Annotated in this window: 101 protein-coding genes and 1 tRNA gene (2 of these 102 only partly in view); 59 read left to right on the top strand and 43 right to left on the bottom strand. The window is 49.2% G+C overall.

Translation table 11 applies throughout. The annotated features are described in order from the left end of the window. From O59_RS13230 to O59_RS13220, 3 genes are all read left to right on the top strand, one after another. Positions 1 to 2133, top strand: partial view of a GH36-type glycosyl hydrolase domain-containing protein gene (locus O59_RS13230; protein WP_007643544.1) — the final stretch only. 6792 nt of this gene lie to the left of the window's left edge; only the last 2133 of its 8925 coding nucleotides appear in the window; its start codon lies off the left edge, out of view; its stop codon occupies positions 2131 to 2133. A 186-nt stretch (positions 2134 to 2319) separates the two neighbouring features. Beyond that, a complete protein-coding gene (locus O59_RS13225; RefSeq protein ID WP_007643542.1) occupies positions 2320 to 3480 on the top strand; it encodes a Fic family protein in 1161 nt (386 codons plus the stop codon). A gap of 156 nt (positions 3481 to 3636) precedes the next feature. After that, positions 3637 to 5400, top strand: a complete 1764-nt coding sequence (locus O59_RS13220) for a GGDEF domain-containing response regulator (protein ID WP_007643540.1) — start codon at positions 3637 to 3639, stop codon at positions 5398 to 5400. Here the strand turns inward: O59_RS13220 and O59_RS13215 are convergent. After that, positions 5379 to 6107, bottom strand: a complete 729-nt coding sequence (locus O59_RS13215) for a Crp/Fnr family transcriptional regulator (protein ID WP_007643538.1) — start codon at positions 6105 to 6107, stop codon at positions 5379 to 5381. The two genes, O59_RS13220 and O59_RS13215, sit on opposite strands and share 22 nt — an antisense overlap. Before the next feature lie 282 nt (positions 6108 to 6389). On the opposite strand from O59_RS13215, the gene O59_RS13210 reads away from it, so the two are divergent. Then, positions 6390 to 6815: a PRC-barrel domain-containing protein gene (locus O59_RS13210; RefSeq protein ID WP_007643536.1), complete on the top strand. Its 426-nt coding sequence runs from the start codon at positions 6390 to 6392 to the stop codon at positions 6813 to 6815. A 56-nt stretch (positions 6816 to 6871) separates the two neighbouring features. Then, positions 6872 to 7237: a BON domain-containing protein gene (locus O59_RS13205; RefSeq protein WP_007643534.1), complete on the top strand. Its 366-nt coding sequence runs from the start codon at positions 6872 to 6874 to the stop codon at positions 7235 to 7237. A gap of 256 nt (positions 7238 to 7493) precedes the next feature. Here O59_RS13205 and O59_RS21510 read toward each other — a convergent pair whose 3' ends face one another. The 4 genes from O59_RS21510 to O59_RS13185 are packed head-to-tail and all read right to left on the bottom strand — an operon-like array spanning position 7494 to position 9820. Next, entirely contained in the window at positions 7494 to 7652 is a 159-nt protein-coding gene (locus O59_RS21510) for a DUF3309 domain-containing protein (protein WP_007643531.1), read from the bottom strand. A gap of 36 nt (positions 7653 to 7688) precedes the next feature. Continuing rightward, complete coding sequence (locus O59_RS13195) at positions 7689 to 8555, bottom strand: OmpA family protein (protein WP_198284794.1); 867 nt, start codon at positions 8553 to 8555, stop codon at positions 7689 to 7691. Then, complete coding sequence (locus O59_RS13190) at positions 8552 to 8965, bottom strand: DUF4398 domain-containing protein (protein ID WP_007643527.1); 414 nt, start codon at positions 8963 to 8965, stop codon at positions 8552 to 8554. The genes O59_RS13195 and O59_RS13190 overlap by 4 nt, the downstream gene beginning before the upstream one ends. Positions 8966 to 8995: 30 nt before the next feature. Beyond that, complete coding sequence (locus tag O59_RS13185) at positions 8996 to 9820, bottom strand: BON domain-containing protein (protein ID WP_007643525.1); 825 nt, start codon at positions 9818 to 9820, stop codon at positions 8996 to 8998. Between the two features lie 243 nt (positions 9821 to 10063). Between O59_RS13185 and O59_RS13180 the strand changes: the two genes are divergently transcribed. The 4 genes from O59_RS13180 to O59_RS13165 all read left to right on the top strand — a co-directional run bounded on the left by O59_RS13180 (position 10064) and on the right by O59_RS13165 (position 14263). Further along, the gene (locus tag O59_RS13180) at positions 10064 to 10441 is read left to right on the top strand and encodes a YqjD family protein (RefSeq protein ID WP_007643524.1); all 378 of its coding nucleotides are present in this window, start codon (positions 10064 to 10066) and stop codon (positions 10439 to 10441) included. Positions 10442 to 10492: 51 nt separating this feature from the next. Continuing rightward, positions 10493 to 10861, top strand: a complete 369-nt coding sequence (locus O59_RS13175) for a phage holin family protein (protein WP_007643523.1) — start codon at positions 10493 to 10495, stop codon at positions 10859 to 10861. Then, positions 10858 to 11133 carry a hypothetical protein gene (locus O59_RS13170; RefSeq protein ID WP_007643522.1) on the top strand — a complete coding sequence of 92 codons (276 nt, stop codon included), beginning with the start codon at positions 10858 to 10860 and terminating at the stop codon, positions 11131 to 11133. The genes O59_RS13175 and O59_RS13170 overlap by 4 nt, the downstream gene beginning before the upstream one ends. 511 nt (positions 11134 to 11644) lie before the next feature. Continuing rightward, on the top strand, positions 11645 to 14263 hold the full coding sequence (locus O59_RS13165; RefSeq protein ID WP_007643519.1) for a TonB-dependent receptor: 2619 nt from the start codon (positions 11645 to 11647) through the stop codon (positions 14261 to 14263). A gap of 132 nt (positions 14264 to 14395) precedes the next feature. Here the strand turns inward: O59_RS13165 and O59_RS13160 are convergent, their stop codons facing one another. Then, positions 14396 to 16468, bottom strand: coding sequence for a winged helix-turn-helix domain-containing protein (locus O59_RS13160; protein ID WP_007643517.1), 2073 nt, complete (start codon positions 16466 to 16468; stop codon positions 14396 to 14398). A 162-nt stretch (positions 16469 to 16630) separates the two neighbouring features. Between O59_RS13160 and O59_RS13155 the strand changes: the two genes are divergently transcribed. The 3 genes from O59_RS13155 (at position 16631) to O59_RS13145 (ending at position 20914) form a co-directional block, all read left to right on the top strand. Beyond that, positions 16631 to 18124, top strand: a complete 1494-nt coding sequence (locus tag O59_RS13155) for a serine hydrolase (RefSeq protein WP_007643516.1) — start codon at positions 16631 to 16633, stop codon at positions 18122 to 18124. Positions 18125 to 18256: 132 nt separating this feature from the next. Continuing rightward, the gene (locus tag O59_RS13150) at positions 18257 to 19540 is read left to right on the top strand and encodes a S9 family peptidase (RefSeq protein ID WP_007643515.1); all 1284 of its coding nucleotides are present in this window, start codon (positions 18257 to 18259) and stop codon (positions 19538 to 19540) included. A gap of 33 nt (positions 19541 to 19573) precedes the next feature. Then, positions 19574 to 20914 carry an amidohydrolase family protein gene (locus tag O59_RS13145; RefSeq protein ID WP_157152568.1) on the top strand — a complete coding sequence of 447 codons (1341 nt, stop codon included), beginning with the start codon at positions 19574 to 19576 and terminating at the stop codon, positions 20912 to 20914. A gap of 369 nt (positions 20915 to 21283) precedes the next feature. Here the strand turns inward: O59_RS13145 and yghU are convergent, their stop codons facing one another. Continuing rightward, positions 21284 to 22141: a glutathione-dependent disulfide-bond oxidoreductase gene (gene yghU, locus O59_RS13140; RefSeq protein ID WP_007643505.1), complete on the bottom strand. Its 858-nt coding sequence runs from the start codon at positions 22139 to 22141 to the stop codon at positions 21284 to 21286. Between the two features lie 103 nt (positions 22142 to 22244). Between yghU and O59_RS13135 the strand changes: the two genes are divergently transcribed. Next, positions 22245 to 22487 carry a hypothetical protein gene (locus O59_RS13135; protein ID WP_040392375.1) on the top strand — a complete coding sequence of 81 codons (243 nt, stop codon included), beginning with the start codon at positions 22245 to 22247 and terminating at the stop codon, positions 22485 to 22487. Positions 22488 to 22513: 26 nt separating this feature from the next. Here O59_RS13135 and O59_RS13130 read toward each other — a convergent pair whose 3' ends face one another. The 5 genes from O59_RS13130 to O59_RS13110 all read right to left on the bottom strand — a co-directional run bounded on the left by O59_RS13130 (position 22514) and on the right by O59_RS13110 (position 29157). Further along, on the bottom strand, positions 22514 to 23443 hold the full coding sequence (locus tag O59_RS13130; RefSeq protein WP_007643501.1) for an alpha/beta hydrolase: 930 nt from the start codon (positions 23441 to 23443) through the stop codon (positions 22514 to 22516). Positions 23444 to 23868: 425 nt separating this feature from the next. Beyond that, positions 23869 to 24354 (bottom strand): hemerythrin domain-containing protein, encoded by a 486-nt coding sequence (locus O59_RS13125; RefSeq protein WP_007643493.1) that lies wholly within the window; start codon positions 24352 to 24354, stop codon positions 23869 to 23871. Between the two features lie 159 nt (positions 24355 to 24513). Continuing rightward, positions 24514 to 25680: a zinc-dependent alcohol dehydrogenase gene (locus O59_RS13120; RefSeq protein ID WP_007643491.1), complete on the bottom strand. Its 1167-nt coding sequence runs from the start codon at positions 25678 to 25680 to the stop codon at positions 24514 to 24516. A gap of 64 nt (positions 25681 to 25744) precedes the next feature. After that, positions 25745 to 28189 (bottom strand): catalase, encoded by a 2445-nt coding sequence (locus tag O59_RS22060; RefSeq protein WP_007643489.1) that lies wholly within the window; start codon positions 28187 to 28189, stop codon positions 25745 to 25747. Between the two features lie 59 nt (positions 28190 to 28248). Beyond that, positions 28249 to 29157, bottom strand: a complete 909-nt coding sequence (locus tag O59_RS13110; RefSeq protein WP_040392373.1) for a glucose 1-dehydrogenase — start codon at positions 29155 to 29157, stop codon at positions 28249 to 28251. Positions 29158 to 29539: 382 nt separating this feature from the next. Here O59_RS13110 and O59_RS13105 point away from each other — a divergent pair, with 382 nt between their 5' ends. Together O59_RS13105 and O59_RS13100 are read left to right on the top strand one after the other, a co-directional pair. Beyond that, the gene (locus tag O59_RS13105) at positions 29540 to 30460 is read left to right on the top strand and encodes an iron-containing redox enzyme family protein (protein ID WP_007643485.1); all 921 of its coding nucleotides are present in this window, start codon (positions 29540 to 29542) and stop codon (positions 30458 to 30460) included. Then, on the top strand, positions 30453 to 31478 hold the full coding sequence (locus tag O59_RS13100) for a methyltransferase (protein WP_007643475.1): 1026 nt from the start codon (positions 30453 to 30455) through the stop codon (positions 31476 to 31478). Before O59_RS13105 ends, O59_RS13100 begins: the two co-directional genes overlap by 8 nt. 30 nt (positions 31479 to 31508) lie before the next feature. Here the strand turns inward: O59_RS13100 and djlA are convergent, their stop codons facing one another. Then, the gene (gene djlA / locus O59_RS13095) at positions 31509 to 32255 is read right to left on the bottom strand and encodes a co-chaperone DjlA (RefSeq protein WP_007643474.1); all 747 of its coding nucleotides are present in this window, start codon (positions 32253 to 32255) and stop codon (positions 31509 to 31511) included. Positions 32256 to 32462: 207 nt separating this feature from the next. Further along, a tRNA-Leu gene (locus tag O59_RS13090) sits at positions 32463 to 32549 on the bottom strand. 161 nt (positions 32550 to 32710) lie between these two features. Between O59_RS13090 and rnr the strand changes: the two genes are divergently transcribed. The 4 genes from rnr (at position 32711) to O59_RS13075 (ending at position 37962) form a co-directional block, all read left to right on the top strand. Further along, a complete protein-coding gene (gene rnr, locus O59_RS13085) occupies positions 32711 to 35590 on the top strand; it encodes a ribonuclease R (RefSeq protein WP_007643473.1) in 2880 nt (959 codons plus the stop codon). Positions 35591 to 35752: 162 nt separating this feature from the next. Beyond that, positions 35753 to 36493, top strand: a complete 741-nt coding sequence (rlmB, locus tag O59_RS13080; RefSeq protein ID WP_007643472.1) for a 23S rRNA (guanosine(2251)-2'-O)-methyltransferase RlmB — start codon at positions 35753 to 35755, stop codon at positions 36491 to 36493. Positions 36494 to 36532: 39 nt separating this feature from the next. Then, positions 36533 to 36709 carry a DUF3012 domain-containing protein gene (locus tag O59_RS21505; protein WP_007643471.1) on the top strand — a complete coding sequence of 59 codons (177 nt, stop codon included), beginning with the start codon at positions 36533 to 36535 and terminating at the stop codon, positions 36707 to 36709. A gap of 128 nt (positions 36710 to 36837) precedes the next feature. Continuing rightward, positions 36838 to 37962, top strand: a complete 1125-nt coding sequence (locus tag O59_RS13075; protein ID WP_007643470.1) for a helix-turn-helix domain-containing protein — start codon at positions 36838 to 36840, stop codon at positions 37960 to 37962. Between the two features lie 24 nt (positions 37963 to 37986). Here the strand turns inward: O59_RS13075 and O59_RS13070 are convergent, their stop codons facing one another. Then, complete coding sequence (locus tag O59_RS13070) at positions 37987 to 38412, bottom strand: META domain-containing protein (RefSeq protein WP_007643469.1); 426 nt, start codon at positions 38410 to 38412, stop codon at positions 37987 to 37989. Positions 38413 to 38490: 78 nt separating this feature from the next. Further along, the gene (locus O59_RS13065; protein WP_007643468.1) at positions 38491 to 38943 is read right to left on the bottom strand and encodes a hypothetical protein; all 453 of its coding nucleotides are present in this window, start codon (positions 38941 to 38943) and stop codon (positions 38491 to 38493) included. 119 nt (positions 38944 to 39062) lie between these two features. Here O59_RS13065 and O59_RS13060 point away from each other — a divergent pair, with 119 nt between their 5' ends. After that, positions 39063 to 39257, top strand: a complete 195-nt coding sequence (locus tag O59_RS13060; protein ID WP_007643466.1) for a hypothetical protein — start codon at positions 39063 to 39065, stop codon at positions 39255 to 39257. 10 nt (positions 39258 to 39267) lie between these two features. On the opposite strand, the gene O59_RS13055 is transcribed toward O59_RS13060, so the two are convergent. From O59_RS13055 to O59_RS13045, 3 genes are read right to left on the bottom strand one after another with little or no spacing between them, the layout of a single operon-like run. Continuing rightward, the gene (locus O59_RS13055) at positions 39268 to 39645 is read right to left on the bottom strand and encodes a GFA family protein (protein WP_007643457.1); all 378 of its coding nucleotides are present in this window, start codon (positions 39643 to 39645) and stop codon (positions 39268 to 39270) included. Between the two features lie 2 nt (positions 39646 to 39647). Then, complete coding sequence (locus O59_RS13050) at positions 39648 to 40343, bottom strand: hypothetical protein (RefSeq protein WP_007643455.1); 696 nt, start codon at positions 40341 to 40343, stop codon at positions 39648 to 39650. Between the two features lie 53 nt (positions 40344 to 40396). Beyond that, positions 40397 to 41545, bottom strand: coding sequence for a P1 family peptidase (locus O59_RS13045; protein ID WP_040392370.1), 1149 nt, complete (start codon positions 41543 to 41545; stop codon positions 40397 to 40399). A 290-nt stretch (positions 41546 to 41835) separates the two neighbouring features. Here O59_RS13045 and O59_RS13040 point away from each other — a divergent pair, with 290 nt between their 5' ends. Then, entirely contained in the window at positions 41836 to 42228 is a 393-nt protein-coding gene (locus tag O59_RS13040; protein ID WP_007643452.1) for a hypothetical protein, read from the top strand. Positions 42229 to 42311: 83 nt separating this feature from the next. On the opposite strand, the gene O59_RS13035 is transcribed toward O59_RS13040, so the two are convergent. After that, a complete protein-coding gene (locus O59_RS13035; protein WP_040392593.1) occupies positions 42312 to 42938 on the bottom strand; it encodes a PEP-CTERM sorting domain-containing protein in 627 nt (208 codons plus the stop codon). An 80-nt stretch (positions 42939 to 43018) separates the two neighbouring features. Then, positions 43019 to 46171, bottom strand: coding sequence for a discoidin domain-containing protein (locus O59_RS13030; protein ID WP_007643448.1), 3153 nt, complete (start codon positions 46169 to 46171; stop codon positions 43019 to 43021). 339 nt (positions 46172 to 46510) lie between these two features. On the opposite strand from O59_RS13030, the gene O59_RS13020 reads away from it, so the two are divergent. Continuing rightward, positions 46511 to 47689, top strand: coding sequence for an AraC family transcriptional regulator (locus O59_RS13020; protein WP_007643443.1), 1179 nt, complete (start codon positions 46511 to 46513; stop codon positions 47687 to 47689). A 55-nt stretch (positions 47690 to 47744) separates the two neighbouring features. On the opposite strand, the gene O59_RS13015 is transcribed toward O59_RS13020, so the two are convergent. Further along, positions 47745 to 49598: a carbohydrate-binding protein gene (locus tag O59_RS13015; RefSeq protein WP_007643442.1), complete on the bottom strand. Its 1854-nt coding sequence runs from the start codon at positions 49596 to 49598 to the stop codon at positions 47745 to 47747. 344 nt (positions 49599 to 49942) lie between these two features. Here O59_RS13015 and rpsF point away from each other — a divergent pair, with 344 nt between their 5' ends. From rpsF to O59_RS12960, 11 genes are all read left to right on the top strand, one after another. Continuing rightward, complete coding sequence (gene rpsF, locus O59_RS13010; RefSeq protein ID WP_007643441.1) at positions 49943 to 50380, top strand: 30S ribosomal protein S6; 438 nt, start codon at positions 49943 to 49945, stop codon at positions 50378 to 50380. 2 nt (positions 50381 to 50382) lie between these two features. Beyond that, positions 50383 to 50610, top strand: coding sequence for a 30S ribosomal protein S18 (gene rpsR, locus O59_RS13005; RefSeq protein WP_007643439.1), 228 nt, complete (start codon positions 50383 to 50385; stop codon positions 50608 to 50610). A gap of 11 nt (positions 50611 to 50621) precedes the next feature. Then, positions 50622 to 51068 carry a 50S ribosomal protein L9 gene (gene rplI / locus O59_RS13000; RefSeq protein WP_007643438.1) on the top strand — a complete coding sequence of 149 codons (447 nt, stop codon included), beginning with the start codon at positions 50622 to 50624 and terminating at the stop codon, positions 51066 to 51068. A gap of 161 nt (positions 51069 to 51229) precedes the next feature. Further along, positions 51230 to 52636, top strand: coding sequence for a replicative DNA helicase (dnaB, locus tag O59_RS12995; protein ID WP_007643436.1), 1407 nt, complete (start codon positions 51230 to 51232; stop codon positions 52634 to 52636). 35 nt (positions 52637 to 52671) lie between these two features. Further along, positions 52672 to 53196: an MOSC domain-containing protein gene (locus O59_RS12990; protein WP_007643434.1), complete on the top strand. Its 525-nt coding sequence runs from the start codon at positions 52672 to 52674 to the stop codon at positions 53194 to 53196. A 127-nt stretch (positions 53197 to 53323) separates the two neighbouring features. Continuing rightward, positions 53324 to 54175, top strand: coding sequence for a pantoate--beta-alanine ligase (gene panC / locus O59_RS12985; protein WP_007643432.1), 852 nt, complete (start codon positions 53324 to 53326; stop codon positions 54173 to 54175). 37 nt (positions 54176 to 54212) lie between these two features. Then, the gene (panD, locus tag O59_RS12980) at positions 54213 to 54593 is read left to right on the top strand and encodes an aspartate 1-decarboxylase (protein WP_040392365.1); all 381 of its coding nucleotides are present in this window, start codon (positions 54213 to 54215) and stop codon (positions 54591 to 54593) included. A gap of 111 nt (positions 54594 to 54704) precedes the next feature. Beyond that, the gene (locus O59_RS12975; protein WP_007643426.1) at positions 54705 to 54914 is read left to right on the top strand and encodes a hypothetical protein; all 210 of its coding nucleotides are present in this window, start codon (positions 54705 to 54707) and stop codon (positions 54912 to 54914) included. Positions 54915 to 55105: 191 nt separating this feature from the next. Beyond that, a complete protein-coding gene (acs, locus tag O59_RS12970) occupies positions 55106 to 57043 on the top strand; it encodes an acetate--CoA ligase (protein ID WP_007643424.1) in 1938 nt (645 codons plus the stop codon). Positions 57044 to 57158: 115 nt separating this feature from the next. Beyond that, positions 57159 to 57740, top strand: coding sequence for a DNA endonuclease SmrA (gene smrA / locus O59_RS12965; RefSeq protein ID WP_081489709.1), 582 nt, complete (start codon positions 57159 to 57161; stop codon positions 57738 to 57740). A 30-nt stretch (positions 57741 to 57770) separates the two neighbouring features. Then, positions 57771 to 58646, top strand: a complete 876-nt coding sequence (locus tag O59_RS12960; protein ID WP_040392363.1) for an alpha/beta hydrolase — start codon at positions 57771 to 57773, stop codon at positions 58644 to 58646. A 79-nt stretch (positions 58647 to 58725) separates the two neighbouring features. On the opposite strand, the gene O59_RS12955 is transcribed toward O59_RS12960, so the two are convergent. From O59_RS12955 to mpl, 10 genes are all read right to left on the bottom strand, one after another. After that, positions 58726 to 59139: a DUF6524 family protein gene (locus O59_RS12955; RefSeq protein ID WP_007643420.1), complete on the bottom strand. Its 414-nt coding sequence runs from the start codon at positions 59137 to 59139 to the stop codon at positions 58726 to 58728. An 86-nt stretch (positions 59140 to 59225) separates the two neighbouring features. Beyond that, positions 59226 to 59672, bottom strand: coding sequence for a GNAT family N-acetyltransferase (locus O59_RS12950; RefSeq protein WP_040392360.1), 447 nt, complete (start codon positions 59670 to 59672; stop codon positions 59226 to 59228). Between the two features lie 14 nt (positions 59673 to 59686). Then, a complete protein-coding gene (locus O59_RS12945) occupies positions 59687 to 59977 on the bottom strand; it encodes a DUF2288 domain-containing protein (protein ID WP_007643418.1) in 291 nt (96 codons plus the stop codon). 51 nt (positions 59978 to 60028) lie between these two features. Beyond that, the gene (locus tag O59_RS12940) at positions 60029 to 60931 is read right to left on the bottom strand and encodes a hydroxymethylglutaryl-CoA lyase (RefSeq protein WP_007643417.1); all 903 of its coding nucleotides are present in this window, start codon (positions 60929 to 60931) and stop codon (positions 60029 to 60031) included. Positions 60932 to 60992: 61 nt separating this feature from the next. Next, positions 60993 to 62882, bottom strand: a complete 1890-nt coding sequence (locus O59_RS21070) for a PAS domain-containing sensor histidine kinase (RefSeq protein WP_007643416.1) — start codon at positions 62880 to 62882, stop codon at positions 60993 to 60995. 240 nt (positions 62883 to 63122) lie between these two features. After that, a complete protein-coding gene (locus tag O59_RS12930) occupies positions 63123 to 63743 on the bottom strand; it encodes a flavin prenyltransferase UbiX (RefSeq protein ID WP_007643414.1) in 621 nt (206 codons plus the stop codon). A 100-nt stretch (positions 63744 to 63843) separates the two neighbouring features. Beyond that, complete coding sequence (locus O59_RS12925; RefSeq protein ID WP_007643413.1) at positions 63844 to 64482, bottom strand: RpiB/LacA/LacB family sugar-phosphate isomerase; 639 nt, start codon at positions 64480 to 64482, stop codon at positions 63844 to 63846. Between the two features lie 199 nt (positions 64483 to 64681). Continuing rightward, positions 64682 to 65188, bottom strand: a complete 507-nt coding sequence (locus O59_RS12920) for a DUF2269 family protein (protein ID WP_007643411.1) — start codon at positions 65186 to 65188, stop codon at positions 64682 to 64684. Beyond that, positions 65188 to 65772, bottom strand: coding sequence for a hypothetical protein (locus tag O59_RS12915; RefSeq protein ID WP_050977064.1), 585 nt, complete (start codon positions 65770 to 65772; stop codon positions 65188 to 65190). The genes O59_RS12920 and O59_RS12915 overlap by 1 nt, the downstream gene beginning before the upstream one ends. A gap of 156 nt (positions 65773 to 65928) precedes the next feature. Further along, the gene (mpl, locus tag O59_RS12910; protein ID WP_007643407.1) at positions 65929 to 67368 is read right to left on the bottom strand and encodes a UDP-N-acetylmuramate:L-alanyl-gamma-D-glutamyl-meso-diaminopimelate ligase; all 1440 of its coding nucleotides are present in this window, start codon (positions 67366 to 67368) and stop codon (positions 65929 to 65931) included. 132 nt (positions 67369 to 67500) lie between these two features. Between mpl and O59_RS12905 the strand changes: the two genes are divergently transcribed. From O59_RS12905 to O59_RS12895, 3 genes are all read left to right on the top strand, one after another. Beyond that, positions 67501 to 68403, top strand: a complete 903-nt coding sequence (locus O59_RS12905; RefSeq protein ID WP_007643400.1) for a transporter substrate-binding domain-containing protein — start codon at positions 67501 to 67503, stop codon at positions 68401 to 68403. Between the two features lie 169 nt (positions 68404 to 68572). Beyond that, positions 68573 to 69454: a hypothetical protein gene (locus O59_RS12900; RefSeq protein ID WP_007643396.1), complete on the top strand. Its 882-nt coding sequence runs from the start codon at positions 68573 to 68575 to the stop codon at positions 69452 to 69454. 115 nt (positions 69455 to 69569) lie between these two features. Then, positions 69570 to 70493: a hypothetical protein gene (locus O59_RS12895; RefSeq protein WP_232283086.1), complete on the top strand. Its 924-nt coding sequence runs from the start codon at positions 69570 to 69572 to the stop codon at positions 70491 to 70493. Here O59_RS12895 and O59_RS12890 read toward each other — a convergent pair. Both O59_RS12890 and O59_RS12885 read right to left on the bottom strand, forming a co-directional pair. Then, the gene (locus O59_RS12890; RefSeq protein ID WP_007643393.1) at positions 70445 to 72220 is read right to left on the bottom strand and encodes a lysophospholipid acyltransferase family protein; all 1776 of its coding nucleotides are present in this window, start codon (positions 72218 to 72220) and stop codon (positions 70445 to 70447) included. The two genes, O59_RS12895 and O59_RS12890, sit on opposite strands and share 49 nt — an antisense overlap. Positions 72221 to 72326: 106 nt before the next feature. Continuing rightward, the gene (locus O59_RS12885) at positions 72327 to 73469 is read right to left on the bottom strand and encodes a hypothetical protein (RefSeq protein WP_007643392.1); all 1143 of its coding nucleotides are present in this window, start codon (positions 73467 to 73469) and stop codon (positions 72327 to 72329) included. Between the two features lie 286 nt (positions 73470 to 73755). Here O59_RS12885 and serB point away from each other — a divergent pair, with 286 nt between their 5' ends. Further along, positions 73756 to 74985 carry a phosphoserine phosphatase SerB gene (gene serB / locus O59_RS12880; protein ID WP_007643391.1) on the top strand — a complete coding sequence of 410 codons (1230 nt, stop codon included), beginning with the start codon at positions 73756 to 73758 and terminating at the stop codon, positions 74983 to 74985. 101 nt (positions 74986 to 75086) lie between these two features. On the opposite strand, the gene O59_RS12875 is transcribed toward serB, so the two are convergent. Continuing rightward, positions 75087 to 77192: an EAL domain-containing protein gene (locus tag O59_RS12875; protein ID WP_007643389.1), complete on the bottom strand. Its 2106-nt coding sequence runs from the start codon at positions 77190 to 77192 to the stop codon at positions 75087 to 75089. A gap of 358 nt (positions 77193 to 77550) precedes the next feature. After that, the gene (locus O59_RS12870; RefSeq protein WP_157152567.1) at positions 77551 to 79392 is read right to left on the bottom strand and encodes a hypothetical protein; all 1842 of its coding nucleotides are present in this window, start codon (positions 79390 to 79392) and stop codon (positions 77551 to 77553) included. A 181-nt stretch (positions 79393 to 79573) separates the two neighbouring features. Between O59_RS12870 and O59_RS12865 the strand changes: the two genes are divergently transcribed. The 5 genes from O59_RS12865 to O59_RS12850 all read left to right on the top strand — a co-directional run bounded on the left by O59_RS12865 (position 79574) and on the right by O59_RS12850 (position 87669). Next, entirely contained in the window at positions 79574 to 81250 is a 1677-nt protein-coding gene (locus tag O59_RS12865; protein ID WP_232283085.1) for a methyl-accepting chemotaxis protein, read from the top strand. Between the two features lie 324 nt (positions 81251 to 81574). Next, on the top strand, positions 81575 to 85798 hold the full coding sequence (locus O59_RS12860) for a bifunctional nitrate reductase/sulfite reductase flavoprotein subunit alpha (protein WP_007643384.1): 4224 nt from the start codon (positions 81575 to 81577) through the stop codon (positions 85796 to 85798). Positions 85799 to 85992: 194 nt separating this feature from the next. Continuing rightward, a complete protein-coding gene (locus tag O59_RS21065; RefSeq protein WP_007643381.1) occupies positions 85993 to 86499 on the top strand; it encodes a DUF1905 domain-containing protein in 507 nt (168 codons plus the stop codon). Between the two features lie 41 nt (positions 86500 to 86540). After that, positions 86541 to 86957: a GFA family protein gene (locus O59_RS22315; protein WP_081489708.1), complete on the top strand. Its 417-nt coding sequence runs from the start codon at positions 86541 to 86543 to the stop codon at positions 86955 to 86957. A 109-nt stretch (positions 86958 to 87066) separates the two neighbouring features. Next, positions 87067 to 87669 carry a PEP-CTERM sorting domain-containing protein gene (locus tag O59_RS12850; RefSeq protein WP_007643380.1) on the top strand — a complete coding sequence of 201 codons (603 nt, stop codon included), beginning with the start codon at positions 87067 to 87069 and terminating at the stop codon, positions 87667 to 87669. 31 nt (positions 87670 to 87700) lie between these two features. Here O59_RS12850 and O59_RS12845 read toward each other — a convergent pair whose 3' ends face one another. Beyond that, positions 87701 to 88105, bottom strand: coding sequence for an NIPSNAP family protein (locus O59_RS12845; protein ID WP_007643379.1), 405 nt, complete (start codon positions 88103 to 88105; stop codon positions 87701 to 87703). Positions 88106 to 88369: 264 nt separating this feature from the next. On the opposite strand from O59_RS12845, the gene O59_RS12840 reads away from it, so the two are divergent. From O59_RS12840 to O59_RS12830, 3 genes are all read left to right on the top strand, one after another. Further along, a complete protein-coding gene (locus O59_RS12840) occupies positions 88370 to 89203 on the top strand; it encodes a hypothetical protein (protein ID WP_007643378.1) in 834 nt (277 codons plus the stop codon). A 34-nt stretch (positions 89204 to 89237) separates the two neighbouring features. Further along, positions 89238 to 89657 (top strand): hypothetical protein, encoded by a 420-nt coding sequence (locus O59_RS12835; RefSeq protein WP_007643377.1) that lies wholly within the window; start codon positions 89238 to 89240, stop codon positions 89655 to 89657. A 142-nt stretch (positions 89658 to 89799) separates the two neighbouring features. Beyond that, positions 89800 to 90954, top strand: a complete 1155-nt coding sequence (locus O59_RS12830; RefSeq protein WP_007643375.1) for an ADP-ribosylglycohydrolase family protein — start codon at positions 89800 to 89802, stop codon at positions 90952 to 90954. On the opposite strand, the gene O59_RS12825 is transcribed toward O59_RS12830, so the two are convergent. Together O59_RS12825 and O59_RS12820 are read right to left on the bottom strand one after the other, a co-directional pair. Beyond that, positions 90912 to 91346 carry an ester cyclase gene (locus O59_RS12825; protein WP_007643373.1) on the bottom strand — a complete coding sequence of 145 codons (435 nt, stop codon included), beginning with the start codon at positions 91344 to 91346 and terminating at the stop codon, positions 90912 to 90914. The genes O59_RS12830 and O59_RS12825 overlap by 43 nt on opposite strands. 149 nt (positions 91347 to 91495) lie before the next feature. Beyond that, the gene (locus tag O59_RS12820) at positions 91496 to 92701 is read right to left on the bottom strand and encodes an acyltransferase family protein (RefSeq protein WP_007643368.1); all 1206 of its coding nucleotides are present in this window, start codon (positions 92699 to 92701) and stop codon (positions 91496 to 91498) included. A gap of 180 nt (positions 92702 to 92881) precedes the next feature. Between O59_RS12820 and O59_RS12815 the strand changes: the two genes are divergently transcribed. Continuing rightward, the gene (locus O59_RS12815; RefSeq protein WP_007643366.1) at positions 92882 to 93769 is read left to right on the top strand and encodes a LytTR family DNA-binding domain-containing protein; all 888 of its coding nucleotides are present in this window, start codon (positions 92882 to 92884) and stop codon (positions 93767 to 93769) included. Between the two features lie 162 nt (positions 93770 to 93931). Here O59_RS12815 and O59_RS12810 read toward each other — a convergent pair whose 3' ends face one another. The 4 genes from O59_RS12810 to O59_RS12795 are packed head-to-tail and all read right to left on the bottom strand — an operon-like array spanning position 93932 to position 98804. After that, positions 93932 to 94363, bottom strand: coding sequence for a response regulator (locus tag O59_RS12810; protein ID WP_007643360.1), 432 nt, complete (start codon positions 94361 to 94363; stop codon positions 93932 to 93934). After that, on the bottom strand, positions 94341 to 96272 hold the full coding sequence (locus tag O59_RS21060; RefSeq protein WP_157152566.1) for an ATP-binding protein: 1932 nt from the start codon (positions 96270 to 96272) through the stop codon (positions 94341 to 94343). Before O59_RS21060 ends, O59_RS12810 begins: the two co-directional genes overlap by 23 nt. Before the next feature lie 7 nt (positions 96273 to 96279). Next, positions 96280 to 96843: a YfiR family protein gene (locus O59_RS12800; protein WP_007643357.1), complete on the bottom strand. Its 564-nt coding sequence runs from the start codon at positions 96841 to 96843 to the stop codon at positions 96280 to 96282. Beyond that, positions 96831 to 98804: a TonB-dependent siderophore receptor gene (locus O59_RS12795; RefSeq protein ID WP_050977061.1), complete on the bottom strand. Its 1974-nt coding sequence runs from the start codon at positions 98802 to 98804 to the stop codon at positions 96831 to 96833. The genes O59_RS12800 and O59_RS12795 overlap by 13 nt, the downstream gene beginning before the upstream one ends. A 721-nt stretch (positions 98805 to 99525) precedes the next feature. Here O59_RS12795 and ppc point away from each other — a divergent pair. The 13 genes from ppc to O59_RS12730 form a co-directional block, all read left to right on the top strand. Then, complete coding sequence (gene ppc, locus O59_RS12790) at positions 99526 to 102141, top strand: phosphoenolpyruvate carboxylase (RefSeq protein ID WP_007643355.1); 2616 nt, start codon at positions 99526 to 99528, stop codon at positions 102139 to 102141. Positions 102142 to 102487: 346 nt separating this feature from the next. Further along, entirely contained in the window at positions 102488 to 103732 is a 1245-nt protein-coding gene (locus O59_RS22245) for a methyl-accepting chemotaxis protein (protein ID WP_007643349.1), read from the top strand. Positions 103733 to 103742: 10 nt separating this feature from the next. Next, complete coding sequence (locus O59_RS12780) at positions 103743 to 104105, top strand: response regulator (protein ID WP_007643347.1); 363 nt, start codon at positions 103743 to 103745, stop codon at positions 104103 to 104105. A gap of 182 nt (positions 104106 to 104287) precedes the next feature. Next, a complete protein-coding gene (locus O59_RS12775) occupies positions 104288 to 104593 on the top strand; it encodes a lipid asymmetry maintenance protein MlaB (protein ID WP_007643344.1) in 306 nt (101 codons plus the stop codon). An 11-nt stretch (positions 104594 to 104604) separates the two neighbouring features. Next, entirely contained in the window at positions 104605 to 106806 is a 2202-nt protein-coding gene (locus O59_RS12770) for a chemotaxis protein CheA (RefSeq protein ID WP_007643342.1), read from the top strand. Positions 106807 to 106808: 2 nt separating this feature from the next. Further along, complete coding sequence (locus O59_RS12765) at positions 106809 to 107318, top strand: chemotaxis protein CheW (RefSeq protein ID WP_007643340.1); 510 nt, start codon at positions 106809 to 106811, stop codon at positions 107316 to 107318. 26 nt (positions 107319 to 107344) lie between these two features. Continuing rightward, positions 107345 to 109003, top strand: a complete 1659-nt coding sequence (locus O59_RS12760) for a methyl-accepting chemotaxis protein (protein ID WP_007643338.1) — start codon at positions 107345 to 107347, stop codon at positions 109001 to 109003. A gap of 90 nt (positions 109004 to 109093) precedes the next feature. Beyond that, positions 109094 to 110728 (top strand): methyl-accepting chemotaxis protein, encoded by a 1635-nt coding sequence (locus tag O59_RS12755; RefSeq protein WP_232283084.1) that lies wholly within the window; start codon positions 109094 to 109096, stop codon positions 110726 to 110728. 18 nt (positions 110729 to 110746) lie between these two features. Continuing rightward, positions 110747 to 111568: a protein-glutamate O-methyltransferase CheR gene (locus tag O59_RS12750; protein WP_007643334.1), complete on the top strand. Its 822-nt coding sequence runs from the start codon at positions 110747 to 110749 to the stop codon at positions 111566 to 111568. Positions 111569 to 111572: 4 nt separating this feature from the next. After that, complete coding sequence (locus O59_RS12745) at positions 111573 to 112073, top strand: chemotaxis protein CheD (protein WP_007643332.1); 501 nt, start codon at positions 111573 to 111575, stop codon at positions 112071 to 112073. A 95-nt stretch (positions 112074 to 112168) separates the two neighbouring features. Continuing rightward, the gene (locus O59_RS12740; RefSeq protein ID WP_007643330.1) at positions 112169 to 113212 is read left to right on the top strand and encodes a chemotaxis response regulator protein-glutamate methylesterase; all 1044 of its coding nucleotides are present in this window, start codon (positions 112169 to 112171) and stop codon (positions 113210 to 113212) included. After that, entirely contained in the window at positions 113209 to 114432 is a 1224-nt protein-coding gene (locus O59_RS12735) for an EAL domain-containing protein (protein WP_007643327.1), read from the top strand. The genes O59_RS12740 and O59_RS12735 overlap by 4 nt, the downstream gene beginning before the upstream one ends. Before the next feature lie 149 nt (positions 114433 to 114581). Further along, positions 114582 to 115343: the 5' portion of a phosphate ABC transporter substrate-binding/OmpA family protein gene (locus O59_RS12730; RefSeq protein ID WP_007643326.1), read on the top strand. The gene runs 966 nt beyond the window's last position; the window shows 762 of its 1728 coding nt (coding positions 1-762); its start codon is at positions 114582 to 114584; its stop codon lies off the right edge, out of view.

Here is a 115343-nt window from a genome sequence, read left to right as displayed (position 1 = left end):
TTCTGGTCGCCCACGCCTTTGCCCAAACGCGGCCACGCGCCTTATGTCACGCGCCACGGCTTTGGTTACAGCGTATTTGAGCACACGGAAGATGGCGTCTGTTCGCAGCTGTGGGTCTATGTGGATTTGGAGGAGTCGGTCAAATTCTCGGTACTCAAAGTCACTAACTTGTCCAAGCGCCCGCGGCGTTTGTCGGCAACCGGTTACGTGGAGTGGGTGCTGGGCGATTTACGTACCAAATCTGCCTTGCACATGGTGACTGAAATCGACGCTGCCAGCGGTGCACTCTTTGCGCGCAACGCCTACAACAGCGAATTTGGTGGGCGCGTGTGTTTCTTTGATGTGGACGACAATGCACGCAGTCTGACCGGCGACCGCACCGAATTCCTCGGTCGCAACGGCTCGCTTGGCAACCCGGATGCACTCACGCGCCAGCGCCTTTCCGGCCGTTTAGGCGCGGGGCTAGACCCTTGCGGTGCCATTCAAGTGCCGTTTGAGCTGGATGAAGGTGAGTCGCACGAGATTATTTTCCGCCTCGGTGCAGGGCAGGATCTGGAACAGGCCCGCGCGTTGGCGCAGCGCATGCGCAACATGGGTTCCGCCCGCTCTGCGCTGGCCAAAGTGCATGACTACTGGACGCGCACCCTCGGCGCGGTGCAGGTCACAACGCCTGATCCCGCCTTCAATGTGCTCGCCAACGGTTGGCTGCTCTATCAAACCCTCGCCTGTCGCCTCTGGGCGCGCAGCGGCTATTACCAATCCGGCGGCGCCTACGGTTATCGCGATCAACTGCAAGACACCATGGCACTCGCTCACAGCCAGCCGGGCATGATGCGCGCACAAGTGCTGCGCGCCGCCCAGCGCCAATATCACGAAGGCGATGTGCAGCATTGGTGGCATCCACCGCAAGGGCGCGGCGTGCGCACCCGCTGTTCAGACGATTATCTCTGGTTGCCGCTGGTCACTTGCCACTATGTGCAAAATACCGGCGATACCGGCGTGCTCGACGAGCAGTTGCACTACCTGACCGGTCGCGCGCTCAACGACGATGAAGAGTCCTATTACGATCTGCCGGGGCAGAGCAGCGACACCGGCAGCCTCTATCAACATTGCCAGCGCGCCATCGAACACGGCCTGCGTTTTGGCGAGCGCGGCCTGCCGCTGATGGGCTCGGGCGATTGGAATGACGGCATGAATCTGGTCGGCATTCATGGCAAAGGCGAGAGCGTCTGGCTCGGTTTTATGCTGTACAAAGTGCTGCTCGCCTTCGCCAAAATCGCCAATCAACGCAATGATTCAGTCTTTGCCGAGCGCTGCGTTCACGAGGCCAAACAGCTGCAACACAATATCGACCAATACGCCTGGGACGGTGCCTGGTTCCGTCGCGCCTGGTTCGATGACGGCGTCGCTTTAGGTTCAGCAGTTAACGACGAGTGCCGTATCGATTCCATCGCTCAAAGCTGGTCAGTACTTTCAGGCGCAGGCGATCCTATGCGTGCCCGTCAGGCCATGAGTTCACTCGATAAACATTTGGTGCGCCGCGACCAGGGCATTATCCAACTGCTCGACCCACCCTTCGACAAGTCCGCCATGAACCCCGGCTATATCAAAGGTTATGTACCGGGCGTACGGGAAAACGGCGGCCAGTACACCCACGCCGCCATCTGGGCCACCATGGCCTTCGCCGAATTGGGCGATAGCCAACGCGCCTGGGAACTGTTCAACATCATCAACCCGGTCAACCACGGCAACAGCGCCGCTGCGGTCGCGCTCTACAAAGCTGAACCCTATGTCGTCGCCGCCGACGTTTACGCCATCGCGCCCCACACTGGTCGCGGCGGTTGGAGTTGGTACACGGGTTCAGCGGGTTGGTTGTATCGCTTGATGGTGGAATCCCTGCTTGGCATCACCCGCCACGGCACCGAACTGCATATCAAACCGTGCCTGCCCAAAGATTGGCCGGGTTATTCGGTGGATTATCGCTTTGGCAATACGCTTTATCGCATTGAAGTGATTCAAAACCTTGGGGGTGAAAACAAAATCCTGCTGGATGGCATTGAGCTGCACAGCGCGGGAATTCCGTTGGTGGATGATGGTAGGGAGCGGAGGGTGGAGGTTCGTGTTATCGCATAGGCGGTGTGGTTGGGTTTCTATTTTATGTAGATACTTTTTGAAGATGGGTGAAGAGTGTATTCAACTTGCTGACAGGGTTTTTTACAGATAAAAGTTTATCTTCTTTCTTCTAATTGTTTGACTCTATTGATCTTTTTTGAGTAGATTACAGATGTCGCGGTAACACCATTACAGATAATTAATGCTATGCCTGGATTTAATCACCATAACTTGATGTTGCCCAACCCAGCGTTTGACTCCCCCTTGGTTGATGTATTGACCGAGCTTGAGCATTTGCGCCGTTTACAGTTGCGCGGCTCTACACCCGCCCTCCTGTTTTTACAGCTTAAGCGCATTTTTCACATGCTGGAAAGTTTGGGGTCTGCTCGCATTGAAGGCAATCACACCACACTAGCCGATTATGTCGAAAGTAAGTTGGATGGCGCCAGTGACCACTCGGATCATTTGCGTGAAATGGAAAACATTGAGCTGGCGATGGCATTTGTAGAGGAATCCATAGAAAAAGGCACCAATTTAACTGAACACTTTATTCGCGAGTTGCATGCCATGACGGTAGATAACTTGGAGCGGGAAGGTGATCGCACTCCTGGTGCTTACCGCGCGGGGTCGGTCCGCATATCGCAGTCAGAGCATCTACCTCCAGACGCAATACAAGTACCATCCTATATGCAGGAGTTAGTGGCATTTATTAATGAGCCACATGCACCTAAATATGATCTGATTAAAGTGGCTCTGGCTCATCATCGTTTCGGTTGGATTCACCCCTTCGGTAATGGTAATGGCCGCGTGGTGCGACTGCTTACTTATGCCTTGCTGATTAAGTATGGTTTTAATGTGCAAGCTGGTGGGCGTGTGCTGAATCCGACTGCAGTATTTTGCAATGATAGGGATAAGTATTATTCCATGCTTGCTCTTGCTGATTCAGGTTTACCGGAGGGGCAAGAAGCTTGGTGTACCTATGTACTAACGGGTATTTTAGATGAGCTGAGAAAAGTTGATCAGCTAACTGATTTTGCTTATTTGCGTAACAAAATTCTCACACCGGCATTGGCTTATGCAAAACAACGCGAGCTTATTACCGCGCAAGAGGAAAGCATATTGCACATAGCGGCCAAAATGGGCATTGCAAAAGCGGCTGATTTGGCAGAAGCAATGCCACATTTGACTGCGCATCAGCGTACTTATCAAATTAAAAAGTTAGTTGAGCGAAAAATGCTACAACCCGTAAGCGATGGTGCGCGCCAATATACCTTCGGCTTTAGTAATAACTACTTGATGCGCGGTGTCATTAGAGCCTTATCTGCTGGAGGTTTTATCCCTGCAACCTTAAATGAAGAAAAAAAATAATGCATATCTAACGTAATACGAGAACATCTGTATCGCGTTAGATAACCGCACGGCACTCAAACCCCTGAAACCCCTCTCTGTACGACACCGCACCGAAGCGGGTGAATCGGTGCGTTAACCTTGGTGCATCTTTTTCACTTCGGGTGATGTTTTCTCATGAAGAGTTCTGCGACCCATTTATTGTTAATAGAAAGCGATCCTGCCGATGCCAAGGTGATAAAGGATGCGCTGCATGACGACAGTGCTGCATTTGTCGTGGAGTGGGTAAAGTCACTGGCGGAAGCGTTGGAATACCTTGCTAAGAATCCGATTGAAGTGGTACTGCTGGATCTGGCCTTACCCGACGGAAAAGGGTTGGGCGCATTCGATAAAGTAATTGCCGCCGCACCCGATGCGTTGATTTTGGTATTGAGCTCAGCGAGTGATGACGAATTGAGGCGTGCCGCTATGGAGCGCGGCGCCCATGATTATTTTGCCAAGGGGCATATAGATGCGCACTGGTTGCCGCGCGCGTTGAATTATATTTTAGAGCGCAAAGAATCGCGCAGCGCACTGAGCGAAAGCGAAGAGCGTTTTCAGGTAATGAGTGATGCATCGCCACTGGGCATTTTTCTATCCGATGCGCAAGGCGATTGCATTTACACCAACGCGGCCTATCACACAATTTCCGGGCAGACACTCGACGAAACCCTGGGCACTAATTGGACAGAAGCTATTCACCCGGATGACCGTCAACAAGCGGTGAAGGAGTGGCACGCCGCCGTGAATAAGCGTGAGCCATTTTTGGCTGAAGTACGGTTTGTGCGCAGCGACAATACCATGGTGTGGACCCGCTTAAATGCCGCAGCAATTAATAGCAAAGCAAATAAAAAAGCGCAGGGCTATGTGCAAATTGTTGAAGACATCAGTGATCGCAAAGCCATAGAAACTATTTTGCGCGTATCGGAAGATGCGTTGTTTGATCAGCAAGAGCGCGCGCAAGTAACGTTGAATTCGATTGGCGATGCGGTGCTCACCACTAACCTTGCCGGTAAAATCAGTTACCTCAATCGCACTGCAGAAACTATGACCGGCTGGTCGTTGAAAGAGGCATTGGGTTTGCCACTGGAAGACGTGTTTAAAGTGATAGATGCCGACTCCCGCCAACCACCGCCCAACCCGGTGCGGCGCGCATTAAAAGCGAATAAAACCATCAAACTGCCGAGCAATTGTTTATTGGTGCGGCGCGATGGTTCGGAAATTCCCATTGAAGACTCTATCGCGCCCATTCGCAATCGCCTCGGTGCTATTAGCGGTGCGGTCATTGTATTTCACGATGTAAGTGATGCACGGGCCATGGCTAAAAAAATTCTGCACATGGCGCAGCACGATGTGCTCACCGGTTTGGCCAATCGCACCCTGCTTACCGAGCGCCTCACGCGCGCACTTGGGTTGGCAAAACGCAAACAGAAAAAAATCGGTTTGTTATTTATTGATATTGATAATTTTAAAAATATTAACGATTCGCGCGGCCACGCCGTGGGTGACAGGTTGTTACAAATTATTGCGCGGCGATTGGAATCCGTTGTGCGTGTTACCGATACGGTATGCCGCCAGGGTGGTGATGAGTTTGTAGTCTTGCTAACTGAAATTGAACACAGTGAAGATGCCGCGCATGTCGCCGATAAAATGATTGCAGCCTTTGCTGCACCACAACAGATTCACGAGCAGCCTATTGCGGTCACCCTGAGTATTGGTATTAGCCTCTACCCTAATGACGGCAGTAATGTAGATGCGCTATTCCAGCGCGCCGATAGCGCTATGTATCGCGCAAAAATGTGCGGGCGCAATAATTACCAGTTTTATAGCAGTGGTGTAGATACACCACTTATTGCCGCAGCTGATTCAGCGCCGCGGCCTCAGGCAAATACCAGTTCATAATCGCGTTTCAGTGTTTGGTAACATTCACAGGCAACTTTTTCCAATCCCTTTCGATCCACAATAATAATTTCGCCGCGATTGTAATTAATCAATTGGTCATTTTGCAGTATGCCTGCGGCAACAGTAATACTGCTGCGCCTTACGCCTAACATATCGGCCAGAAATTCCTGGGTTAAATGCAGTTGGTCGCTGTGAGTGCGGTCGTGAGTCATTAAGAGCCAGCGTGCCAATCGCTGCGCCACTTCATGAAAATGAATGCACGCGGCGGTTTTTGCCAATTGTTCCAGTACTACATACACATAGCGATGTAATTGCGCCATTAATTCCGGTGAATTATTGAGCTCCCTGCGCAACTGTGCGGCGGTGATGCGCAAAGCGTGGCCAGTGCCTTGCACTAATGCGCGCATAGGTGCGGCACTCACGCTCAGGGAGAGGGTTGCGCCCATCATGCCTTCATTGCCGATTAAGCAAATTTCCAATGGCTGGTGATCTTCCACCAGAGTCAACAGTGAAATGAATCCAGTCAGCGGAAAAAAAGCATAGCGCAGCAGCTCCTGCGGTTCGCAGAGAATATCGCCAAAGGTGAGCTCTACGGTTTTGCAGTGTTGTAGCAAACGGGTGCGTACCGCCAGTGATAAACCATCGATTAAACGATTCCCACTCATCTGCAGATCAATAGGGTTTAGCTTGTTAGAAAGGTGATTCATCGATTAATCCTGCAACATAAAAATAAATAGTTGCACTCGCACGGGGCAGTGTCTCGCCAGTGTGTTCGTCAGCCAGACCGGCGTCCGTGCGCTACGGCACAAAGGGCGATTAACGGTTGCAGTAGCGCGTATTAATCAAATCTATAAGGGGGGTTGCGTACAGACGCTAAAAAAAATTAAGCCGATTATCAGTGCTCATCACACAGTATGGCGCGATTTTTTTTAAGTTTTGCTGTGTGTCTGCTACTGGGAATTTAATCCCTTTTTTACAAGGAACTTATTATGAATTACGAAAGTCGCGATACCTATGGCATGTATAAAACCGGTAACGGCAATGGCCCTGGACCCAGTTTGATGGGCGCGGAAACATTGGTCGGCAATGATGTCTATAACTGCCAGGATGAAGACATCGGCGATATTAAGGAAATTATGTTGGATATGAGTAGCGGCAAGGTATGTTATGCCGTTTTATCATTTGGTTCTTTCCTGGGCATGGGCGAAAAATTATTTGCTGTGCCTTGGACGGCGTTAAAACTCGATACCGAACATAAACGTTTTATTTTGGATGTCACTAAAGATCGGCTGAAAGATGCGCCGGGTTTTGATAAATCCGATTGGCCGGATATGGCAGATAATAGTTGGTCGAACGACATTCACACCTATTATCGCACCAAGCCATTTGATAAGGCGCAACGCAGCTACGAATAACCGTCATTGTTAAAGGGCACCTTCAATTCTGGAGGTGTTAACGCGAGGTTTATATTATGAAAGATTCCTATCAATCCTATGTGTTTATGGGCCTGCTAAGTTCTCTGCTCATTATTAGTTTTAGCGGCTGTGAAAAATCGGAAGGCGTTGTTGATTCGCAACAGTCAGTTGCCGATGCCAATCAATCCAGTCTGGATGAGGGACAAAAAGCGTTTGATATGCAGCTGGCAAAAAAAGTGGAACAGGCAATTGCGGATGAAGAAGCGTTGAGCGAATTTGTGATTGCAGTTATGGCGACCAATGGTGTAGTTCAATTGTCCGGTGAAGTAGAAACCCGTGCGGAGCACGATTTAGTCGTGAAAGTTACGCGGGATGTGGACGGTGTGGATCGCATTAGTGATTTGCTGCGCATTAAGCAATAAGGGAATTAAACAATAAGGGAATTAAGCGCGGTTGATAATTTGTCGGCCGCGTTACAAGGAATAACCCTTATCCAGTGCAAGCAAACCGATACTGATAACCGCCATCAGCACAATAATGGTTATTACCAGAATGCTGCGAGGGTAGCGGTTAAATAAACTTTGACGAAACATGTTTGGCTCCAGTGAATACGCTTGGGTTAAATGAAGAGCGACACAGTAAAACAGCGCCGTGGTTGTCACACCACGGCGCTGTTTTTTATATCCGGCCCATGAGGACCAGAATTAATAGAATAATTAATACCAGCCCCAAGCCACCACTGGGGCCATAACCCCAGGAGCGGCTGTGCGGCCAACTCGGTATGGCGCCAATAAGCATTAACACCACAATAATTAATATAATTGTTCCTAAGGTCATGACGGTTACTCAACAAAAAAGTGATGGAGTGTTGGTTTACGGGTTGGCAATAATCACTTCCACGCGGCGATTCAGTGCGCGCCCGGATGTTGAATCATTGCTGGCTACCGGAGAATTTTCTCCCTGGCCAACCGCTGTCAGGCGGTTAGAGGCAACGCCCTGTTGCAACAAATACTGTTGTACGGAATCGGCGCGGCGCTGTGACAGCGACTGGTTGCTGGATTCGCTGCCCACGCTATCGGTGTGGCCTTCAATAATCAGCGTGCGCTCAGGGTATTTATTGAGAAAACTGGACAGCTTGCTCAGGTTTGCAAAAGCATTGCCTTTTAATTGCGAATTGCCGGTTTCAAATAACATATCGCCCAAGGTAACCACCAAACCACGCTCGGTTTCTTTTGCATTTAGCTCGGCAATTTCGCGGCGCAGTGCGTCGCTATCATCGCGTGCGGCTTCTGCATCGGCGCGCGCTTGTTCTGCTGCATCAAGAGCGCGATCTGCTTCGCGGGTGCGCGATTCCAAACGTTCACTGTCGCGGCGTTCGCTCAGGCCGGCACGTTGGTCTTCCAGTTGACGGGTCTTGGCTTGCGCCCAGGCGACATCCACTTCACGTGTGGCAACAAATACCAGGTGATCGGATTTCACTTTGTCTTTCATCGGTACTTCGGCGGCAGTCACTGCATCATCTGCTTCACGAATCGCAACCGACACCCTGCTCGCCAAAGCGGGATCATTTTGTAACTGCACCAAACGCTCGCGTGCAGCAACTGCACCGCTCGGGCTTTTAGGAGAATTTGCACAGGCGGCCAGAATAAGTGCACTGCCCAGCGCCATGATCAGTGGTTTGGATAAATGCAGACCGCGTTTGGTTTGCGCTTTTAAGTTCATCGATGTTGATAATTTCATTGTTGTTCTCCACTGGTGCGTTGCATTTCTTCTTTAAGAACACGAATATTTTTTTGCATGTCAGCATTAACGGCTTCTGCCTTGGCTAACTCTGCTTTGGCTGTTGCGAATTTAATGCCGGCACTGGCTTCCACCGCCAAACGTTTTGCTTCTTCCATCTCTTCATTTAAAACGGCAGTGCGTGCAGCCGCTAATTTGCTGCGCGCTTCTTGCAGCTCTGGCAGTGCATATTGTGCAACCCGCGCTTGTTCAGCATCGATCATGGATTGTTCAGCAGCGCTGATTTCTTTGGTGGGTGGTGGGGTGGAGGCGCAGGCAGTTAAGAATAAAAAACCTGCGAGCAATGCGATAAATGAGGTGCCTGGTTTTAACCAGCTCGCCATTTTTTGGGTGACTATTGAAGTTGTCATAAGCTTACCTTTGGGTGAATAAAATGGGGTTTAATTGGTTAATGTTTTTGCTTGTACACTTTTAACGCCGCGCACGTTTTCGGCTAATTCAACTGCCAGAGCGCGCTCCACACCGGTATCCAATTTTCCGCTCAGCGTTACTACGCCAGCATTAGTAGTGACTTCAATATCCGAGCCTTTTACATTGCTTGAATAGAGCAGGGTGGATTTCACTTTGGTGGTGATCCAGCTGTCAGAAATAACATCGCCTACTTCTTTAGTGGATGCTTTTGCCATGCCGGTTATGCCGGGTGTTTTATTGATAACTAATTTGTTTTCTACCGCGCGCACACCGCGTGTATCTTTGGCTAAACGGCCAGCGAGTTTTTTCGCTTCTTCAGTTTCGGCATTGCCTTCCAGCGTCACCTTACCGTCCAGCGTATTCACCTTAATGGATTGACTGTTGGTGTATTTGCTCCACAACAGTTTGGATTTAATAGTGCTGGAAATTGCCAGGTCATCCATTTGATCGCCATAGCGGCGTTCACTTTTGGTGGGCTGGTAATCCGCGCGCACATCAATTTTATTGTCTACATCTTTTATGCCGTTGACGCCCATGGCGATGGCAGTGGCCAAATCTTTATTCACAGCTTCTTCCACTGTGCCAGTGAGCGTTGCTTTGCCATCCACTACCGATACTTTTATATCGTTAGCGCGCAAATAAGGGCTGAGTGCATAGGTTGTCCAAATTTGACTTTCTTGTCGTGCGTTAGTGATTTCCTGCTCCGGGGTCGCCGCCATGATAAAACTGCTGATAGTCATAGACGCCAACAGTGCGATAGAGGGAATAAATAATTTTTGTAGTGGCTTGTTCATGGTGTTGCTCCAAAATCCCTAGCGGGAAAAATTACGGGTTTACTGCGTTGATGTTTTTTTGTAATTCGCGATAACTGCTGTGATGAGCAAGTTAGCATTGAGGTAACAAAGTATCAGTGCGTTAGCGAACAGACTTGGGGAGGGGGGCTGGATACTATGAATGCAGGTTATAGCGCCTACTGGATTGAAATCGGTACACGGGAACAGCCTTTAAACTTACCCTTCATATAGCAGGAATTATTTATGCAAAATCCATCTGGTATTGGATCTTCGTCAGGAAACAGTAAAGCAGTTGATACACATGCGGCTCCAGCACAAAAAGCAGAAGGCTCTAGTGGTATTGCGCACGAATTTCAAAGTTTTGTTGCAGATATAGAAGACTTGATCAAAGCAACCACCAATCTCACCGGTGAAGATTTACAGCGCGCCAAAGACAAAGTAAATCAACGCATCACTGCCGCGAAAGATGCAGCGACAGAAATGGGCGAAACGGTGATGAATCGCGCTCGTAAAACAGCGGAAACTACTAATACCTATGTTCATGAGCAGCCATGGAATGCCATTGGTGCCAGTGCAGCGGTTGGTTTGTTGTTGGGTTATTTGTTGGCGCGTCGCAATTAATTAGTGGTTGTTACTTGTTAATTCTTGAGCGTCAAACCCGGGAGTAGAATTTTGGAAATTATCCAGCGTTTGCGCGCTTCAGCGGCAATAGTGCTTGTGCAGATGGAACTGCATGGGCGGCTCGCGGGTATTGAATGGCAGCAGGAAAAAAATCGCTTACAGCAAATGCTGGTCTTCAGTGTGCTGGGGCTGGTTTTTTTTACTTGCTGCCTTTTTTGTATCGGGCTTTTGGTCATTACATTAGGTTGGCCCACCGCCTACCGTTTGCAAACCATCGCTGGCGTGATTGTGTTTTATGCAGCAGGAGTCACCATGTGTTATCTGCGCTGCAAACATTTTTCTGCCCAGGGCGCCAATGCTTTTGCAGGAACTCGCGCTGAAATAGCAGCTGATGTCGCGTTGATTCGGAGTCAGCTATGAATGAGCCAGGTAGCGTCACCACCAGCAAACGGCAGCGGCAAATGCAGCAGTGTATTGTGTTGCGGCGACAATTGGAGCAACAGCGCCAATTGCTCAAGCAGCAGTGGTCTCCCGTAGATGCACAAGGCGAGCCGCTGAATAAAGCGCAGTTCCCGCGCAGTGCCACCATGCGGTTTTTAACCCGCAGTAAACATTCCTCGTTGCTAATACTATTTGCCAAGTGGCAATTGGCGCGTCATTTTCCAAGTTTGGTGTTTTGGAACATCAAATAATCTCTGCCGCTTTTTTGCGCCCTGATTTATTGATTTCTGGTGTATTACTTTCTGGTTTAGTGCTTCTTGGCTTATTGTTTCCTAGCTTACTGCTTCCTAAAAACAAAAAGGGCGCATGCTATTCCTGAGTGAATAGACCGCGCCCCTACCTCTTTTATGACTTCGTTCAGCCCTAGGGCTGTTATTGCCGGGTGTTAAAACTCGCGATGCGCCTGTTCAGCCTGCTTCAACTTTTTGGCCTGATGTTTCTCTTTGGCGGTTTTGGTCGCGGGCTTTTTGCTTTCTTTACGTTTATCCTGACTTTTACTCATGATGCTTCTCTCCGGTTGGTGGATCTGAGTACCGCTCTTTAAGCCTAGGCCTTTTCTGGCCAATAGCGAGCATTGTTTTTAATTCCCTTCCCGGCTTCACTCTTGACACATGGCGGCGATTACATCATATTGACGTATAAATATGATATATGCGTCATATTTAATAATAAAACAATCGAGACGAACGCGAGGCTTTAGCAATGAAATACAGAACTCCCGAAACCCAAATATCCAAAGCCAGCTTGCTGTTTGCGCTGGGGCTGCTCGGCAGCATTAGCGGCGTTCAGGCACAAGAAGCCGGCGCTGTTGAAGAAGTTGTTGTAACCGGCATGCGTGCATCCTTGGAAAAAGCGATCGCGGTGAAGCAACAAAGCACCAAGGTGATGGAAGCCCTGGCAATGGACGATATTAATGCGACGCCAGCGGTCACTATCGCCGAAGCATTGGTACGCCTGCCCGGTATTAACGGTTCACGCGACCGTGGCAACGAAAGCCAGGCCGCGATTCGTGGCCTTGGCCCACGCATGGTATTAGGCACCGTAAATGGTCGCGAAGTGGCCAGCCCCGAGCCGGGCCGCGCTATTCGCTACGAGCAATACCCCTCCGAGTTGGTATCTGCTGCGGAAGTTTACAAAACCCAGTCAGCAGATCTGGTGGAAGGCGGCATCGCCGGCACTATCAACCTGAAAACTATTTCGCCTTTGTCGCACACCGGCCCTACAGCCACCGTGCGCGTAGGTTTGCAGCACAATGAAAGCGGCGAAGACGTTCCGGATTACGATCCGCTGGGCAATCGCATGAGCGCCGCTTTTGTACACCAATTCAGCGACACCTTTGCTGTTGCGATTGGCGCTTCCACCCAAACCCAAAAGAATGCCTATGGCTCAATGCAAGGCTGGGGTTATAGCGATAGCGCGCTGGACCTGGATGGCAACGGCACCATTGGTACTACCCCCTGGGGTGTTGCCGGTGAGGTGAAAAAACTCGACACCGACCGCGAAGGCATCATGAGCACCTTTGAGTGGCAGGCGACTGACGCGCTCAACGTGAAATACGATGTGCTCTACACCGAATTTGCGATGGATGAGCAGCAAAACCAAACCTGGGCGCAAGACATTGGCACACCACCTTCCGGTGAAGGTTGGGGCCTGGGCGATGCAAACGGCGATGGCGCGGTAGATAACCCGATGAGCAACGTAGTAATGCAGGGTAATCGCGCGGTAGCCGGTACGTTTAATGGTTGGGAAGGCACTATGCGTCACGTGATTGCCGCCTACCAACAGGAAAACAGTGGTGTCACCCAAGGCTTGAAGTTCAGCCACACTGGTTTTGACAACTGGCAGATCGATGTGGATTTCTCCCACTCTACCGCTGAGCGTAAAAACTACTGGAATGCGATTTATCTGGATCAATACGCCGAAACTTGGAGCTTTGATACTCGCGGTACACCGTCAATTTCAGCACCTGCTGGCTCGCCGTTGTTAACCCCAGAAAATGCTTCCTACAACTGGATTGGCAATGTCAACGAAGGTTCAACCCTGGAAGACGAATTGCAAAGTGCGCAGTTTGATATCAAACGCGATTTGGACGCCGGTCACCTGCGCTCAATCAGTTTTGGTGCGCGCACAGCAGACCGCGAGAAAGAAGTTATCTGGACTGATTTCACCATGAATCGCAGTGTGGATAACAGCGTTGCAGTAGCCTTTCCTGAAGGCTTCCTGAGCTCTTACACCCTTGGCGCTTTCGACACTATTCCCTTCCTGAATGCACCGTCTTACGCCAAAACCGCAGACGTGATTTTTGGTGGTGTTGATTATGAATCGGCGGACGTTAATGCAGATCGCTACTGGAAAGTAGACGAGCGCAACGATGCGGCCTACGTGAAGTTGGATTTTGAAGGCCAACTGGGCGGCTTGGACTACAACGCCAACATCGGTGTGCGTCAAGTTGAAATCAATACCAAGAGTTACGCATTGAACGGCGAATACATTGAAAATGATTATTCCAAAGCATTGCCAAGCGCCAACTTGAACCTGGATCTGGACGATACCCGCAAACTGCGTATTGGTGTCGCCCAAGCGATTTCCCGTCCACCACTGGATGAGTTGCGCGCAGGCCAGTACATCAGTGCTATTGAAAATGGTTCATCCGGTGGTGCGGGTAACCCACTGTTGGATCCATTTACCTCTGATCAAATTGACGTGTCTTACGAATGGTATTTTGCTTCCGAATCCCTGGCGGCATTGAGCCTGTACTACAAAGACATCGACAACTACATCGGCAACGCGGTAGTGGGTACTTTCCAAAATGAAAACGGTGTGGACTTTGACATCTACGGCCCAGTAAATGGCAACGGCGGTTACGTGCGCGGTGCGGAAGTGACCTTCCAAATGCCGTTTGAATTCCTGCCGGTAGAAGGCTTTGGTGTTTACTCCAACTACGCGTTTGCGGAATCCAACATTGAAGAGTTCGCACCGTCCAACAACCCACTGCCCATGGCAGGTTTGGCAAGAGACACGGCGACCTTGGACCTGTGGTACAGCAACTACGGTATCGACGCACGCTTGGGCTGGAAATATCACTCTGCCTACACCAGCGCCTTCACCTGGGACAGTTACGACCTGACCACACTTGATGCGGAATTAGGTGTTGGCTTCAGCCTCGCTTACGAAATTAACGAGAACTACAACGTACGCTTCCAGGTTTTCAACCTGACCAACGAGCCGCTGCGTTTAACCCAAAACAACGAGTCTGCCAACCTGAAACGTTACGACGACTACGGCCGCAGCTACCTGATCGATTTCACCTGGAAGCTCTAAGCCCCGCTTGAAACAATTGCAATGCCCTTTCCCTTGCGGCTACTTCGGTAGCCGCTTTTTTTTGCCTGCGGCGGCAGTGTTTATCTTGCAAAAGCAAAAGGTATTTAATTGCTTTTATGTGACTTGCCATATTTAGTCACTCTTAATGTTGCCCCGATTACTCCTCTCCGTCCTATAAATATTGGTATCCCCATTTACTCGCAGGGAGTAATAGATCTCTGATTCGTTAATCGATAACCCACTAGGGTTGTCAACCTTAAAAAGCGGGACTATATGTTTCGCTTTGACATCAGCTTGCATTAATTGGGAGCCGCTGGAATCAAGTGCGGTGTAAAAAACAGAATCGCCCTTTTTCACCAAGTTAAGGCGCTTATTTTGCAAAATTCTTAGCTCTGCTAATTCAAGATGCGTTCGGCTTTCTCCGTAAAAAGCATTGTCATTGTGATCAATCCATAGAGAATCATTGCTACTGATAGCGTAGCGAGCGAATTGCCAATCGCCTGATGCCGCCGTTAATTGGTCATTATCTATACGGTAATGATGGAGAATCCACTGCCCACTTTTTTTAATACTAAACGATAGTGTTTGATTGTCTTTCCATGAAATGGCTACCAGTTCTTCATGTGGAATTTTTAACTTTCGCCAGTTGCCATTGACGGCATCTGTCAGATGAATTTCATTAATTGTCATACCTGCAATGAGTTTCCCATCGGGCGACCACTGCAAATCAAAGTAGTGTCTGCCATCGTTATAGCTTGTTAATTTCCGTTCAAAGGTTTGCCCACGCTCACGAATCCAGATTTCTTCATTTCCTGATCTATCGGACATAAATGCCAAATTTTTTCCGTCTTGTGAGATAACCGGCAGCCAGTCATCTATGGCGGAGTCAATGATGACTTTTGAAGTTTGGGTAGCAAACGAGTGAACATAAATATCGCGGTTTACCTCACCGCCGACATAAGCATAATGCGCGCTATTGGGAATGCGTGAAGGGGACGAAACGCTGTGCGGAACCTGAAATAAAACGGCTCTGTCCTTGCCATCCAAATTAAAGCTAATTAATTCTTTGGCGGGATGCTCACCTTGAATCACCACCCGCATTCCGGTGTGATCCCAAATTGCGCAGCAGGTGTATTCGCGCAATTCAAACAAATGACGCAATTCGTCGTTCGTTAAATCGAGGCTGTAAATATTTAACCATTGCTGACGATTGGGCGATGAAATCAGTAATTTATTTTCAGTAGGGTGAAGATCAAATTGGCTGTTGCCACCCAGCACCAATTCCGGTTGCGGTAAGCGGCGCACATCGCCCGTACTTACATTAATTTCGAAAATTGAAAAGGGTGATCCTGCACTCCCCGCTTCTGCATAAATAAATGTGTGCGGTTTACGGCCGAAGATTATTTTTCCATGACTTCCTTTAGGGCAGTTATGGATGAGCTTACGTTCGGTGACAACCAAATTAGCAAGCGTTAATAGATAATACTTGCAGGCATCTCGGGTGGTATTTAAATAAACGAGTTGCGTTCCGTCACTTGACCACGCCGCAGGGCCGCTCCATCCATGTTGATCCCCAATCTCTAGCGTCTCTTGCGATTCAATATCTTTCAGAAGCAAACGTATTTGGTCTGCATTGAAGGCGCTATAGGCCAGATAACGACCATTAGGTGATGCGGCAGGATGAAACTCGCGATCCACTCCGCGCGTTAATGCTCCAATACGATAACTGATGCCGGAAGAAACAGGCTGGGGCGCTGATGAGACCCACAACCAGACCAATAAACCACAGACGGCCAACATAAATACAACAAGATATTGCACCCACTTTTCAGTGTGCATGCGATTAGACGAAAGATTATTGGGCGAGCTTAAAGGCAGAGCTTCACTGTATTCGTCCAAAGGAGTGACTTCGGCAACAAATTTGTAGCCCTTCTTGGGAAAGGTGGCAATAAACTGTGGCGATTCAAGCTTATCTGCCAGCGCTTTGCGCAACTTGGTAATCACGCGCGTTACCGCATTATCAGTAACAATTCGCCCATTCCACACTTCCGCAATTAATACATCGCGACTAATCATCACATTGGGGTTGCGGCAAAAATAGGCGAGCACTTCAACCGATAAGGGCTCAAGAATTATGGTTGTGCCTTTATCGTTTAAGGTTTGGCTTTTTTCACAAAAAACAAACTGTGCTATTTTCCAGCGCATCCGGATTATTACCCCCTAAAATGTCGGGCAAACCTACCATGTAATACCGGCATGGTCATCAATAATCACAAAAAATCACCGCAATATCATGTGGTATTCCCGGATATTTTCTAGTGTGGCTGCATTACAACCAAAACCACTATCAACTTTTTTGGAGTGCCTATGCATCCCCCCGCTAAAACACTGTCAAACTTTGCCGCGTTTGTTATGGCCTTGACGTTATTGACGAGTGAATTCGTACAGAGCACCGAGCTACATAAAACCGGTTGCATTACCCCAACAGGATCGATTGAAGAAAAAATGCAATTGGAGAACGAGATTCGCAGCCAGGTAAAATTTTTGGATGAAGAGGAGGTACTTGCATCGATCACCCACAAAATGTCGGAGTACAAGATTCCCTCGTTGTCGCTTGCGGTCATCAAGCAAGGCGAGATTGAATGGGCAGACACTTATCAGAATGCACGCTTTCCCCAACAACAATTGGATTGCACAAGCTTGTTCCAGGCAGCATCACTATCCAAACCGGTCACATTTATGGCCGTGGTACGCATGCAGACCGCCGGTAAAATCGATCTGGATAAAAACATCCAACATTACCTGAAAACTTTTGTCCTTCCAGCGGGGAAACAAACGGCAGCCAATCCGGTTACGTTGCGCAATATTTTTTCCCATACGTCGGGAATTACGCCGGGTGGATACCAAGGCTATGCCAAAAACCTCGCATTGCCGTCTGATATCGACATTGTAAAAGGAGGCGCCGGCGTGAATTCCGCCGCTATCGCCGTTATCACACCACCGAATAAAACACTGGCATATTCCGGTGGCGCTTACACGCTCGCGGAATTGGCGCTGCAGGATATACACGACACCGGGTTCGCATCGCTCATGAAAAAATGGATTCTCGATCCCGTGGGCATGAAGTACTCCGAATTCACGCAACCTCTTACCGCCTCAAAGTTTAAGCAAGTCGCCAAAGGCTATACATCCACAGGTGAGGTATTAGAGGGGGGCTGGCGCAATTATCCAGAGCAAGCCGCAGCAGGGCTATGGAGTACTTCAATCGATATGGCTACCTTTCTCACAGAAATTTATAAAGGCTATCACGGCAAAAGTGCCCTATTTTCCCAGTTGGATATTCGCTCGTTAATCAGTCACGAACGTGATGGACACACCTACGGATTTATCCTAAACCGCACTGACGATGATGTTGTTATTACCCACTATGGCGGCAATACGGGTTATAACACCGGCATGACAATCAGCCTCACCAGTGGAAATGGTTTGGTCTATTTGATCAACTCGGATAATGGTTGGGAGCTGGGGCGGGATTTGTTTTTGTCTGCGTCTTATGTGTACCAATGGAAGACATTTAAGCAAACAGACGTACAAAGAAAGCCTGTAAATAACGCGATTTTAAAAACACTGCAAGGCAAATACAAATGGAACAAAAAAGATGATTTTACTGTGCGCTTTGATGAGAAAAGCAATTTTATTTCGCTGCTTTATCCCGGTGGTACAGAGTACAAGCTGACCCCAGTTGTGGGCGACAACCTGACATTTATTCATGCCAATACCGGCACTGCCGTTACCTTTTTAATAGAAAATGAAGTTAAGTCATTTCACCTTTATGGTGGTATTGCGTTAAAACAAAATTAAATGTGAATCACAATTTATAGTTGTGAAGCTAGCTATGCTTATAAAGTTTAATATTTTTTATTCCGCTGAATCCAATCTTATGATTTCTGCATCCTAGTAGTCACTTTCCTTAAATACTGAATGTGACTCACTATGGGTATTCAAAAAGTGCTAATAGCAATGGCTACGTTATTGTCAAGCTTTCATGTTTTTGCAACAGCTAATTGTGTGCCGGGTGTTTATAGTGATGGTTCGACTAATGCGGCAATTTTACGGAATGATTTAGCACAGGGTTCAGGTATTCGTTATTTAATGCTGGACGGTATTTTTGGCAATACTCAATCGAAATCTATTCCATTTCATTGTCAATCTACATTTATCCGTCTTAATAGTGGTGCTACTGCGCCACTCAAGCAGGTTTCGCTACGTCGAACATCAACCACCTTTATGTCCGCGCATACACATTTATCTGGTGAGTTAATTGAGCCTGTTGGTGCTTCCCAAAACACCTATCCATTAATCGTGATGGTGCATGGTTCCGAGCAAGATCCTGCTATCGGTAATTCAAAGGCTATGTTGTTGGCTGCGATGGGTATTGCTGTATTTGTATATGACAAGCGCGGCACTGGTCAATCCGCCGGTTTTTATACCCAAAATTTTGAGTTGTTAGCAGAAGATGCAGCAATGGCAATGAGGCATTCCCGATCCCTTGTTACAGGGTATATCAAACGCGCTGGGTTTTGGGGGGAAAGCCAGGGTGGATGGGTTGCTCCACTGGCGGCAACGCTTACTCCGGTTGATTTTATTGTGGTTAGTTATGGATTGATTGCATCACCGATCGAGGAGGATCTTGATCAAATGTTATTGGAGGCACAACAGCAGCAACTTAGTGAGCACCAGCTAAAGCATATTCGTCGTTTATCAAAAATTACTGCCAAAATTCTTCTTTCCAACTTCAATGTCGGATTTGTTGAGTTGGAGTCGTTACGAAAGGAACTTAAGTTGCAGCCCTGGATTAATAGTATTAACGGTGAATACAGTGGCGCCATGTTCCGCATGAGCGATAAGGACTTGAGGCGCATAGGTCATGCTTATTTTGATAACCTGGAGTTAATTTGGAATTATGAATCAATGTCAGTGCTGAAAAAATTGCAGGTGCCGATATTGTGGATTGTTGCAGAAAAAGATCGAGAGGCGCCTATCGAGCGAACATTGCAATCATTACGCACACTTAAAAAAATAAATTCTACATTACACGTTTATATTTTTCCTGACACTGATCATGGGATGTATGAGTATAAGGAGCAGCCAGACGGTTCGCGCACTAATATTCGGGTTGCCAATGGCTATTTTAGATTGATTGCTGAATGGATTAATGAAAAGGAGCAGCCCTATTCGGGAAACGGATTCGTGATTGATTCAGTTAATCGATTTTGATTCAGTTAACCTATAACAGGGGCGTGGTTTTGTATGTATAAATTTCCGGCATTGCTATGTTGGTGTCTCTTGAGCGGCTGTGTATTTCATGCCTCTCCAGAAGTTGATTATATTGTTGAGCGTGTTCAGGTTATTCCGATGAATAGCTCTGCGGTGCTGCGCAACAGGGCGGTTGTTATTGATAACGGGAAAATTATAAAAATAATCAAACAATCTGCTGCAGTTAAGGTTAACGCAGCGCAGCGAGTTGACGGTGAAGGGCGCTACCTGATGCCCGGTCTTGCCGATATGCATGTGCATGTGCGTTGGAATCCGCAACAAATGTTTAATTTATTTTTAGTTAACGGTGTTACTACTATAGCCAATATGCGCTTAAAGGATGGTGGTTTTGATCATCTGGAATTGCGTGAAAAAATCAACTCCGGAGCAATGCTTGGGCCTCGGTATCTATTGAGTGGCCCTCATCTGGAGGGGGATTTTCCGGGCAGCATAGAAGAGGTTGGCCATGTTCTGGATGAGCATGCTCGCACTAAAATTGATTTTGTTAAGGTTCATGGCGACCTTAAACCTGATATCTATCAGGCAATAATAATAGGTGCACGGCAGCGTGGGTTAAAGGTTGTTGGTCATGCCCAACATAGAATGCCGCTAAAAAATAGCTTGGCATTAAATGCTCTGGAACATATGGAAGAATTTTTATATGTGGCACTGGACGAAAAGTTGGCGAATGCAGCTACTGCCGATTTTCTTCCTACTTATCGAGCCAACGTCGATCGCTTATTGGCTGACCATTATCGTGCAGAAGTAATAGACGAAGTTGCAGAATCAAATGTTTATATCGATCCAACCTTAATTGTTTACAAAATGGTAGGGGTTTGGCAGTCAGATGAACATTTGTCCGCATTAAAAAATAATCCCGATTTGCGTTATTTGCCCGATGAAGTAAAAGAATTCTGGTTAAACCCAGCGACGAATCCTTATCAGGAAAAAGATTTTCCTATTACCAAAGCGGAGGTAGATAAAAATTTGCAAGTGATGCTACGTCTCACTAAAGAGCTGCATGATAAAGGTGTACCTATGTTGTCTGGTACGGACACATTTGGAACTCTCGTGCCGGGCATTTCATTGCATGAAGAATTGGCAATGTTGGTAGAAGCGGGGCTTTCTCCCTTTGAGGCATTGCAATGCAGCACGGTAAATGTGGCGGCTTATCTTGGCGAAGCAGGTAAGGCCGGCGTAATTCAAGCTGGCGCACGCGCTGATTTTATTCTGTTAGATAAAAACCCGTTGCTGGATATTAGAAACAGTCGCAGCGTCAGTGGTGTTTTTACTCACGGAAAATGGTTATCTCGGGATCTGCTAGCTGAACACTAAGGAAGGCTATGTTAGAGAGTTTCTATTCCTGTTTCATTGGCTAACGTATGTTCTTGACTGATAGCCGGATTCCTGCAGGTTGCTTTAAAAAACGCACCCTGCAAATACCCGAGCCTTGCTCGGGTATTTTGTTTATACAGTTTTGCTTGATCTAATTACTACCACTGGCACGGTTACCCCATTAATCAAACTGCAGCATTGGTCGCGTAGTTGAAACAGGATTTCCAAAAAAAATGTGATGATCGTTGAGCTGAGTCACCCTTGGACTACTGAAGGAATATACCACTGGCATCACTCTTCCTGCCAGCGGCAGCTACTATTATCTCACCGGTAGCGGCGCCAATGGGGGGCGCTTTACTCCCCCAAAAATTACGGACGCAGCTTTAACACTTTATCAATATCTTCTGCTGAGTGACGTTCGGGAACTTGCTCCCATGTTTCACCCCAAGAGCGATTCACGATACGTCCACGTTGTACTGCTTCACGGCGCTCAATCATTTTGGCCCAGCGCACGACATTGGTGTAGGTTTCTACTTGGAGAAACTCAGCGGCATCATACAAATGTCCTAAGACTAAATTGCCGTACCAAGGCCAAATTGCCATATCCGCTATGGTGTATTCGTCGCCAGCAACAAAAGTATTTTGCGCGAGTTGTTTATCCAGTACATCTAACTGGCGTTTCACTTCCATCGCAAAACGGTTGATGGGATATTCTTGTTTTTCATCGGCATAACTATAGAAATGACCAAACCCGCCGCCTAACAGTGGGGCTGCGCCTTGCACCCAAAATAGCCAATTAAATGTTTGGGTTCGTGCTGCTCCCGCTTGAGGAAGAAACTGTCCAAGTTTTTCGGCGAGGTGAACAAGAATGGATGCCGACTCAAATACATTTATTGCTTTCTCGCCAGACTTATCAAGCAGTGCGGGGATTTTGGAGTTTGGGTTGACGCGAACAAAGCCGGACGAAAACTGATCTGACTCACCAATATCTATCAGAAAAGCATCGTACTCCGCTTCGCTAATTCCCAGGGCAAGTAGTTCTTCAAGCAGAATGGTAACTTTTTGGCCGTTAGGCGTGGCGAGCGAGTAAAGTTGAAAAGGATGCTTGCCTACGGGTAATTCTCGGTCGAATCTTGCTCCGGCGTCAGGGCGGTTGATACTGGCCCACTGATTGTTGCCGTTGGTATTGTTAACCCAAACTTTGGGTGGTAAATATGAATCACTCATAGCGTCCCCCTTGAACTGAGGTTTAATGGCTTTTAGTTGTTGGATGCATGGTATCCCAAAATGTTATTATGGGCACGTTTAGCGGTTGGTCATGGAGGTTGCGGTGAAAAGAAATACAACTTTATTTATAAAATTTTTTAGTGCGTTTTTGTTGGGCATGTCAGGGTTAGTATTGTTATTTAGAAATACTTGGGGTGGGATTTTTATTCAGCCGTTAATTGATCGCGACTGGGGAGCTATTGCGATAATAATCATCGCTTTGGTTGCCGTTGCAGCAGGTATTAAATATTGCATCGATAGTGGAGAGTTAATTCCCAAGAAAACCATAAAAAGTCCACCAAAATAACGGCGGACTTTACTCGTAGTCGTTAATTAAGGTTTAACAAAACCATTCACTTCCAGCCAATACATAAAGGATTCAAACCATTTGTTACTGGTGCGATCCGGGTTGCCTAAACCGAAGCCGTGACCGCCGTTTTGATACAAGTGAAATTCCACGGGAATTTTTGCGTCGTACCAGGATTTAATTAATCCGGTCTCACCGTGAAATAAAAAGTCATCCACCGCGATAGCAACAAACATAGGTGGTGCATTTTTAGGTACCTCAACCGCATTCATACCGCCATAAATCGGTGCGATAAATGCCAGCTTAACTTTTTTGGATTGCAAGGTGGTGGCCATGGTTAAACCGGCGCCGGCAGAAAAACCCATCATGCCGATTTTTTTCATATCCACATTCCATTCTTTCGCGCGGCTGTTAATTAAGGCGTAAGCGGCTTCCACATCGGCTAATTGATTACTTAAATCCCACTGCGGCCGTGCGGGGGCTTTTTTATCATCCGCCGGTTTTGCGGCGTCGGCAAAACGTTGGTTCATTTGATTTTCAAATGCTTCCAGTGAATCTGCGGTGGGCTGCAGGCGATATTTAAGTACAAACGCATTAATGCCGCGCGCGGCCAAAGCCTCGGCTACTTCCCAGCCTTCATTTTTCATGGAAAGCCACATAAAACCACCACCGGGCGCCACAATTACACTGGTGCCATTGGCTTTTTTTGGGTCAGCCAAAAACGGTGTGAGTGTTGCTTTGGTAATGTTCCGCGCCATAGGGTCACCCCACTGGCGAAACCAGGATTCCTGCGCGGGCTGATTCTCCACCCCACCGGTATTCAGTGGAATTGCGCCCGGTTCATTGGGTACATCGATGGGGTACATTTTTCCATCTTGCGCAAAAATTGCTGCGCTATTCAGGCAAATGAATCCAAAAACCATTGACCGTAAAAATACCTTTAATTGCCGTTGCATTGTGTTATCTCCATACAGCATTTCATTATGTAAAACTTCACGGCGGCTGCAATTATTCAGTCGTCAGCAAAGTTCATCGCGGAGTTCTGCGCATAATCTGGTGATTATTTATTAGCTCTTGAGCTTCGTCGGTTGTTGTTGCACAGAACAATGGGCGTGTTTGGTTTTTATGAATCAGCAAAAAATATTTATTAGTAAAATCCTTGGCATATATAAATGCGCAACCTCATATTTCTACGGGGGCGATTTAATAGCAAAATAAACTATATTATATGACAAGTGTTGCGCAAGGCGTTTGGGGTTAATTTCTGTAATGGAGTGGGTCTGTAGTAGGGATCTACAGTAATTGCATGTGAGCAATAATATGGAGGGGTCAACCGGGTTTTAAATGCCGGGCACCAGTGTAAGGCGCCCGGCAATAACGTCTATGGCTTTGCCATTAGCTCTTCTTTGCGTTGCGCCAATTGCTCGCCAAGTGCGTACAAATCTAGTTTGCTGGCTTTTACTTTGGGAAATAGTTCGTTCTGTTCTTCTTTGACGTGGTGTTTTACGTATTCAGAAAGTACTTTGACTTTTGCATCGTATAGCGCATCTTCCGGGTTGCCGTCTTCAATTTGCGCGATCAGATCTTTCAGTGTTGCATGTTCAACAATGGCTTCTGGAATTAATTCTTTATCTTTGAGTTCAGCCTGCACTGGAGGGTAAAAAATTTCTTCTTCAATTTGTGCATGTACAGTTAATTCGGTACAGATTTGTGAAACCAGTGCTTTCTTTTTGGTGGATGAACGAGCCGCTTCATATTGCTGAAACAACAAATCCACTGCTTTGTGATCCGCTTTTAACAGTGCAGTAGCTTCTTGGGCCTTGGGTGATTTATCGGTGCTAATGGGTTTCTTTTGTGCGGTTGCCATATCAATCTCCGGATCTTGGTTTGGGGGAGGGCTCCAGTGCGAGCCCTGAGTATTTATAGGTGATTGGGGAAGCTATCTCGGTGCTGCAACTAACATACAGTGAGAAAAAACAGGAAATCATTTATTGCTAAAAAAACCTTTCTGATGAAAAAAATTGTTTTAAGGTCGTAAAATTATTTTCCTGCAAGCGTCTTCTTTTTTATCAAATATTCGATATCCCTCTGCTGCTTGCTCAAGGCTTAGCCGGTGGGAGGTAATAATTTCCGGGCGCAAATCACCTTGCAGAATATATTCAAGCAGCGTCGGTAAATAAGATTGCACATGGGTCTGCCCCGTTTTGAAACTAAGGCCCTTTTCAAATACATCACCGAACAAAAACCCATGGATAAAACCGGCGTATACACCCGGTACGCTAATGGTGCCGCCGCGCCTTACCGCTGCTATACATTGGCGCAGGGCTGCGCCACTACTGCCTTCCATTTTTAATGCAGTGAGTGCCGTTTCCAGTGTGCTACCTTTTGCTTCAAAACCTACAGCGTCAATGGCGGCGTCAACTCCGCGATAACCGGCGGTCTGTTCAATAATCGCCGCGGCCGGGTCATCTATCTCATCAAAATTAATGGGGATAACACCATAATGTTGCACCGCAAAATCCAGACGGTATTGATGATGATCCACCATAAATATTTGTTGCGCGCCGAGCAGGCGAGCACAGGCGGCGGACATAAGCCCTACTGGCCCTGCACCATGAATGACCAGACTACTGCCATGGCCAATGCCGGCGTTGAGCACGGCTTGATACCCGGTGGGGAGAATATCCGAGAGGAAAAGGACACGTTCATCGTCAATGCTGTCGGGAATTTTGAAGGGCCCGACGTTGGCTTTTGGCACGCGAACAAATTCCGCCTGACCGCCGGGAATTCCCCCGTATAAATGACTAAAACCAAACAGCGCGGCACCGGCAGGAATTTGTTTTTTGTTGAGAATTGCACCGCGCCCTGTGTTAGTGGTTTCGCACGCAGCTTGCAAATTCATTGCACAAAAAAAGCAACTGCCACAGGCAATCACAAACGGCACCACTACACGATCGCCCTTGGCAACCGCCGTCACCCCGCTGCCCACTTCCTCCACAACGCCCATAAATTCGTGACCAAAAATATCGCCATCTTTAGTCTCGGGAATTTTTCCGCGATAAAGGTGTAAGTCAGAACCGCAAATGGCGGTGGCGGTGACTCTCAAAATAATATCGTCGCTTTCTTGAATAATTGGATCGGGCATATTATCTACCCGGACATCATTGCTGCCGTGATACGTGAGCGCGCGCATAGTGAACTCCCATCCAGTGAAATGACTTACTTGATTTTTTGCTCCCTGCTTATAGGCTCCGGCGTTACATTGCTGATGGGTCTGTTTCGCGCTCAAATGAGCGGTGCCCGGCTAAGGCGGTTTTAAATTTGGCGAGTGAATCGGTCTGCATTTTTTCCTCATCAATAATAATGGCGGGATCAGCGGTGCCATCGGCAAAAACGGTGGGAATGCCTGCTGCGGCTATTAACATTCCGCCACCGATGGCATAAATCGGTTTGCAGTGACGATGTTGTTGCCGCACAAATTCGAGGGGATCAGCACTGCGGGGGAGCGATGCATCACCTTGCATAATAATTACGCCGTCATAGAGCACTGCAGGGCCTGCTTCCAATGTGATCTCTATATCCAGCGTCGTACCTTCAGCGGTTTTTATTTTGCCCAGGCGTGCCCCCACTAATCTTGGTACGGCACCTTCTTGCAGCAAGTCGTTATAAACTGCGAACACACTTTTTTGCGCAACGCCCTCGCACACCAAAATCGCTACCCGGCGTGTGGCTATACCGGTTACGCCGGGGCGCGTTAATAACGAGAGCGCCGGAGAGGGAGGGTAGGATGGAATAGGTAAGTCGGATGCAAGTGGCATTGCCGGTGGCAGTTCGATACCCAAACCATCGGCAACACACTTTGCCAATAGCGCATCAACATTCACCAGCAGTGACACCACCCGCGCGCGAACAGCCGGTGTTTGCACCCGTGTCAGTTCAAAACGAAACGCGTTAATAATGTGTGTTTGTTCGTCCGGTGATTGGCTCTGCCAAAAAAGTCTTGCTTGCGAATAGTGATCCGAAAATAGTTCGGGATTGCCGCGTACTTTATCTTCCGCAATGGGTTCAGGAAAACTTTTGTAGCCCGCCATTCCCGCTTGAAATGGACATCCGCCTGCCAGTGAATTGGGTTCGTAATTCACCCGGCCGCGATTAATTGCCTGGCGATGCATGCCATCGCGTTGATTGTTATGAACTTGCGCTAGGGGTGAATTGATGGGGATCTCATGAAAGTTTGCGCCGCCCAAGCGACTAATTTGGGTATCCACATAAGAGTGAATCCGGCCTTGCAATAGCGGGTCATTGGTGAAATCGATACCCGGAATGACATGCGCCGTACAAAATGCAACTTGTTCGGTTTCGGCAAAAAAATTATCCGGGTTTCGATTCAATACCATCTTGCCCACCGGGATCACTGGCACCAATTCTTCCGGTACTAATTTGGTGGGGTCGAGCACATCAAAGGGGAAACTATTAGCGGTCTCCTCTGAAAATATTTGTAGGCCCAATTCATATTCCGGAAACGCGCCTGCTTCAATTGCGTCCCATAAATCGCGGCGATGAAAATCCGGATCGGCGCCGATAATTTTTGCGGCCTCATCCCACACCAAGGAGTGCGTACCGGCAAGCGGTGTCCAGTGGAATTTACAAAATACCGATGCGCCGTCTGCATTCACCAAACGAAAGGTGTGCACACCAAAACCTTGCATAGTGCGATAGCTGCGTGGAATGGCCCGGTCAGACATTTGCCAGAGCAACATATGCGTGGATTCCGGCATTAGCGACACAAAATCCCAAAAGGTATCGTGTGCACTGGATGCCTGCGGCATAGCGTGATGTGGCTCAGGTTTAACGGCGTGAACCAAATCGGGAAATTTCATCGCATCCTGAATAAAAAACACCGGAATATTATTGCCCACCAAATCCCAGTTGCCTTCATCGGTATAAAACTTCACTGCAAAACCGCGCACATCGCGCACCGTATCGGCCGATCCACGTTCACCGGCGACTGTAGAAAAACGCGTGAATACCGGTGTGCGTTTTCCTTTTTCATTAAACGGCGCGGCGATAGTGAATTCTGTTAAGGCGCGATAGCACTCAAAATAACCATGGGCGGCCGAGCCACGCGCGTGCACCACACGTTCTGGAATACGTTCATGATCAAAATGGGTAATTTTTTCGCGCAGAATAAAATCTTCCAGCGCTGTTGGGCCGCGCAAACCAATTTTTAACGAGTGTTGGTTATCGGCAATCGGTACGCCTTGGTTGGTGGTTAGCTGTTGGTTGCTGCTATCCACTCTTACGCGATCCAAGGAACTAACCGTGGGGTTTAATCCAGGCATTGTTGTTCCATCACCTGTTTTGGGCGACTCAATAATTTCTGTTGAGGTGCTGCCGCCGGCAGCGGGCGAATCAGGTTCCACTGTCGCTCCCGTAACCGGTGTGCGTGAAGCCTCACCGTATTCGTGCGGTTTATTGAGGTTCGAAGGGATTTTTTCTGCCAGCTTTTGACCGCTTACTGTTTTGTCCAACAGTCGCTGTTGAATCGGGTCATCTGCCCCCAGCGTTTGTGGCGGCTGATCAGCGGAGGGCCCGGCAACGGTGCTCAGCACTGAACCGGCACCCGCTGTCTCTGGCTTGCCAGCGCCGCGTTTATCATGGCTACCGGATTTATGTTGGGTTGTTTTGGATGAATCGTTCATAAAAATATCCTTACTAAAATCGCCTATTAATCGGAGAAATTGTTTTGAAATATTTCAGCTCAAGGTAAATGTGCACCGCCGGTGACACCAATCACTTCAGCGGTGATGTAACTGGATTCTTGCGAAGCGAGAAAAACAAATGCGGGTGCAACTTCTGCTGGTTGTCCTGCGCGCCCCAGTGGAACTTTGTCGCCAAACCGACGCAGTTTTTCTTCGGGCTGACCGCCACTTTGTTGGAGTGGTGTCCACACCGGGCCGGGTGCAACGGCATTCACACGAATGCCTTTTTTAATCAGCATTTTCGCCAAACTTTTGGTGAATGCAGTGATGGCACCTTTGGTGGATGCGTAGTCCAATAAACCGGGGGAGGGCTGATAGGATTGAATGGACGTGGTATTGATAATGCTGGCGCCGGGAGGCATGTGCGGTACTGCGGCTTTGGTAATCCAAAACATACCAAATACATTGGTCGCGTAGGTTTCAACAAATTGTTTGGTAGTGAGATCTTCCAGCTCTTCCACAAATTGCTGTTTGCCTGCATTGTTGATCAAAATATCAATCGACCCTAATGCTTCAACGGCTTGTTTTACCAAGGTTTTGCAAAAATTTTCGTCGGTAATGTCACCTGCAATTGCAATTGCTTTTTGTCCCGCCTGGCGAATCATATTCAGTGTTTTCTGACCATCAATTTCTTCACTGGGCAAGAAGTTAATCACTACATCTGCCCCTTCACGGGCAAACGCGATTGCCACCGCGCGGCCGATACCGGAATCGCCACCGGTAATAAGTGCCTTGCGCCCATCGAGCCGGCCTGCGCCGCGATAACTCCGTTCACCGTGATCTGCCTGTGGTGCTAAAACTGCATCCAATCCCGGGTCTGGTTGTTGCTCATCGGCCTCGCCTTGACCTTGGCTTTTGGGGTATTGCGTTCGTGGATCTTGCATGGCGTGTTGATCAGAATTTTTCATCACATCCTCCTTCGGTTGATCGGTGAATGTGAAAGAGGGTGGTCTTATCTTTCCGCTGCATCTGTGCGGTAGCTAACGTGAGGGCAATTAAAATTCGCTGTGCGCTTTGATAGTTGTGCATGAAGCAGAATAAATTGTTGCGTCTAATTCAACTTGCTGAAAGTTCGCATGGGTCAACAGGCATAAATATTTTCATTATATTTATGAGTAATTAAAATTATTTTTATGTGTGCGTTTTAAAAACTATTTCAATAAATACCCCATAAACCATTCTCTTATGGAGGTTGTGTGCAGCAGCGTACAGAGACGGTGCATGTGATCCACTAAGGTCGCCGGATGATAGTAAATTCATGTCGGAAAATATTGGTGATGCGGAGGTTTTATGTATCTCTCTGGAATAGACCCGCAAACATTTCACGTTACGCTTGCTAACTTTAATCGTTCACGAACGGCGGTTGCTATTCCGTGTGACGATTGGGAAGCGGATGAAAGTGCAAGTCTTAAAATGCGTTTACTCGAAGGTCGATTTTTGGAGGAGATGCGCTCATCTGTTTGCTCGCTGGTCGATGGTGTAACAACAAATCCTGATGAATTTGTTGGCTGGTTTGAGTCCCTTATTGAGTGGGGGCCTGGTCAAAATCATCCCTTATTTGATTGGTTGGCAGATCACGCGTCTGCCGAAGAAATGAAATGGTTTCTCACGCAGGAGGCAGCGGGTGAGGCGGGCTTTGATGATCTGGTGGCCTACACGCAAGTTAAGTTACCAACACAAGCCAAACTCGAATGTGCCCGTAATTACTGGGATGAAATGGGGCGCGGCAAAACCAAAGCAATGCACGGCCCATTGTTGGAAGCGATGGTGCAGGAATTACAATTAACTCCATCCATTGAAACTACAGAGTGGGAATCTCTGGCTTTGGCAAATACTATGTTGGGGTTAGCGACATCGCGCCGGTATACATATCAATCCCTGGGCGCGCTGGGCGCTATCGAATTAACTGCACCCCGGCGCGCCGCAAAAGTATCGCGCGCAATGCAGCGGCTGAAATTTCCACGTAGATCACGCCGCTATTTTGATTTGCATGCAGCGATTGATGTTTTTCATTCGCGCGCATGGATTAAGGAAATTGTACGGCCGCTGGTGAGTTCGCACCCTGAAAGCGCACGATTCATCGCTGAAGGTGCGCTCATGCGGTTGAGTTGTGGTCAGCTCTGCTACGACAAATATAGTCAACATATGAAACTCAGGCTTCCGGCGATTTCACGCAAAAAATCTGTTGTGACGGAACCGGTTTATGCCTAATCGTCGGTATGAGGTTGCGCGTTATGGTGATCAATATCTTATGCGTACATCCAATGCTAAACGCATTATGTTGTTAGAGGAATTACTGCGTTCCATTGCATTACAGGGCTACAGTTTTACCACGGTGACACCGCGCACCCATGAACGGTTTTTACTGGGTTTTGACGGCCTTGCAAAGAATGCGCGCGATGTGTTTGGCTGGAACCTGCCATTTAATGCCGCCGTTCTACCGCCCCTTATATTTACATTAATGACCGAGGCCGACTTGTTGTTTAATGGCGGCGATTGTTTCCGCAGCAAAATCCGTATTTCCTCCTTGGGTGAGGATTTATTTTTGCATTCCTATTTCCCGACCAATGATGCGGATGCCGTTTTTTTTGGGCCAGATACTTACCGCTTTGCTCGCTTCGTGCAACATTCGCTGCGCTTGTTTCAATCGCGCTCCAGCTTTGCGCATCGCAGTATTCCCGTTAGGGTATTGGATGTTGGTTGTGGCAGCGGGGCCGGAGGAATCGCGGCAATCCGCGCCTTACCAACTCACCAGCTCTATGAATTAAATTTAAATGATTTAAATTTCACGGCGCTGGATTATGCGCGTATCTGCGCCAATGTGGCCGGCATACCAATAAATGCACTGCCGGGTGATTTTTTTAATATCAGGAGTTTGGAATTTGATCTGATTGTATCCAACCCGCCTTACCTCAGTGATCCGGCGGGGCGCTTGTATCGAGATGGCGGCTCACACCTCGGGTTAGCGTTAAGTTTACGTATTGCAAAGCATGCGCTGGGTTTACTTGCACCGGGCGGCCACTTTCTTTTATATACGGGCATGGCCATCACCAGCGACGACAATAACCCGCTGCTGTCGGAATTATTACCCTCGTTGGCGAGCGATAAATTTCAATGGTCGTACGAAGAAATTGATCCGGACATATTTGGAGAGGAGCTTGAGCAACCCTATTATAAAAAAGCGAATCGTATTGCCGCTGTGGGGCTGACTGTGACGCGAATAAAGTAAATTCACTTTGCCACGACATAATGCCTAGGCTTAACCTGCCGAGTAGATTGACCGATATTTTTTAATAAAAGCATAGGCTGCTTGAATCTGTTTAAAGCGTTCATTGCTGGCAGCGAGTTGTTCTGGCGCCAGGCCTTGGCTCATTAATTTATCGGGATGAAGTTGGCTGGCCAATTTTTTATAAGTTCGCCGCATTTCATCTTCGGTCATCCCGGCATTTACACCTAAAATTTTGTAAGCTTTTTGTAAATCCTGATTGTGATTGGCTGTCGGGCGATGCGCGTTGTGGTTTGCCTTCGTCTGTTCTTTTGCGGGAGCGCTGTAAGTATTCGGTTGCGCAGGTTTTTGCGTGTTGATGCTCAGCGCAAGTTGGTCTTGCTCGTAAATCATTTTTAATAAGTGATTGAACACAACGCTGTCATAACCAACTTCCCGCGCGATCCACTGCAATGCATGCAGCTCCTTCTCCACCAGGCATCCATCAGCGCGCGCCATGGCGAGTAGATGCACCAATAAAATCTGTATCAGTTTAGGCGTTGTGGCAGTGCGAAATTCTTGCAGCGCTTGGCTCGCGTTAAACTCAGCTGCCGTACCCGCTTTAAACAAATGCAAAGCACTGCGCTGCTCATCCTCCGACAAGTGCATTTTTTTCATGTGAATCTTAAGGCGATTCACCTCATCGCGATTGATCGCCCCATCGCAACCGGCGATATACCCCAAAAAGCTAAACGCCGCCTTCAAAAAAGCCTCACGAATACTCTGGCGTTTGTCTGGCATGATTGGCGTTCCTGTTGGGGATATTCAATAAGAACAGGGTTGTTCGTTGAAAAGCAATTAAAGATTAATAACACCGTATTCCATTGGGCTCTATACGGGTTAGGGGTTAATTTAAATCAATCCTGTAATTGTTGTTGAGCATGGCGATGTTTAAATCGCCCAAAAGCAAAAACCCCCGCTATTTTCATAGCGGGGGTTTTCATTGTGTGGTGCCCAGGAAAGGACTTGAACCTTCACGGCCGTTAAGCCACCAACACCTGAAGCTGGCGTGTCTACCAATTTCACCACCTGGGCAATCTCAGCTAGCTGAGGCCGCGCACTATAATTATCCGGATTTGCCTTGTCAACGGCCTTATCCATTTTATTTGTAGGTTTGTCATGATTGCTGCCCTATAATTCAAATCAACTGCCAGGATAGTTAGAAATCCGCCAATTATTGAACACAGGATGCCCAATTGAGCAAACGTAAATCCCCCTTCAAAGACCCTTTTGCCGCACGCGAAGCTGAGAAGTATGAAAACCCCATTCCCAGCCGCGAATACATTCTTGAGCTTCTGGATACCGCTGCCGAGCCAGTGACCCATGAGCAGATGTGCGCGATGCTTAAGCTGACCGGCGAAGACCAGATTGAAGCCTTGCGCCGTCGGTTGATTGCGATGGCGCGCGATGGTCAGCTGATCAGCAACCGCCGCGATGCCTATGTGCGGCTGGATAAAATTGATGTGGTGCGTGGACGGGTGCAGGGGCATCGCGATGGTTATGGCTTTGTGATCCCCTCTGAGGGCGGCGAAGACATTTATTTACACAATCGCCAGATGCGCAAAGTGTTTGATGGCGATGAGGTGCTGGTGCGCCTTTCGGGTGAGCAGTATCGCGGTAAAGAAGAGGGCGCGATTATTGAAGTGCTGATCCGCAATACCACCCAATTGGCGGGGCGTTTCTTTAATGAAGAGGGTGTGCAGTTTGTGCGCCCGGAAAACCCACGTATTACTCACGACATCATGATCCCGTTTGGCGCCTATGGCGGTGCTAAACACGGCCAGATTGTGGTGGCCGAAATTACCCAGCAGCCGGATAAAAACCGCCTGCCTACCGGCCGCGTAGTGCAAGTGCTGGGCGACCATATGGCGCCAGGCATGGAAATCGAGCTGGCGATTCAAGCTCATGGTATCCCCAGTGTGTGGCCGGAGGCGGTGATTGCCGAAGCGGCGCGTCTGTCCCATGAAGTGGAAGAAAAAGACAAGCTGCACCGGGTGGATGTGCGCCACTTGCCCTTTGTGACTATCGATGGTGAAGATGCTCGCGATTTTGACGATGCCGTGTTGTGCGAGCGGCGCAAAGGTGGTTGGCGGTTATATGTGGCGATTGCCGATGTATCCCACTATGTGCAAGTGGAGAGTGCGCTGGATGTAGAGGCGCGTGCACGCGGCAACTCGGTGTATTTCCCCGATTACGTAGTGCCCATGTTGCCCGAGGCTTTATCCAATGGCCTGTGTTCGCTCAACCCGAATGTGGATCGCTTGTGCATGATCTGCGAGATGAATATCAGCACGGCGGGGCGTATTACCGGTTATCAATTTTATGAAGGGGTGATGCACTCCCATGCGCGCCTCACTTACACCAAAGTGGGCGAGATTCTCACCGGCGAAGGTGAAACCCGCGCGGCGCTGCGCGAAGAATATAAAGCGGTTATTCCACAGCTCGAATTGTTGCATAAACTGTATGAGTGTTTGCGTGCAGCGCGCGATGAACGTGGTGCTATCGATTTTGAGACCACTGAAACACGCATCCAATTTAATGATGAGCGCAAAATTGAACGTATTGTTCCTATCAAACGCAACGACGCCCACAAGTTAATTGAAGAATGTATGTTGTGCGCCAATGTGTGTGCAGCCACCTTTATTGAAAAACATAATTTGGTGGGTTTGTTCCGCGTACATGAAGGCCCGACGGAAACCAAGCTCGCCAACCTGCGCGCTTATTTATCGGAGTTGGGTTTAGGTTTGGCCGGTGGCGATAAGCCCACACCGGGGGATTACCAACAATTGCTGCAAATGATTCAGGATCGCAGCGACGGCCATTTAATCCAAACAGTAATGCTGCGCAGTTTGCGTCAGGCGATGTATCAGGTAGAAAACCACGGCCACTTTGGTTTGGGTTACGAAGCCTATACCCACTTCACCTCGCCTATTCGTCGCTACCCGGATTTGTTAGTGCATCGCGCGATTCGCTCGGTAATTCGCAGCACCGAACCCACCACCCATGTACGTCGGGTGGACACCGCCAAAGCCATTCCGAAGAAATTTATTTACCCCTATACGGCTGCAGAAATGTTGGTATTCGGCGAACAGTGTTCACGCACTGAACGCCGCGCCGATGAGGCGACCCGCGATGTGGTGAGCTGGCTCAAATGTGAATACCTGCGCGATCAAGTTGGCGCCATTTATGATGGCCATGTAAGTGCAGTAACCAGCTTTGGTTTATTTGTTGAACTCAATGAATTGTATGTGGAAGGTTTGATTCATATCACCTCATTGCCACACGATTATTATCGTTTTGAACCGGCGCAACATCGCTTGATGGGTGAGCGCACGCGTAAAGTATTTGGTTTGGGTGATAGTTTGGTGGTGCGCGTAGTGCGCGTGGATTTGGATAACCGAAAAATTGATTTTGAGTTGGAGTCGGAGGCTGCCATTCGTCGCCCTAAATCCCAAGTCAAACCTAAAGTCGCTAAACGCGATGCAAAAAATGCGGCTAAAAAATCTGCTGCCAATAAGCAAGATGTTAAACAGGTCGTGGCCAAACCGGCTATCGCAACAGCTGTGCCTGAAAAAGCCGCGACGAAAAAACCAGCTACAAAAAACACTGCCACAAAAAAGACCACTGCAAAAAAACCAGCAGTTAAAAAGCCGGCGTCAGTTAAGCCTGCAAGCACCAAGCCTGAGGGCAGCAAATCTGGTGGCGCTAAGGCGGCAGTGGCTAAAGTGACCGGCAAAAAATTAGCTGCAACTGATGTTGCAGCAGCGAAACCCGCGGTAAAAAAATCCAATAGTAAGGTCTCTGTGGCTAAAGCGGAGAGTGCCGGTGCTGCCAAGAAAACTGCAGCACCGAAAACCGCAGCTGTTAAAAAGGTAGCTGCTGCAGTGCCCGCCAAAAAAACCACTAAGGCTGCAAGTGAGGTGAGTCATGGCCGTAAAAATGCGAAAGCTACAAGCAAGGCAGCGCCAGCAACAGTTCAACCGTCGCCGTCAGGAGCGACAAAAGGCAAGGCTGTCGCTCGGGCTGCGGCGCCAACTGCTAAAAAGCCGGTGGCTAAGGCTAAGACAACGAAGTGATTGCTGGCTGCAAAGCGAGCATTTTGTTTCCGATGAAAGCCTGACGCGCGAAATCTATGTGGTTAAAGACCGCATTTGGCGCGAGCGCGAAACCCGGATCTCTGAACGCTAGTTCGCGCGAATACCGGTGCGGTAATTAACGATTTTTTTAAGGTAAGTGTTTTGAAACGTGAATTTATATTTGGCTTGCACGCAGTGCAGGCGCTGCTGAAAAGCGCACCCCAGCGTGTGATTGAAATTTACATGGTGCAGGGGCGCAACGATCAGAAACTGCAAAAAATTGTGAATGCGGCGCAGAGTAATGGTATTCACTGCCAGGTGGTTAATCGCAATAAACTGGATGAGTTGGTGAGCGATGAAAATCATCAGGGGGTGGTGGCGGTATGCACACCCGGCGAAACCTACGACGAAACCTGGTTGTTTAATTTGCTTGATAATCTCAATGAGCCTGCGTTTTTATTAATTCTGGATGGTGTCACTGACCCGCATAATTTGGGCGCCTGCATGCGTTCAGCGGAAGCGGCGGGTGTGCATGCGGTCATTGCGCCAAAAGATAAATCCGCTGGCCTCACGCCGATTGCGCGCAAAGTGGCATGCGGTGCCGCCGAGGTTTTACCTTTTGTGCCCGTGACTAATTTGGCGCGTACCCTGAAAAAATTGCAGGAAAAAGGCATCTGGTTATTTGGTGCGGCGGGCGACGCGGAGCATTCTATTTACCAATCCAACCTCAAGGGGCCAATTGGTATTTTAATGGGGGCTGAAGGAGATGGTTTGCGCCGGCTCACACAAGACACCTGCGATCATTTAATGAATATTCCGATGGCCGGCACAGTGAGCAGTTTGAATGTTTCGGTCGCTACCGGTATTTGTTTGTTTGAAGCGGTGCGCCAGCGTCGCAGTTAAAAACATTGATCTCTTATAATAAAACCCGGGGATGTTGTTATGAAAATTCTACCAGTCGTTAAATCATTGCCTCTGCTCGCTGCTGCGAGTTTGCTCTCTGCTTGTGCGCCCGAAGTGGGCAGCCCTGATTGGTGTAAATCCATCGAAACCAAACCCAAGGGTGAGATGACGATGAATGAAGCCAAGGATTACGCCAAGCATTGTGTATTTAAATAATAACGTGAAGTAAATCGTTTACTAAAATCACGCCATTTGTCATTCGCTCTAATTCAATTCCTGATGATACCGCCACCTGTTTTGTCACCGGAACAGGTGGCGGTATTTCTGTGTGCGAGAAAGGTCTAATGAAAACCAACTTTCTAAATATCCACGATGTGGTGTTGCTGCTTACCGCCCTTGAGTGTTGTGTATTGGCTGCGCTACTGAATTTGTTACCCGCCAAGCACCTGCAGCCGCGTCGAATTCTCTCTGCTTTTTTCGTGTTAATCGCACTGGTGCTAACTACTACGCTCATTGTCTGGAATGGCGATTTAAAAGGTGCGGCTATCAATCAGTCGCCATTGGTTGTTACGATTCTTGCGGTGTGTTTATTATTGCAGGGTCCGGTGCTGTATTTTTATTTGCGCTCTTTATCACAAAAAATGCAGTTGTTGCGATGGTGGAATTTTCTGCATTTAGTACCGGCACTGGTGGCGGCGCTGTTATTGGTTTTATTTGATATTAATAGCCTTGAATGGTGGCCAACAACAGAATTGGTTGGGGCGGAAAATACGGCGGTTGCTTTTATTTGGGCGTTGGTAAAAATATCCCCGCTGGGTTACATCGTTGCCTGTGTTATCGCCGAATATAAATTGCGTGAGAACTTGAAAGCACTTTATTCAGCTATTTCCATGTCTGAATTGAAATTGGCAGATGCAGTGCTTGCAGGTTTCTGTATTCACTGGCTGTGGTCGCTGCTGGCTTATGTGCTTGAGGGGCAGGTGAGTGCCGGGGTAAGTGATAGCCTGGGAATTATCGACAATTATCTAACGGTCATATTGGTAAACGCGTTATTTGTATTTGGTTTGATTAATACCCGTCAATTGCTCAGCGTGAACGCCATGCCGGTTGCCAAGCCGATACAGCCGACCAAAATGGACCACAAAGTGGCAGTTATTGAAAAAGCCATGAATGAAGACAAGTTGTACCTGGAGAGCAATATTAACCTGGAGCGTTTTGCAGAGCAGACGGGATTAAAGCCGCGCGACATTTCCGCGATTTTAAAAATGCATTACCAATCAAATTTTTTTGAATTTATTAATCGCTACCGTGTGGAAGAAGCTAAACGGTTGTTGTTGTCGCCCGACTATAAAAATGAAACGGTGTTGGAAATTATCTATAAATCCGGTTTTAACAGTCCCTCCGCTTTTCACCGTTTTTTCAAACGCATGGTGGGCGTAACGCCCACCGAGTTTCGTCAGCAGGGCTAGCCCTTAAACGCTAGCCGTAAAAAATCAGGGAAGTGCAACCGCTTTAAAGCGTGCAATAACTACGCCCCCGGCATCGCGCAATTCCAGTTGATCGCCAGCTATGTCATAACTGGCAACCTGCGGCAGGGTGGCGCCAATCAGCTGCGCTTGTTCTGCACCTTGCATGCACGCCATGCGCGTACCGGCCATTTGGGTGAATTGTAATTTATCGCCCGACACCTGATAGCCACCCATCATGCGATTGCAACCATCGGAGCCTGCTACACGCCGCTCCGTGTTCAGCACAATATGCGGCTCGCGCTGATTGTCGCTGACAGCCACGGCGGTACCTTTTATTTCAACCAGTTTCCAATAGGTATTGATCAAGCTGGCAGTGCCGGTGTTGTTGTGCGCGCAGCCAGTTAAGCTGATAAAACCTATAGCCAACACCAAGAGCAGAGTTGTTTTCATGGCAGTCTCCTTGAGTAGATAACACCTATTGATACGAATAAGCCTAACCAGTATAGCGTTGCCATTAGGTCGAAATTGTTAATTGTTTTTCTGGGGTAGCAGTGCTTTGAATCCCTGCGCCGGGCGCGTTTCTTCATAGTCGCCGTGGTACATATCCAAATAAACTGTGTGCTCAACCGCACCCTGATAGGTGTCGCAAATGACGGTGTAGGAATCTATCATCGAGCCATAGGGGCCAATACCTGCGCTACCTTCGCGCGCAAATGCCGAAACTTGCTCGCCGTTGCTGCACACCAACCGCGATAAATAATCCCGCTGACCAATTGGCATAGTCACCCTTACAGGATTTTCCGCCGTGCCCAAGGGGTATTTTTCTACCATTTTCATATCCGGCTTTTTACGCTCACCAAAAACAGCCGCCAACGCATCTGTCAGTTCATCCTCTGAGCTTTTTTCTTGCGGCTGTGGTTGGCTGCTACAGGCAATCAGGCTTAGGGCAAAAACAAACACAGGAAGGTGAATGGGTTTCATAGGAGGGCTCTGGCGTTGGGAGAGGGTTGTCGAAGGTTTACCATTATAAAGGGTTGAGCTGAATCTAATCTGTTGTAATCTGCATCTAATCCCAAAACAGTGTTTACAACGGGGGGCGTATGCTCACATTTATCTGCTGGTTATTGTTATGGGCAATCTGTTGGCCCTTGGCGCTGCTCGCCTTGGTACTTTGGCCAATTGTCTGGTTGATCTCTATTCCGTTTCGCATCCTTGGTATCGCCTTTGATGCGGTGTTTGCATTTTTGCGCGCGCTTTTATTCTTGCCATCGAGGATTCTTGGTTATAAGTCCTGACCCTACATGGTTAAAGGCTTTTATGTGCAAGGGTATAGGCATGTTGCTCCCAATTTTGCCCGTCAAAAGCCACAATTTTTACTGCTTTTGGCTGCGGTGTTAAGCAGCGCAAATTGACATCCACCCCATCCGGGTTTGAGCGGGGAATGTAAAAGGGTTTAATGCCGCAGGTTTTGCAGAAAGTGTGCTTTGCTACGCCTGTGTTAAATGTGTAAGTGGTGATATTGTCTGCGCCGCTGATAAGGCGAAAATGGTGCTGCGGCACAATCAAATGTAAAAAACCGCTCATATTGCAGATCGAACAATTACAGTTTTCGACTTCCACTTCGTCGGGGGCTTCCACTTCAAATGTTATTGCGCCGCAATGGCAGCTGCCTTGGTAGATCATTACTAATTCCTGATATTTTTTACGTGCACGACAGTGTCAAAGTTGCTGCGGAATTGGCAGCCGTAAGGTTCGGGATACTGTTGAGTCGGTGTTATGATTTTCTTTTCTTCTGAAATGTCGTAAACGTAGCGGTTAAATAATTTAGTCAGCACTAATTGTTTATCTTGTATTTTCCAGTTGAGTGAGGTTATTTCTTTACCATCTTCGAGTGTACTTATGTAAATTTTACCATCGCCCATGATGTCCAGAATGTAATTTTGGGTGCAGCTGATCGAACTAAGCTCCCAATCCAAGATACTGCTTTCTTCCAGTATTTTTTTTAAGCTATCTGTTGGTTGGTTTGTATTTGCGATCACATAGAGGCCAATATTTCCTTTGGTATATCGGTGTGCGCTAATTCCTTCGCCCAAACTAAACAGGCGTGATTCAGGTGCCGGTAAATTTAATGATTTTAAAATCTGTTCAATCTCTCGGTTGATCTGCGTTGAACGAGAGTTGGGTGTGTAAATGATATAAGCCCCTTCTTTGAGGGGCTGCATTGGGGTTGTCTGTTGATGAGCCTTCAAACCCGCATTGTTTAACGATTGAAGCAGTTGTTGTTGGGTGTGCTGATCAATTCCCGATGTGTAAACATGGACTTTTGTGGTGCTACAGGCAGCAATGAATAGCACTGATGTAATTATTAATACTTTCCACATTGTTTATTGTCCTTTGATTTTCGGTGTTGCAGATGTAGGAGCATCTGCGCTCCCTATCGCACAGGTACTTCCACACCATGTTCCTTCAAAACTTTCCGCACCTGATCCAGTGGAATAGCCTCCACCGTTTGTCCATTGCCAGTCTCCGTGGTGGCCATAAACAAGGCGTTGTAGATCGACTCTTCCACTGCATCCACGCTGGCCTGGAATACAGCGCTCATTTGCTCGTTCGCCAATTCGGTAGTTTGCAACCGCGCCGCATCAAATTGGCGTCGCACCGATTCGGCAGTCGAAAATGCCAATATGTAATCGCCGCTACCGTTGGATGCGGAACTGCCGGTACGCCCCAATCCCATCATGCCGCGTGAGGCCAAGCGCTGCAGATTGCGATCCGATAAGGGCGCATCGGTGGCGATCACAATAATGATTGAGCCATCGCCGCGATCATCTGCTAATCCACGGGTATTTTCCCGCGCAGCGACTGCGTTTTGGAACGCATAGCGATCCAGCTCACGCCCCACGGGCGCACCTGCCACCTGCAGTACTCCACCGAAGTTGGCCTGTACCAGCACACCCACCGTAAATCCACCCAAGCTGTCGGGCAGTTTGCGCGAAGACGTTCCTATACCTGCTTTCCAGCCGAATGCCGTAGTGCCGGTGCCAGCACCAACGCTACCTTCCTGAACCGGCCCACTCTTCGCGCTTTCCAACGCAGTGCGTACCGCAGCAGCGGTGATCGGGCGTGCGCGGATGTCATTGAGTCTGCCGTCATTAGTCTCGCCTACGACCACATTCAGCGAGCGTACTTCCTGCATATCCGGCTGCGCCAGCATCCACTCAACCATGGCATCGGCCGCCTTCCACACGCATAAGGTGCAGGTCAACAAAATCGGGCTTTCCAGCTCGCCCAACTCATTGATCTGGGTGGTGCCGATGAATTTGCCGAAGCCATTGCCCACATGCAGTGCAGCGGGCACCCGTGAGCGGTAGGCATTGCCGGGGTGCGGTAGGATCGCGGTGACACCGGTACGAACCTTATCGCCTTTCCGCAGTGTCACCTGGCCGACACGGACACCGGCGACGTCGGTGATCGCGTTGTTAGTGCCAGGGCTGAAGATACCCGGTGCGACACCTAAATCTCGCGCTCGTACTCGCGGTTCCTCCTGCGCAGCAGCGTTCAGGATGAAGAGCCCCGTTAACATCACAATCAATCGGAGGAAAAGGCGATGCAGTCGGATCGAATGTAAAAAACCGCTTATATTGCAGATCGAGCCGTTGCAGTTTTTTACTTCACATTTTATTGCGCTGCAATGACAGGCACTTTGATAGATCATTTCAAGCTCTCTTATTTATCGTTATCAAACTTTGTTTGGTACTGCTTATCTTTCAGGTTGGCATATGGTGATTATAACCATGCTCGGTGTGTTTACGCACAGAGGCTTGTTGCAATGCCGTGTAAGTTAAAAACCTTAACTAAAAAGTGAGGCACAATATGAGCAATCAACAAACGGTAAAGCAAGAGGTGGGTGTTTGGATCGACCACAAAGAAGCATTTGTGTTGTTCAACAGTGATGATAAAGCCGATGTGCAATCGTCAAATGACAAACATATTCGTTATTCAGAGCATGCTACTGAAGGGGCAAGCCCCTCAGAAGATCAGCGCGAAAGGCGCCATGCCAATCGGCTTAATCAATATTACGATGAAGTTATCCCGCACCTGAAAGATGCTACGGCGATCTTAATATTTGGACCTGGCGAAGCAAAAGGCGAATTTAAAAAACGTCTTGAAATCAAGGGTTTTGCTAACCGTATTGTTGGATGCGAGACGGTTGATAACTTAACCAGTAATCAAATGGTTGCAAAAGTTAAAACTTATTTTGCGTAAATAATGAATGTATTTTTCGCTAAAAAAACGCCGCCAACCAATCGCTTGGTGGCGGCAAAGCAGGGTTGTTTTACTGCTGGAGATCAGGCTTTTTTGGTGTTGCGGCCTAATAAAATACCGGCGGCGCCGAGTAGCAATAAGGCGAGTGATGATGATTCGGGTACTTGAGTGCTGGTAGATTCGTTGTAGGTGAAATTATCCATCACAAAATGTTCGCCGCCTTCGTCGGGGTTGCTAGCTGTTCCGCCCCAGGAGCGGAAGCTGAGTTGGTTGATGCCGATAAAATTAAAATCGAACCATTGCGCCTGTTGTGTACTGACCGTGACGGTTGTGGTGAAGAGGGCAAGGTTGTCTAAAAAACCAGTGACTTCAATCAATAAACCTTCATTCCACGCGGCAGTTAAATAGGCGCCGTTAAAATCAAACAGATTGCTACTAATAGTGCTGGTGGTTGCGAAATTATTAAACGCGGCGTAATCACCTGACACAACCCCCGAAGCAAACCCGGTGCCGGGCAGAGTATTTTTGTTGATGTAGGCTACGCTGGTCATAAAGTCTGCACCCCAATTGAAACCGTGATAACCATTGTGAATCGCATCGGCTTCGGTTGCGGGTAAATCATCAAAGGTAATGACAGCGGCGTGGGCGGCGCTGCTGAAAATGGCGATAGAAAAAATTGCAGATAATAAAAGTGAGTGAATTTTTTTCATGGTATGTCGTCCATTTATTTTTAAAAAACCACCCGCAAAAAAATGCGGGTGGCGGTTAATAACCATTGCTTAAATTTTTATTAATTACCCGTTATTTTCAGTTCCCAAATTGAATAACCCCATTGGTTTCCTGCGCTGCGCGCCGTGGCATAAATGCGCACATAGCGGTAGTTGCCTGTAACGCTGTGGGTGTCGGTGCGATCACCAAAGGCGCCGGTAGTGATGGTTTTCAAGGTGGTCCAGCTCATGCCGTTGTTGGATGCCTGCACCAGATAGTTGGCGGCGTTGGCTGCTTCCCAATCAATAATCACCTGACTCAGGTTTTTGCTGCTGCCCAAATCCACCATGATCCAACTGGGGCTGACACCGTGGGTGGATTCCCAGCGTGTACCGCCGTTGCCATCCACTGCATTGGCTGCCGGCTGGAAGTTGCTGCTGGCAGTAACCGGACGGCCTTGGGACAACAACACCGGTGCCACACTCGAACTGCTGGACGAAGCAGAGGAGGGCGCACTGGAGCTGGCCGCCGATGAACTGGCGCCAGTGGTGTTGTAAGCGACGGCGATGGTGTGGCTGGCAGCAATATTATTGAAGGTGTAGCTGTTCATGGCGCCGAGCGATACGCCATCCACAATCACATTGGCGACCGATCCACCCGGTGGTGGCGTGAAGCTGTAGGTCGCGGAATCGGTGTTGTTTTTGCTGTAGCGCAAGGTGCCCGCCGGGCTGATGCTGCCACCGTTGTCCAAATTAATGGTGTAGATGCGGTGGGGCTTCAGGTCGACGGCCATCAACTGCACATCGGCTACTTCCACCAATTGACCTGCCGGTGGGCGGAACCAGAAGCGGAAGCGGCGTTCGTTGGCGGGTGGATAGGCGACGAAGTTGCTGAAGCTTTCATAGACGCCATCGGTATTGCTGTTGGTCCAGTCGATCAGGGTGTTGTTGGCGGTGCCGTATTCCACTTTGAACTGGGCAAGGCTGCGCGGTGCGGATTTATCGCCCGCGACCAGCACTTCTTTCACTTCATAGTTGGCATCGATGTTCACGCTCACCCATAAGTCCTGACCTTCGGCGACACCATCGTTACCACTGGCTTTGTTGCTGGTTGAGCCATCCACGGCACGTTGCGCTACGCCCCACCAGTCAGTTTCCCAGCCACTGCTGGCGCCGCTGAAATCGGTGGCGGTAATTGCCGGAACCAGCGGGTCACCGGAGCCTATGTAGGCGATTTCTTTGATCACTACATCATCGATGTAGGTCGTGGCATTGCCCATGGCGCCAAGCAGGAAGGCGAGGCGGCCGGGATTATCGCCACCGGTAAAGTCGATGTTAAAGCTGTAGCTGGTCATGCTGGTGCCAAGGGCGATGGTCTGCAGCAAATAGGTTCCGGCTGGTGATGGATTCAATTGGTTTTCCGCCAGACGCAGCTGGATATTGCGCGGCGTTTCAGCGCGGGCGCGGAAGCTGACCTGGTAGCGATAGTTGCGTTTCAGGCCAAACCCCTGGGTGTGCAACTGGTAGGAGCCAGACCCGGTGCCTTGCGTGGCGGCGGTAATGCGCGCTTCACCATTGATAACGCTATAGGCCGCGCCTGCGCCGTCGTAGTTCTCGCTACCCCAACCGGTCAGGCCGTCGGCAAAGTTGCCGTTGCCAAGCATATTGACGGTGCGATCCACCACCGGTGTACCCGCTGGTTTGGGGTATACATTGGGCACATCCTCAAAGGCTTTGAATTCCAGCAACCAAATTGGCTCGGCTTTATCTATGCGACCTTTGGTGACCAGTTTGATGTAGCGATAGGTCTTGTTTACATCAAAAGTATGTGTCGCCCAACCCACACTTTGCTGCTCCGAGTTGAGGATAAATTCCCAGTTGCCGGACGCGGTTTTACCGAAGATGTCGTAAGACTTGGGCAGGTTCCAGCTCCATTCAATCCAGAAGTATTTGATGGGTTTGTCCACGCCGTAGTCGATGGTGACTGAGTGCATATTGTCGTCGCGCGGGGTTGCCCACTTGGAGCCGACATAGCCGTCAGCGGCATTTTTGGCGCTGTTATCGCGGTAGGCGTTATCACCTTCTTGTAAGTAAGCATCCGCCGTTACCGATATCGGCGCCATCCAGCCTTTGAGCGAATAAAAGCCCTTGGTGTTGTTGGTGGGGCGGAAGAAGCTGTATTTGCTCTCGTCGATGTACTTGTGCCACGTGTCGGTGGTCGGCAGTGGCCAATGGGCAACATAATCGACCAGGAAATCCGTACCCGCGCGACCGATATTGGCGTTCATCGCGGCGGTATCCAAATATTCATACTCGGTCACACCGTTATTGACGCGGGTGTAGCCGGTTTTATTGGCCACATTGGCGTTGGTGCTGAATTGGTTGTAATTGCCTACGTCCGGCCATTCCACATGGGTGATGGCGTGATTGAGGATCATGCGCATGGGGGTGAGGTAAGGCCAAGGCTGATCGCCGCGCTCGGCTTTGGTCCAACTGTAGGTTTTAACACCGTTGATGTAGTAATCGACCGATTCCGGGGTTTTGATCACCCCGTAAGTGACATATTCATCGCTGGGGCTAATGCCCAGTTGCGCGTAAGTGGTGCCATAAGGGTTGCCGCCATAGGCCGGGTAGGGCGCCGACCAATGGGTTTGCGGCGCTTTACTGACATTGGCGCCAGTGAACTCAATAATGTCCAGCTCCTGGCAAGCAGTCCAACCCACATCGGGGAAGTTACCCAACAACCACCAGGCCGGGAATTCGGCGTTGCGCGCAGGCGGCATTTTGATGCGCGCTTCAAATTTGCCATACACAAAGGTGGAGTCATCGGTAATTTGCGATTCAATCCGGCCCGCGCGAATAAACAGCGGCTTGCCCTGACCGGCAGTGCCACCGTAGTAGTCCTGAATCTGGCCATCCATATAGCGGGCTTTCAGGTTGAGTACCTTGCCATCTGTGGCACCGGCATCGGGTTGGCCGACACGAAAAGTCCAATCAGCGGCGGGGTATTCCACATCCTGATAATCAATATCCTCGCCATTCACAAAAATGTTTTGCTCCACCAACCATTTGTTGCGGTTGATGCTCACGCCATCGAACTGGTCGACAAAACTGGTATTGGTATTGGGGCTTGCCCACCAGGGGTCGTTGTAGTCTGTCGCAAGGGTATTGGCCGCGCCGAGGCTGAACATGGCCAGCGCCAGCGAATGGATACTCGCCGAATGTTTGAGTTTCATAGTTCCTCCGGGGGAATTATTGTTTTTTATAACAGGAGATTTTGGAGTAGCGCCGTAAAGGGCTTGCCCAATGTATGCGAGCAGCTGGAGGGAGGCTTCCTTCGTGCGGGTTTATCGAGAAAGTGGGAGTTCCCACTTGTGATGCATAAATGGGATTGGTATCGAAAACCTATTGTGCGTTTTACCCGGTGGCTAAAGTCGGCCAACGTCATGTGCTGAAAATGCAAAGTGGGGTCAGTGATGGCGCTACAGGCTGTGATAATTTAGCGGCGCGGTCATATGAAATGCTGACAGGCTATTCCACAAAAACTATCGCCGAATTACCGACACATAAAAATAATGAAACATCTCTTACTTAATTTGCATGAAGTGGTCATCGCCCTGACTATTTTGGAAACCCTGATCTTGTGTATTGCTCTGGGCATTTTGCCCGGCGGCAGGAAACCGTCACGTCGGTTGCTGCAACTCTTTTTCATGCTGGTGATAGGAACGCTTACCACTACTCTCATCACCTGGAATACCAGTTTCCAGTCGATATCGATTGCTCATTACCCTTGGATACCTGCGCTGTTATCGGCTTGCCTCTTGTTGCAAGGGCCGGTGTTGTTCTTTTATTTGCGCTCACTGTCCTGTGAGCGCGACGTCTATCAGTGGCGCCATGGTGTGCATCTGTTGCCTGCCCTGTTGGCGGTGGGAGTTATTTTTGCTTATGACTTGAGTCTCCATGACTGGCTGCCCTGGCACTGGGCGGCCCTGACAGAGGCAGATCGTGCGGCCTTGGCTTTTGTGTGGTTCCTGGTCAAATGCTCGCCGCTCATTTATGTGCTCGCGTGTTTCTACACCGAGTTCCGTTTGCGTCAGCAGTTAAAACAAATGTACTCCAGCATCGCTGAGCGGGAATTGCGACTGGCGGATTGGGTGTTGGGTGGGTTTTTTATCCACTGGCTCTGGTCGTTTGTCGCCTATTTCCTGGGCGGCTATGTGAGTGGCGAAACCAATGACCTGCTGGGGATTTTGAATAACTACCTGACGGTGCTGCTGGTGAATGGCCTGTTCCTGTTTGGCTGGCGCAATACCCGCGAGCTGTTGCAGTACGAATTGGTGGTGGCTGTAGCGCCCGAAAAAGACCGGCTGCAGGACATTCCACAAGTAGACGAAAAGCGCGAGGCGGTCGCGCGCGGTATTCGCGAACAGCGATTGCATTTGGAAAGCCAGATCAATCTGGAGCGATTTGCTGAACAGATTGGCATCAAGCCGCGCGAGCTATCGACCATCATCAATGACCACTACCAACAAAACTTCTTTGAATTCATCAATACCCAGCGGGTGGAAGAGGCCAAGCGGTTATTGGCGGCGCCAGAGTGTGCGGGCGATACGGTGTTGGACATTCTGTATAAAGCCGGCTTCAACAGCCAATCGGCGTTTCATCGATTTTTTAAACGCATAACGGGAATGACGCCCTCTGAGTATCGCAAGCAAGCATTGCCGCCGGTTGACTCCGCGCCGGTTCAGACATAACGAAAACAGCCGCCCGAAGGCGGCAAAAAACCTCACTTATCCTATCTTGTCGGGATTAATGGGCCTTGCTGATGCGAATCCAATTTAGGTTCCAACCACCGGCATTGGCTTTAATTCCAAATTGATGGTTGCCCGCACTCAGGTTGACTGTGTGTTGGATGGTCGTCCAGGTTTGCCAGCCACCGGTTGCAGGGATGGCGATGGTGCCATGCACCGGTGCGCCGCCCGCTTCTTCAAATGCCAGGCTGCCACCACCGTTTTGGCTGGCCACGCGATACTCGATCACATAGTTGCCACTGCTGGGGATGTTGACCGGCGTACCCGCGTAAGAGAGCCAGTCCCCGGCATCGATATAGCCAACGTTTTTACCACCGCCGGTATCGGTTGTGGTTTCCTGCTGTGTGCCGCTCTGTTGGCTATGGTCTTCCGCCTGAATAGTCGCGATTACGGTACCGGAGTTGTCACCGCCAGTGCTTTCTACTTTCAGCCAGTTGATATTGAAGCCGCCGGTAATCGCCGAGAGCGCGATCAGTTGCTCGCCTGCGGGCAAAACTACATTGTGGGAAATGGTCTGCCAGTTTTGCCAGCCGCCCGTCGCGGGAACGTTGATATTGCTATACACCGGGCTGCCACCGGCTTTTTCCAATTGGAGCTGTCCGCCACCTGCCTGAGCTGCAACGCGGTAGCTAACTTTGTAGGTACCGGTGGTAGGTATATTGACTGAGTAAGTCATCCAGTCGCCGCCATCGATATAGCCGACATTCAAACCACCACCTGCATCGCTGGTCGTTTCGGTCTTCACGCCAGACATCTGACACCAGCTTTCGGCCTGGATGGCATCGCCCGGATTAGCTTTGGTGCAGTTGCCACCGGCGCCATCGTCATCGCCATCTATGGGTTTTCGGCCCGCCAGAATTTCCTTCACAAACCGGCCGGATTCTTTTAGTGACCCATCGGCCCAGAAAAAGGAGGAAGTCTCTACCTCGCCGGTTGCCTGATCGCGCTCTTTATCGTGGAACGCCCAGCCCGCATGGCTGATACCGTTAGCGCGCAGGAAGTCGATCCAGGCCCAAGTTTCGGCGTGATTCACTGTGCCTCTACCATTGGCATGGCCTACACCCCACTCAGTGGCAAACAATGCAGCGCCATTATTGAGTGCTGTTTGTGCCTTGGCACGATAGGAACCGCGGTGGCTGTCGGCATAAAAATGGACGGTATAGGCCAGGTTGGAGACGTTGGCTTTGTTGGTTGATGCGACATCAACATCTTGCGACCAGTTAGGCGTGCCCATAATGATCAGGTTGTCCGGGTCAATCGCGCGGATTTTGCCACCCACATGCTCTGCATAGGGTTTGAGTACCGAGTGCCAATCCATACCCAATGGCTCGTTGTAGAGTTCGTAAATAACGTTGTTATGTTGGCCCCACTTTTGCGCCACTTGTTTGAAGAAGGCTTCTGCTGAACCCCAGTTCTCGTGTGCTTTGTGGCTGTGATAGTCAACGATTACATACATATCGTTGTCGATAGCTGCCTGGATAACGGTATCGAGGCGCGCCATGTTGCCGTTCCAGTCATCCTGGATACCACCACCTTCCCCGTGGCCGATGGCGGCGCGGATCAGGTTGGCGTTGAATTCGGTTTTAGCGCGTTTGACCGCAGCGGCGGTATAAAACTTTTCTGCGCCCCAGCCGGTGTTACTCCAAAACAGGGAGACACCTTCAAGGCTAACGGATTTACCGCCGACGAGGACTTTATTGCCCTGCACCTGTAACGCGGGTACGGCAGCTAGCGCTGTACTGCAGAAAGCAATACTGGCAAGGCATGAAACCAGGCTTGCGAATAGCCTGTTGCGTGGATTTGTGGAGCGCGCAGCAGTTGGCGCTGCGCAACCGGGATGATTATTCTTCATGACTTTGCTCCTACTAGGTTGTGTAGTGATGTCTTCGCTCGGGATACTTACCAGAGCCCACCTAATGTCATGCAAGGGTAGGTGGCATGACCACCTGCTTCAGGTTTCGGCATAAAGTGGCAGTGCCATTTTTTTCGGGAAAGGGGCGATAGTGCAGTGAAGTGGGGAAAAGGTGATGCGGGCCGTGGTTTTACTTGCCTGTAGGGGGTGTTATGCGTACAATTCCGCACCCCAAACTGGCCGGGGGTAAAGTCACCCTGTGACTGTAAAATCGGCTACTCCTTGTCTCACTGCTTCGTTATTTATCAGCAAAGTAGGAGGCTTTAACCCGTAAGGAGCTAAACATGCGTCATTACGAAATCGTTTTCCTGGTTCATCCTGACCAGAGCGAACAAGTTCCAGCCATGGTTGAGCGTTACAGCTCAGCTATCAAAAACGACGGTGGTCAAGTTCACCGTTTGGAAGATTGGGGCCGTCGTCAACTGGCTTACTCCATCAATAAAGTGCACAAAGCTCACTACATTCTGATGAACGTAGAGTGCTCTGACGCTGTATTGGAAGAGTTGACTACCAACTTCCGTTACAACGATGCCATTTTGCGTAGCCTTGTTCTGCGTGAAGATGCCGCCATCACTGAAGAATCATTCATCATGAAAGCCGAAAAAGAAGGCCGTGAACGCAAAGCTCGCCCAGCGCGCGCTGAACGTCGTGATGACGCAGAAGACCTGTCTGATGAAGACGGTGTTGATGCAGATGATTTTGAAGAAGAGCAGGAGGTATAACCATGGCCCGTTTTTTCCGTCGTCGCAAATTCTGCCGTTTTACCGCTGAAGGCACCAAGCGCATCGATTACAAAGATGTTGAAACGCTGAAAGCTTACATCACCGAAACTGGCAAGATCGTTCCAAGCCGTATCACTGGCACCAAAGCTAAATACCAACGTCAGTTGGCTACTGCTATCAAGCGTGCTCGTTACCTGGCTTTGATTCCATACACTGACAGCCACGAGTAAGGGGTATAGAGATGGAAGTTATTCTGCTCGATAAAGTAGGCCGTTTAGGCGCTATTGGTGACAAAGTTACCGTTAAGTCTGGCTATGGCCGCAATTTCTTGTTGCCGCAAGGCAAAGCAATTGCTGCTACTGCAAAAAACATCGCTGACTTCGAAGCGCGTCGCGCTGGTTTGGAAGCGGCAGCTGCTGCAAAAATTGCTGAAGCAACTGCACGCGCTGAGAAACTGGCTGCATTGCAAGTGACTATCGCGGCTAATGCTGGTGACGAAGGCCGTTTGTTCGGTTCTATCGGCACTCGCGACATCGCTGATGCAATCACTGCAGCTGGCGTTGAAGTTGCCAAGTCAGAAATTCGCTTGCCACAAGGCGTACTGCGTGAAATCGGTCAATACGAGATCGACGTTCAGTTGCACGCTGAAGTGATTCAAGCGGTTAAATTGGCTGTTGTTCCAGAGTAATACTTTGGCGCACAGTTCTGCTGGTCAGCTTCTGCTGACAAGCTAGAGGAAATCGGGCACTATCGACAACCCTTTCGGGGTTTAGATGTGCCCGATTTTTTTTGCACCCAATTCGATCAATATCGATTAGACAAATAACTACGCCAGTGTTTTAACGACTTATGCCTGAATCCAGCTTCGAATCTGCCAGTTTTGAGGATCGCCTCGCGAGCCAACTCACCGCCCAGTCTGCACTGCCGCATTCGGTAGAGGCAGAACAATCGGTGCTGGGTGGTTTGATGTTGGATAACAACCGCCTGGATGCAGTGCTCGAAGTGGTCACCGAATCGGATTTTTTCCGCGAGGATCACAAACTCATTTTCCGCATGATGCTGGCGCTGCAGGAAGCCGGTCAGCCGCTGGACGTTATCACCCTCTCGGAAGAGCTGCATAAGCACGACGAATTGGAGCGTGTGGGCGGTTTGGGCTACTTGGTCGAAATGGCCAACAATACGCCAAGCGCCGCTAACATTGCTGCTTACGCCAAAATCGTACGCGAGCGTTCAACCCTGCGCCAACTGATTGCCGCCGCACAGGATATTAGTAAATCCAGTATGAACCCCGCAGGTCTGGATTCCGATGACCTGTTGCAGCTGGCCGAAAAACGCGTGGCCGAGATCGCTGAGGATCGCCCCAAAGAAGGTGGTTTGGTCGGTGTGAATGAGCTGCTGAAACAAACGGTGCAGCGCATTGATGAACTGTTCCGCTCCGGTAGTGACATCACCGGTGTGCCCACGGGTATTACTGACCTGGATCAGCGCACCTCCGGCTGGCAGCCGGGTGAACTCATTATTCTCGCAGCGCGTCCGTCCATGGGTAAAACCGCGCTGGCGCTCAACTTCGTGGAGGGCGCGCTGTTTAACCAGCCTAAGCCGGTGGTGGTGTTTAGTATGGAAATGCCATCTTCCGCGCTGGTGATGCGGATGATGTCCTCCATTGGTCGTATCGACCAAGGCAAAATGCGTAACGGTAAACTCACCGAAGAGGATTGGCCGAAACTTTCTTCTGCCGTTGCCAAACTCAAAGACAAATTGCTCTTTATCGACGATACCGGCGGTTTGAACCCCCAGGAAATGCGCGCCCGTATCCGGCGTATCGCACGTGAACACGGCAACCCCGGCATGATCATGGTCGACTACCTGCAGTTGATGACGGTTGCTGGCAGTGGTGAAGGCCGTACCCAGGAAATTTCCGAAATCTCGCGCTCGCTCAAAGGCATGGCCAAAGAATTTGAATGCCCGATGATCGCCCTTTCGCAGTTAAACCGCGGCGTGGAACAGCGCCCCAACAAGCGCCCCATGAACTCTGACTTGCGTGAATCGGGCGCCATTGAGCAGGACGCGGACGTTATCCTGTTTATCTACCGCGACGAATATTACAACGAAGACAGTCCTGACAAAGGCATGGCCGAATTGATTATCGGCAAGCAACGTAACGGCGAAATCGGCACCTGCCGCGCTGCGTTCGTGGGCAAATACACCCGCTTTGATAATCTCGCGCCTGAGTATTTCCAGCAGGATCAGTATTAATCGCTATCAATAGTAATCCCCAGTGAGTTTTCCCGATGAACAGCCAAGCCCGTCTGCTCGACAAACTCTGTGCCAGTATCGCTCCCGGAAAATTGGAGTGGATTGGTTTGCGCAGTGAGCGGCGCGGGGAAGTTGTGGTAGTTGATCAAGCCGAGGCGGTGGTGGGTTTGGGGTTGGTGGGCGATCACCGCATGAAAAAAACACCGGGATCAGCGCGCCAAGTGACGCTGATCAGCAGTGAATACATTGAGGCAATTTGCCGTCACACCGGACACTCCACGATAGACCCCCGCCTGTTGCGCCGCAATCTGGTCATCTCCGGCATGAATATGAATTTGCTGCGCTATCAGCGTTTGCAAATCGGCGAAGTGATCCTCGAAACCAACGCCCTTTGTCACCCCTGCTCGCGTATGGATGAAGCGCTGGGGGCGGGCGGTACAGCGGCGATGTTTGGTTACGGCGGTTTGTGTGCCAAGGTGATTCAGGGCGGCACTTTTACCCTTGGCGATGCGGTTGTTCGTTTACCCGTAATCGATAATCAGGCTCGGCTTTTCCCTTGATCAGGTAAGCCGGCGCACCCGGAAGATCTGGTTGTTTTTTGATCTAAAAATGTACTTCTCAATCCTGACCGTGTATTATCGCGCGCCCGAATCCAAGCTCGGTTGATGGGCAGTTTGAGGCAGTAATATGCAGGTTTTTCATCACATTCAATCCCTTCGTGAAGCCTTGGCGGCCGAGCGCAAAGCCGGTAAACGTATTGGTTTTGTGCCGACTATGGGCAACTTGCACAGCGCCCATATCGAGCTGGTGAAAATCGCCCAGCGCAATTGCGATGTGGTAGTGACCAGTATTTTTGTCAACCCGCTGCAATTTGGCTTGAATGAAGATTGGGATAAATACCCACGCACCTTGGCAGCTGATTCGGCCAAATTGGAGGCGGTAGGTTGCAACTACCTGTTTTGCCCCGATGAAAAAGAAATCTACCCTAATGGTATGGCCGAGCAGACGCGTGTGATAGTGCCAACCATGACCGATGTACTCTGCGGTGCGAGTCGCCCCGGTCACTTTGAGGGCGTGACAACCGTAGTCACCAAGTTGTTTAATATTGTGCAGCCGGACGAAGCGGTGTTCGGCATCAAGGATTTTCAACAGCTGGCGGTTATTCGTCGCATGGTGGAAGACCTGTGTATTCCGATTAAAATCACTGCCGGTGAGATTTTTCGCGAGGAAGACGGCCTGGCGATGAGCTCGCGCAATGGCTTTATCACTGCCGACGAGCGCCCAAAGGTCGCGGTGCTCAACCGCAGTTTAAATGCAATCAAACAGGCGATCACTGATGGTCGCCGCGATTTTTCAGTGTTGGTGGACGAGGCGCGCGCGCAGATTGAAGCGGCGGGTTTTCGGGTGGACTACATCAGCATTTGCAATAGCCGCACACTGGAAATGGCGGCACACGATGATCGGGAGATCACTATACTCGGCGCCATGTATACCCAGGGCGCACGACTAATTGACAATGTTTCTGTGGTGCTGGTCTAAACGCCGCCACTGCCCCAGTGATTCCCCGGAGGATTCCATGCTGACTCATATGCTTAAAGCAAAATTACACATGGCCAAAGTGACCCAGGCCGAGCTGTGGTACGACGGCTCCTGCGCGATTGACGCCGATCTGGTAGCCCTGGCTGGTATGCGTGAATTCGAGCAAATCGATATTTACAACGTCAATAATGGCGAGCGTTTTCACACTTACATCATTTTGGCTGAGCCGGGTTCAGGCACCTTTTCTATGAATGGTGCGGCAGCACGTAAGGTAGCGGTGGGTGATCGCGTAATTATTGCGACCTATGGCTATTTTAACGATGAAGAGCTGGCGACGCACAAACCCAAGCTGGTCTATTTAAATGAAGACAACAGCGTCAATCGAACCAGCAATACCATTCCTATGCAGATGGAATAAGTCTTATCCATGTGATGACTGTAATCTGAGTTACGTATAAAAGGGCGGATCAACCGCCCTTTTTTATGTCTGCGATTTAATCAATAAGAGTGTCTTTCCGGAGATATCACTATGTCCAAAAAAACCGATGAACTTCTCAAGCAGTTTGGCGCTGATGACGAGCCGCAAAAAGAACATAGCTTGCAAGAAAACGCCAAGGAGCGCGCTCTGCATCCCGATCATTTGAATGCGGGAACCGCGTTTGACTGGGAAGAAGTGGATGCCTACAAGCAGGAGTTGGAGCGCATGGATCGGGAGGGGCCGGGCACACCTAAGCGCTAATAGCTGCGCTTAGGCAAATAAACATTTTTTAACCTTGATGGACAACGTTGTCATTGAGATTTAAGCTCCAGAACTGCTAAGCTTGAAGCGATTTTTTGAGGGGCAGCTTTTGAGTTAGGTGGCGTGTGACATCGGAATCATTCCTGCAGCCTTTCCCGCGAATAACAAGATAACGTCGAAGAGAGATCAACATGTCTGAAGTCCATCTGTATCCGGTTCCCGAATCCTTTAAACGCAGCGCAGCGATCACTCTGGCGCGCTACAAGGAAATGTACGACCAATCAATCAATGCGCCCGATACCTTTTGGGCGGAGCAGGCAAAAACCTTCCTGACCTGGCAGCAGCCTTGGTCGCAAGTGACCAAAAGTGATTTGCGCAAAGGCGAAGTGAGTTGGTTTATCGATGGCAAATTGAATGTCAGTGTTAACTGCATCGACCGCCATTTACCGGCCCGCGCCAAACAAACGGCGATTATCTGGGAAGGCGATGATCCTTCCGAAGACCAATTTATTACCTACCAAGAATTGCACGACCAAGTTTGTCGTCTCGCCAACGCTTTGCGCGAACGCGGGGTGAAAAAGGGTGATCGTGTGTGCATCTATATGCCGATGATTCCAGAAGCAGCTTATGCCATGCTCGCTTGTACCCGTATCGGCGCGATCCACTCAATCGTATTCGGCGGTTTCTCACCCGAGGCGTTGAAAGACCGTATTCAGGATGCGGAATGTCAGGTAGTGATTACCTCGGACGAAGGTCTGCGCGGTGGCAAACGTGTGCCACTCAAAAAGAATGCCGATATCGCCCTGGCACAATGCCCCGGTGTACACACTTGTATCGTGGTTAAACGCACTGGCGGTGATATCGCTTGGGATGAAAAGCGCGATTTCTGGTACGAAGATCTGGTTGAGCGTCAGGCCAATGATTGTGAACCGGAGATCATGGATTCCGAAGATCCGCTGTTTATCCTCTATACATCCGGCTCCACCGGCAAACCCAAAGGGGTATTGCACACCACCGGCGGCTATTTGCTGCAAGCGGCCATGACCCACAAATACGTATTCGATTATCAGGAAGGCGACGTTTACTGGTGTACTGCCGACGTAGGTTGGGTGACCGGCCATAGCTATATCGTTTACGGCCCGCTCACCAACGGTGCGACCACGCTAATGTTTGAAGGTGTGCCCACTTACCCGGATGCTTCGCGCTGCTGGCAAGTCATCGACAAACACGGCGTCAACAGCTTTTATACCGCACCCACCGCAATTCGCGCCCTGATGGGCGCAGGTGACGACTATGTCACCAAAACCTCGCGCGCCAGTTTAAAAATCCTCGGCAGCGTAGGTGAACCCATCAACCCCGAAGCCTGGGAGTGGTACTACCGCGTAGTGGGTGATAGCCGCTGCCCGATTATGGATACCTGGTGGCAAACCGAAACCGGTGCTCACATGCTCACCCCATTGCCCGGTGCTATTGACCTCAAACCCGGTTCCGCAACAGTGCCTTTCTTTGGTGTGCAGCCAGTGCTGCTTGATCCGGAAGGTAAAGAGGTTATCGGCGCAGGCGAGGGTAATCTCTGCATCAAGGCAGCATGGCCAAGCCAGATCCGCACTGTGTACGGCGACCACCAACGCTGCATCGACACCTACTACAGCACCTATCCTGGCTACTACTTCACCGGTGACGGCGCGCGCCGCGATGCCGATGGTTACTACTGGATTACCGGCCGTGTGGACGATGTATTAAACGTCTCCGGTCACCGTATGGGCACTGCCGAAGTGGAAAGTGCATTGGTGCTGCACGACAAGGTTGCGGAAGCGGCAGTAGTTGGCTACCCGCACGACATCAAAGGCCAGGGCATTTACGCCTATGTTACCTTGATGGCTGGGGAGCAACCGAGTGACGAATTGAAGAAAGAATTGTTGGCCTTGGTGGTGAAAGAGATTGGCGCTATCGCCCGCCCCGACATTATCCAGTGGGCACCGGGTTTGCCCAAAACCCGCTCCGGCAAAATTATGCGCCGCATCTTGCGCAAAATTGCCGCTAACGAATTGGATTCATTGGGTGATACTTCAACGCTTGCTGATCCAGCGGTGGTGAATGAGTTGATTGCCAATCGCGCCAATCAATAGTTGTGCGGTAAATAATCGCGCGTTCCGCGCTCTACGTAAAACAAAAGGCCGCCTCACAAGGGTGGCCTTTTGTTTTACAATTCCACATCCTCTACTGCTGTTTAGATTCCCGCTTATGTCTACTAACAATTCTGATAGCGATTTCTTTCTCTCCCAGATGAAAGATGTAAAACCCATCAAGGTAGAAGAGAAAGTGGTGCTGGCATCGCCGCATAAGGACAAAACCAGTATCGCAACCCGCCGTAAGGCCGCTACTGCTGAGCTCGCGAAAGACCAAAACTTTCTCTCCGGCGAATATATAGAGCCGCTTGATCCGCTCGCCGTAATTGAATTCAAGCGCGATGGTGTGCAGCACGGTGTTTACCGCAGTTTGCGTATGGGTAAATACCAAATTGATGCACGGCTCGATTTGCACAATATGACCATCGATCAAGCGCGCACCGCTGTATTTCAATTTATTAAAGACTGCATGACGCACGATATTCGCTGCGCACTCATTACCCATGGCAAAGGTGAAGGGCGCGAACAACCGGCGCAATTAAAAAGCTGCGTTGCCCACTGGCTGCCGCAATTGGATGAGGTGATGGCATTTCATTCGGCACAGAAACGCCACGGTTGGCTTGGCGCCACTTATGTACTGCTGCGCAAAAGTGAAAAGAAAAAACAGGAAACCTGGGAGCTGCACAATAAACGCTAGTGGTGTTGTTAATTATCAATGGAGGTATTTATGCGTTATATCTGTGGCGCTTTTCTAATTGTATTCTTCGCAACGGCCAACATGGCTTTTGCACAGCAAAGCACCAAGCAGTTTGTATTGAGTAATACCGAAATTATTCCCATCCAATCAGCAATCACTGGCAGAGATCATGAATTAGTCCTGGTCTATCCATCCAGTTATAAAACCAATCCTGAAAAGAAATATCCGGTCCTTTACTATCTCGATGCTTATTGGGATACGCCACTACTGGTATCAACCTACGGCAATTTAATTTATGACAATCAAGTGCCCGAATTTATTATGGTTGGCTTGTCTTATCCTTCAGCTGCAGATTACGGCAAAGAAAGACGCATTGATTACACTTTTACCTCGGTGGATGAGGGTTCAGGCAAAGCTAATTTGTTTTTACAATTCATCCAACAAGAGGTTGCCCCACTCATAGAAAAACAATATCGCGGTGAAAAAGCCGACAGGGTAATTGCCGGTAATTCATTGGGTGGATTATTTACTATTGCCGCCGCTTATCAGGCGCCTGATTTTTTCAGCGGTTTTATCGCATTAAGCCCGGCAGTGGAGTGGGATAAACAAGCACTCGTGAAGTTGGATAACAGCTACGCAAAAACACACAAAGCACTCAATGGTCGTATGTTTATTTCTTATGGCACCACAGAGTATCCCGCTTTTCGCGACCCTATAATTAAATTCCAGCAGCAGTTAGTTGCACGCAACTACCAAGGGCTTAAGTTGCAAAATTATGCAATGGAAGGGCTTGATCACACCACCGTAAAAGGTGACGGCTATGTGCGTGGGTTAATGTGGGTGTGGAAAAATAAAAAGCCCGCAGGGCCAAGTGGGTTAGAGCGGGATATGACCGCAACGCAGTAATTTTTCAATTAAAAAGGTTTGACGCAAAAAATAACCAGAAAAAGGATTAGCCAAAACCTTGGCTAATCCTCTTAAAGTGCTACTTATCTTCTATCTCATCCACATCCACTTGCCCACTCATGCGGCGAGTGAAGTGCGACCAGCACATTCCTACGGCGAGCAATGCAGCTAGCAATATCTCAATGACCCAAGCCATTGCCGAGATGTCGGTAACGCTTAAAAATCCCCAGTAAACAAACAGCCATACTAGGCATGCAAAAAGCGCTGCGAGGGCAATTATGCCAATTAACCCGAGCGAGTTAAGCGTGGCTTTAATGTAGATTCCCCAGCCAATGAGCAAAATAACTCCCGCAATTACTACATAGGGCGTAATGTCACTGAAGCTGCTATGAACCCAGTGAAAATAAGAGTAGCCACTTGGGTTATAACTGAGTAGTACCAATAAGAGCGCGAACAAAAAGCGCAATGCAACGCCGCTGGCAGTAAGATTCATAATGTGTATCCTGATGATTGAGTAAAGAAATTATTAGCCGAACTATCTATAGTAAAAAGTAGCGACCTATCGCAAAAAATAGCAACCTATCGCGAGAGGTAGCGGCGATATTTTATAAAACCGATTTTGGCGTTCGGGTCGTAACCCATCGCCGTGTAAAAATCCTGTGCGTCGCGGTTTTCACTGCTGGTCTGCAACATAATTTTGGAGCAATCCTGCGCCAAGCAAAACGCTTCAATATAATCCATCATACTTTTGCCGATGCCTTCGCGTTTATAGTTGGCACTGACCACTACATTTTCAACCACTGCAAAAGGTTGGTTGTCGAACATCACATCCTGGCATAGACAGAGGAGTGCGGTGGCGATAATTTCGCCGCTATCATCGCACACTAGCAAGAATGTATTGCTGCTATTTGCTACTGCGTCAATTCGCTCTGGCAATACTGAGACGGGTGAGAGTGTATTGAGTTCGCGGTATAAATTAGTTACGGCTTCTGCATCTTCTTTTGTGGCGCGGCGAATGTGGCGCATGCTTAGTTTACCTTTTAAATTATCGGCTGCACCAACACCCAAGGTTTTATCACCACGGCCCATACCAATGCATTTTGTTCGTACCATGATTGGGCTTGGGTATCTTTGACTGCATCAACCAAGCCCGCATCCATCCAGATTTTAATTTGCGCGGCATTGTCAGCGACAATTTGGGCGGCGACGTGAGTTAGATCCAATGTTGGATCTACAGCGATGGCATTGCCGCTCGCGAAAAAACGCTGCAGTTCGTGCCAGTGAATTTGCGCGGTTTCCAAATTGATTTGTTGTTCGATTTCGTTTGTCATTTTTTCCTCGATATTTTAATCCCTCCCCGACGCTCGCTTTTTCAGATGGGGTTAGAGGGATTTGCTTTTTGCCTTCGCAACCTTTGAATTGCTTGGTTTATTTAATGCTGCGCTGATGGTATTGCCGGCATAAATTAATTTATCCAGATCAACACCGTGTTGAATACCCAAGCCATTTAATAAATAGACTACATCTTCAGTGGCGACATTGCCGGTTGCACCGGCGGCGAAGGGGCAGCCGCCTAAGCCGGCGACGGATGAATCCACTACGCTTACTCCCATTTCCAATGCGGCATAAATGTTAGCGAGTGCCTGTCCGTAAGTGTCGTGCATGTGCGCAGCGATTTTTTCAATGGGAATGTCGCGCGCGAGTGTTTCAATCAAGTGTTTGATTTGCCCTGCTGTACCTACGCCGATGGTGTCGCCCAGCGAAATTTCGTAGCAGCCCATGGCTAATAATTCTTTGGCGATACTGGCAACGGTTTGTGCATTTACTGCGCCGGAATAGGGGCAGCCGGCAACACAGGAGATATAACCGCGCACCGGGATCTGTTGCGCTTTGGCGGCGCTAATTAAGGTTTCAAAACGTTGGATACTTTCGCTAATGGAGCAATTAATATTCTTTTGACTAAAGGCTTCCGATGCCGCCGCAAAAATGGCCACTTCATTGGCGTTAACGGCAATCGCACGTTCATAACCTTGCAGGTTGGGGGTGAGTGCAGCGTAAGTTACGCCGGGTTTGCGTGCGACGCCAGAAAATACATCGCCACTGTCAGCCATTTGCGGCACCCATTTCGGGTTCACAAAACTACCGGCTTCAATATAGGTTAAACCAGCAGCGACTAAATTTTCGATTAATTGAATTTTGGTGGCAGTGGTGATGGTTTGCTTTTCGTTTTGCAAACCATCGCGCGGGCCTACTTCAACAATGCGTACCTGGTTGGGGAGAGTCATAGCAACGTGGTCATAATGATTGGAGCATCAGTTTAACAGATGCCTTTCACACCTTGAACACTTAGGCGCTAGTAGTGAGCAGCGCAGTCTCTGCCTGGATAAGCGCATTATTTAATTCAAGCAGTTGAATAGGTTTGGTAGCAAAAGCATTCATGCCACAGGCAAAGGCGCGTTCCGCATCCGCCTGTTGTACGCCCGCCGTGAGTGCGATGATCCAGGGTTGGCCCGCAACATTTTGTTGCGCCCTGATTTTTTCGGTAGCGGTGTAACCATCCATAATCCGCATTTGAATATCCATCAATATTATATCGATAGCCATTTCCCGGCAGATATCCACGGCCTCTGAGCCATCGGCTACGGCGGTAATATTGTTATAGCCCAATTTTGATAGCATTTTAATAATAAGCATTTTGTTAACGCTATTATCTTCTACCACCAGCACGCGTGTATTGCGCGGTTTTATTTCCAGAGGTAGGTTGGTGTTTTCATCTGTTGTCGACAGCAAGGAGTTTGATGTTGGTGAAATTTTTGTAGAGGGTTCGTAAGCTTTTTCGTGATAGATAAAACGGGCGGTAAAGAAAAAGCTGGTACCCAACCCCGGCGTGCTATCCAACCAAATGGTTCCGCCCATTTGTTGGATAATTTTTTTGGAAATCGCCAAACCTAGACCTGTGCCGCCATATTTTCGTGTAATCGAGTTATCGGCTTGGGTAAATACTTGAAACAGGTTGCCTTGTAATTCCGCTGGTATTCCTATGCCGGTATCCTGGACTTTAAACAGTAAGGTACAGCGGTGTTTGTTGTGCTGTTTTTCTTGCAGCTTAATGGTGAGTGTGACTGCACCTGTGTCGGTAAATTTTATAGCATTGCCAATTAAATTAATCAGTACTTGGCGAATGCGCGCCGAGTCTCCCTCTACATGCAGCGGTACATCATCAGCCAAAACATACTGTAATCCCAGATTTTTATTTTGTGCACTTTTTTTGAAAAGTTCGAGGGTGTCTTCAATTAATTCCTGCAGATGAAAAGGACGCATTTCCAGTTGGATTTGCCCCGCTTCTATTTTGGAATAATCGAGGATGTCATTAATAATTACCAACAAACCTTCGCCGCAGGATTGAATAGTGCGCACCAGTTGACGCTGCTCTTCAGTGAGTTGAGTGTCGGCCAGAAGTGATGCGCAGCCAATCACGCCGTTCATGGGGGTGCGAATTTCATGGCTCATCACGGCTAAAAATGCACTTTTGGCTTTTGCTGCTTCCTCGGCTTGCTCTTTTGCGTGCGCTAGTGCCTGTTCGGTTTCCACCAGTTGGGTGATGTCTCGTGTTAGCCCTACCAACCCTACCAGTTGATTGTGGTTGTCATACACCGGCGTTTTGATTGAGTCGGAATATTGTATGCTGCCGTCGGCATTTTCGACTTTTTCGCGGGTGCGTAATGCTATGCCGCTTTGTAGCATTACTTGCTCTTCGCGAAATATTTTTTGCGCTAACTCCGGTGTAAAACGCGGGGAGTCCAAATCGCTTTTGCCGACCCAATCGGCCATATTTTCAATGTGGTGTTGTTCGCGCCAGGCGCGGTTGCCACCGAGGTAACGCGACTGCGCATCTTTATAATAAAAACGATCGGGCAGTTGGTCGAGCAGGTGCATAAAATAATTGGCCGAGGTCAGCACCTGTTGTTGACGCGCATACTGCTCGGTAATTTCAAAAATGCGGCCTTCGTAAGTATGTTTAGGTGAGCCTTTTTGTGCTGATGCCTGCAGCAAAAACCAATGTTTTTTTTCAGGGCGGCTAATGGTGAAGCTCAGGTCTATAAATGTGCGCTCGCCATACATCAACTGATTTAAGTGGGTGTAAATATCGGGGCGGCATTCCAGGTCAACATTTCTAAAGGGGAACTCACTGTCGGCAATGAGCGATTCTGCCGTAATACCAAATATGTCTGCCAAATTGTTGTTGCAAAAACAGATGGTGCATTTACCGCTATTTTCCGCAGTAAAGGTAAATAGTATGCAAGGCAGTGATTCCGCAAAGGGCATTGGTACTCTCGATTTTTACAGAGTGTTGGCTTAAGTCTAGGTTAAATCGAGGGTGTTGCCAGTGGTGGGCAAATAAGGGTGGGGGAGGGGCGGATTGGTGTAGCCGCCAGCCCGGGAATGGGCTGGGTTAAGGGCAGATCTGCAGATGGGTTAATCCTCGCCCCAGCGCGGCATTAGATCCTGAGCGACGCCGAGCTGATCCAAAATGCGAGCCACAATAAAATCCACCAGCTCTTCTACCGACTGCGGTTGCATATAAAACCCGGGGCTGGCGGGCAATACAATCACGCCCATTTGGGTCAGCTTGAGCATATTCTCCAAATGGATTTCAGAGTAGGGCGTCTCGCGCGGTACCACAATTAATTTGCGACGCTCTTTCAGGGCGACATCGGCCGCGCGTTCAATCAAATTATTGCTGGCACCGTGGGCGATGGCAGAGAGGGTGCCGCCACTGGCGGGGCAAATGACCATCGAGGCCGGCGAGCTGGAACCCGATGCCACGGCCGCAAACCAATCGTCTTTGGCGAGTAGTTGTAGCTGGTCTTCATCGGCGCCGTAAAGTGAGCAGAGCATCGCCTGCTGGTCTTCCAAATCCCGTGGTAAATCCAAATCGGTTTCAGTGCGGATCACCACTTCGGCGGCACTGGAGATCATCAAATACACTTTGCAATCAGCGGCTAATAAACACTGCAATAAACGCAGGCCATACTGCGCGCCGGAAGCGCCGGTAATCGCGAGGGTAATAGTGCGTGGCGTTAGTGTTTGAGTCATTCGGTGTGCCTCAGAGTGGGTGAATCGGTGCGGAGCAAATCCCTTTTACAAAGGGGAAATTAGCTCCCTCCCTTTGAAAAAGGGAGGGTTGGGGAGGAATTTATTTCCCCAATACGTCCTTCACAAAGGCGAGGATGCTATCGTCCTGGCAGTTTTCAAAGAAACACGCCTGAAAGCGCTCGCCGGTCACGGCTGTTTTTACCAGTTCCGGGTCGATAGCGCGCAGGCCATCCAGATAACCTTTGGCGGTAGCGGTTTTTACGCTGGTGAGGATACCGGCATTGCGCACTTGTGACTCACGGCGCTCAGCGGGGTAACCTTGGCCGCGCACGCCGGTAAAAGCCTTCTCAAAAATAGTGCGAATATTCAACTCCGCACCCCAACCAAAACCCTTGGCAAAAGGCAGCGCCAGCGCATTGCCGTTGTTCACTTGCGCAAACAGGTATGCATCGGTCGGCTCTATGCAGTAACCGCAGAATACACCTGGATGCGCGTTCAGCGACATCATCGCGCCTTGGCCGGTACCACAACCGCTCACCACAAAATCCACCGCTTTGGAGTTCAACAGCAAGCTCGCCATGATGCCGAGGTGGATATAGGTCAGGTAATGATCATTGTCATCGCTCATGCCCACGTTATAAATGCTGTGTTGTTGCTCGGCAGCGACAGATTCCAGCTGCTGCAACACAATCGCGTTCTTCGCGGCCTGACTAAATTCGTTCATTAATGCAATTTTCATGGTTGAAGCTCTCTCAAAAGTGGAAAAAAGGTTTTTTGACAGGCTCTTTGGCACTGTTTGCTGGTAATGACCGATGTTTTGCTGAGGTGTTAATGATATAGAGGGAAGGGTGGTAATTGAAGGGACAGGGTGCTTTTTGTGGCTTAGTGCGATGGTGTCGCTTCGCAGTGCGGGTGGAGTTCAATGATACCCACAATTTTCACCACAGGTTTATCGCATGCGGTTTAGCAATCACCAGCCACATTATTGCCAATACACTGACCGGAATAATCACGATAGCAATGCGAGTTATATAGGCATGATAAATATGGAGTGTACGGGCGTGTTTGGTATCGTAACCCGATTCATTCAAGTGTGAAAAAATCTGCGGTAGTTTGATGTTGCCATACCATATGTCTGCTATTTCAAGCGGAAGAATGAGCGTAAAAATAATTAATAACTTCCATTGCAACCATGGAATTTGCAAAGTGTAAACAAGCGAAGCCATTGCAATGCCAGTACCCAACAATACAAAAAATGCAATGTGTTCAATAATTAATAAACGGATAAAAATTGTATAAGCCAAGTGTGTTGCCGGTGAGTGCTCACCAAGTTGTTTACGGTTGGCTAATAACATCAACCAACCACCCAAGCTCGGGCCAAGCCAGAATATTAGTGAACCAATATGTATCAGCTTGAGTGCAAAAAACCATTCAATTGTGGTCATTAGTGTTCAAGCCGATAATTGTCTGATTTGCGAAATACAATCAGCGTAATGGCGAACATCCACACTGTGCTCCACACCATACCTGCTGCTGTAAAAAACTTTGCAGTTTCCATCGAGTAGGTTGCACAAGCGATGCTCAAACCAAAACCAAAACACCATCCAGGTAAACCAATAAGCACCAGCTTGCGCGGAAGCTTTTTGTTGCTGAGCAAAAGTGCATTTAGCAAAAATCCACCAATGTTATAAAGCCCATTGCCAAGTGTTCCGGTCAATTGCATTGCTAGCGTTTCCAGCATTTGCATAGTCGCTAGCGAGGGATCGATTTGATGGCTGTAGGGAATAATAAAAGCAAAAATAATCTCTGCACTTAAATCGGGTGCTATACCCAGTGCTACCAGCAAAATACCCAATAATCGCCACTCGGACGAAGGTATGTACGGCAATAACAGGCAGCAAAAAGTTAATAATCCTAGTGCCGCCAGCATCCAATTAAGCCAGCCCAACTGCCAAATGCCTAGGTTGTTTTGAATAAACTCGTGGCGTTCGGCGATGCTATTGCCGGAGGCAGCTAGCCCGTCAGTCATTACAAAAGCCATTTGGAAGCAGGCTAGGGTTAGGATGGTGACGATTATTGTGCCCAGATAAACAGTTTTCTTTTTGTGAGTCATTTTTCAGAGTGTCGCATATGAATTATTGGCGGATATCACTTTCGCTTCACCCACTCTATTGTTGTCATCTAATCACAACGCGTGCTTAGTTAAATGATCAATTAATTTTTGATGCACACCACCAAACCCGCCATTACTCATAATCACAATATGAGTGTCTGGTTCGCTCAGCGAAATAGCGCAGTGAATTAATTCATCCAAATCGCGCAAAAGTTTTGCGGGCACGGGGCTTTTGTTGACGACTTCGTCCATTGCCCAATCGACATTGGCGGGTTGATACCAAAGAACATCGTCGGCATCGGTGACACTCTGGTTGAGGGCGTTTTTGTGTACACCCATACGCATGGTGTTGGAGCGGGGTTCGATGATGGCAATAATTTTTTGGTCGCCGACTTTTGCGCGTAAACCGGCGAGTGTGGTTTTAATCGCGGTCGGGTGGTGGGCGAAGTCGTCGTAGACTTTTATGCTGTGAACGTCCGCAAGAATTTCCATGCGGCGTTTTACACCGGCAAATTGTTCCAATGCTTTTGCGCCGTGTTCCGGTGTTACACCTACATGGCGCGCGGCGATGATTGCAGCTAAACCGTTATTCACATTGTGAATACCGGTTTGTTCCCAATTCACTTGCGCCACTTCTTCGCCGTTGTGCAGCACAGCAAATGAGGAGCCGTCCGCTGCTAACAGTTTGGCTTGCCATTCAGGAGTAGGGGCTTGCCATTCCGCTTTGTTTTCTACCGGTGAACTTTCATCGTTCGAGTTTTCATTGATGACTGCAAATTGTTGCTGCGGTGTCCAACAGCCTTGTTGGATTACTTCGGCGAGGGCTTTGTCATTGCTGGGGGAAATAATTAAACCATTGCTGGGAACCGTGCGTATCAAATGGTGGAATTGTTTTTGGATCGCGGCGAGATCGGGGAAGATATCGGCGTGGTCAAATTCGAGGTTATTTAAAATCACCGTGCGTGCATTGTAGTGAACAAACTTGGAGCGCTTGTCAAAAAAAGCGCTGTCGTATTCATCGGCTTCCACTACAAAAAACGGTGTATTGCCCAAACGTGCTGAGGTAGGAAAATTCTTGGTGACGCCACCAATTAAATAACCTGGCTCCATACCGGCGTACTCCAAAATCCACGCGAGCATCGACGAGGTGGTGGTTTTGCCGTGGGTGCCTGCAACCGCCATCACCCATTTGCCTTGCAATACATGATCGCGCAGCCACTGCGGGCCGGAGGTGTAGGCTATGCCTTGGTTGAGTACATACTCCACGCTGGCATTACCGCGGCTCATGGCATTGCCGATAATCACCAGATCCGGCGCCTGCGCCATATGCGGTGGCTGCAAATACATCGGGTCAAAACCCTGAATCAGCTCTATGCCCGCTTGTTCCAGTTGGGTGCTCATTGGCGGGTAAACATTGGCGTCGCTGCCGGTAACACGGTGGCCAAGCGCTTTGGCCAGTTGGGCGAGGCTGCCCATAAAGGTACCGCAAATGCCGAGAATATGAATATGCATAACAAGCTCTGTTTGTTGGAGAAAGGGACAGGATATTGGTGGGGATTAACCTATACTTTTCCTGTGATTGCAACTCTCGCATGGGCGAGCAGTTGCGCCGATCAATGTTCATACAACAGTGATAATAAGAGTATGAAATTACGCGCGTTTTTTATTGTTACCAGCTGCTTGTGGCTTTGGTGTGGGCTCGCGGTTGCCAGCACGGCGGAATTGCGTATTCCCAAGCCCAGGTCGGATTTGGATACCTCCTATGGCTATTACACCGAGCTGCTACACAAAGCCTTGACCAAAGCCGCGAAAGGGCGGCCTGTACCGGCATTGTTGCCGACGATGGATATGGAACAGGATCGTGCGGTACAAGAATTGATGCGCGGCCGCACAATCGATATTTATTGGATGGGGACGGATAAAAATCGCAATGCGGCGCTGCGAGCTATCCCGATTCCACTGGAGCGCGGGTTGATGGGCTATCGCCAATTTGTGGTACACCGCAAGCGTGTGGCTGAATTTGAACAGGTGCACAGCCTTGCCGAGCTGCAAAAATTTACCGCTTGTCAGGGCACTCATTGGCCGGACACCGGCATTCTGCGCGCTGCCGATTTGAAAGTAAAAACCAGTACTGGTTACGAAAATTTATTTAAACAAATTGCTGCCGGGCGCTGTGATTATTTTCCGCGCGGGTTTCACGAAATTCGCATTGAAATGAACAAGCGGGCGGGTGAATTTCCCGAGTTGGTTGCCTACGAACCACTGATTTTACATTACCCTTTTGCAGTCTACTTTTTTGTGCGTCAGGATAATCACGCATTGGCGGCCTGGGTGCAGGAAGGTTTGGAACAAATGATTGACGATGGTGAATTGCTTGCGCACATACAACAGCACCCGCATACCCGCCGCGCTTTTCCATTGGCGCGCCTCGCCGAGCGGCGCATCATCCATATTCCCAACAACAGTTTGCCCGATAGTGCTGATCAGCTCGACGCGCGCTATTGGTTTCAGCCCGCCGATTTTATTCTCTCTGCCAAGGTGCAATAACCTAAACAATAACAGCGCCTGCTTGTGCAGCGCGCGTTTGGTTGAGCCTGATTTTATGAAAAACAGTGATGTTTGTATTGTGTGACTTAAGATTGCCTAGCGCACTGAGGACGCTGGCCTATACTGGTTAAACGTTAATTACGGTGTGTTTGTTTATAGGGAGTGGCTAATGACGGTTCAGCGCTTTTGTCTGGCACTTTTGCTGCTGCTTGCGCTGCCCGCATTGGCCTTGCCGCCGGTGTTAAATATCCCCAAACCCCAACCCGATTCGCAGGTGGCACAGGACTACTACACCCAGCTATTGCGTCTCGCGCTTGTTAACGGCGCTGCCGGGCGTGACATTCCGGAATTGCGCGAGACCAGTGTTATGGAGCAGGGGCGTGCGATTTATGAATTAAATCGCGGGACCAGTATTGATGTCTATTGGATGGGCACCAGCACTGAGCGCGAACAAAAACTGCGTGCAATTCGTATCCCGGTGGATCGCGGTTTAATTGGTTATCGCCGTTTTATCATTCGCGCTGATCGCCATCGGGAATTTGACGCCGTGAAAAGTGGTGCGGATTTAAAACGCCTGCTCGCTTGTCAGGGGCTGGATTGGCCGGATGTGGATATTATGCGCGCCGCTGCCTTGCGCGTGACTGAGGTGGCGGTGTTGGAGGGGCTGTATCAACAAGTGGTAGCCAAACGCTGCGATTATTTTCCTCGTGGTTATTACGAAGCCTTACCCGAATTAACCCAGCGCAAAAACTCCTACCCTGAATTAATTGAGCACAAAACCCTGGTATTGCATTATCCCTTTGCCGTGTACTTTTTTGTGGGGCGCGACAACGAAGAATTGGCGCAATGGATTGAGCAGGGCCTGGAGAAAATGATCGAGAAAGGTGAATTTCTCGCTTATATGAAAAACCATCCGCTCACCAGTCATGTTTTTCCGCTCAATAAAACCCTCGCGCCCCGACATACCATTCACATCCCCAATTCTTTTTTACCTGCCGATACAAACTACTCCAATTCGCGTTACTGGTTTCAACCCAGTGATTTTGAGTAGCCATTGACACAGTGCTTTCGCGTGGATCATTTGGATATTGCCGGGCTAGCCTATACTTAAAAATAGTATTGGGATTTTATGGCAACCATCGATTTAATTAATCCAGGTGAGTGGTGTGGGGAAGGGTATGAGGGCGAGCGCCGGGTTGGGCATTTTACTGCTAGCGGTTGCCGTCAATCTGGCGGCGGCTGAGTTGTCCGTGATAAAAATACCTCGCCAGCAGCCAAATATGGATATAGCACGGGATTATTACGTGCAGCTTTTACACATGACCTTGATTAATGGTGCTGCCGGGCGCGCCGTGCCCGAATTGCGGGAAACTACCTTGATGGAGCAGGAGCGAGCCATCTCTGAGCTAAATCGTGGCGGTTTGGTGGATGTCTACTGGATGGGGACTAGCCTTGAGCGTGAACGTCAACTTCGGGCCATTCGTATCCCGCTGGATCGTGGGTTGCTGGGTTATCGCCGGTTTATCATTCATCGTGATAATCAGGAAAAGTTTGATGCTATTGTTGAATATGAACAGCTAAAAAAATATCTCGGCTGTCAGGGCATAAATTGGCCCGATGTTCACATTATGCGCGCCGCGTCCTTGCGTGTGACAGAGGTTGCGTTATTTGAAGGGCTGTTTCAACAAGTGGTCGCCAAACGCTGCGACTTTTTTTCGCGTGGTTATTTTGAGGCACAGGCAGAGCTAAGTCAGCGTAGTGATATTTATCCAGACTTACAGCTACAGAAAACCTTGGTGCTGCATTATCCCTTTGCCGTTTACTTTTTTGTCAAACACGATAACGAATACTTGGCCAAGTGGATTGAGGATGGCTTGGAAAAAATAATTGATAGTGGCGAGATGATTGAGTTCATGACCAATCATCCACTTACCGCGCATGTTTTTCCGTTGAATAAAAAGGATTCACCACGCTATATAATTAACATTCCCAATCCACAACTTTCGCCTGATACCGATCACACCAATCCGCGTTACTGGTTTCAACCTGCAGACTTTTCGGCAACGGTTGAATTGGTGGTGCCTAAATAACGGGCGCGTTTGGCGGCTTTCATAAATTGCAGGTCACCAATAAATAAACCATCTACACAATTGCCAAATTCTGAGTCAACACTAAACGCTAGCAGGTGGTAGCCGCCTTCGTCGTAAAGTGCGGCATATTGTTTAAACAATACCGGAATTTTACAGTCCGCTTGATTAAACGCTTCCTGCAATACCGCAAAACCTTGCTCAGCATTAAGGCTGGCAAAACGCTGTTGCAAATCGATTAAGGCATCTTCATCGATATGGTGTGGGTGTTTACCTTCTGCCAGTGTTTCACTTTTCTCATCGGCATATTTTTGATAGTAGCGCTCGTAATAAAACACCAATAAATCGCGCAGTGGTTTGGGGTAGTGCGCGCTCATGCTCACCGGGCCAAATACATAGCGAACTTCGGGGGTATGATTTAAATAAGCGCCCAAGCCTTGCCATAAATAATCCAAACTGGCTTTGCCCCAGTAATCCGGGTGTACAAAACTACGGCCTAATTCCAGCCCTTGTTCCAAGTAAGGAGTAAGTGATGGATGAAAATCAAATAACTCGTTGGTGTAGAGTGCTTCAGCGCCTTTTTTCTGCATTAATTTATGGGCTTCACCCAAGCGGTAAGCGCCCGCGATGCACAGTTTTTCTTCATCCCACAATACCAGGTGGCGATAGTAGTGATCGTACTTGTCCAAATCGCGGCGGCTGCCAGTGCCTTCACCTACCAAACGGAAGGTTTGTTCGCGCAAGCGGCCCACTTCGCGCAACACCACGGGATGCTGTTTGTAGTCGCACAAAAAAATCTGGTGATTGTCGCGGGTGCTGCCAATTAATTGGGCGTTTTTGAATTCCTTTTTTAACGCGGCGCGGTCTTCCGGGTGGGCGATGGTTTTTTCGGTAATAAATGGCGTTGGCTGATTATTTTTGTTTTTGCCTTTGCCAATTTTATAGAGATGTTTTTTAAGACGTTTGATCAGTGCCTTGTCGGCCAGCTGATCGGATTCCAGTGATTGGTAGGGAATCACCTCACCAATACGGAATTTAATTTCCGCCGATTGTTTGTTAAACATTTCGTGCGCGAGCAGCGCGGTGGCGAGCGGTTTAAAAATCATTGAGGCGCTGTAAAACAGCAGTGAGTTTTTCGCTGAAACAAAAATCGGCAAAATGGGCGCCTGGGTTTTGCGCGCAAAATGCAGAAAGCCCGCCTGCCATTTTCCATCGCGAATCCCTTTGGGGCTCGCGCGGGAGACTTCGCCCGCGGGGAAGATAATAACTGCTTGCTCATCGTTCAGTGCCTGCAGGATATTTTTATAACTCTGCTTGTACGCCGCGCGCGTCATATTATCGAGCGGCAGCAATAAATCGTGCAGTGGCTCAAAGGTCATGAGCATATCGTTGGCAATAATTTTTACATCCTTGCGCACTTCGCTTACCAACCGCAACAGTGCCAAACCATCAAGCGAACCAATAGGGTGGTTGGCAATAATCACCACGCGCCCCTGCGCAGGAATATTATTGCGCTCGCGCTGGGAAACGCTGTAACTGAAATTGAAATAATCAAAAATGCGGTCGATAAAATCGATACCGCGATTGCCCTGATGCTCGCGCAAAAACGCGTTGATCTCACGCTCATGGGTGAGCTTGCGCAATATATTGAGGGTGGAGTTGCGCACTATGGGCGCTTGTTGGGTAAAACCGGGGAATTTATTGGTAATGGATTGTTCGATATTCAGCATGATAGTCATAACCTGAGCAGGACTGTTGCTCTGAGGTTATGACTGTGCTGTGACACTTAGGTGATGAAATCATGACAAATCTGTGACTGTCATGATTGAGCAGGGTTTATTGTGCGGCTGCTTGGGTCAGCTGCTCTTCCTGTTTGGCAAGCAATGACGCATAGGGTGCTTTTAAGCCAACCAATTTGCCGCTGTCGCTGATGATGTCCAAATGCTCTTGCAGGTCGGCATCAATCAAGCGCTGGCTTATTAGAATTTCGCCCTTATCGGGTTTTAAATAGTTGTTGTGTTGCACCACAAAATCTTTCAGCAGTGATTTATGGGAACTCACTGGCGCTGATAATTCATGTACAGCGGCAGCCAAATGCAAACGCGGGCTGGGGTTTTTGCCCGCGAGGTTGCTCAGCAATTGCGCAGCGCAGACGGCGCGAAAACTGCACTCGTAAAAGGCTTCGCCGGTGAAATCGATAATGAGTGTTTCGCCGGAGAGCATCTGGCGCTGGCCATCGTACAAATTCAACACGCCTTGCAATTGCTTTTCAAAACGGCGCAGCACGCTCGCGAAACTTTCGCTGTTGAGCTGTTGGTAGAGTTTGCTCATGTTGGTTATGTCCAAACTCAAGCGCACGGACACTTGTTTGGGGGCTTCCGGCTCTGGCTCGGGAATGTCTTCGATTGTGGGCATTTTTTCCACCACCGCCGTGACTATCTCGCTGGTGCTGGGCAGCTTGTCTTTTAACTGTGCCCACCACTGGCGTTGAATCGACCACCAAATGATTAACAGGGAAATACAAACACCGGCCATCCATAACAGATAAAAACGGTAATCACGTTCGGTGTGACGGGGCACATCCAGCGAGACTTCCAAATAGCCAGCCACATTGTTGTGCAGTGCAATGGGCGCCGAGAAATCGTAGCGCCGCCCGTTAATTACCTGATTAGGTTTAAAGCCGCTTTGCACCAGCAGTTTATTTTCCACATTGTGAATGGTCGCGCCGATAACATTCGGATATTGGCCCACTTCCAGCAAAATTGCCTGTAGGCTGACTAGGTCCTGCTGCAATGTGGCGTTGACCGCTTGGCGCGCCGCACTGTTCGCCAGCACCTGACCATAAAGGCCAATTTGCTCGCGCTGATTCTGTTCGCCGTTGCTGTGGTAAGACCAGGCACCCAATAGCCCCAGCGCTATAAGCAACAGGCTGCAGAGGGTGAGTTGTGGATAGGTTTTGTAGGTATTTATGAAAGCCATTTTATGGTTAAGTCCGTGTGTTCAAGGTTTAACCCCGGGTCCTGCCAGGGTCAGTCAAATAAGAGTGGCGAATTGACGAATAGTTGCAAGTATCTTATCGCTCTCTGTCGTGCAGAATCGCATTCTAGCCTAAGTTGCCCCACCTTGGCGAAATCTGCCCAGTGTCTTGATGAAAGCAGCAGGCTGCACAGAAGCTGCTGTGAGCTGCGAGTAATTCCGCTAGAATGCGCGCTTTATCCCGGCGCCCCGGCCAGATGCTGTCTGGCTCCTATTGTAGTGAGGCATTGTGAACGAAATTCTCTTAATTAATGCATCGGGTCAAGACAAACCCGGTGTCACCCACGCGTTAACCCAAGTGCTTACCCACGTCGGCGCGCGCGTATTGGACATAGGCCAAGCGGTTATTCACGATACCCTGGCGCTTGGCATTTTGGTGGAGCTGCGCATTTCCGCTGATGCTCGCACCCAATTATTGGCGGCGATTCAACAGGCTGCCACGGCCAAGGATATTCAAGTCCGCTTCCAAACCATCAGCCCCGAAAGTTACGAGCATTGGGCGGAGCAGCAGGGTAAAACCCGCCACATAGTCACTCTATTGGCGCGTCAGATTGACGCCACCATGATTGCCGAGTTGACGGCGGTGACCTCTAAACATGGGTTGAATATCGACATGATCAGCCGTCTCTCTGGCCGTGTTTCATTGGCGGAGTTAAAGGCTGAGGATTTGGCACAAGGCAGCGCTTGTGTTGAATTTTCTGTGCGCGGCACTCCAGCAGATATGGCCGCCTTGCGCGCGGACTTTATGGATCTCTCGGCGCAATTGAATGTGGATGTCGCGTTCCAGCGCGATACCGTTTATCGTCGCAATCGCCGCCTGGTCTGTTTTGATATGGACTCGACGCTGATTGATGCAGAGGTGATTGATGAGTTAGCCAAGGCCGCTGGTGTGGGTGAGCAAGTGGCCGAGATCACTGAAGCGGCAATGCGCGGTGAGCTGGATTTCAAGCAGAGTTTTGCCCGTCGCATGGCCTTGCTCAAAGGTCTGGACGAATCGGTGCTGGCGGGTATTGCCGCCGAGTTGCGCTTGAACGAAGGCGCTGAAAAACTGATCTCGTCACTGAAAAAACTGGGTTACAAAACTGCTATTTTGTCGGGCGGATTTAATTATTTTGGCCGCTATCTGCAAAACAAATTGGGTATCGATTATGTCTACGCCAACGAGCTGGATATAGTCGACGGTAAAGTCACCGGTGAAGTAAAAGGCATAGTGGTGGATGGTCAGCGCAAAGCCGAATTACTCGCCATGCTGGCCAAGCAAGAAGGCATAGCCCTGGAGCAAGTCATTGCCGTTGGCGATGGTGCGAACGATTTGCCGATGCTGAGTGTTGCTGGCTTGGGTGTCGCCTTCCGCGCAAAACCGCTGGTGAAAGCCTCGGCGGAGCACAATATTTCCAATTTGGGACTGGATGCTATTTTGTATTTGCTCGGTTTTCGTGAGCGCGACAGACTGCTTTAAGAATCCCTCCAAACCTCCCTTTGTTAAAGGGAGTAGCTAAATTCCCCCTCCCTTTGAAAAAAGGGGCTAGGGGATTAGCAAGGGAGATGAACAGAAAGAGTTTACGACTCCATATTAAAATCGTAATTCATGCCCGAACTCGGCTCCTGCAAATAATGCCCTTGAATATAGTGCGCGCCCGCTTGCCACAAGGTGGAGAGCACACTGGCATTTTCCACAAAGGGCACCAGCGTAATTTTGCTTTCTTCGTTTAACTTTTCAATTAGCTGAATCAGGGTTTCGGGGCTTTCATTGTTGTTTTGAATGTCGCTGGTAAACGAGCCGTCCACTTTAATCATGCCTGCTGCTACATGGGTAAGAGTATTAAACGGATTCAGTGAGCAGCCAAAGTTGCTGATGGAGAATTGTGTATTTAATTTCTTAATCCCATCGGCAAAATTCTTGGCGGCATTCAAGTGATTGGTGACATCAATTTCCTGCGCCTGGAATACCACCGCATCGGGCGATAGCTTGGCAGCTTTGAAGGCAACGGCGAGCCAGGGTAGCAGTGATTCATCGCACAGCGACTGGCGGCTGATATTGACGATAAGTTTGGTTTTATTGCCCTTGGCGCGATGCTGCGACAGCATTTTGATAGATTCCAAAATCACCCAGCGATCTATCTTGGTACAGGCACTGATGTTGGATGCCGCCTCAAAAAAGATATTTGGCGAAATTTCCGCACCACTTTCATCAATCATACGCAGATAAACTTCGTAATATTCCTCGTCGGAACCGCGCAGGCTGATGATGGGTTGGAACAATAGGCGGAAACGGTCATTGGCCAAAGCTTGTTGCAGCGTGGCGTTGATGTCGATCTTGATCTCACCCTTGGGTGAGTCGGGCTCAAACAACATGGCGCCATTGCCCTTGTTAGCCCTGACTTTCTCCATCGCTTGTCGCGCTTGTTCAATCACCGTGTTGGTGCTGGTGGTGGTTTCATTAATTAAGGAGATACCAATGCTGCAGGTCACCTGCAGGGTTTTATGGTCGATCTCGATAATATGACCTTCGATGTCTTTACACAGCTGTTGGGCGCGATTCACCGCCGCATCCGCTTTGAGATTGTGGGTAATAATGGCAAACGTGGAATCGCCGAGACGGGCGATAGTGTCACTGGTGTGGGCCTTGCCGCGCAGCAGGGTGGCAATGTCGACCAGTGCCAAGTCTGCCCCGGCTACACCAAAACTGTTTTTGATGCGTTCGCTGAATTCATCCAGTTCGATATAAAACAGGCAGGAATGTTGTTTTTCATCCACGTTATCAATGATGTGTTCAAGGTGGTTGAGTAGGTATTGGCGGTTGTAAGTGCCGGTAACCACATCCTGCCATTTGATTTGTTTGAGCTGCGCTTCCAGTTCTTCGTTGTTGCTGTGGGCGATGTGTGCGGATGCCGCGCGTGCCAGAAACTGAATGCATGGCTCTTCGTCATAGGTGACTAGCGACACTTCCAAATCAATATGGGTTTCGCTGCCATCTTCTTTTAAGCCAGTGAAACCAACGCTGCTGGATTCCGCATCATCGCCTTTGAAGACAAAATCTTTGAGGAAGGTTTTAAGCCGCGCCTGATCGGCTTTGGCCACCATATCCATAATCGGCATGGCTTCGATTTCGTCTTTGTCTTCATAGCCAAAAAGTTCGGCAAAGGATTCATTGGCGTAGAGGTAGAGGCCATCCTGAATAAAGGCAATGGCATCGCGCGAGCTATCTAACAATTGCTGGCTACGGCGCTCGGCTTCGCGAAAACGGCGGTCAGTATTGCGGCGTGCCTGGCGCTGTTCGCGGTTTTGCAGCTCGCGATCAATGACCAGCAACAGATGTTGGTCGTCATCCAGGTCGATAACATCAGCAGCGCCCAAACGCAGGCCTTCTACGACTGCAAACGGGCTTTCATCCTCGTCTGCTTCATATTGCAGAATTACCGGTACGTCTTTGTTAAGGCGGCGGATTTGTTTGATGGCGATCGCGGGAGTAGGAGCGGTGCTGTTCATATTGCCGATAAGCAGATCCCAGCTCTGCTCTTGCAGCAATTTTACCAATGCCTCTTCGCTTTCCACGTGTTGTGCGCGGCAGGGGTGACCGGATGCATGCAGCATACTTATCAGGCGCTCTGCCTCTGAACGCTGGTTGTTCAGAATCAGCAATCGAATCGTATCGTTACTAGTCATATGTCCATTCTATTGTCTGTCGAACTGACGGGGCGGCCTGAATCTGACTATAGCGCGTTTTAGTTAATACGCGCCGGATCCAGCCATTTTCCGCTGTGCGGCAGTGCATTTTTTGTGTGATGTGACCAATTTGTGCCGATAAGTCGAAAAACTCTACCTTGTGTCGCGAATTGCTTGCGTCGACCGGCGCTACTTGGGTGGCTATATTACTGAAATCAGGAACTTGCTCAACTTCATCATCGGTTTATGGGATCTGGTCGAGCCTTTTAGTTATATGGGGTGAATGATGCACTGTGCCCCAGGTTGCAACAACTACAGCGCATTACAGCTGGTTTCACCCGCCAACCCTGTTAGGCCTTTATTCCCATACGGAATTAAAATCGTCTTTGGCGCTGGTGGGTTCGCCGCTGGTGCTCATCAATTCGCGGAAGGCAAATTGGCTAAAGGCGCCCGTGGCAAATAACCGCTGGGTCAGCTGGATCGATTTATCTCCCGCTGTTTGACTCCCCGGTGCCGGTTGGCTGTAGAGCCGCGCCTTGTTGTATTCGTGAAAGGAAACCGCATTGGTAATCACACTGGCCGGTTGATTAACCGCGCGCAACTCGGGGATCTGCAGTGCGCGCAAGTATTCAGAGAGGGCACCGGTTTTGTGGACTATCGCGATAGCCACCGGCACGGCTTGGGGCGCCAGTATTTGAATGCCCAGCTGGGTAGCGCCCTTTATTTGATGCGCCCAGCGTACCACCCCAATCGCCCATTTGTTGCGTCCATACTCACGTAGCCCGAGCAATTCACCTGCACGCACCTGCACCGGAATTTCACTGCGCCATTCCAGGCCGTAACCACCCAGGCTGCGATCCACCAGCGGCACCTTGTAAATCGGGTGCAGCCCCTGATAGTCCACTTGTTCCCGCTCCAGCAGTTTTTTCTCAATATTAAAGGTGGATAAGGCTTTCCCCTCCAGCGGAGTGCCGCGCACATCAAATGCATCGCCCCAGGGGTCATCGTTATTCTGGGGGGTATTTTTTTTAAGCTGAACGCCGCGTTTTTGGAAGATGTCGCCTTTCTCCGGTGCCACCGCGACTCCGCTGCTGCGATTTAAGAACACATTGAATGCTTGTTCGTCCGCGAGGTGAAAATGGATGTTACTCAGCCCCACAGTGACTTCGATCTCGGCATTTACATCCTGCCGCTCAAAGCTGCGCAGTGCCAAATGGCTCCAGGCCTGCTCCAAATGTTTAACCAGCGCCGCGCTGAGTGCGACCGGCTTGTGATCGCCATTGCTCTCGCCAGTATTTTTGGCGAGTTCATCCAGTTTGGTAACTAATTGATGGGTGCGCAGTTCCAGTGCCGTCGTTGTTTCTGCAGCGGCGGCAGGGCGCCAGTGGGATTTATAAAAAGGTGAGCGGTTGCTGTTGGTCAGTACCACAAACAGGTTTTCTTTACCCTTGGGGTCGTAATCGTCCAGTTCAGCGCTGGCGGCCAAGGTTTCCAGCAGGTTGTAGGTATTTTCAATCTCGTCCTGACGCAGTTGGTTAGGGCGTGCCGAGGCGAGCAACAACACACGTAAATACTGGTTATGGATGGTTTTTACGTCGTGTTGGTGCGGCAGGCGGTCATCGACCGGAACTTGCGCAACACCCAGCGCGCAGGCGATTTGGTAGAGCGCATGAACTTCACTCCACACCTGGCTGGCGATGGGTAAATAAAGTTGGTAGGAGCGCAATACCAACAAGCCCAGCGCCGTTAGCGCGCGAGCAATCACCAGTGCTTGCAGGTCATGGGCTTCTTTTTTGAGGCCGGGTTTTTGGCACAGTTGGCGCACCAATATCAGGTAGCCGTTGAGAAAATGCTTCTGGATCGCTTGGGCAATAGTGGCCGTTTTCAGCGCCGCCTCTGGCAGAATCAGCGGTTGGTTCAGGTACTTGCGTGCGAGGCCATTGAGGGTGTGGTGTACCGGAATCCGCAGTAGCTCCAGAATCGCCAGGCGCTGCTCGCTGTTCATCTCCGCGCGGCTGATTTCATGCACGGCTTGATAGAGCTGGGCGCTGACTTGCTGTACTTGTGTGAGCGGCAAGGTTTGCAGCCATTCTTTTACCTGAGCCTCTTTGGCGCCGCGACAAAAACTCAACTGCGCCAGATCCTGTGTTGGCACGGCCAGTTTTTTAAGCAGTAAGTGAATCTCTGTTTCCTGGGTCATCGCAGTGCCATTACGGGTCATCGGTTATAACTATGTAATTGAATATAGACGATTTTAGATCTTTTAGTCTGAATTGCTGGCTGTTCAAGCCAAACTGGTTACAATTGGTCGAAATAACCATATGGCGGATGGCTGCATCTGCCCTGACAATAACAAGAATCGGAGGTGGGGAATGGGTTCCATGTCAATGAAACTCAAATTGATTTTGCTTGGGCTACTGCCCGGTATCGCTATTCTTATCGTGCTCTTGGCGTTAGTTAGTTCGCGCATGCAAGGCGTAGTTGATAGGGACATGGACATATTGCGCGACACCCTGCTCAGCGCGCATAAAAACGAACTGCGCAATTCGCTGGATATCGCCAGCTCCCTCGTTAAGCCCTTATACGATGCTGCTCCCGCGGGCGACTCCGTGCAAAAAGATCAGGCCATTGCTCTGCTGAAGCAGCTTAAATACGGTAAGGATGGCTATTACTTTGGCTACGACGGCAATTCAGTGCGGGTGTTTTCCGGTAGCGACAGCGCACGTATTGGCGACAGCTTTCGCGACTACAAAGACGTTAATGGTGTGTTCCTGATCAACGAGTTGGTCAAACAAGGGCAGGCAGGCGGTGGCTTTGTGACCTATCACTTCCCGCGTTTGGGGCAGGGCGATACCGCCTACCCAAAATTAAGCTATGCCATTTGGCTCGATAAATGGAACCTGATGCTGGGCACCGGTTTTTACATCGACAATATTGATGAAGCTGTCGCTTCGGCGCGCGCCGTGGCCGATGAGCATATTACCGCGACCCTGATGTGGGTGTTTGCGGCAGCGTTGGTATTGCTCGGGGCGATAGCGCTGCTTGCGGTGTATATCGCCAATAAAACTCTGGCACCACTCAATGGTTTGGTGCGCAGCCTTGAAGATATTGCGCGCGGCGGTGGCGATTTAACCCGCCGTTTAACCCGTACCAGCGACGACGAAATCGGCGCGGTAATCAGTGCCTTTAACAGCTTTGTCGATTCCATCCACGGCATGATCCAACGCATCCAGCAGCTCACCTTGCAGGTTGCCAGCATCGGCCAGCAGGTATCGCAAGACACCAGCGCTACCCACCAAACCCTGGATAACCAGCGCGAACAAACCCTGCAAGTCGCCAGCGCTATTAATGAGATGGCAGCGTCGGCGGTAGAAGTGGCGCGCAGTACCCAGGACGCAGCAACGGCAGCCAATGTAGCGGAATCCACCACCAAAGATGCGCAAACAACGGCGGCCAAGTCTATCGATAACATTCAGGCGCTGTCGTCGGAAGTCAAACTCAATACCGATGGTTTGCAGCAGCTGCAGAAAGAGGTAAACGGCATTGGCGCTGTGTCGGATGTGATTCGCGGCATCGCCGAGCAAACCAACTTGCTCGCGCTCAATGCCTCTATCGAAGCGGCGCGCGCCGGTGAACAGGGGCGCGGTTTTGCGGTGGTGGCCGACGAAGTACGCGCCTTGGCAGCCCGCACCCAAGCCTCTACCGAAGAAATCCAACAGATGATCCAACGCCTGCAAGCCAGTACCACGGCAGCGAGCGATTCAATCAAACGCAGTTTGGTGAAGGGGGATGTCTCGGTGCAAATGGTGTGTGCAACATCGGATGCGCTCGGCGCTATTGATCAACAGGTCAGCACTATTAGCCAGCGCGGTTTGCAAATCGCCACCGCCGCCGAGGAGCAGACCCAAGTGATTGAGTCCATCAATCGCAACATGCACGCCATTGCTGATGCCACAGAATCCGCCAGTCGCTACGCTGCCCGCTCCCAGCAGTCAGGCAATGAATTGGCGAGTGTTGGTACGGAGCTGCAGCAGTTGGTAGGGCAGTTTAAGACCTAATTTTGATCACTTTTGGTGCGTAAAGTGAGTGGCGCTCTTTCCTGTTCATGAGACATCTATCTGCTTGGTGCACCATTCAATAACAAACCGGTGCCCGCGCCCCAAAAATATGCATTTAGATGATGCAAAAAATAGTCGATACCCCAGTTCCCTCTTGCTTGCCGCAGTGAGGGAGTGGGGTTGATGTATTTAAAAATGCTATAAAAATCAATCTGTTGAGCGTTTTTTTGGGATTCGTTTGCACGAAATTACCTAAAGCGCCACACCTTATCAGCCACTGGCATAGCGCTTGCTAAACCCCTCTTAATGAGGAGTTGCAAACCTATGTCTGAATCCATTGTTAAAATCGATAGCAAAACCGAGACTAAAAACGAAAACAAATCCGTGCGTTCGGTATGCCCCTACTGCGGCGTTGGCTGCGGCATGGTGCTGGAAACCGACGGTAAAAAAATCACCAAAGTCAGTGGCGATAAAAACCATCCTGCCAATTTTGGCCGCTTGTGTACCAAAGGTCAGACCAGCGCCCAAGCGCTCACCAACTCTGGCCGTATGGAATCTGCCTTTGTGCGCAGTGAACGCAACCGCGACCCGGTAAAAACCTCCATGGCGCAGGCGATCAGTACTACCGCCAAACGCCTGCGCGAGATTCTGGATACTCACGGCCCCGATGCCATCAGCTTTTATGTCTCGGGGCAGATGTCCATTGAATCCCAGTACCTCGCCAACAAACTCGCTAAGGGTTTTTTGCGCACCAACAATATCGAGTCCAACTCGCGCCTGTGTATGGCGAGCGCGGGCGCGGGTTACAAACTCTCCCTCGGCTCCGATGCGCCGCCCGGTTCCTATCAGGATTTTGATCACAGCGATTTGTTTTTGGTGATAGGCGCGAATATGGCGGACTGCCACCCGATTTTGTATTTGCGCATGATGGATCGCGTCAAAGCCGGTGCAAAATTAATTGTGGTTGATCCGCGCCGCACTACAACTGCAGACAAAGCGGATCTGTATTTGCCGATCAAACCCGGTACTGATCTCGCATTGTTAAACGGCCTGTTATTTTTGTTGCACAAAAATGGCAAAACCGATGCAGAATTTATTTCACAGTACACCCAAGGCTGGGAAAGTTTTCCGGAATTTTTAGCGGATTACACGCCCGAAAAAGTGAGTGAAGTTACCGGTCTTTCTGTTGAACAATTAATTAAAACTGCTGACATGATCGGCAATGCGCCCGAGTTTATGACCTGCTGGACTATGGGCTTAAACCAAAGTACCCACGGCACCTGGAACACTAACGCGATTTGTAATTTGCATTTGGCGATGGGAAAAATTTGTCGCCTCGGTAGCGGCCCTTTTTCACTCACAGGACAACCCAATGCCATGGGCGGACGCGAAATGGGTTATATGGGCCCGGGTCTGCCAGGGCAGCGCACATTATTAGTGGAAAAAGATCGTGAATTTATCGAGCAAATGTGGGGCGTTGAACCAGGCAGCATCAGCACCAAACTCGGCAAAGGCACCGTCGATTTATTTGAGCGAATGGCTGCCGGTGAAGTAAAAGCCTGCTGGGTAATTTGCACCAATCCGGTAGCGTCTGTGCCCAATCGCAAAATTGTGATTGAAGGTTTGCAAAAAGCGGAGCTGGTTATCGCGCAGGATGCGTTCCTTGATACCGAAACCAATCGCTACGCCGATATTTTATTGCCCGGTGCGTTATGGGCAGAAGCGGAAGGGGTGATGATCAACTCCGAGCGCAATATCACGCTCATGCAAGAAGCCGTGAATCCACCCGGTGAGGCCATGGCCGATTGGGAAATTATTGCGCGCGTCGCCTGCGAAATGGGTTTTAGTGAGGGATTCAGTTTTAATTCTGCGGCAGATGTATTTGAAGAAATCAAACAAAGTTACAACCCCAAAACTGGTTACGATCTGCGCGGTGTTAATTACACACGTTTGCGCGAGTCACCACTGCAATGGCCCTGCGCCGATGAAACCTCTACGCGCAATCCTATTCGTTATTTAAATACCGGCATCAATCAACCGCTTAAAATCGCGGAGGACGGCAGCAAACCCTTTATTCAATTTGCGACTGATTCCGGCAAAGCAATTTTTCACGCGCGCCCCCATGTGGATGCGGCAGAAATGCCGAGTGCTGAATTCCCCATTATTCTGAATACTGGCCGCGTGCAACATCAATGGCACACGCTCACCAAAACCGGAAAAATCGCCACGCTCAATAAATTAAATCCTGGCACTTTTGTGGAAATTAATCCGCAGGATGCAACCGAGTTGGGCATTAAAAACAAAGACAAAGTGGAAATCCGCTCGCGTCGCGGTTACGCGATTTTGCCTGCAGTGGTGACTGATCGGGTACAACCAGGTTGCTGTTTTGCACCGATTCACTGGAACGATGTTTACGGCGATAACCTCTGCATCAATGCTGTGACCAGCGATAAAATCGATGCAATTTCCCAGCAGCCAGAATTAAAAGTGGCTGCGGTCGCATTAAAACGCGTAGAAGTGTTTGCCGAAGCAAGCGACTCCACCGACGACTCCGCACAAAACGCCAATAGCCATGAGTACGACTATGAAATGCCCATGGCCTTTGCTGCAGTGAGCGAGGAAACCAGCATCACCTTGATTAAAACCTTCGCTAGCAAAATCGGTGTAGTGGAAGCCGTAGCACCCGAATTTTCCGATGCTGAGCTGATTTATTTGGGCGGTTATGTGAGCGGCCTGCAAGCCAGTGCCAAGGCGATTTCCGCCGTGCCTGCGCTACCTGCTGATGCGCCCATCGCACCGCCGCATCGCACCTGGGTAAATGGTTTGCTCGCTGGAATGTTTAGTCGTGTGCTGCCTGCAGGTGTTGCCGCCATGGGGGTGGTTGCACCTGCGCAAGCCAAACCGGAATTGGTGCTGCTCTGGGCATCACAAACCGGTAATGCAGAAGCGCTCGCCGAAAAATTCGCGCAGCAATTATCGGTGCAGGGTTGGGCGGTTAATCTCCAATCCATGAATGATTATTCGGTAGAAAAACTGGCAAAGAATAAAGTTGTAGTATTTGTTACCAGCACCTTTGGCGATGGCGATGCGCCCGATAACGGCGGCGATTTCTGGGGTCAGTTAACCAGCGATACCGCACCGGATTTAAGCGCTGTGCAATTTGCCTTGTTGGCGTTGGGTGATTCCAATTACGACCAATTCTGTGGTCATGGCAAAAAATTATTTGCGCGCTTACAGGCATTGGGTGCTAGCGCATTGGTAGAGCGGGTGGATTGCGATAGCGATTTTGAGTCGCCAGCAGCAGAATGGTTTGTTAAGCTCAGTGAGCAATTAGCACCCCTAACTTCTGTTATCACAGCATCTGCGGCGAATTCATTACCCTCCATGACTGCAACTACTAATTCAGCGGCCACCACAGCTCCCGCCTATACGAAAGCGAATCCCTATGCTTCGCGCTTGGTTGTTAATCAACGTTTAAATCGTGATGGCTCGGGTAAGGATGTTCGCCAATTCGGCTTTGATTTGGGCGATTCCGGTATTGACTATGAAGCCGGTGATGCGCTGGGTGTTTGGCCAAAAAATTGCCCTGACTATGTCTTTGAGCTTGAGCAAGCGCTGAACTTTAATGCAGAAGCGCCTGTGGTTGTGGACACCCACGAAAAACCGCTGCATCAAGCGCTGCTGGAAAATTATGAAATTTGCCGCCCCAGTTTGGAGGCGCTGAATTTTATTGCGCAGCGCAGCAATAGCAGCGAATTAAAAAAGTTACTCGATGCAGAACACAAAGCTGAATTACAAGAATGGCTTTACGGTCGTCAACTTGCGGATATTCTGCAAGAGTTCCCTATTCGCGCGGGTGTGGATGAATTCTTGCCGCTACTAAAACGTATGCAACCGCGTTTATATTCCATCGCCTCAAGTTCAAAAGCGCAACCAACCCGAATTGACCTGACGGTTTCGGCGGTGCGCTATAGTCGTTTCCGCGACAGCAAAAAAATTCGCAAAGGTGTTGCATCAACCTTTTTGGCGGATCGCGCCGAAGGCGTTGATGTTCCCATCTTCGTTCAGCCCAGCAAACATTTCCATGTGCCGGAAAATGGTGATACACCGTTGATCATGGTCGGCCCCGGCACGGGTGTTGCTCCCTTCCGTGGATTTTTACAAGAGCGCCAGGCACGCGGTGATGCGGGTAAAAATTGGTTGTTCTTCGGTGAGCAACACGCCGCCAGCGATTTTTATTATCAGGATGAAATCCAACAATTCCAAAAAGACGGTGTGCTGAATGAATTAAGTCTCGCCTTCTCGCGCGATCAAACACAAAAAATCTATGTGCAAGACCGTATGCGCGAACGCGGCGCCGAATTGTGGGAATGGTTAGAGCAGGGTGCTTACTTCTGTGTCTGTGGCGACGCCAGTCGCATGGCAAAAGACGTAGACCAGGCCCTGCGCGACATCATCCAGCAATACGGAAAATTTGATGAGGCCGAAACCGTTAACTACATCCGCAAATTAAATATGGATAAACGCTATTTGCGCGATGTGTATTAACACATAACTAGTAACTTCTTTGGTTATTAAAAAATCCCTCGTCAGTGAAAGTTGGCGGGGGATTTTTTTTGCTCAAATATCGCACTATTCTTGGTGCATATAAATTTGCTATTTTATGGGCAGGGGGCTCTCGTTAAGCTTATTGCTACGCCCAAAACTTCTCATGCTCTTTCACCCAGCGAGATGAATGCGCTATGGCCAGTATTTGTTTTACCCCCACGATCAAAAAGCGTGGAATCAATCCTTATGTATTGGTCAGTGCAACACTGGCTGCACAACTAAAAGAAAATTGGCGTAAGCCCCTTCCTGTACTGGTGCAGGTAAACAGTAAACCGGAGCCACCGTGGCGTATCAATATGATGCCTGCTGGTGATGGAAGTTTTTATTTGTATTTGAGTGGTGAAGTACTCAAAGCATCCAATACCAAGGTTGGAAGTGTTGTGGACGTAAAGCTGCAATTTGACGCAAATTATAAACCGGGGCCCGTTCATCCAATGCCTACTTGGTTTAGTGAGGCTTTAGCGCAAAATCAACTTGCCCAACAAGGCTGGGATGAACTTATTCCGAGCCTTCAAAAGGAAATCTTACGCTACATAACTCGATTGAAATCAATTGAAGCGCAAAGCCGAAATACGCAATTGGCAATACATGTATTAGCAGGTGGTAAAGGACGGTTTTTGGCGAGATCCTGGAATGAATAGTTTGATCGTGCTTTGGAATTTAACGCGGAGAAAATTAAAAAATGCTGAAAACATACAAAGGCAGTTGTCACTGTGGTGCACTCCAGTTTGAATGCGACCTTGATTTGTCTGCGGGTACAAGTCGTTGCAATTGTTCCTTCTGCAGTAAAACGCGATTTTGGAAAGCCTTTGCCAAGGGCGACGCTTTCCGTCTGTTGCAAGGCTCTGAAAGTTTGTCGGACTACCAGTGGATATCCCCAATAGAGTCTTCCCCCATACTTCACCACTTCTTTTGCAAGCATTGCGGTGTCAGGCCATTCTCCAGAGGCTGGTTAGCGGATTTTGGTGGAGAGTTTCACGCTGTCTACCTTACCTGTCTGGATAATGCAGAACAGGACGTCGCTGCCGCTCCAGTTAAGTATCAAGATGGTCGCAACGACGATTATGAATCTTGCCCGGCAGAGACCAGACACTTGTGAAGTTTTTTGGGGTGTCGCCTAAAGGCCTTGAGTTTCTATTTCGAAGCTGCTTATGTGAGCGATGGAGTAGATCAGCGTCTTTCAATTGGCAAAAAGGGAGTATTTTAAAATGCGTAACAAAAAAGCCGTTTTATATTTCGTTTTTATTTTCTGTTTATTCGCCAGTGCTTGTAGTCAGGCAGTTGTTATTGATTTTGACGATTTGGAGCGGGATTATCCAGATCAGGTAATGCAATTAACCGATCAATATGCAAACAAAGGTGTTATTTTCGATAATGCTTATTTAGCAAGCTGGCCATCAGAAAATAGTATCACTGGCCCCGGTTTTAGCTTTTCATTTGTAGGTGAACTGCCAGTTTATGTCAGTTTTGTTTTGAATAACTTAGATGAATTAAAAAATAGTGTTTTAGCTACGGGTCCAAATAATTTTCTTGAAATACTTTCCACCGAAGGTGGGGTATGGGGAATGAGCACTGAAAATAGCACTCGCTACATACCTAACCAGAAAATCACACTTCAGGCCGAATTTGGTATTTCCTACGTTCATGTTGCAAGCCAAACAACTCCTTATCTGGATGATCTGGTGTTTCACTACGCAACTGAAGTGCCAGAGCCTGAGGTATTGATTTTGTTTCTGATTGGCTTGTTGAGTATGGCAATTCGTCGTCTGAATATCATTTTTATTTTAAACAGGTACAGCTCAATTAAATGAGTGCGCATTAAGCGCACTCTATACATTTCCATTACTGGATTTTTGAAAAATCGGTAGATACTAAGAAAGTGGATTCAACCCCGGCAACTATAGGGCCATTGGCTTCGCTTTCTTTTTGAACTTTGATCCATTCTGGATCGGCAGCAAATGCCTTCCACGCCGCTTCTGCTGCAGCACGGTTTTTGTATTTCAAAATATAATGAAGTTTGTCACCGCCTTTTTGCTCGACCGGCAACCAATAGCCGACATTTACCATGCCGTGGCGCTCAAAAAGTTTGGTGGTGTGATTTTTAAAGCGTGCGAGCAGATCCGGCATTTTACCTGGATGTGTAGTGTAAACACGCAACTCAAATACTGGAGAGTCGTCGGCGGCGAGAGCGGGTGTAAGCGCAAAAAAACTGAATAAGGTGATCAAGGTAAAGATTATTTTTTTCATAGGAATTGTGGCCTGTGTGTTGAAAGGAAAAACTCAGAATAATGGTGTTCAAAAAGCTGGCCCTGAAATTACCCCGAGCCGGTGAAAACATACTATCAACATACCTGGGTGCTCAGGCGTACCGATACACAGATTACAACACGTTTTTACTTTTCTTGATAAATTTCTAAAAATGAATCCTCGGGGAGAAATACCTGCCCGTGATGGACACCGTTACGAGTTGCGCCTGTCATTGATAAAACACGATACACAAGGAGACAGTTCATGAAGTTCATTCAAGTTGCCATAACCTTTGCATTTGCCAGCTTGCTGTTTGGTTGCACGAACCTCAAGGAGGTTCAGGATTTCGCTGGTCAGTCCGCCCAACTCTCTGGTTACACCGAGCTGACGACTCGCTTTCGTGATACCTATTATCGTGAGCAGCCTTATATATCAGGTGACGCAGATCGGTTGGCGCAGGAAAATGACCTGCGTCGCAAAGCGGCCTATCAGGATTTATTAAAAATCCATCAAACCATTAGCGTTTATATGCAAACGCTAGCCACCCTGGCGGGGGATAAATCGTTTGATCTAACTCCTGGTATTGATTCGGTGGCTTCAGGTATCAAAGCACATCCCGAGTTTGGTATAGATAAAACACAAGTTGATGCGCTCTCCGGGTTGGCAAAAATTGCGGCCAAATGGGCGACGTCATCTTATCAGCAGCGCGCTGTGCGTGAGTTTATAAAGGAGGGGAATGAACCTTTGCAAACAGCTTTGATCGGCATGGAAAAACTGATTGGTTACTATCAAAAAACCAACGACAATGAGTGGAAAACCATTAACGGACTTCTGGAATTGGAACTCTCGTTTACCGATCAATCGGAAGACAAGCTTCTGGTGACGCTTGCGCGTGCTCACCTGCAGGCTAAGGCATCTGAGTATCAACTGGCCGATAAAAAATATCTTGAGGCCAGAAAAGGTATCCAAACTATTGCACAGGGGCATGGTTTATTAGTTGAAAATCTGGATAAACTTTCACGCCAGGAAATTAAGGATTCCCTCCGTCAATTTGCAAAAGATATCAAAGCAATAAACGATCATATTAATTCCATGTGAATCATGAAATGAAAAGGAAATACAGGAGATTATCATGGCTTTAACAACCCAGGCTCAAATCGAAACTGTTGCCGCGGAGCTAAATAATTGTGCCGATATTATTCATGAACGCCTGATGAAGGCAGTAAAACGAAAAGAGATTGAGCGGCCTGCTGCCCAATTGATTTTTCAGGATGAAATTATCTTGCGCCAAAAAGCCAATGGCTTGTATATCAATGCAGCCAATGGTGTGGTGACTGGACTGGCGGAAACACAAAAAAGCCTGCTGGAAACCATCGTCTCAGCCAAACAAAAACTCAAAAAAATTAACGATATAGCCACTTTTATCGATCTTACGGCGGATCTCATTGTGTTGGCTGCAGCGATCAGTGCGGCGAAACCCTCAGCAATTCTTGCGGCGTTAAAGGAAATTAAAAAAGATTGTGAGGCAATGAAAGGCGCGACAGACTCGTGAGCCGCAATATAAACCGCTGAATGTGAGGCGACCGTCCGGTCGCCTTGGTGTTTTATTCCCATTGTTCCTTTTGCCCCGCGTGATCTTAATTCCCTCTCTCATCGAATAAAGCACTGAATCATTTTTTAATTCAGGTGCGCAGGTGACTATAAAAAATTCTATTGAACTTAATAAAATTGCTATTGCTGGAAATCTGCGTGGGCTGGTCAATCACTCCCCACAAATGCGTGCCCGCGCCGCACTGTGCAATAGTTTTATCGCTGATGCCCTGGCCATGCCCGTACATTGGTTGTACAACCCATTTGATATTTATGCTGCATTTCCCGGCGGTATTCAACAATTTGAAGCGGCACCCAGGTTTCACCCCTCGTCGATTATGAATTTGCATTCAACCACTGCCGGTGGCCGTGGTGTGCAACAAGCGAATAATGGGGCGCAGGTGGTGGGTGATATTATTTTAAAAGACAAACGCCAGTATTGGGGTATTGCTAATCAGCATTATCACCGCGCCATGCGCGCGGGCGACAATACCTTGAACTTGCATTGTATGCGGGTACTGATGCGGGCTATGGCAAATAATAATGGGCGCTATTATGCCGCTCATTTTTTGCAAGATTACATTCAGTTTATGACGGCAGGTATTCCGCAGCACCCGGATACCTATGCGGAATCTTATCACCGTGGATTTTTTGCCAACCTTGCCAAAGGCTTGCCACCGGAAAAGGCAGCGGCAAAAACTCACGATACTGCTTCGGTAGGTGGTTTGGTTGGCATAGCACCGCTGGCAATCGCGGAACTGTTGTTTGATCGCTCCCTTGAGCGCGTGCAAAGGCTTTGCCGTATGCATTTATTCTTAACGCATCCCGACGATAACCTGGCAAAAATTTGCGATGCTTATGTCGCTCTGATTGAGGCGCTGTTATTTCGCACCGAAGGTGATGCGCGCCAATTTATAGCTGCTACGGCTAAACAGTCAGCGGCTATTGATGTGCCGTTATTGGTACAAAAATATGCGGATGATAATCAGGTCGTTGGCGGAAAGTTTTCGCGCGCCTGTTACATAGAGGACTCCTGGCCGAGCCTGCTCTATCTCGCATGGAAATATTGTGATGATCCACGGCAGGCACTTATCGCCAATGCCAATCTCGGTGGCGATAATTGCCACCGGGGTGCGGTGCTGGGTGTGATACTCGGCTTGGCAAGCGGCGATGGCCTGCAGGATTGGTTTGTGCAATTACAAAACGCAGCGGATATTCACGCTGAAGTAGAGGCGTTATTGAAACCCGTGAATTTATAGATCGCACCCTTGTTGGTTGTGAGCGTGACTTTTTTATCGCCCATCACAATTTCGCTGATACGATTGTTTTGTAATTTAAAAAGAATGTTGGTGTTGAATAGTAGCAAGCCGTTGGCTGGTGCAAGCCCCATAAATTCTTCGTGATGATTACCCTGTATTTGGAAATGGATCAGCACTTTGGTGTTGTCAGTGAGGAGCAGTTCTATTTTGACATCCGGTTGCTGGAATACATCCAACAAGTAATTTAAAAAACCGCTGAATTCAATCGGATTCTGTGGATTAAATTCAGGAAACCCCTCGCACCTCAACTCTTCTGCCAAGGTTTGGGCAAGTAGTTCTGATTTGGTGATGGGAGGAATCTGAGATTGAAAAAGCGTGGCGAGGAAATGCATTGGTTGTGGATGCCTGTCGCTACAGGATTGCCCTTTGCGCAACCCGGATGATGTGCTGGCCGAGCAAGGGGCTGGGCCGCGTATTCTTGAGCGACCCTTGGAATAAGTGTGGCCACCGGGAAAGGCTATGCTGCAGTTGTCAGCGTGATTTAGCGGTGCTGGATTCCGAATAACACTCGAATGATTGGCAATCGCTTAATCAACTCAAATAAAACCACACAACTCACTGCAACGGCGCAGATAATTAGTAGTGGCTCTAACACACTCCCCAATTTATGTGGCACGACAAAATAGGCGATAACAATAATCAGCGTCTGGTGCAAAATATAAAAACAATAAACGCCGCGGTTTAAATATTTCAGTAATGGATTGCTAAACCTGAACCAATATTGCGCCCAGGCGATAATTGCCACTATCCACAACCAACCATTGGCGGACCAGATAACGCCATTGATTTCATCGGCCAGGTCACTATCACCCAGCGAACCGCCGTTAAAGGCAAATAATGCGTAGGCGTAGGTTAATAATGCGCCGGGTAATAAATACCAGCGCAGCGACGCCAATTGATTCCATAACAGCCGCAGGCGCACCAGAGCAAAACCCATCGCAAAACATAAAAACGAACGCGCATGGTTATACCAGTCCTGCACAAAATTATGGGTGGTTGGGTATTTGTCGTAGAGCCACCAACCAATAAGGTAAAACAAGGCGATGGGGGCAAGAATCACCACGCGGATCGATAGGGTTTTACTCAACCATTGCCAAACCGGTGCACAAACGCGGGAATTCAGCAGCGGGTAAATCGCCCGGAAAATAAGGCTATAGGCGAGAATGTAGGGTAGAAACCACAGGTGGTTCCAGGTGAGGTGCAGCTGCCCCAGGGTTTTATGCGGCGCAAATTCGGCGCTGGTTTGATCCAGGTAGAGGTACCAAAAATGCCAATAATTCGGGCTGTTGATCAGGCCTTTGCTGTGCGCCTCCACATAAACTTGCGGCACCACTACCACCAACATGCCAAACAGCAGCGGCAGTAAAAGTAGGGGGATGCGCCCGCGAATAAATTGCCCCGCAGGTTGCTTGGCGATTAAAAAAGAGGTCGCTGCGCCACTGATTAAAAACAGCAGCGACATACGCCACTGGTTTGACCAGAGCATAATGTTGGTGAGCAAGCTGCTGGTGTAGGTGCTTTTGTAGTGCCAGTCCCAACCTTCGGCGTAAAGCATGCCGGTGTGATACAGAATCAATAAACCAAACACCAGTACCCTGAGCCAGTCCAGCTCAACCAGTCTGTGCCGGTGAAATTCCGGCTGGAGCGGGGCTACCGTTGATGGTGAAAAGGTTTGTGCTTGTGTCATGACCGGGTTCCCCGCGAGAAGATGAAAGCGCTATGCTAGGTAAACGCAATGCCTTGCAGGGTTGTTAAGTGATTGTTCTACAACAAAATGTGACCAGCGGACGCCCGTTGTGACGGGCTGGGCTTGGCATATCGCCTGCGCCACCCGATAGTCCGCGCATCGCCAATAACTGTGACCACTATGAACCAGAGCCACCCGCTACCACACCAGCAGCCCTTGTTAATCCGGCATTTTTTAGCTCACCAATGGGCCTGGGGGGCTGTGCTGCTGGCGGCGTGGTTTGGGCTTAACGTGCTGGTGCTGGCGACAACAACCTTGATGGAAGTGCGCCGCAATGGCGGGACTATTCCTACTTGGGAGCCGTTTTGCTGGGAGATCTCTAGCTGCCTTGTGCTGCTGTTACTGATTCCGATAGGGCTTTGGTTGAATGATCGCTGGATCAGTCGGTTGGGGCTAAAGCTGGGTTTGCTTGCGCACCTGTTGGCGACCCTGCCTTTTTCGCTTGTGCATGTCACTGGCATGGTGGCGATTCGCCAACTGTGGTACCGCCTGATGGGGGCGCACTATGACTTTGGCGATTGGCCAGTGGAGTTTTTTTATGAGTACCGCAAGGATGCCCAAGCCTATTTGACCCTGGCACTGGTGATTGCGGGCTACCGGTTTATAGCCCGGCGCTTGCAGGGCGAGGCGAGTTACCTGGCTGATAGCGCAGAGAGCGAGACAAATGAACCTGCGTCGCCCCCCGAGCGGTTGTTAATTAAAAAGCTGGGGCGTGAGTTTCTGGTTCAAACCGCTGCTATTGAATGGGTTGAAGCCTCTGGCAACTACGCCAATTTGCATATCAAAGGCAGTGTGTACCCTATGCGCATCACCATGGATAAGTTGGAAAAACTCTTGCCTCCCAACTTTGCGCGCATTCATCGCTCCACCATTATCAACCTGGAGCAGGTGCAGGAAATAACAGCGTTGGATACGGGCGATTATGAAATTCGCTTGCGCAATGACCAAAAACTCACCCTATCGCGCCGTTACCGCGAACGCTTTAAGGCCATGTTGAGCCTTTCCTGAACAGTGAAATTACAGCGTGCAGGAATTGAACACCCTGTGCGACGCCAGTAATAATCGGCCCTGCACTCCATTACCAAAGGGTCATGCACAGAGTTATTCACAGCTTCTGTGGATAAGGCCGGGGGGGCTCGGCTGTTGTGCAACTTTGTGTGAATTGTTGCTTTAGCCTTCAGGAAATTCATTGAGTTGCCAGTAAAGGCTGAGCAAATTCACCAGCTCTTTAATGTCTTGTTTAAGAAAATATCCGGCAACATTTAATTGATAGCTGATGCTTTTGTCTTCATCGCGGGGTGAGGTGGTTAAAATAAAAACAATGCTGTCTTTTAGTTGTTCGTCATTGCGCATTTCTTTTAGCATTTCTATGCCATTCATCAGCGGCATATTAATGTCCAGCAATACAACGTAGGGTTTGGGGACTTTGCTCCTGTTATTTTCGCCGCGCATAATTTCAAGGGCTTCTACGCCATTGGCAGCGCGATACACAGGGTTTTTGATGCCTTTTTTATCAAACAAACGTTTGAGTGATTCAACATCTACCTCGTCATCTTCTACTATGAGAATGTTCACCACTTCACGCATATCGTCTCCGAGCATTAGCACAAGCGTCTCCTGTATTTTCCGGTTCTAACTTGGGCCATGTAAAACGAAATATTGCCCCTTTTCCAATATCTGATTCAATTGTAATAGCTCCCCCGGTGGTTGCAATAATCTTTCTGACAATTGCCAGCCCCATGCCCCGACCTTTACTTTTATCGCGTGGCTGCAAGGTTTGGAACATCTCAAATATTTTGTGATGGTAGCGCGGGTCAATACCCGGCCCATCGTCACGCACTGAAAAAATGTATCCTGATGCATTTTCCTCAATATGTATGTCGACAGTGCCACATTCCTTGTCGTGGTGTTTAATCGCGTTGTTAATCAGGTTGTATAGAATTTGTTGCAGGGGAAATTTTTTTAGATTGATTTGCGCTAATTGCTCGGCAATGTTTATGTTAAAACCCGCAGGAGGATTTAACAGTGTGGTGATCTCATCGATAAGTTGTTGGCCGCTAATTATTTCGGTGGGCTTCGATTCCATTGTTGCATCTATACGCGCATATTCCAGCGTGTCATCGAGTAGCTTATCCATAAATTTGACGCGTCTGCGTAGTTCGTCCAGGTGTTGTTTGCTTTTTTCTGGCAGTAAATCTTCCAGGTCTTCTTCCAACCATTGCGAAATGGTATCCACCGCCCTGAGTGGTGTTTTTAAATCATGAGCAGCAATATAAGCAAAACGCTCAAGTGCCTCGTTGGACTGTTGTATTTTGTGGGCATTGCTTTGAAACACCTCCAATACTTTTGCTAACTTGCCAATTTCGTCATTGTGGTGACGAATTTTAGGCGCTTCGAAAGTGTTGTCTTTGGTTGCCGTGTAGAGTGCATTCACCATCGCATTCACCGGGCGTGCAATGCGGAATACAATAATGCTCCAGCAATACAAACTTAATATCAGTGCAAATAAAAATATGATGGTGCTTAGCATAATTTCTTGCTTGGCCTTGTCTTCAATACGATCAACCCGCAATTGGGTTTCCGTTAAAATTTTATCTTGCAAGAGCAAGAGTGATTCAACTGCCTGGGCAGACATGCCCAGCCACATTTCGGCGCTAATTGGGTATGCCGTATCAGCCGATAGTGATGAGCCGGAATAAAACAGATCGTTGATTTGATCAAACGTAAAAAAGTAATGGGTGTATGCCTCTTCCATTAAGGGGAGGAGTTGTTCTGCAAGCTCATTATTTTTGGCGAATTTCCGCAATATTTCCCAGCCATATTCGATATTGCCGCGCAGTGACACGAGTTTTTTCTGTTGTTCCGGCGTGGGCTTTTTATTTTCAGCAATCATTTGGCCGATGATTGCATACTCCTCACCTGAGTGTTCTGCCAGCTCCCAGACAAAATATTTAAAGGTCATTTGCTGGCCGATGGTGGCGTCGATTCGTTGGTAAGTGCGGGAATACACAAGGATAAAATTTTGTGTGGCAGTAATAAGCGCTGTACTAAGGTCAAAATATTGCTTGGCAATCAGCGGGTCGCGTTGCGCAATGGGTAGTGTAAGTGCCTGGTCTATAGCGGTTCGCTGTTGCAGTAATTGTTGATAATGTTCATTAATTGTTTCTGTATTAATGGCCGCGCTGAAGTTGCTGGTGGCTAAATTGGTGAGGGCAAGCTCCAGTGCCTTATCAGCTTCCAGGCGATTTTTCAGTAAATCCTGATGCATGGATTCCGTCGATTCGGGTGGGGCATGGAGAATGGAGAGGGACGAGGCACGCTCTAACGACCAACTTTTGGTGGCGCCATAGAGCGCATCAATAACACTTGCACCCAATTTGAGGCGCTGTGCTTGTTTATAGTTTTCCCATGATTCATACACACCATTGCCCACCAGCACCGCTATGAGGATGTTGAGAGCTCCTACAATTAATAAGAGTATGGTACGGATACTAGGTGTCGGTTTTTTCATGAATTTTTTAACTGGCAACTATTTTTGCTAGTTTAAGCATAGGCTCCTGAATATTGAGCCCTGCGTGATTTACCGCGTTTTTATTGATATACAAATTAATTTTTTCGTCTTCTTTGCTCATCTCCACCATGCCGCCGCGCTGCGCGAATTGCGCGATATCACTAATGGTGAGCACGTTTTTATTCTGCAGAAATTGCAGCAATGCAGAGAGATTTTTTTCCTGATCGCGATGAATAATAACCACGCTGCACCCGGTGGTGTTTTCCACTTTATTGATGTGGGTTATTGAAATGAGTGCCTGTTGCGCAGTGCGCCCTTTAAGGGGGGAAAGGTAGCCGTCAAAAGGGTCCTCCCCAAACAGGCATATTTGTAATTTCCCGCTTGTTTGCGCGGGTGATTCTTTTGACCATGTAGTGTATTTGAGCAGGTTATAAACCAGCCCGGCCTTGATTTTGTGTTCATATAATTGCAGGGTTTTTTCTTCGGCGCAGACAAAAAAGGGAAGCAAGCACAGAATTATTCCTGTACTGATTACCGCTCCCATTTTTTTGCCCAACGTTAAAATTGCCATGTCAACTTTCCAAAAATACTGCGCTCAATCTCCCCGGCATTGAGATCGGTTGCTGCGCCGAATTCGCGGTGATGGCTGGCGGTGAGGTTTTGTCCGACCAGATTAAAGCGCAGGTTTTTGCTGATGTACCCACCCAGGTTGATGTCCAGGCGTATATAGCTATCGACATTGCCCGCCGGTAATTTATCGACATAAGTGGCTGAGGTATCCAGCGTCCAATCATCGTTAATATTCCAGAATATTTTTGTACCCGCCTGGTGTCTGGGGTAAAGGCTTTCACCGCCTTCTTGTGTGGGAAGCAGTGCATCAAGGTTGATATGAAGGAAACTGTAGTTGACGGCTATTTTTAAATCCTCATTTGCCGACCAGTTAAGCACCGCTTCAAAACCGTCAGTTTTTCCTGTCATATCATTGGTAAATTTGACCGGAACAAGTAAATGCGGAGGATCAATGCCGTTGATTACCGGGACAGGGGCCAGAATGCTTACCGTTTGCAAGTAATCGTAGTCGTTATAAAAAACGGCAAGATCCATCGACAAAAGCGATGTAAGTTGCTGGCGATATCCCAGCTCATAGGCGGTTAATTTTTCTGATTTGAAATCATCATTGGGGACAAAAGCCGCCCTTACCGTCGCCGTTTTTAACAGTGTGCTGGTTAGGTCAGTTTCGAGCGGGGTTGGGGTGCGTACGGCGCGCGATATTGATGACCAGACGGTTTGGGTTTGGCTCGCGTGCCATTGCAAGCGGATGTTTGGCTGTACTTCGTAGCCTGAAAATTCGTTATGTTCAAACTTTGACCCCAGCGTTAAAAACCAGGCGTCGGGCGCTAGGGTGATTTTGTCCTGGATGAACGCACTATAAAGGTTGTTGCGACGTTTCTGTGGCGAAAATGCGGTGTTGTTATCGCCCTCCTGATCGTCCGCGAGGAAGCGGAATCCTGCGCCGGTAGTCACTTCATGTGCACCCAGTGGCGTAAAATTATATTGCGCCTCCAGGTCATAAATAATTCGGTTATCGATGAAATTAATTGGCTCATCGCGCTGCGCCCAATCCACATAACTTTGGATACTGAATTGCGATCCATCTGCGCGGCTATCCGTCCAGCGCCCGAGAAGGTTGACGCCCTCATAAACAATGGTTTGTTCTTCTATGGGGTCAAAAGGGGCAATAAACGAAAAATGGCGGCGGAGTTGTTCAGCGTTGGTGCGGTAGGCATCGCCCTGCACGGTAAATTCATCGCCCCAGTCCGCGCGGAACCCGGTGCGGAAACCCTCCCATTCATCATAGGTGTCGCCACCCATAGGGTTGTGGGAGGCATCGCGTTGAAATCCTTTGGCATAAACCCGATATGTTCCGGCATCGCCAAAGGTTCCACCCTGGCGAACATTCAGGGTGCCTTGCTCTTCGTCGCCGTAGAGCGCACTGACTACAGTGCCTTGGGTATTGCGCGTGTGTTTGGTGCGAATATTGATCACGCCATTCACCGCGTTTGCGCCCCAGAGTGTGCCCCCCGGACCACGAATCACTTCAATCCGCTCAATATCCTCCAGCATCAAATCATGGGTTTCCCAGAAGACACCGCCAAACACCGGGTTATAGACCGTCCGGCCATCAATCAGCACCAGCAGTTTGTTTGCAAAAACCGTATTGAAACCTCGAATGCTGATGGCCCAGCTGTTGGAGTCCACGCGCGCGACCTGCATACCGGGAACCATTCGCAGCGCATCGGGGATGGTGGTAACGCCAGAGCGCTGGATGTCTTCACTGGTGACGATATAAACCGCAGCGGGAGCAGTGGCGATGGATTCTGCCTTTTTGGACACGCTGAGCACTTCGGCACTCAAAAGCTGTTCGGGGGTGAGATCGAAGTAATCGACGTTGGCGAGGGCGGACTGGCTAAGAAGAAGCATGCTCCATGCGGTGATCAAACCGGGGTGCTGTAATAACGCAGGTCTTTGCATAGCGCTCACTCCTTTTAAGGCTCTCCTACAGAGTAGGGGTACTATTTAAAGATGGTGGTGGCTTGGTATCCACTATTCCTGCTGTGGAAGAATCAGAATAGTCCAGCTACGGGTGCTTCGCGCCCCTTTTTACTATCAGTTGCTTCATTTGCTGACGGGTATACATCTGTTTTGATGGTGCTCATCTATTGAGCTTTATGGCCTGAGCCAATAAATATAGTGGTCGGGGGTTTTTGCTAAAGAGCTATACACAGAGTTATTCACAGCTTCTGTGGATACTTCGTTGTGGATATTTTGTACTCTGCCGGCGTGTTTTTTGTGGCATTAGGCTTGGGATTCAGGCAAGTTGACCAGTATTGCCGCTGCCTCATTGAAAGGGTGATCCGTTGTGGGGCAGGGTGTGCCCGGTCTTCAGGCTTGGTTGCTGTCCCCCTAGCGTTTTTTGCGGCAGATTGCGCGTAAATAATGCGCATTTTTTAAGCGCATCCCTAATCGTTTTTCAGCTGGCTATTGCATCCATGAGGGTGTCTTTGTAATCTGCGCGGCCGCCGTTGTGGCACGCGGTGTTTAGCCCTGCGTCTTTTTATAATTAGGCACAGATTTCGCAGCTTTCATACCTTTTGCTGCGCCCATTGGCTGACAATCTGACCGGCGATGGTTAATCCCGTCACTGTTTGATTCTCTGTTTATCTTCCTCTTATCGATTGTTGGAGAAGTGCTCATGTTAAAACTACCTGAAACCCTGCGCGAAAACGTGCGCCTGCTAGGGGAGCTATTGGGTGAAACGATTCACGCCCACGAGGGTGAAGAGCTGTTTTCCAAAGTTGAAGGAATTCGCAAGTTAGGTAAGGCAATTAACAAAGCCGAAAATGGCGATTCTGCGCCGCTGGTTGCTATGTTAAGCAGCCTGGATGACCAGAGCATCCTGCCCATCGTGCGCGCGTTTAACCAGTTTCTGAACCTGGCTAATATCGCCGATCAGGAATACTTCTCCAGCGCCGAAGCCGAGGCGGAAGACAAACTGCAGGCATTGATCATTGAGTTGGCGGCTGCGCAAGGCAAAGACGCCCTCACCGAGCTTATTAATAAGCTGCGTATCGAGTTGGTACTCACTGCGCACCCTACTGAAGTGACGCGCCGCACCCTGATCCGCAAGTATGACCAGATTGTGGACACCCTGGCGGATCGCCAGAACCCCAGCTTGCTGGTATTTGAACAAGACAAATTGCGTGGCCGCCTGCATCGTTTGGTGGAAGAGATTTGGGCCACCGATGAAATCCGCACCACCCGCCCAACCGCGGTGGACGAAGCCAAATGGGGCTTTGCCGTTATCGAAAACAGCCTGTGGCAAGCCGTGCCGGATTTTATCCGCCACCTCGATCGCCTGACCCAGCGTCATTTGGGCGGTCATTTACCGGTAGATATTCGCCCCATCAAATTCTATTCATGGATGGGCGGCGACCGCGACGGCAACCCCAATGTAACCCACAAAATCACCCGCGAAGTATTGTTGCTGGGCCGCTGGATGGCGGCTGAACTTTATTCGCGCGACATTTACAGTCTGGGTGGCGACTTGAGTATGAGTGAGGCGAGCGATGAGCTGCGCGCAATCTACCCTGATACCGCTACTCCTTATCGCGATGCGATGTACGATTTGCGCCAGCGCATCCAGGCTACGCTGGAGTGGGCTGAAGCTCGCCTGCAAGGCCGCTCGGTAGAAGCGCCCGCCGATTTGATCACCAGCCGTGAAGATTTGCTCGCGCCCTTGATGCTCTGCTTCCGCTCCTTAAATGAAGTGGGCTTGCCGCACATTGCTAACGGCCCGCTAGTTGATACCATTCGCCGCGTGCATTGTTTTGGCATCAACCTGGTGCCGCTGGATGTGCGTCAGGACGGCGACCGCCATGTGCAGGCGATTGATGAGCTGGTGCAGTATTTGGAGCTGGGCGACTATCGCGCCTGGTCAGAGGAGGAGCGTCAAGCTTTCCTGTTGGAAGCCCTAACCAGCAAGCGTCCATTGATGCCCGCTACGTGGCCAATGAGCGATGACACCGCTGAAGTTCTCGCGACCTGCCGTGTGGTGGCGCAAGAACCCCGTGAAATCCTCTCCCATTATGTAATTTCCATGGCGCAGCAGCCGTCTGACGTGCTTGCCGTAGCACTCTTGTTGAAAGAGTCTGGCATGACCTGGAATATGCCTGTTGTGCCACTGTTTGAGACCTTGGACGACCTGGATCGCGCGCCGATTGTGATGGAGCGTTTGTGGAATCTGGAGTGGTATCAACAGTATTCAGCGCAACAGCAAACCGTAATGATCGGCTATTCCGATTCCGCCAAAGATGCGGGCAAGCTTGCCGCTACCTGGGCGCAATACAAGGCGCAGGAAAAACTGGTTGCCCTTGCCGACAAATTCGCGGTATCGCTGGTGCTGTTCCATGGTCGTGGCGGTACCGTTGGTCGCGGTGGCGGCCCGGTAGAGAAAGCGATGGCATCGCAACCTCCCGGCTCAGTAAAAGGTCGTATCCGTGTCACTGAGCAGGGCGAGATGATCCGCTACAAGTTTGGCTTGCCGCGTGTGGCTTTCAGCAGCTTGTCGTCCTACGTGACCGCAACCTTGCGTGCCACTATGTCGCCCAACGCTGCGCCCAAGCAAGAATGGCGCGACCTGATCGAGCGCATGGGCAAGTCCAGCCTTGAGGCTTATCGCGCAGTAGTGCGTGGCCATAAGGATTTTGTGCCTTACTTCCGCAACCTCACTCCCGAACAGGAATTGAGTTTGCTGGCGCTGGGCAGCCGCCCGGCCAAACGTAAATCCACCGGTGGCGTAGAAAGCCTGCGTGCGATCCCCTGGGTATTTGCCTGGACGCAAGTGCGTTTGAACTTGCCTGCCTGGTTGGGTACCCGTCAGGCATTTGAATATGCACTGCAAAATGATCCGCAATTGCTGGAAGACATGATCAGCAACTGGCCGTTCTTTTCCAGTTTCCTCGACTTGCTGGAAATGGTAATTGGTAAAGCCGATGGTCCCATCTGCACCTATTACGAACAGCAATTGGTGCCGGTTGAATATCGCGGTTTGGGTGAAGAGTTGCGTGGCGATTTAAAAGCCTTGGAAACCCTGATCAACAAAATGAAGAAGCAAGATGTACTGCTTGCCGATGAACCCATGTTGCGTCAGTCGCTGGAAGTGCGTAAGCCCTACGTTGATCCGCTCAACTATTTACAAGCTGAGTTGCTCAAGCGTTACCGCAGCAGTGAGACCATTAGCCCCGACCTTGAACGCGCGCTCAAAGTGACCATGGCCGGTATTGCCGCCGGTATGCGCAATACGGGTTGATGCTGTCCTGGTTAATCCACTGAGGGGTTAGCTGTTTTAAGTCGACCTGCCTTAATTGCCAATCAAACGCCCAATTCTCTGTGAGAGTTGGGCGTTTTTTTATGCCTGGTAATTTCTCGCTTAACGTTCTGATTAATTTACCGATTAATTTTTCGCTCTCTTGTGTCGCCTTGGTTATACAACTGGCTGATTTCAGAAGCCTTGTCCAGAGTAATTCCACTCAAGCAACGCTTTTGACACCTCAATGAACGAGGTCTATACCTTAAACACCTACCCGACTGTTGTTAGTGCGGCAATAACTATTGCCTAAAGTCGCATTCGCTCTTCACATTGACGGACACATCTGATGCGCAATAACCAATCCTATGGTGCCAACTCTGGTGCTTACTCACATTCATCCCCCGTTCAATCGCGCCTGCCCTTATTGGCGAGCTTGGCGTTGGTAGTTCTGGTGGCGTTACTGCTGGTTTTTTTTGGTGCGGCCGGCTGGCTAAAGCTTCTTGCGCTGGTGGCCATTGCGGTAGCGGCGGCAGTGGGTTTTTACAGTGCTAATCAGTTATCCGCACAGGCGAGTCAATTAACCGCGGATTTGGAGCAGGCCAATGCCATGCTGGGTACCGCGCAACACTACAAACCATTATTGGAAAATTATCAGCAGCTAATCAAAGAAGTGCTGCCGCTCTGGCAGCGTCAAACCGATTTGGCTCGCCACCAATTAGAGTCGAGCATTACGGAGCTGGTTACGCGTTTTTCTGATATTCATCAGCGGCTACAGGCGGCAGTGGCCAGTTCTGCCAGCACCGCGAACAGCATGAGTGGTGAAAAAGGTCTGGGGGGCGTTATCCATTTTGCCAATGCTGAATTGAACGAAATTACCCAAACCTTGCGCCAGGCTATTAATCAGCGCGATGAATTGCTGGGTGAAATTTCCGGGCTATCCAAAATTACCGTAGAGCTTAGCGGCATGAGTGCCGATGTGGCGGGCATCGCCTCACAAACTAATTTGTTGGCATTGAATGCGGCGATTGAAGCAGCGCGTGCCGGTGAATACGGGCGCGGTTTTGCGGTAGTTGCGGATGAAGTGCGCACGCTCTCCACGCGCTCGGGTGAAACCGGTGCACGTATCGGGCGCCGCATTGAGCAGGTTAATTCGGTATTGCAAACCACACTGGAACGCACCACCGAATACGCGGCGGAGGATAACTCCCGCCTGAGTAAATCAGAGGCGTCAATCACTCAAGTGCTTGAACAATTCCAACAGTCGAGTGAAAGCATTATGCACTCGGCGCAGACATTGGAACATGAAAGTTCTGCCGTGCAGGCCAGTGTGGAAGAGGTGCTGGTCAATTTGCAATTTCAAGATCGCGTTAGCCAAATTCTCAGTCACGTGACCGATGATATGGAGAAATTGGTGGGCGCTATTTCTGAGCAGGAAACGCGCATTCGCCACGGTGAAACCGTTGCGCCTATAGATATCAATGACTGGTTGCGCGCGGTACAAAAAACCTACACCACCTTGGAGCAGGTTGATGTACATCGCGGTGCCGGTCATTCCAAAAGTCCAAACAATTCTGAAATTACGTTTTTTTAGGGAGCCGTGAATGTCCAAAGTTATTTTAGTGGTTGATGATTCTGCCAGTGTGCGTCAGGTAGTGGGGATTGCGTTGCGTGGGGCTGGTTACACTGTAGTGGAGGCCAGTGATGGCAAGGATGCGCTGAATAAACTCGATGGACAAAAAATTAATCTGGTGATCTCCGATGTGAATATGCCCAATATGGATGGCATCACTTTTGTAAAAGAAATGAAACAAAAGCCGGCCTATAAATTTACACCGGTGATTATGCTCACCACCGAAGGTGCCGACGAAAAAAAACGCGAAGGCCAAGCGGCGGGAGCCAAAGCCTGGATAGTAAAACCTTTTCGTCCGGAGCAAATGCTACAGGCGGTTTCTATGTTGATTTAACGGTAGTCATTTGTGTGTGAATGATTTGGGATAGTTCTGGAAAATATATTTATCGTCATGTCCGCGAACGTGGGTATCCATAACAATCTATACCTTTGATCACTGCTTTTGCAGGAATGACGAATCATTCAGAAGTTTCTTGGTTGAGCATATATTCGATGTACCCTTGATGGATTATAACGATGAAAATTACACGCAAAAAAACTAAGGACACCACTACGCTTTCATTTGAGGGCGACCTCACTATTTATCACGTCACTGAAAGCAAAGAAGAGCTCTTTGCTGATCATGAACGCCTGACCGATAAAATTGCGTTCGACTTGCACAATGTCAGTGAAATAGATACGGCAGGTGTACAGCTCTTATTATTTGCCAAGGTTTTTTTTGCAAAGCTGGATAAAACGGTATTTATCGTAAAGAGCAATGAAATGGTCGATGCGGTATTAACCAAGCTCGATCTCACATCCCATTTTTCCCTTGAGTCCTGAGTGGAGTTGTTATGAATCTCGATGCGGCTTTACAAACTTTTTTTGCCGAAGCAGAGGATTTACTCAACTCCATGGAGGCAGCATTGCTGCGCCTGGACGAGGGCGATACTGATCCGGAAACGATCAACGAAATATTTCGCGCGGCACATACCATCAAAGGTTCGGCGGGTTTGTTTGGGCTGAATGACATAGTGGCTTTTACCCACATAGTAGAAAATGTGTTGGATCGCGCGCGCGACAATAAAATTCTGGTTACCGGTGATTTGCTCAGCATACTGCTGCCATGTCGCGACCATATTGCGGTGCTTATTGAACATGCGATGCATGATCACAGTAATGATGAAGAGTGCCTGGCTAAAGGTCAGGCGCTATTAAGCTCGCTACAACCCTGGCTGGAGGATGAAACAGCAGTTAAGGGTGTAGCGCTGGCGGACCCAACACCGGCCATGCAAGCGGATTATATTAAATCGCTAGTGAGTGAAAGCGAGCGGGAGTGCTGGCATATATCGGTGCGCTTTGGGCCGGATTTATTGCGCAACGGCATGGACCCATTGTCCATTATGCGTTTTCTCGCCAGCCTCGGTGATATTACCCACATCACTACCATTACCGATCACTTGCCGGATTACGAACATTATGATCCCGAACAACTCTACCTCGGTTTTGAAATCGCGTTAATGAGTTCTGCAAGTCAGCAACAAATTGAAGACGCATTTATGTTTGTGCGCGATGACTCCGAACTAACCATTATTCCGCCGCGCAGCAACATTGATGCCTACGTAAATTTAATTAAATCCCTGCCGGAAGATAGCAAACGTTTGGGCGAAATTCTGGTGAAAAGCCACGCCATCAGTTATCAGGAATTGGACGCTGCATTGACCATGCAAAAGCAGCAAGCCAAAAGCCAAAGTGCTGTGAGCATGCTCGGCGATATTCTGATTGAAGGTGAGGCTGTAGCGCCGGAAATTGTCAGTGCCGCACTGGATAAACAAAAGAAAAACAGCGAGCGAAAAACCAACCCGGAAAATCGTTTTATTCGGGTGGACGCCGAACGACTGGATACGCTGATTAATTTAATTGGCGAATTGGTCATTAATCGCCAACGTATTGATTTACTTGCCTCCAAAATGGGCAACCCCACATTGGTGGAGGCTGTCACCTCCATGGGTAATTTTACTGAAGCCATTCGCGATGCGGCATTAACCCTGCGTATGGTACCGGTAGGTGATACTTTCCAAAAATTTAAACGCGTAGTGCGCGATACCGCCAAGTCCTTGAACAAAGAAATTGAATTGGAAATTGAGGGCGCGGAAACCGAATTGGATCGCTCCATGGTGGAAAAACTGAATGATCCACTCATGCACATTGTGCGCAACGCCATGGATCACGGTATTGAATCCATTGCGGTGCGTGAAGCGCGCGGTAAACCGGCGCAAGGCACTATTAAACTCACCGCTTGCCACGATGCGGGTCATATCGTGATTGGTATTCACGATGATGGTGGTGGATTGGATGTGGAAAAAATTCGCAAAAAAGCAATCGCCAACGGCATTCTGGATGAAAGCGTTCATTTAAGTCGCCAGGAATTGTTTCAATTAATTTTTCATCCTGGTTTGTCCACAGCCGAACAAGTGACCAATCTTTCCGGTCGCGGTGTGGGGATGGATGTGGTGAAACGCAACATTGAAGAGCTGCAAGGTGGCGTTGAAATTGAAAGTGAAATGGGCGTTGGCACTAGCCTGAATATTCGCTTGCCGCTTACGCTTGCAATTATTGATGGCTTCCATGTAGTGGCGGGCACCATCGATTTTATTGTGCCGCAAAACGCCATTCTCGAATGTGTGGATTTAAATTCACTCAATCACTCCCATGGCCAAAATTGCGTCAACCTGCGCGGAGAACAAGTACCTTATATTCGCTTGCGCGAAATATTTTCACTGCAAGGTTCAGGTGCAGAGCGCGAAAAAATTGTAGTGGTGCAGTTTGGTGAAAAACGTGCAGGCATAGTTGTGGATGAGCTGCACGGTGAAATTCAAACTGTGGTGAAACCCATGGGGCCCATCTTTCAAGCATTAAAAGGTATTGGTGGTTCGAGTCTGTTGGGAACTGGCGCCGTGGCGCTGATTTTGGATATTCAACAACTCATCAGCTACGCCATTAATCGGGAACATTTACGTACTAGCGCGCTTCCTCTAACCGCGCAGGAGCAATAGCTATGAATCAGCCAGGTAAAGCAAAAAAAAATCAGGCGCCGGAAGTGATTAAACAATATCTCACCTTCAATATTGGCCATGAACACTACGGTTTGGAGTTATCGCAAACCCGGGAAATTATTGAATACAGCGGTATTACCGAAGTGCCACTTATGCCCAATTTTTTGCGCGGTGTAATTAATCTGCGCGGTGAAGTGGTGCCGGTAATTGATTTGGCGGTGCGTTTGGGCCGCAAACCGATTGAAGTGCAAAAACGCACCTGCATTATTGTGGTGGAGCTGGAAAATAATGACCAGAACCATGTGCTGGGTTTGCTGGCCGATGCGGTCAGTGAAGTGATTGAAATGGACGACGAAAACATCGAGGACGCCCCATCATTTGGTGCCAATATTCGTGCTGATTTTATTCAGGGAATCGCCAAACGTGACGATGAATTTATTGTGCTGCTGGATGCAAATAGTGCGCTTTCCATTCGTGAGCTGGCGCATTTGGTTGAGGCGCAGCTGCAGTAAGTTCATTGCTATTTAAGGCGATTAATATGCTAAACAATCTCAGCTTGAAATTTAAAATTTTACTGCTCAGCGCCCTCATCGTACTCGGTCTGAGCACCTTGGGCCTCTCTGCTTATATGCAGTTGCGGCAGTTCAATGCAATTGTGGATGAGACGGCGGTGCATGTGCAGCGGCGCGCGGATATTTTAGCGGCAATTGAAGCGGCAGCTATCAGTTTTAAAACCCAGGTACAAGAATGGAAAAATATTTTAATTCGCGGCAACAATCCCGATCAGTTTATGCGCTATGTGGATGGTTTTGCCAAAGCAGAAACGGTGGTGCAGGAACAGCTTAAAACCGCAATTGCGCTGCAAAAAGAAGAGGGTGTGTCGACGGAAAGTGCAGAAGCGCTGGTGCTTGAGCACAGCCAGTTGGGAAAAAATTATCGCGCTGCTCTGGAGAAATTTGATCAGGAAAATGCTGAAGCTGGAAAAGTGGTAGATAAATTAGTGAGTGGTATGGATCGTGAAACCAGCCGTCAAATGGAGGAGTTATCGGCGGCCACCTCGGCGGGCTTTTCCAAGTACCTCGTTGAGTCAGATCAAAAAACCGGAGAGGTTTACCGCGCGACCGTCAATTTGCTCGCGCTCATTTGCGTGCTTGCGTCAGTAATTATTATTGCAGTGATGACCTTTATTTTTCGCGATATGTTCCGCACCTTGGGTGGTGAGCCTGCCTATACCGCTGGCATTGTGTCGCAAGTTGCCGAAGGTTATTTGGATTTGGATATAACCTTAAAGCCGGGCGACCAAACATCCCTGCTGGCCAGTGTCGCAAATATGCGCAAACAATTGGCAGAGATTATTAGCGAAGTTCGCAGTTCGGCGGACGCACTTTCCTCTGCCTCTGAAGAGGTTAATGCGACGGCGCAATCCCTCGCGAAAGGCGCCTCGGTGCAGGCGGCGAGTGTGGAAGAAACCTCTGCGTCCATGGAGCAAATGTCGGCGTCCATCGCACAAAATACGGAAAACGCAAAAATTACCGACGGTATGGCGCAAAGTGCCGCGCGCGATGCGGCATCGGGCGGCGAAGCAGTAATGAATACTGTGCAGGCAATGCAAAAAATTGCAGAGCGCATCGGCGTGATTGACGACATCGCCTACCAAACGAATTTGTTGGCCTTGAACGCAGCGATTGAAGCGGGACGCGCCGGTGAGCACGGGCGCGGTTTTGCGGTAGTCGCATCGGAAGTGCGCAAACTCGCGGAGCGTAGTCAGGTTGCCGCACAAGAGATTGGTGCACTGGCTTTAGATACCGTAAAACGTGCGGAAAACGCGGGCACTATGCTGAATCAAATGGTGCCAGCGATTCGCAAAACCGCCGACTTGGTGCAGGAAATTGCCGCTGCCTCTGCTGAGCAAAACACCGGTGTTGCACAAATCAACGGTGCTATAGGGCAGGTGAGTCAAACCTTGCAACAAAACGCAGCGGCCTCAGAGGAGTTGAGTTCAACATCGGAAGAAATGAGTTCCCAAGCTATTCGATTGCAGGAATCCATGACTTATTTCAAGTTACATGCCGACGCCAACACGCGCGCAGCACGTGTTGAAATACCAGTGCGTAGCGGTAACAACTCTGGCCGGAATAAAAAAAATCTTGCTGCAGGGGCGGATGATGTAGATAAAAATTTTGTACGCTTTAATTAAACCAATAGAAGTTTCAGGTAAATAGCCAATTTAAACGGCTGAAATAGCAAATTTACAGTGTTGTAATTAATGGACTTAATGGAGTCAAAAATGACCGTCGCCAAAAAAATGTTGCTGCTGGTTGTCACTGCGTTGCTGGGTATTATTATCCTCGCAGGCTCATCCCAGGTGCAGATGAATTCGGTATTTAATCAAACTAACTATACCAATGAAAATGTTGTGCCGAGTTTGATTCTGCTAGCGAATATCCAGAACAATGTTTATCGGGTAAGAATCCGTTTAAATCGTTTTATCCTGAATACCAAACCAGCTGAGATCCCCAAGTTGGAAGAGGATATCAATAAAGCGATTGCGGCAGTGAAGGCAGGTTTTAAGGATTATGAATCTGCAATTTCAGATGATAAAGATCGTGAATTACTTGCTGAGGGGATAAAACGTTTTGATATTTATTTGACGCACATTCCACCAATTTTAGCAGCATCAAAAAACAATCAGTTTGATCTCGCACGCGATTTGGTAGAGGTTGCTAAAGACGATGCTCTGGCTGCCTCCGTTGCAGTGGATAACCAGGCGTTACACAATCAAGAAATTGCGAAAAGTGCTAAAAATACTGCTTTGGAAACTATGGGTGATGCGCGAGTGTTTTCGATTGTTATTGCCGTCATCACTTTGGTAGCAATTGCACTGATTGGCTTTTTTATTACACGCAGTTTGTTGCGTCAGCTCGGCGGTGAGCCACACTACGCGGCTGCAGTTGTTGCACGTATTTCCAGTGGCGATCTCACCCAACAAATCAATGTTAAACCAGGCGATAGCACCAGTATGCTCGCGGCGATTCGTGAAATGTCCAACACCTTGTCACAAGTATTGAGTGAAGTGCGCAGCTCGGCCGATGCATTGGCCTCCGCCTCGGAAGAGGTGAATGCAACCGCACAATCTTTGGCAAAAGGCGCTTCAGTGCAAGCAGCCAGTGTGGAAGAAACCTCTGCTTCTATGGAGGAAATGTCAGCGTCTATTATCCAAAATAATGAAAATGCCAGTGTGACCGATGGCATGGCACAAAAGGCAGCGGCGGATGCTGCAACGGGCGGTGCAGCAGTGTCCAGTACTGTTGATGCAATGCGCAAAATTGCAGAGCGGATCAGTGTGATTGATGACATCGCTTATCAAACGAATTTGTTGGCGCTCAATGCGGCGATTGAAGCGGGGCGTGCCGGTGAACATGGGCGCGGTTTTGCGGTAGTTGCGTCGGAAGTGCGTAAATTGGCGGAGCGCAGCCAGGTGGCGGCGCAGGAAATTGGCTCACTCGCGGGCGAAACGGTTAATAAAGCCGATACTGCCGGTAAGCTCTTGCAAGATATGGTGCCGAGTATTCGCAAAACCGCAGATCTGGTGCAGGAAATTGCAGCGGCATCTACTGAACAATCGGCGGGTGTCAATCAAATTAATGCGGCGATTGGGCAAGTCAGCCAAACCATGCAGCAAAATGCGGCGGCGGCTGAGGAATTAAGTTCAACCTCGGAGGAACTCAGTTCACAAGCTATGCGCCTGCAAGAATCGGTTAGCTATTTCACCTTGAGTAATGCGGATAACCATAGAAATAGCCAGCGCCATTTTCGCCCGCAGCCGGCACCCAGCCAACCAGCAGTAAAACCACGCAAGTCCGCACCGAATAAAACACTAAGTGATGATGAACTTGATAAGGATTTTGTTCGCTACACCTAATTGCCTGAGTGCTGTGTTATGACAACTGATATGTCGAGTGTGATTCCGACTGATCGCGAATTTCAATTGTTTCAGCAGTTGATTGAAAACAAATTGGGAATTTTTTTGCCGCCGCAAAAAAAAGCACTGTTAAGTAATCGCCTGTGGAAACGCTTGATTGCCTGTGACATCAAAGGTTTTGATGAATATTATCGTTATATTCAAAGCCCGCAGGGCAAGGGTGAGTTGAATCTCGCCCTTGAATTGATTACTACCAACGAGACTTATTTTTTTCGCGAGCAGAAACATTTTGATTATTTGCGCGATGACATTTTACCGGGTGTAAAAGCTGGCAGTAATTTTCGTGTATGGAGCGCGGCGGCGTCCACGGGGGAAGAGCCTTATAGTATTGCTATGCTGCTTACTGATCGCTGCCCGACTACTTGGGAGTTGCTCTGCTCGGATGTGAACCGCAAAGTGATTGAACAGGCAAAAGTGGGTATTTACCCCGAGATGCGTATTAAAAATATCCCCCCCGACTATTTACGCCGTTTCTGCCGCAAAGGCGTTGGCTCACAGGAGGGGAATACACGGGTGAACGCGGAGCTGCGTCAGGCAGTGCAATTTTTCACGCTGAACCTGCATGAAGATTTTCCGGATCTGGGCCAGTTTGATTTGGTATTCCTGCGCAACGTGTTGATCTATTTTGAGAATGAAAATAAAACCAAAATATTGGAGCGTATTGCATCCACCTTAAAACCCAATGGGATTTTGTTTGTGGGGCACTCTGAAAGCTTGCATGGAATCAGCTCGCGTTTTATACCGGTAAAACCCGCTATTTATCGTTTGTCGGCGCGGTGAGCCTATGACTATTCCGCAGAGCCAGGAGTTGTATTCGATCCATCCGGGGGAGTGGTATTTTGGCGCGGACTATGCGCGCTTGCACACCTTGTTGGGTTCCTGCGTGGCTCTTACCGCCTGGCACCCGGAATTAAAAATTGGTGGGCTCTGCCATTATTTATTGCCTGCATCACCCTATGACCGCATCATCCCTGAAAATCAACTGCGCGCCCTTTCGGATGGCCGCTATGCCGATAACGCCCTGGGGGCGATGAAAGCCGCGATGTTACGCTATGGGGAGCTAAAGGAATTTCATATTGCGGTATTTGGTGGCGGCGATATGTTTTCCTACAGCGGCACCACCTCGATTGGTTTTGACAATATTGCCTACGCGCGTCAATGGCTGGTAAAAGAACGTTTACAACCTTACAGGGTGGATGTAGGTGGTGCTATATCCCGCTCGCTAACCTTGGTAATCGCAACGGGCGAAATTCATGTAAAACACTACGAAATGAATAACGGCTGAAATCTTGTAATCAGGTCGCTATCGACAATACTTAGTGAGCAATCAAATGATGCGTTTCGGCTTGCCTTCTCACTGCTGTGGAATATTAACTTGCTATGACTATTGATGTGTTGGTCGTCGATGATTCGGCTGTGGTGCGTCAGGTATTGACGGCAGTGCTCAATGAGGCGCCGGATATTAATGTCTATGCCACCGCGTCAGATCCGATTTTTGCGCAGCAGCAAATGCAAAAAAAATGGCCCGATGTGATTGTGCTCGATATAGAAATGCCACGCATGGATGGCCTGACGTTCTTGCGGCGCATTATGAGTGAGCAGCCAACCCCCGTCATTATCTGTTCCTCGCTTGCTGAAAAAGGTGCGGAGCTGTCTTTGCAGGCGCTCTCTGCGGGCGCCATTGACATCATTACCAAACCGCAACTGGGCGTGAAAGATTTTTTACTGGATGCTAAAAATCTACTCTGGCAAACCGTGCGTGGTGCCGCGGGAGCCCATGTGGCGCGGCGCGGAAGCAGTGCACCGTCCAAACCCCTGGCTGCTTCTCCAGCGGTGGATTTGGTGGCGATGACTGCCACTACTGACAGTATTATTGTCATAGGTACTTCCACCGGCGGCACTCAGGCGCTGGAACAAATTCTTGCCAAAATTCCCCGCACTTGCCCCGGCATTGCCGTGGTGCAACACATGCCGGAAAAATTCACCGCCGCTTTTGCCAAACGGTTGGACGGTTTATGCGAGGTAGATATTAAAGAGGCAGAGTCCGGAGACCGCTTAATTCCGGGGCGTGTGCTTATCGCGCCCGGAGGTCACCATTTGGAAGTGCAGCGCTCCGGCGCCCAATATATTGCAAAAGTATTTCGCGGCCCGAGTGTGAACCGCCATTGTCCCTCGGTGGATGTATTGTTTCGTTCGGCAGCACGCGCAGCGGGGCGCAATGCCATGGGCATTATTCTCACCGGTATGGGGGATGACGGTGCGCGCGGGTTACTGGAAATGCGGCAGGCGGGCTGCCGTACAATCGCACAGGATGAAGCTTCCTGCGTCGTATTCGGAATGCCTAAAGAGGCGATTAATCTTGGGGCAGCGAAAGAGGTTATGTCGCTCGCACAAATTCCTGCAGTGTTGGGAGGTAGAGTGTGAAATCCACTATTCAGGAATTGAGTGTGTTGGTTACTGACGACAGCATTACGCAGCGTCAGTACGCACAGGATTTATGCCGTGATTTGGGTGTTACTGATTTGCATGGCGCCACCAATGGTGCGGATGCACTGCAAGCGTTGGAGGCCCGGAAGATCGACGTGGTGCTGGTTGATTTGGAGATGCCGGTGATGGATGGTGTGGAATTAATTCGCTCCATCGCGCAAAAAAAATTAACGACCAGTGTGATTATTCTCAGTGCCAAAGATCCGATTTTAATTTCCAGTGTTGGTACCATGGCGGAAGCCGATGGCTTGCATGTATTGGGCACTTTTCAAAAACCGCTGTTACCCGATGCTCTGGAGTGCAGCCTGTTGCGCTTTATTCACGACGCGAAACTGGCGCAGCAACAAGTGCATCATGTCGAACAAGAAGTGACAGCTGTTGAATTGAGTGCTGCTCTAACCAACGGTGAAATGACGTTGGCGTTTCAGCCCAAATTAACGGTGCAGGGCTTGTTGTTGCGCGGTGTAGAGGCGCTGGCGCGCTGGCGTCACCCAACAAAAGGCATGATCTCGCCGGGGGTATTTATTCCGCTCGCGGAACGCCATGGGTTAATTGACCCGCTGACCCGCAATTTATTGGAGCAGGCATTTAAACATAAACGCACCTGGCAGCAATATGGTTTGCGTTTTAATCTCGCATTTAATTTATCACCCTTGTCGCTGGCTGATATCGATATTGTGGATTGGCTCTGTGCCATGGCCGATGAATACGAAGTGCCGTTTAATGAAGTGACTTTTGAAATCACCGAGAATGCATTGCTGGGGGAATTAGCCAGTGCAATTCGCACTCTCGCACGGCTGCGCTTGAAAGGTTTCCATATCGCGATTGATGATTACGGTACCGGCTTTGCCAACGCCCAACAATTATCGCGGGTACCGGCGACAGAATTAAAAATTGATCGCTCTTTAGTGCATCGCGCTGCGGCGCGACCACAGCAGAAAACCATTTTTTCCAGCACCGTGGAACTGGCCAAAAACCTCAACCTCACGACTGTGGCAGAGGGGGTGGAAACACAAGAGGATTTTCAGATTATTGTCGAACTTGGTGTGGATTTAGTACAGGGTTTTTATTTTTCCAAACCACTCTATGCCGACGATTTGCTCAAGTGGATTAAAACCGGTTTGACACAATTGCGTCGTCAACACGAGTCAAAATAATAAACCGGCGTTGAATTCCTGCGGAGTTTCAACTGTGCTTTCATTTGGACTTTCATTCAGATTGCCAATTGAATTGTTATTTGGATTGTCATCTACTTGTCATCTGACATTTCTATAGTGCGCGCTTCCGTAATTGTTAGAGAAGCGCCATGTCCCCCAAATCCCATAAACATATTCATTACAACGTCGCTCTGGTCGATAAATTATGGAATTTGAAGCGGCTGTGTGAAGTGCATTTAAAAATGCATATTCCGCTCAATATGGTATTAAAGGATGAAGAGTACCGCAGTGAGTTGCTGGAAAAGGCGCTCACCGCGAACGACGATGAACTCACCTCGCTGGTGTGGGAAGTGCGCCAACTGGAGGATTCCATCACCTCCGCCTCCCATACTGGTGAACAATTCAAACCTGCCAAAAAAACCAAAAAAGGTATTCGTCTCACACGCCTGACGGCAATTACCTGTTCACTCCTGTTGGTTCTGGGCGGTTATTTACTGCGCTCATTTTTACCGCTGGATGCCGGCGAAGTATTTGTGATTCAGGCGATTAGTGAAACCCGCATCAAACCCGCCAGCTCTTTAACACAAACTGCTGCGACGGCTAATGGAGTGCTCACGCGGGCAACCACTCCACTATTTCGCGTTCATGGTTCCAATACGGTGGGCGAAAAGTTGGCGCCGCGGTTGGTAGAGTCCTATTTAATGGCCCGTGGCGGCACCAATATTAAAACAGAGCAGGGCAAAACACCGGTGGAAAAAGCTGTTAGTGCCGAAATTAACGGGCGCGTTGAATTTGTAGAAATTCATGCGCATGGCTCCAGCACTGCATTTGCTGATTTGCTTAGCGGCCAAGCGGAATTAGGCATGTCATCGCGGCGGGTAAAAGAGCAGGAGCGCGAATTATTGCTCAGC

This window comes from Cellvibrio sp. BR (assembly GCF_000263355.1).
Classification (GTDB): domain Bacteria; phylum Pseudomonadota; class Gammaproteobacteria; order Pseudomonadales; family Cellvibrionaceae; genus Cellvibrio.
The sequence above is the reverse complement of the archived record's forward strand: the minus strand, read 5'-3'. Positions and strand labels throughout refer to the sequence as shown.

Coding starts and splice junctions, on each gene's coding strand:
- O59_RS12780 (WP_007643347.1), top strand. CDS start 103,743: ATGTCCAAAGTTATTTTAGTGGTTGATGATTCTGCCAGTGTGCGTCAG.
- O59_RS13040 (WP_007643452.1), top strand. CDS start 41,836: ATGAGCAATCAACAAACGGTAAAGCAAGAGGTGGGTGTTTGGATCGAC.
- O59_RS13100 (WP_007643475.1), top strand. CDS start 30,453: ATGCCTAATCGTCGGTATGAGGTTGCGCGTTATGGTGATCAATATCTT.
- O59_RS13110 (WP_040392373.1), bottom strand. CDS start 29,157: ATGAAAAATTCTGATCAACACGCCATGCAAGATCCACGAACGCAATAC.
- O59_RS12875 (WP_007643389.1), bottom strand. CDS start 77,192: ATGACTAGTAACGATACGATTCGATTGCTGATTCTGAACAACCAGCGT.
- O59_RS12955 (WP_007643420.1), bottom strand. CDS start 59,139: ATGAATCTTACTGCCAGCGGCGTTGCATTGCGCTTTTTGTTCGCGCTC.
- O59_RS12900 (WP_007643396.1), top strand. CDS start 68,573: ATGACGGTTCAGCGCTTTTGTCTGGCACTTTTGCTGCTGCTTGCGCTG.
- O59_RS13060 (WP_007643466.1), top strand. CDS start 39,063: ATGCTCACATTTATCTGCTGGTTATTGTTATGGGCAATCTGTTGGCCC.
- rpsF (WP_007643441.1), top strand. CDS start 49,943: ATGCGTCATTACGAAATCGTTTTCCTGGTTCATCCTGACCAGAGCGAA.
- O59_RS22245 (WP_007643349.1), top strand. CDS start 102,488: ATGCGCAATAACCAATCCTATGGTGCCAACTCTGGTGCTTACTCACAT.
- O59_RS12765 (WP_007643340.1), top strand. CDS start 106,809: ATGAATCAGCCAGGTAAAGCAAAAAAAAATCAGGCGCCGGAAGTGATT.
- O59_RS12750 (WP_007643334.1), top strand. CDS start 110,747: ATGACAACTGATATGTCGAGTGTGATTCCGACTGATCGCGAATTTCAA.
- O59_RS22060 (WP_007643489.1), bottom strand. CDS start 28,189: ATGAACGATTCATCCAAAACAACCCAACATAAATCCGGTAGCCATGAT.
- O59_RS13180 (WP_007643524.1), top strand. CDS start 10,064: ATGCAAAATCCATCTGGTATTGGATCTTCGTCAGGAAACAGTAAAGCA.
- panD (WP_040392365.1), top strand. CDS start 54,213: ATGCTGACTCATATGCTTAAAGCAAAATTACACATGGCCAAAGTGACC.
- O59_RS12940 (WP_007643417.1), bottom strand. CDS start 60,931: ATGACTCTCCCCAACCAGGTACGCATTGTTGAAGTAGGCCCGCGCGAT.
- rpsR (WP_007643439.1), top strand. CDS start 50,383: ATGGCCCGTTTTTTCCGTCGTCGCAAATTCTGCCGTTTTACCGCTGAA.
- O59_RS13220 (WP_007643540.1), top strand. CDS start 3,637: ATGAAGAGTTCTGCGACCCATTTATTGTTAATAGAAAGCGATCCTGCC.
- O59_RS12905 (WP_007643400.1), top strand. CDS start 67,501: ATGAAATTACGCGCGTTTTTTATTGTTACCAGCTGCTTGTGGCTTTGG.
- O59_RS12800 (WP_007643357.1), bottom strand. CDS start 96,843: ATGGCAATTTTAACGTTGGGCAAAAAAATGGGAGCGGTAATCAGTACA.
- O59_RS12740 (WP_007643330.1), top strand. CDS start 112,169: ATGACTATTGATGTGTTGGTCGTCGATGATTCGGCTGTGGTGCGTCAG.
- O59_RS13050 (WP_007643455.1), bottom strand. CDS start 40,343: ATGTGGAAAGTATTAATAATTACATCAGTGCTATTCATTGCTGCCTGT.
- O59_RS12915 (WP_050977064.1), bottom strand. CDS start 65,772: ATGACTGACGGGCTAGCTGCCTCCGGCAATAGCATCGCCGAACGCCAC.
- O59_RS12845 (WP_007643379.1), bottom strand. CDS start 88,105: ATGAAAAAAATAATCTTTACCTTGATCACCTTATTCAGTTTTTTTGCG.
- O59_RS12795 (WP_050977061.1), bottom strand. CDS start 98,804: ATGCAAAGACCTGCGTTATTACAGCACCCCGGTTTGATCACCGCATGG.
- O59_RS13190 (WP_007643527.1), bottom strand. CDS start 8,965: ATGACAACTTCAATAGTCACCCAAAAAATGGCGAGCTGGTTAAAACCA.
- O59_RS12870 (WP_157152567.1), bottom strand. CDS start 79,392: ATGACCCAGGAAACAGAGATTCACTTACTGCTTAAAAAACTGGCCGTG.
- O59_RS13150 (WP_007643515.1), top strand. CDS start 18,257: ATGGGTATTCAAAAAGTGCTAATAGCAATGGCTACGTTATTGTCAAGC.
- O59_RS12810 (WP_007643360.1), bottom strand. CDS start 94,363: ATGCTCGGAGACGATATGCGTGAAGTGGTGAACATTCTCATAGTAGAA.
- ppc (WP_007643355.1), top strand. CDS start 99,526: ATGTTAAAACTACCTGAAACCCTGCGCGAAAACGTGCGCCTGCTAGGG.
- O59_RS13030 (WP_007643448.1), bottom strand. CDS start 46,171: ATGAAACTCAAACATTCGGCGAGTATCCATTCGCTGGCGCTGGCCATG.
- O59_RS12920 (WP_007643411.1), bottom strand. CDS start 65,188: ATGACCACAATTGAATGGTTTTTTGCACTCAAGCTGATACATATTGGT.
- O59_RS21060 (WP_157152566.1), bottom strand. CDS start 96,272: ATGAAAAAACCGACACCTAGTATCCGTACCATACTCTTATTAATTGTA.
- O59_RS12755 (WP_232283084.1), top strand. CDS start 109,094: ATGACCGTCGCCAAAAAAATGTTGCTGCTGGTTGTCACTGCGTTGCTG.
- O59_RS12760 (WP_007643338.1), top strand. CDS start 107,345: ATGCTAAACAATCTCAGCTTGAAATTTAAAATTTTACTGCTCAGCGCC.
- O59_RS22315 (WP_081489708.1), top strand. CDS start 86,541: ATGCTGAAAACATACAAAGGCAGTTGTCACTGTGGTGCACTCCAGTTT.
- O59_RS12840 (WP_007643378.1), top strand. CDS start 88,370: ATGAAGTTCATTCAAGTTGCCATAACCTTTGCATTTGCCAGCTTGCTG.
- O59_RS12945 (WP_007643418.1), bottom strand. CDS start 59,977: ATGACAAACGAAATCGAACAACAAATCAATTTGGAAACCGCGCAAATT.
- yghU (WP_007643505.1), bottom strand. CDS start 22,141: ATGAGTGATTCATATTTACCACCCAAAGTTTGGGTTAACAATACCAAC.
- O59_RS13195 (WP_198284794.1), bottom strand. CDS start 8,555: ATGAAATTATCAACATCGATGAACTTAAAAGCGCAAACCAAACGCGGT.
- O59_RS13160 (WP_007643517.1), bottom strand. CDS start 16,468: ATGCGCTGGAAAATAGCACAGTTTGTTTTTTGTGAAAAAAGCCAAACC.
- O59_RS12825 (WP_007643373.1), bottom strand. CDS start 91,346: ATGCATTTCCTCGCCACGCTTTTTCAATCTCAGATTCCTCCCATCACC.
- djlA (WP_007643474.1), bottom strand. CDS start 32,255: ATGCCAGACAAACGCCAGAGTATTCGTGAGGCTTTTTTGAAGGCGGCG.
- O59_RS12775 (WP_007643344.1), top strand. CDS start 104,288: ATGAAAATTACACGCAAAAAAACTAAGGACACCACTACGCTTTCATTT.
- O59_RS13075 (WP_007643470.1), top strand. CDS start 36,838: ATGAAAACCAACTTTCTAAATATCCACGATGTGGTGTTGCTGCTTACC.
- O59_RS13170 (WP_007643522.1), top strand. CDS start 10,858: ATGAATGAGCCAGGTAGCGTCACCACCAGCAAACGGCAGCGGCAAATG.
- O59_RS13145 (WP_157152568.1), top strand. CDS start 19,574: ATGTATAAATTTCCGGCATTGCTATGTTGGTGTCTCTTGAGCGGCTGT.
- O59_RS13070 (WP_007643469.1), bottom strand. CDS start 38,412: ATGAAAACAACTCTGCTCTTGGTGTTGGCTATAGGTTTTATCAGCTTA.
- O59_RS12990 (WP_007643434.1), top strand. CDS start 52,672: ATGAACAGCCAAGCCCGTCTGCTCGACAAACTCTGTGCCAGTATCGCT.
- O59_RS13210 (WP_007643536.1), top strand. CDS start 6,390: ATGAATTACGAAAGTCGCGATACCTATGGCATGTATAAAACCGGTAAC.
- O59_RS13020 (WP_007643443.1), top strand. CDS start 46,511: ATGAAACATCTCTTACTTAATTTGCATGAAGTGGTCATCGCCCTGACT.
- rplI (WP_007643438.1), top strand. CDS start 50,622: ATGGAAGTTATTCTGCTCGATAAAGTAGGCCGTTTAGGCGCTATTGGT.
- O59_RS12975 (WP_007643426.1), top strand. CDS start 54,705: ATGTCCAAAAAAACCGATGAACTTCTCAAGCAGTTTGGCGCTGATGAC.
- O59_RS13065 (WP_007643468.1), bottom strand. CDS start 38,943: ATGAAACCCATTCACCTTCCTGTGTTTGTTTTTGCCCTAAGCCTGATT.
- O59_RS12835 (WP_007643377.1), top strand. CDS start 89,238: ATGGCTTTAACAACCCAGGCTCAAATCGAAACTGTTGCCGCGGAGCTA.
- acs (WP_007643424.1), top strand. CDS start 55,106: ATGTCTGAAGTCCATCTGTATCCGGTTCCCGAATCCTTTAAACGCAGC.
- dnaB (WP_007643436.1), top strand. CDS start 51,230: ATGCCTGAATCCAGCTTCGAATCTGCCAGTTTTGAGGATCGCCTCGCG.
- O59_RS21065 (WP_007643381.1), top strand. CDS start 85,993: ATGGCCAGTATTTGTTTTACCCCCACGATCAAAAAGCGTGGAATCAAT.
- O59_RS13165 (WP_007643519.1), top strand. CDS start 11,645: ATGAAATACAGAACTCCCGAAACCCAAATATCCAAAGCCAGCTTGCTG.
- smrA (WP_081489709.1), top strand. CDS start 57,159: ATGTCTACTAACAATTCTGATAGCGATTTCTTTCTCTCCCAGATGAAA.
- O59_RS13215 (WP_007643538.1), bottom strand. CDS start 6,107: ATGAATCACCTTTCTAACAAGCTAAACCCTATTGATCTGCAGATGAGT.
- O59_RS13130 (WP_007643501.1), bottom strand. CDS start 23,443: ATGCAACGGCAATTAAAGGTATTTTTACGGTCAATGGTTTTTGGATTC.
- O59_RS21505 (WP_007643471.1), top strand. CDS start 36,533: ATGAAAATTCTACCAGTCGTTAAATCATTGCCTCTGCTCGCTGCTGCG.
- O59_RS12885 (WP_007643392.1), bottom strand. CDS start 73,469: ATGGCTTTCATAAATACCTACAAAACCTATCCACAACTCACCCTCTGC.
- O59_RS12960 (WP_040392363.1), top strand. CDS start 57,771: ATGCGTTATATCTGTGGCGCTTTTCTAATTGTATTCTTCGCAACGGCC.
- O59_RS13035 (WP_040392593.1), bottom strand. CDS start 42,938: ATGAAAAAAATTCACTCACTTTTATTATCTGCAATTTTTTCTATCGCC.
- O59_RS13205 (WP_007643534.1), top strand. CDS start 6,872: ATGAAAGATTCCTATCAATCCTATGTGTTTATGGGCCTGCTAAGTTCT.
- O59_RS12745 (WP_007643332.1), top strand. CDS start 111,573: ATGACTATTCCGCAGAGCCAGGAGTTGTATTCGATCCATCCGGGGGAG.
- O59_RS13155 (WP_007643516.1), top strand. CDS start 16,631: ATGCATCCCCCCGCTAAAACACTGTCAAACTTTGCCGCGTTTGTTATG.
- O59_RS12815 (WP_007643366.1), top strand. CDS start 92,882: ATGAACCAGAGCCACCCGCTACCACACCAGCAGCCCTTGTTAATCCGG.
- O59_RS21510 (WP_007643531.1), bottom strand. CDS start 7,652: ATGACCTTAGGAACAATTATATTAATTATTGTGGTGTTAATGCTTATT.
- O59_RS13225 (WP_007643542.1), top strand. CDS start 2,320: ATGCCTGGATTTAATCACCATAACTTGATGTTGCCCAACCCAGCGTTT.
- O59_RS12930 (WP_007643414.1), bottom strand. CDS start 63,743: ATGACTCAAACACTAACGCCACGCACTATTACCCTCGCGATTACCGGC.
- O59_RS13120 (WP_007643491.1), bottom strand. CDS start 25,680: ATGCGCGCGCTCACGTATCACGGCAGCAATGATGTCCGGGTAGATAAT.
- panC (WP_007643432.1), top strand. CDS start 53,324: ATGCAGGTTTTTCATCACATTCAATCCCTTCGTGAAGCCTTGGCGGCC.
- O59_RS12890 (WP_007643393.1), bottom strand. CDS start 72,220: ATGCTGAATATCGAACAATCCATTACCAATAAATTCCCCGGTTTTACC.
- O59_RS12850 (WP_007643380.1), top strand. CDS start 87,067: ATGCGTAACAAAAAAGCCGTTTTATATTTCGTTTTTATTTTCTGTTTA.
- O59_RS12950 (WP_040392360.1), bottom strand. CDS start 59,672: ATGCGCCACATTCGCCGCGCCACAAAAGAAGATGCAGAAGCCGTAACT.
- O59_RS13185 (WP_007643525.1), bottom strand. CDS start 9,820: ATGAACAAGCCACTACAAAAATTATTTATTCCCTCTATCGCACTGTTG.
- O59_RS13125 (WP_007643493.1), bottom strand. CDS start 24,354: ATGGCAACCGCACAAAAGAAACCCATTAGCACCGATAAATCACCCAAG.
- O59_RS13055 (WP_007643457.1), bottom strand. CDS start 39,645: ATGATCTACCAAGGCAGCTGCCATTGCGGCGCAATAACATTTGAAGTG.
- O59_RS12925 (WP_007643413.1), bottom strand. CDS start 64,482: ATGAAAATTGCATTAATGAACGAATTTAGTCAGGCCGCGAAGAACGCG.
- O59_RS13045 (WP_040392370.1), bottom strand. CDS start 41,545: ATGTTAACGGGGCTCTTCATCCTGAACGCTGCTGCGCAGGAGGAACCG.
- O59_RS13015 (WP_007643442.1), bottom strand. CDS start 49,598: ATGAAGAATAATCATCCCGGTTGCGCAGCGCCAACTGCTGCGCGCTCC.
- O59_RS12860 (WP_007643384.1), top strand. CDS start 81,575: ATGTCTGAATCCATTGTTAAAATCGATAGCAAAACCGAGACTAAAAAC.
- O59_RS12865 (WP_232283085.1), top strand. CDS start 79,574: ATGTCAATGAAACTCAAATTGATTTTGCTTGGGCTACTGCCCGGTATC.
- O59_RS13105 (WP_007643485.1), top strand. CDS start 29,540: ATGTATCTCTCTGGAATAGACCCGCAAACATTTCACGTTACGCTTGCT.
- O59_RS12820 (WP_007643368.1), bottom strand. CDS start 92,701: ATGACACAAGCACAAACCTTTTCACCATCAACGGTAGCCCCGCTCCAG.
- mpl (WP_007643407.1), bottom strand. CDS start 67,368: ATGCATATTCATATTCTCGGCATTTGCGGTACCTTTATGGGCAGCCTC.
- O59_RS12770 (WP_007643342.1), top strand. CDS start 104,605: ATGAATCTCGATGCGGCTTTACAAACTTTTTTTGCCGAAGCAGAGGAT.